The sequence below is a fragment of the Pedobacter sp. Bi126 genome, from assembly GCF_918698245.1.
Taxonomy (GTDB): domain Bacteria; phylum Bacteroidota; class Bacteroidia; order Sphingobacteriales; family Sphingobacteriaceae; genus Pedobacter.
Genome location: NZ_CAKKMS010000006.1, coordinates 173,015 through 288,357 on the forward strand (window position 1 = coordinate 173,015; position 115,343 = coordinate 288,357).

The window sequence follows — 115,343 nt, forward strand, 5'->3', positions numbered from 1 at the left end:
CGCAAATCCATAAAGGTAATCGGCATATTTTTCTACCCAGCTAATTGGATCTGAGTGAAGACTTTTGGCCGTAAGGCCTTTGTCCGTTTCGTTTTGCATTTTTTACGTATCTTATATAAATATAGTGCTTAAATGCTTAGTCGCGAGAAAAGAAACTTCCTTACATATTTTTTTATTTTTTTCTGTAAGGGTTGTGCATCGAAAACGACTAAGCCTAAAATTGATGACCATGATCACAAAAATAGCATTACCTCTTTTGGTGATAAGCCTCCTCAGTGTTGCTTTTATTGCAGATAATAAAACCACACCAAAACCTCAAGCCAAAACAGGTTTTGCAGTTGTAGAACTTTTTACTTCAGAAGGCTGTTCGAGCTGTCCTCCTGCCGATGCATTATTGGCTGAGATCGAAAAAGAAACTCAAAACAAGCCTGTATACTTATTGGCCTTTCACGTAGATTATTGGAACAGGCTGGGCTGGAAAGATAGCTTTAGCAATTCAAAATTTTCTTCCCGACAAAACCAATATGCCGATTGGCTTAACCTTAAAACCGTTTACACACCGCAGGTTGTGGTAAATGGAAGTAAAGAATTTATAGGTTCGGAAGAAAACATTCTTCGTAATAGCATTAAAACGGCACTTGCCAAACCATCCACCGGAAATTTAGCTATTTCAACCAGCAAAACAGACAATGGTAACCTCATGCTAAATTATAACTCAGATCTGCCAACCGACGGTTATTCACTAGCTGTGGCTTTCGTAATTGCAAAAGCAAGTAATCAGGTTTTAAAAGGCGAAAATAAAGGCAAGACTTTAAGCCATGTGCAGATCATAACTCAGTTCGAAACTTTTGCACTGGGAGGAAAAACCAATGGAACTGTAAATGTACAAATGGAGACAGTGAACGGAAAGCGGCCGACAGCGCTGATTGCCTTTTTACAAAACAATAAAACGGGTAAGATAACCGCGGCAACAAGTTTAAGAAACCTGTTAGCTTTGAATTAAGTCGTAAATCCGAGCGATAATCGTCTGCGTTTATATCATAAACAGCCTCAGCATGAAAGTAATTAAAGAAAAACATTCGCTCTTAATGCGATGGACACATTGGGTTAATTTCCCGGTTTTGGCCGTGATGATTTGGAGTGGGCTTTTTATTTATTGGGCCAATGATGCATATGGCATTTCAATATTTGGCTTCAGCTTCATTAAATTTTTCCCTGAATGGTTTTACGATTATTTCCACATTTCAGGCCGACTAGCCGAAGGAATGGCATTTCACTTTCTTTTTATGTGGTTCTTTTTCATTAACGGCTTGCTCTACATTCTTTACACTGTTTTCTCTGGAGCCTGGCGCGAGCTATTACCCAACAAACACTCTTTTAAAGAAGCCTGGCTGGTGCTACTGCACGACTTTCATATCCGTAAAACTATCCCACCGCAAAAGAAATACAATGCTGCACAGCGCATAGTCTATACCGCGATTATATTTATGGGTATTGGTTCTGTAGCAACAGGCCTGGCCATTTATAAACCTGTACAATTTTACTGGCTCTGTTGGCTATGTGGCGGTTATCATTTCGCCAGGATTCTCCACTTTGCTTTAACCATTGGATATGTCTTATTCTTTTTGATCCACATTATTCAGGTAGTGATTGCCGGATGGAATAATTTCAGGGCTGTAGTGGCCGGATTTGAAGTGGTAGAAGAACAAGTCAAGTTTAACCCCGAGCCCCTAATACCTCAAAAACCCGAAGATAAAGATGAAAACAAACCATAAAAAGAAGATTAAGGCTCCATTAACGGTTGAGCAGAAAATCAAGAGACGAACCTTTATTTCGTTTGGGGCATTCGTGGCACTTGGAGGTAGTGCTGCCGCGGGCTGGAATTGGCTTTTAAATGCTCCCGAAGAAACACCGGGCATTACTGGGGGTACCCGTGCTCCTTTACGCAGAGCGCTGAATAAAACAGAACTCTTTTTCCGCAACCTCTTCAGCAATAAACATTTGGTTAAAACTTATCCGATAATGGAAGCTGCAAAAACGCCGAGGGTAAACAGCCTGATTGGTATTGAAGATGATGAAGATTTTGATGTTAGCCGCTGGAAACTCGTCGTAAAACTTAAAAACCTAAAAGATCAACATATCAGCATAGAAGCACTAAAAGCATTACCTAAAACAGAAATTGTTTACGATTTTAAATGTGTAGAGGGTTGGGACGAAATCCAACACTGGGCAGGCGTAAAACTAAGCGACTTTTTATCATATTTTAAGCTCGAGGAAGAAGCTAAAAAACAATATTTGGGCTTAGAAACGCCCAATGGAGCGTATTATGTAGGCCTGGAAAGAGAAAGTATCCTGCATCCACAAACACTACTGGCTTATGAAATGAATGGTAAACCGATCAGCATTGAGCATGGGGCGCCCTTAAGGCTGATTGTGCCCGTTAAGTATGGCATTAAAAACCTGAAAAGAATCGGAACCATGTCTTTTAGCGATAAGAGACCCAGAGATTACTGGGCAGAACAGGGTTACGATTACTATTCAGGTTTATAAACTGATCTTCACTTTAAATTTTGACGGTTTTTAGTTGTTCATCAGGATGACTAGATATACTCCTATTGCAGCTTATTTCGTAGGAATAAACTTCAACGCATAAGAATTCATGCAATATCTTTTACCTGTTGGTTCAGGTCCATCATCAAATACATGCCCCAAATGTAAACCTGTGCTGGCTTCAACAACTTCATCCCTCACCATACCATCTGATTTATCGGTTACAATTTTAATCGTTTTCGGATCTATCGGATTAAAAAAACTCGGCCATCCTGTTCCCGAATCAAATTTTGTATCCGACGAAAATAAAGGTTTGCCTGTAGCGGCACTTACATAAATCCCTTTTTGATGGTTGTTCCAATAAGGGTTTTTATATGGCGTTTCCGTTCCACCGTTTACCATAATTTCGTAGGCATCTACAGAAAGTACTTTTTTCCAGTCTGCTGCCGGCTTTGCTTCCGGATATAAACTGGTCTTATTTTCCATTTTTGCGCCCATTGGCTTGCCCTGGCTACAGGCATTCAATGCAAGCGCCATGAGCGGTATCATCAATAATTTTAACTTTTTCATATTACATTAGTCGTATGGCAAGAACAATCCTTACAAATGGGTTAAACTAAAGCCAAATACCGGCAAAATCAGAAATATGATCTGCTTAGCTATGCTTCTTTTGATACTTTAGGTTTTTCCTCTTCTTGCCCGGCCTTAAATTCTTTTATGCCTTTTCCTAATCCTTTCATTAACTCAGGGATTTTTTTTCCGCCGAACAGTAATAATAGCGCAACTCCAACAATGATCATTTCAGGGCCTCCCAGCAAGGCAGCGATGGTTGTATTCAACATTTCGTTTTTTGTTTTAGTGATATTTACACATACGCATAAAGCGTAGGACTGGTTCTCAATTTCAAATTTAAAACCCCGTCAAAAAAAAACACTCCGATTTAAAGTAATTTCTAAAGTTGTACGTCTACAGTTCCAACAAACCTAAAAACTTTTCTATATGATAGCCGTTTTCAAAACAAATGTATCCACGGATAACGAGTTAAACGTAATCAGCCCATTGCTGAACAGCCAGTTCAAAGAAATTAAATGGAATATCGATTTATGGGATTCTGATAAAATCCTCAGGGTAGATTCGCCAAGAGATTGGACAAAAGAAATCACCGAACTCTTTAACAGTATTGGTTTGCGCTGTATTAACCTCGAAATTTTTCATTCCGAGCCTTTTTAAGCCTGGATATCACATTCTAGTGGTGTCAGATATTACTATCTGACACTGAATCTCTTTCTCAAAGATAATAAGCATTGGAGTTGCTATTGCAATTCCACATTGGAATTTACTTTATCAGTCAGATGGTAACATCTGACTGCACAAATGACTGCCCAAATTAGAATCAAAAAATCCAGGCTTTTTATTCGTAATACTTCTTTAAAAGGTATATCTTCCCTTTGCTTTGGCTATTTGTAATAGATTATCATTAAATTGCATCATCTATTTATTGCATCAATCCCTAATGAAAGAAATTACCGATATCATAAAGGCATATCAAAAAGCAACGAAGGAAAAGAAAAAAACAGCCCTTGCTACGGTAGTTAAGGTAGAGGGTTCTTCTTACCGCAGACCTGGTGCAAGAATGTTGATTACTGAAGATGGCCAGTTAACAGGCGCCATTAGTGGCGGTTGTTTAGAAGGCGATGCGTTGCGAAAAGCACTTTCAGCAATTGTACAGCAAGAAAACAAATTAATTACTTACGACACCACAGATGAAGATGATGCCAAATTTGGCGTTCAACTGGGCTGCAATGGCATCGTACATATTTTGTTCGAACCCATTATAGAAGCAGATGAGCTAAATCCCATTGCCATTTTAACCGCATTGCAAAGCAAAAGGGAAAATGCAGTTTTAGCAATACTTTTTTCCCTAACAGATAAGCTGCAGTTGGGTACAAGTATGCTTTTTAGAAATGAACCTATTCTATCTAAAATCCCCGAAGCGATCTTCAATGAGACAATTAAAGATATCCTTGAAGTTTCTGAATATAAGACCACGGCAATTAAAGCTTATAATTTTAACAACCAACAGATTGATGCCTTTCTCGAGTTTATCCAACCCCCAATTTCATTGATTATAGCAGGCGCAGGCAATGATGCACAGCCTTTAGCCGAAATGGCTTACCTTTTAGGCTGGGAAGTAACTGTGATAGATGGAAGACCTACACATGCTACGCCACAACGTTTTGCAAATGCAACCAAGGTTTTGGTAAGCAAACCCGAAAATGTGTTAGCTCAAATTCAGATAGATGAACAAACGGCTTTTGTATTGATGACCCATAATTACAATTACGACCTCGAACTACTTAAGTATCTATTGGGCACAAATGCTCCCTATATCGGCACACTTGGACCAAAGAAAAAACTAGTTAGGATGTTAGATGAACTGGATTTGGCAACGCCAGCAAACCAAACACGTGTGCATGGTCCGGTTGGATTGGATATTGGCGCAGAAACTGCAGAAGAAATCGCCATTTCCATCCTAGCCGAGATTAAATCTGTTTTTACAGGTGCTTCGGCCATGTTTTTAAAAGAGAAGAAAAAACCGATCCATGTTTACGAATTAAAAAACAATTAAGCATTGAAAACGGGCATTATCATATTGGCAGCAGGTAGTTCTTCACGTTTGGGAAGACCAAAACAGCTTTTGGATTACAAAGGGAAAACGCTCTTGCAAACCATAATAAATGAAGCTTTAGAAACAAGTTGCAGACCCGTTATCACTGTTTTAGGTGCAAACGCTAAAGAAATAGCCAGCCAGCATCAGCATGATCAGGTTAATTTCGTTATCAATGAAAGTTGGGAAAATGGAATGGCATCGAGCATTGTAGCCGGGCTTTCAGCTATAATCAGAAATAATAGCGAAATTGAAAGTATCATTATTGCTGTAGCCGACCAGGCTTTTATAAAAATGAGTAACTTTAATAACTTAATCGAAAAGCAGAAAGAAACAGGTAAAAATATAATTGCCAGCACCTATTCCGAAACGATAGGAACTCCTGTCCTCTTCAAAAAAGATTATTTTGAAGCACTTTTATCGCTCACAGGAGCAGAAGGAGCAAAAAAGATACTCAAACAATATCCTCAGGATGTAGAAACAGTTGTTTTTGAACATGGAGAAATTGATATTGATACAGAAACAGATTATAACAATTTAATTAGCCAGCAATGATAGCAGATTCTTTTGGAAGAATACACGATTACCTGCGGATATCGCTTACCGATAACTGCAATTTTCGCTGCTTTTATTGCATGCCAGAGGAAGAATACGACTTCACCCCTGCCTCCCGGCTTATGCAAACCGACGAAATTATTAAGCTGGCAGAAATTTTTGTGGCCAATGGCGTAAAAAAAATCAGGCTTACAGGTGGTGAACCCTTGGTGCGAAAAGATGCAGCCCAAATTATTGCTGCATTAGGCAAACTTCCGGTTGAGCTCGTGATTACGACAAACGGAACCCGCATTGCCGAAATGTTGCCTGTATTAAAAGAAGCAGGCATTAAAACCATTAATATTAGTCTGGATACATTACAGCCTGAGAAGTTCTTTATGATTACCCGAAGGGATGTTTTCCATCAGGTACGCAGTAATATCGAACTGCTTTTGCAGCATAAAATCAAGGTAAAAGTAAATATGGTGGTGATGAAAGGGCTTAATGATAACGAAATCAATGATTTCATCAGCTGGACTAAACACAATCCCATCCAGATCCGATTTATTGAGTTCATGCCCTTTAGCGGTAACAAATGGACGAGCAATAAGATGTTTTCTTTAGATGAAATCCTATCCGTGGTTGAAAAAGATTTCACCGTATTACCTGTTAAAGGAGAACCGCATGATACGGCTAAAAGTTTCATGATCCCCGGTCACGAAGGCTCGTTTGCCATTATCAGCACCATGACCAATCCTTTTTGCGATACCTGTAACCGCATGCGCTTAACTGCAGATGGCAAACTCAAAAACTGCCTTTTTTCGGATAGTGAAACCGATCTGCTTACGGCATTGCGGAAAAACGAAGATGTGCTTCCACTAATCCAATCGGCCATTTGGAGCAAAAAGAAAGCATTAGGTGGACAGTTGGTAAGCGATTTCGAAAAAATTGACGCTACTACCATTCAAAACAGAAGTATGATTACCATTGGAGGATAAAATTTTCATGATTAGCGTTAAAGAAGCAAAAGACCTCATTTCTAAACACATCATAACACTCAATCCCATTTCAATCGATTTGGCAAAGGCATCAGGACACATTCTTGCAGCGGATGTTTATGCTAAATACGATATTCCTGCATTTAGCCAGTCATCGATGGATGGTTATGCCATCAAATTCGAAGATCACGAACAAGAACTCTCCTTAATTGGCGAAATGGCCGCAGGAACGGCAACCACCATGAGCATCCAAAACGGCGAAACCAGCAGGATATTTACAGGTGCCCCTTTACCAGGAGGAGCTGATACTGTGGTAATGCAAGAAAAAATCACACGCAGAGAAGGAAAAATCACCTTACAGGATCCAAATTTAAAGCTTGGCTTAAACGTACGGGATAAAGGTTCAGAAATTATGGCCGGAGCATTGGCAATGGAAAAAGAGAGCCTGCTCAGTCCTGCCGCTATTGGCTTTCTGGCCGGGATTGGTATTAACAAAGTTAGCGTTTATCCCATGCCAAAGATTTCGATTATTGTAACAGGGAAAGAATTACAACAACCAGGAAAAACACTCGAATTTGGACAGGTGTACGAATCGAATTCCTATTCGCTTTCTGCAGCTTTAAAACATGAAGGCATTGAGCAAATTGCCGTTTACGAAGCTGATGATGATCTGGAAATCCTTAAAAACGTATTGCAAAATGCAATAGAAAACAGCGATGTTGTGCTGCTAACCGGAGGTGTAAGTGTGGGTGATTATGATTTTGTTATCGAAGCCGCTGCACATTGTGGCATCAAACAGATTTTTCATAAGGTAAAGCAGAAACCTGGCAAACCTTTGTTTTTTGGCACAAAAGATCAAAAATTAATATTCGGACTTCCGGGTAACCCATCATCTGTACTCAGCTGCTACTATAATTACGTATTGCCATCCATCAAATCCTTATCGCATAAAAGCAATAGTGTACTTGAAGTTCAGGCAAAACTTACCCATTCCTATTCCAAAGCTGCAGGGCTTACACATTTCCTGAAGGGCAAATATGAAAATGGGCTGGTTACCCCGCTCAGTGCGCAGGAATCGTATCGATTAAGCTCATTTGCGCAGGCCAACTGCCTGATCTGCCTTAATGAAACACAAGAACAATTAAAAAAAGGCGACATCCTAACCGTAATGATTTTACCAAACTAAACCATGCAAGAAAGTTTTATCCTCTTTTACTGTTTGCTTTTTATTGTAGCCTTTTTATACGCCTCTGTTGGGCATGGTGGCGCAAGCGGTTACCTCGCATTAATGGCCATTTTTGCCGTTTCACCGGCCATTATGAAACCTACAGCACTATTGCTCAATCTTTTTGTTTCCTCCACTTCATTTATCCAATTTTACCGTGGCGGTCATTTTAAGTGGAAAACCTTTTGGCCTTTTGCGCTTGCCTCTATTCCGCTCTCTTTTGTGGGGGGGATGATAGTAATCGAAAGTTCTATTTATAAAAAGATTTTGGGTGTGCTGTTACTCCTCCCGGTCATCCGTTTTTTCTTCTTTAAAAATACCGATCCAAAAGATTTCAAACCATCGAACATTCCGCTATCGCTTGCCATTGGCGGTATTATCGGCTTACTTTCGGGCATGATCGGTATTGGTGGAGGCATTATCCTTTCTCCTATCCTATTGCTTTTAAAGTGGACAGATCAAAAACAGACTGCGGCCATCAGCGCAGCATTCATCTTTGTTAATTCGGTTGCTGGTTTAGGCGGCCAACTCATTAAAGGCTTCGAATTTAACAGCCATATGCTCGCTTATGTTTGCGTAGCTTTCGTGGGTGGCATTTGTGGCGCTTATTTTGGCGCTTTAAAATTCCCGCAAACCGTTTTAAAGAATGTTCTGGCCTGTGTATTGGCGCTGGCCGCTTATAAATTACTATTTACACATGCATAATATGAAATACCTTATCATCGGCTTGTTATTTTTAAGTTTTGCTGTAAATGCACAGGAGAGCAAGCAATTTGTAGTCGAAGGAAAGGTTAAGGCTCCATTAACAGTTACTTTAGACAATTTAAGTGCTTATAAATCCGTTAGTTTGGATAGTATGACAATTTTTAACCACTTGATGCAGCGTAAAAGCAGCATTAAAAACATTAAAGGTGTGCTTTTGAAAGATATTTTGGCCAAGGTAGAAATAGATGCCAGCGTTCCAAAAAAATTAAGTGAATATTACCTGGTTTTTACTGCAACCGATAATTATAAGGTGGTGTACTCGTGGAATGAAATCTTTAATTCGCCTACGGGAAATCAAGTGCTGGTTTTAACCGGTTACGATATCAATCCTGCCAAGGCTGAAAAGGGAAATATCGCCATTATTACACCAAGCGATTTCGCAACAGGAAGAAGATTTATAAAAGGATTGAGTAAAATCAGCATCTTACAGGTAAATTAGCAGCATGAAACCATCATGAGCAAACACTCACAACGATAATAAACCGAGCCTGCGAGCGCTTGAACACAAAAATCAAATAGAAAACTTGTGAAAAATATGCTCATGATCGCTTCATCACCGATAAAAACAAAAATATACAGATGAAAATCGAATTGATCAGTTTTGGCAAGATTTCCGAGTTTATTAACAATCAAAATATTGAGGTTGATGGCATTGCTGATACCGATACGTTTAAACAGTATCTAGAAAATCAGTTTCCTGCTTTAAAAAGCATGAAATATAAACTTGCCCTGAACAAAAATATCGTTCAGGAAAATACCGAAATCACCAACAATGCTATAATAGCCATAATGCCACCTTTTTCTGGCGGATAAACGATATGAGTGCAGAACGATACAACAGGCAGATTATCCTTAAAGGATTTGGAGAGGAGGCACAACAGCAGCTTTTAAGGGCAAAAGTACTTGTAATTGGTGCTGGTGGCTTGGGTTGTCCTGCGCTGCAATACCTCGCTGCTGCCGGCATTGGCCATATTGGTCTAGTTGATGACGATACCATTTCATTATCCAATTTACATAGACAGATTCTTTTTACAACGGCTGATATCGGGAAACTGAAAGTAGAGGTTGCAGCAAAGCGCTTGCAGGAGATGAATACACAGATCGGGATTATCCGCCACCCCATCCGCTTGCAGAAAAATAATATTCTCGATATTCTATCCAGATACGATTACATATTGGATGGTACAGACAATTTTGAATCCAGGTACCTGATTAACGATGCCTGTGCACTTTTGAACAAACCGCTTATATTTGCTGCAGTTTCAGGTTTTGAGGGCCAGTTAGCCGTATTTAACACCCCCGATCATTTAACACCCAGCACCAATTACCGAGATCTTTTCCCCATTCCACCCGATAAAGGAGAAGTGGCCAATTGTGCCGAAAATGGCGTTCTAGGTGTATTGCCAGGCATATTGGGTACTATGGCAGCCGCAGAAACCATTAAATTGATTGCCAAAATCGGGCAGCCGCTCACCAATAAAATTTTAAGTTACAACTTACTTACACAAGAACAATATACCATCAAAATCAGTCACGGAGGCGGTTATACCCTTCCCAAAACTGTTGATGAATTTTTAAATATGGATTATCAGGATACGAGCGAAGGGCCACAGGGATATGCAGAAATTGATGCCAGCGAACTGGTTAAACTTCAGCAGTTAGAATCGACAATTTTAATCGACGTACGCGAAAGGCACGAAGTACCCATACTGGATAAACAGATCTTTACGCAGGTACCAATGTCAGAATTTGGCGCCTTTATGAGTAAAGAATTTTATCAAAAACATGTGGTTCTGATTTGCCAGCACGGCATCAGAAGTGTAGCCGCAGCAGAGGCCATGCAGGAAAAATATGGCGATGCAAAAAAAATATACAGTTTAAAAGGTGGTATCGTAAAATGGAGAGATCATTTTCTCAAACCCTAACATGAGCGAAAAAAAAATAAAAAACATATTTGTAAATGGCCCAATCGAACCTGCTTTTATAGCCGACAGTATTGCCAAACACAATAGCAAAACAGCTATTGGAGGCCATAGTATTTTTATGGGCCAGGTGAGAAAAGATGAAATTGAAGGCAAATTTGTTGCAGCGATAGCATATACCGCATACGAAGACCTCGCCCTCGAAAAAATGCACCAGATCAGGGAAGAAATCTTCGAAAAATACCCACTCAATTGCATGCATATTTATCATAGTTTGGGAACAGTTAAAACAGGCGAAATCTGCCTTTTTGTTTTCACCTCATCGGCACACCGTAAACCGGCAATGGCGGCCTGTACTGAAGTTGTAGACCGGTTAAAAGCAGAATTACCGATCTGGGGAAAAGAAATATTCGAAGACGAAACCCACCAGTGGAAAGAAAATATCTAATATGGTAAACATCACAAAAAAATCCAACACCTTAAGGATTGCCATTGCAACCGCTACTGTAAGGGTATCGAAGCAAGAAACCATTGATGCTGTTAAGCAACGCAAAATCCCCAAAGGCGATGTATTTGAATTTGCCCGTGCAGCAGGTTTATTCGGCGTAAAAAAAACCAGTGACGTAATTCCCGATTGTCACCCGCTTCCAATTGAATACACGGCCATTACCTACGAAATTGTGGGTTTAACCATCATGATTACAGTAGAAGTACATACCATTTATAAAACAGGTGTAGAAGTCGAAGCCATGCATGGTGCTTCGGTTACGGCTTTAACCATGTACGATATGTTAAAACCGATTGATAAAGGTGTTGAAATAGAAAACATCAGGCTATTAAAAAAATCGGGAGGAAAATCGGATCTAAAAAATGCCAAATTCCCTGAACTAAAAGCGGCAGTTGTAGTTTGTTCAGACTCTGTTTTCGAAAACAAAGCACAGGATAGCGCTGGTAAAGCGATTATTTCGAGATTAGCCCAATGGGACATCAGTGCCGGGAAGTATGAAATCGTACCTGATGAAATCAATATCATTCGGGATAAAGCCAGCGAGTTAAGCAAAGATGGCTACGATTTAATCATTTTTACCGGAGGAACCGGCCTATCCCCCCGCGATGTAACTCCAGAGGCCATTGCTCCTTTAATTGACCGTAATATCGATGGGATTATGGAAACTGCGAGACGTTACGGACAGGAACGCATGCCTTATGCCATGCTTTCGCGTGGCGTAGCTGGTTTTATTGGAGAAACATTGGTGCTTACCTTCCCTGGCTCAAAACGTGCTGTAGAAGAAAGTATGGATGCCTTATTTCCTCAGGTTTTGCATTTATTTAAGGTAATTAAAGGCGAGAAACATTAGTTAGGATAAATCGTCAAAGTAGGTTATAAACCACCGGCTTTAGGATTAGTCAAATCTTTCGCTGTGTCAGTCTGAGCCTGTCAAAGACCTTCAATTTTTGTCAAATCAAAAAATGATTATCCTTCGACAGGCTACCATTGGCGTTATTGCAATTGCTTACCAATAAGATATTAGCGACACTATACATTCCCACCCAGCTAGGCCACAGCACCGTATCCCCGTTCTACTTTAATCCGGCCTAACAAATTTTTCGGATTCCGCAGACCCAGCCACACCACTGACCTCTAAAGAAAAATTTTAAGCCGGCATTTTTTGTTTTTTCATGGGCTTTTATGTTTTTAACGGCATTCAAGCTAGCTACGCTGGTCTTTTTGATGCCAAAAAGAAAGAGCCTTTCGGCGGCGGTGAGCCGAGGCAAGAATGAGCCGCTGGGCAAAAAAGGATATGCTTCATTCATATTGATTTTTATACAATAAATTATCCCTCAGGATGACATCTCTTTTTTAACATATAGGCTGTATACGACTTTCAAAACAAAACCTTTGCCTACATCAACAAATATTAAATCTAAACAGCAAAATGTTTTTTGTGATAAAAAATTAAGTCCTATTTTTGCGGCATGTCGTCTAAATATAAGATTTTATACTTTTTCCAAAATTCTGATACTGCTATTCTAGAAATTCAACGTCTTGGTCTGCCCGACAATGCAGATGCAGAAGCGACCTACCACTGGCTTTACTTTGATAAAATTACAGGCTCATTGATTAAATTATGGTTCAGGTCGATGGATTCTTCTACCGAAATTGAAGAACGTTATTTTGAGCAGGGTTATCTTAAATTCAATAAAACAGAGGCTACATATATTGAAAAACACAATTCTTCGCAACAAAAACTCAATAACATGGGCAATAGACCTATTGGAGATGAAATAAGTGCTTTATTAGAAAATTACCTGAAATAATTAGGATTTAGGCCACTTCTGGCAGTTCTGATTCTAAACCTACTTTACTTAAAGGATAACGAGAGGCGTGGAAATCTTGTAGCGACTTACAAAAACCAGGATACCATTCTTGTTTTTGCATACTTTCTAAAAGTTGTGCACAGGAGAGCACATCCGCATCAGCCTGATGCAGCGCATGGGCAACAAAATTAACCACATCCCAAATGCCTTCCATCATAAAAAACCTAAATGTAGATAGGATTGCAGACCACTGTACTTTTTTGGCTTGTAGCAAAAAGAACCGTGAAACAGGACTACATAAACGTTTAAAGGCCATATAATCCTCTTCAGCACCTGATAAGTTTAAAAGGCCATCCTTATAAGGGAGATTTACAATTTCTGCAGCAATTTTATCACGGCCATGGAAATAAACACTTCCTGCACAGATGGAAGATATCGATATCAGGGATAAATGATCGTAAATTTCGGGATGCATTTTCAACTTTCCATTCCGTACAAATACCAGTCCGCCCTTTTTAGTTGCTCCAACCTTTGTATTCATGGCCGATAAACTTAAGAGCTCAAATTCGCCCGCAAAGTTAAGTGCTGTTACAAACTGTGCTGCAGCCATAAAAGTACCCCGATCAAGAGGTTTGTTGTTTATAACAGGTTCCTGAATTGAAAAAATAGAAAGTTGCAAAAATATTTAATTTGTTTGGTTCCGGCCGACAAGATCGACATTAGCAAAAATAAAAATCCAATTCAGAAAACAGCTATAGCGATAACGTCTAAAGCAGCTCAGATCGGTAATCAGCTAGAAATGAGCAGGAAATTTTTTCAACCTTTTTGTTCAGTAAATGATGTACCCGGTTTCGATGGCGTAATAAAATATAAGGACAAAAAAAAGCAGGACTAAATCCTGCTCAAAATCTTTTGGGGAAAGAATTAAACAACTCTTACTTTCACTGCATTAAGGCCTTTTTTGCCTTCTTGAACTTCGTATTCAACTGTATCATTCTCTCTGATTTCGTCAATCAGGCCTGATGCATGCACAAAAATCTCAGATCCGCTCTCTTCTTTAATAAAGCCAAAGCCTTTTTCTGAGTTAAAAAATTTTACTGTTCCGTTTTTCATTATACTGGATGTTTTTAAATTAAAAACCAAAAATAGGATTAAAACCCAAAAACCAAAATTACTGGCAAACAAAATTGCTAATTGTGCACAAAAAGATTTACAACTGTAAAGATTACGGCTGCCATTTTACAGTCTGAGGTATTAACCACGAGTGTTTACGGGCATTAAAAAGATTTTCCTTGTGTAATGGAAGAATACCAATTAATAGGATGCGACCTTAAGTTCATGCCATCACTCTCAATATGATACAAGATAATGGGCATACTGAAATCGACAAAACGTTCTACCTGTCTGGAAAGTTTACCGAGAAAATCCATGCTCGATATGCCTTCCTTTAAATGAACATAAATTACACTGCCTGTTTTAAACTCAAAGCGTTCTACCACTCCTGGCCACTCTGCTTTTATCCTGGTGAGGAAAGCTTTGATTTTGGTTTCTTCTTTTAGATTTTCCATAAGCTTATCAGGTTTTTTAATATATGCTAATTTAAAAAATTATTCCAAATAAGATTAATTGTAACAGGACCTATACAATTATAGATGTAATTACTGTTGAGGCTAAATGCAATGAAGAATCTTTAATTAATTGCTAAATTCTCCTCCCCTTTATCGTCATTCCCCTGCAGACGGAAACCTAATACTACTTACCAACCAAACACCTTGTCAAAGCATTAAGATCCCCAATCAAGTTGGAATGACAATATATTCTCCTAATTCGTCATTCCCGCGCAGGCGGGAATCTTAATGCCACTCACCAACCTTGTCAAAGCATTAAGATTCCCAGTCCGGCTGGGAATGACGCCACCAATTAACTACTGATTACTTAGCCGAAACGATTTCTATATTTCCATTTTCTAGTCCTTTACCTTTAACATTTAATTGTATCGTCCCACCTTTCTTGTTTGATTGTACCACTACCACCAGTTTTCCGCTGAATAATTTCATAGTTGGTTTTACAAACGATTCCAAAGAAGTAGCATCGCCATTACAAACCGCTTTAAATGTCCCCGCTCCTTTTACTTCAAAGTTTAAAGCATTGGTGGCTGTTGGACAAGGTATACCGTTTTGGTCAACTACCGATACGGTTACAAAAGACAGATCTTTTCCGTCGGCCGTAATCTCTTTTCTATCCGGTGTTAACACAATTTTATAAGGTTTACCCGCTGTAGTTACCTTTTCTTCAGCTACAGGTTTTCCATTGCTGTCAAAAGCTACAACCTTTAAGGTTCCTGGTTCGTATTTTACATCCATCCACATCAACCTGTAGCGGTTCTGTGGTGTTGATTTATCTTTTTTACGTACCCCCAAACTTTTACCATTCAAGAAAAGTTCGGCACTATCATAACTGGTGTAAACAAAAACCGGCGTAGTTTGACCTTCTCTTCCTTCCCAGTTCCAATGTGGCAGTAAATGTAAGGTTGGCGCAGCTTTATTCCAACGGCTTCTGTAGAGGTAATAACGGTCTTTGGGTAAACCTGCCAGATCAGAAATCCCAAAATAAGAACTTCTTGATGGCCAGCTGCTATCATAAGGGGTTGGTTCGCCGAGGTAATCGAAACCTGTCCAAACAAATTCTCCAATTACCCATGGTTTATCGTCCTGCATTACAAAGTCATCGTCAGGTACATTAGACCAGCTACAATATTCAAGATCATAAGAAGAAGACTGAAAATCAGGATATTGTTTATCAAATCCTTTTGCAACCGGAAATTTATATATCCCCCGGGAGCTTACCGTTGATGCTGTTTCAGACCCAAGGATAAAACCCTGCGGAAAAACCTTATTGGCTTCTTCGTAAAGATGTACCCGATAATTTAAGCCTGGAATATCCATTAATGCACCAAAACCCGATTGCATGGTTGCCTTCACCTGATCCATCCCTACGGTAACAGGACGTGTAGGATCTTCGCGGTGGAAAATTTCCTGAAGCCATTTAGCCCTTTTAACACCTTCGGCACCAAACTGATCGGGTACTTCGTTTCCTGAGCTCCACATCACAATACAGGGGTGATTTTTATTGGCCTGTACCAGATTTACAATATCCTTTTCGGCATCGGTATTAAAATATAAATGGTAACCATTTTCTACCTTGGCCTTCGCCCATTCATCGAAACTTTCGGCAAGAAACATGAATCCCATTTCATCGCATAACTCCAACTGTTCGGGTGATGGCATGTTGTGCGAGCTCCTGATGGCATCGCAGCCCATTTCTTTCAAAATCGTTAATTGTCTTCTTAAAGCCGCTGTATTGATAGCAGCCCCAAGCGGGCCAAGATCGTGGTGCAGGCAAACGCCTTTAAATTTTCTTACCTGGCCGTTCAGGCTAAATCCTATACCTGCACTAAAATTGATCGTTCTTATCCCAAATCTTGTTTTCACTACATCTTTCAATACCCCACCCTCATATACGCTCGATACCGAAGTATATAAATAAGGCCTTTCGGGGCTCCAAAGTTTGGGATTGCTGATTTCTATATTTTGATCGGTTTCATTTCCAAAGATCGATTTCGCTGTATCAATTGCCACCTGCTTACCTAAGCTATCTAAAATCTGCGTAACCAAACGAACACCTTTATCTGTTAATTTGGTTTTGATATTCACTTTGGCAAATTCTTTCTTTACTATTGGGGTCGTTACTGTGATCCCCCATTGTTCGATGCTTTTTTCAGCTTTGATGATTAAATGCACATTCCGGTATAAACCTGCTCCAGGGTACCAACGAGAAGATTTCGGCATATTTTTAAGATGGATAGCCAATAAATTACCGGTCGTTTTTAAGTCGTTAGTAATGTCGATATAAAAGTAATTGTAGCCATAATTCCATTGTGCAACCTGTTTCCCGTTCAGGTACACACGAGGTTCGCTCATGGCGCCATCTATCTGAAGCAACACTTTCTGGTTTGGTTTAAGCGCTGGGAGATTCAGTTTTTTCCGGTACCAGCCTTCTCCAATATAAGGTAAGGCTCCTGTTCTGCCCGTTTTTTCAGTGGCCTTGCTTTCGCCGTTCTGAGTGATGGCGGTTACCTGTTTGTCTATTTCCTTATCAAAAGGTCCGCTAATGGCCCAATCGTGCGGAACAGAAACATTTTCCCAGCGGGTATCATTAAAAGTGACTTCGGCAGCATTCGGGAAATTTCCTTTTGAGAATTTCCAGCCTTCATCTAAGAGGATTTCGGTTCTTTGCGCAGCAGCATTTAAATAAAAAATACCCACTAAAAAAAGTGGTAATAATATTTTTTTCATCAGAGATTATTTAGGATAAATTCGACAGCAATATAACTTCTTTTTAAGTTAACACCATATCAAATTATTCCCAGCTTTCAGTTGTTTTAAATTGATTGCAGCTTTGCAGAACTAAGTAAGGATGCCGAAGTAGAATATCAGCAATATCTTTTGGATTGTCATTTTCAGAACAAGACTATTAAAGTAAAAAAGCCCTTCAATCCTGAGAGGGCTTTTTCATAGTCGTCTATCCCTATAAGTAGGAAGTTCAAAACTAATTAATGCCTTTAATATTTTTAGGGGTTGAATAAACTGAACAGAAAAATTTTTCATGTTAATTCATTCTTAGTTTTGTCGGCTTTGCATGCCCTTAAAAGACTATAATGAACTATTACTCTATCCCTTTTGCATTCGTTGGAATAACGTACAGCGATTTTGAAGCCGTAATAAAAAGCATGTTTTTGTCTTTTCCACCAAAACAAATATTACCGCACCACTCTTCGGGAATATCAATATGGCCGATTTTTTCGCCAGTAGGCTTGTAAATATTCACTCCTTTTCCGGTTACATAAATATTTCCATTACTGTCTAAAGTCATTCCATCAGAATGCTGGTTAAGGAAAATTTGCTTATCCGTTAACCTCGCATCAGCACCAATACGATAACGATAAGTTTTATTGGCATTCATATCGGCCACATACAAAAATTTACCATCCGGAGTACCTACAATACCGTTAGGCTTGATAATATCGTCCGTCGCGATAATGGCTTCCTTTTTCCCTTTCGGAAGATAATATACTTTTTGACCTTGAATCTCAGGCGATTTCCTGATCCAGTAATCGCGCTGATAATAAGGGTCAGTAAAATAAATGCCTCCTTTAGCATCCAACCAGATATCGTTTGGCCCGTTTACCTTTTTGCCTTCATAATCGCTGAAGAGCACTTTTATCTTTTTGTTTTTATCGATAGACCAGATCTGATTATTCTCGTCGGCACAAACAATCAGGTTACCTTTTTTATCGAAATAAGTACCGTTTGCCCTTCCCGATTTGTCCATATACAGGCTCAGTTTGCCATCAATACCATATTTCCAGATTTTATCATTAGGCTGATCAGTAAAAAACACGTTTCCCTGTTTATCAACTGATGCACCTTCTGTAAACTTAAATTGTGAAGAAATCAACTTTAAACTATCCTGAACAAAAAGGTTTTGCCCTTTGCTTTGCGCAAAGGAGATGGTGCTTAAGGCCGAAAGCGCCAAAAAGAAGAAATATTTTCTCATTTGTATTTTTTTTTACCTGATAGGTTTATAAAGATATCAACTTACCCTTTTCCCTTTCAGTAACATATTTAATGCATCGTTCAGCGTTCCGGCTTTTTGCACTTCGCCTTCATTTACAAAATAAATTTCGTCAGCGTTTTCGATGGTGTTTAAACGGTGCGCAATAATAACAAGCGTGGTTTCTTTCGACAGTTTATTTAAAATGCTACCTAAAAGTTGTTCAGTAATGGTATCGATGTTGGCTGTAGCTTCATCAAGGATTAACAGTTCAGGATTTCTTAACACCGCACGCATAAAGGCAATCAACTGTTTCTGACCCAAACTTATACTGTCAGATCCTGAAGTAATCTGTGTATTCAGCCCTTCGTCAAATATGGCTAAAAGTGCATTTAAGTTGGCTTCTTCAATTATTTTCTCTAGCTGCGCATCACTTACGTCCTTATATTGACTATTGCCATACAAAATATTCTCTTTTACCGTTCCGGTAAATAAAAATGGTTCCTGTAAAATGAATCCGATTTTTTGTGTTCTTTCCTCAGCAGAAAATGAACGGATATCTTTACCGTTTAATAAAACCGTTCCTTTAGTGGCATCATACAAACGCGAAATTAAAGAAGCAGTAGTGGTCTTTCCTCCTCCGGTTGGACCAATCAAAGCATAAGTTTTTCCTTTTTCGAACCTGAGGTTAATGTTATGGAGGATTTCTTTACTGTCGTCATAAGAGAAATGCACATTTTTAAACTCAAGCAAAGCATCAGAAGTGATATTTCCGTCAACTTTAACCTGTTTTAGGTCACTCTCTAATGATAAGATCTGCGATATCCTGTCCCAACTGGCCATAGCCACCTGAAAACTTGTCCAAAGGGCAGCCAATTGCCTTAGCGGATTATAAAAATTGGTGGTATAAGCAATATAACTCACCAATAAACCCAATGTAAAGTTGCCAGTGGAAATCAGGTAAATACCGAATAATAAGGTGATCAGCTGTGCAATGCTCGATAACAAACCGTAAACCGGCACAAAAATATTATTGGCTAAACCCGCACCTATGGCTGTTTTATAGTTTTCGGTATTGGCTTCATTAAAACGTTTCCTAAAATAATCCCTGCGGTTAAATGCAATAATCACTTTAAAGTTGTTGAGGCTTTCCTGTATTTCGGCACTCATTCCGCCAACACTTTTTAAGTTTTTGGCATTTTTTCCTTTTACCCAGGGTGATAAAGCCATCGTAAAAAGAACGATCACCACCGCAGGCGAAAGTGTTGCGGCGCCTAGTTCTAAATTAATCGAAAGCAAGAAAATACCGGCACCGATCATGGTTACAATACTGCCTATAAACTGCATTAACGACTGTGAGAAAAACTGGTTCAGCTTATCGGTATCATTATTCACCCTCGAAATCAGATCACCAGCTTTGTTCTGATTAAAAAATGAAACCGGTAACTCCTGCAGTTTATTAAAAATGGCATTACGCAAAGTGTATAACATCCGCTGGCCTACTCCACCCATCAACCTGGTTTGGGTGTAACCGGTAACCATAGCAATCATATACATCACTAACAGTATACCACCAAAAATAAGCACACCATGAAACTGTTTGGTGCGGATATAGGTATCAACCGTGTGGCCTACCAATAATGGTCCCAAAAGCAACAGACCTGAGTTAACCAAAATGGCAATCAGCGCCAGCCAAAGGTTCTTACGTTCAGCCGAGATCAGTTTTAGCAGGCTTTTCAGCGCCTTCAAAGTAGATTGCTTTTCCTGCCTGGTGTTAAGCTGGTTAAGATTGTAGTTCATAATTACTGGTGCTCTGTTGTGAATTGTAAATCTGAACATATTCAGGACTGCTTTTTAGCAATTCCTGATGGGTTCCTTCTGCAATGATTTCGCCCTGCATCAGCAAGATCACTTTATCGTAATGTTCAACAGAAGCTATTTTTTGTGTAATGGAAAGTAAAGTTAAACCAGGATAATTTTGTTGGATGTTCTCCAAAATCCTTTTCTCGGTATTGGTATCAACACGGGCTGTAAAATCATCAAGCAATAAGATCTTCGGATTCACCGCTAAAGCCCTGGCCAGCATAATCCGTTGTTTTTGTCCACCCGAAAGGCTGTTTCCACGTTCTGAAACGATAGTATTCAATTGATCAGGTAAGGCATCTACAAAATCTTTAAGTTCGGCAGTAGCTATTGCTTTAGCAAGCGATTCATCTGTAACGGTGTCGCTAAAGGCAATATTTTCCCTGATGCTCATGTTGAACATAATGCTGTCCTGAAATACGAAGCCAACCTGTTGGTGAAAATTCTCCTGGTTGTACTTTTTAATTTCTTGGTTATCGAACAGCACCGCACCAGAATCTGCTTCAATAAGACCTGTTAAAATATAAAGTAATTGTGTTTTACCTGCAGCTGTAGGGCCGATAATGGCCGTTTTAGAACCTGCTTTAGCCGAAAATGAAACCGATTTTAAAACTGGTTTTTGCCCGAAACTCAAATTAAGATCTTTCGCTTCTACTTCCCCTCGTAATTGTGTGCTTAGCGTACCTGGATGTTTGATCTCAGCAGCATTCAGCACGCTTTCTATCCTTTGGTAAGATGCCGTAGCCTGCGCAATTACATTGCTCATAAAACCGATTACCAAAATGGGAAATATAATGAGGGTGAGGTAACTGCTAAAAGCGGTAAATTCGCCCAGGGTCATCGAATTGGTAATTACAAAGTGACCACCCAGTACCAGAATGCACAAACCGGATAAATTGGCTGTAAAAACAATAACCGGTATCAGTGCGGCAAACATACGGAGAATAGAAATTCCTAAATCTCTCGCTTTGGCATTCGCATCTATAAATTTATTGTATTCTAAAGCTTGCGAATTAATTACCCGGATTAAAGCCGAGCCTAAAATACTTTCGCTGATTACTTTGTTCAGCCAATCGATCACTTCCCTGCTCTTTTTGAAAAGTACTTTTACCTTGCTTAACACATAGAAAAATGCGCCACCGATTATCGGCACAATAGCAATCACACAAAGTGCCAGTTTCCAGTTAATCATCAGAAGGAGAATACTTGCCCCAACGATTAAAAAAATAGACGAGCAGATAGAAACGATAGCCTGCGAAACAAACATTTTAATCGAATCGGCATCAGCCGTAAGATTGGTCAGCAGTTTTGAGGGATTAGCCTGAATAATATAGGCATGGCTCTGTCGCGAAATCTGATCAGACAACCTTGTTCTTAAGTCTCTTGCCACACGTTCAGAAGCATAGGTTTGTACGATACTCTGCAAATAAGTAAAGATAAAAACCAGTACAATAGCCAGTGAAAACTGAAGAAGAATGGATTGAAGGTTGAAAGTTTTGTTGGTATAAGAATCGATACCATTGGCAATAATCTTCGGTAAGAGTAAGTTGATACCATTACTGAGCAACGCAAACAGGATCAGCATAAAAATTAAGCCCCTGTAGTTTCCAAGTAAACTGAAAATACTCGGCTTTTTGGCTTCTTTGGTTTTTTCCATATCAATGAAGATACCTTAAATTGTAGGCTCCAAATTTAACCCAAAGAAATGATTAAATAGCTAAATAATTAATTAGAGAATGATTGAATTTTGAGTGAGAGAATGTTTGGGATTTTTATTAAATCTTTCCTTCCTTACATCCACTCATTTTATCATTCAATCACTCTCTCATTCAATCATTAACTTTCTTATTTACTTTCTTTCAAAACCATATCAATGGTAATGGCCGTGGCCACAATTGCAACTTTCTGATTGCTTTCTGCATAACTGGGATCGATAGACACATTGTATTTATCGGCAGTGGTGAAAACCTCTTTCAAAGCACCAGCCCACTTTTTATTTATTTTACCCATTTCAGCACCTGCATTATTGGTGATGCTAAAGTTCCAGGCTTTCCAATCGCCGGAGATTTTTGCGATCTCTTCTCCAGATGTTGGACTCGAAATGGTAAAAGTAGGCTTGAAGAATTTAAATTTTTGTTTAATAATGCCCACTTCAACACCAAGTGGATCGGTCACAATAATTTTCGACATCCAGAAGGTCCATCCTCTTGTAATGGTGGCCTGCAACTGGTCGTTAATATCGGTAATTTCTAATTTAAAAGGCATCATTCGCTTATCAACCAATAAGGTTAAAGCCTTTTGCCAGCCAGAAATACGCTGCTTAATAATCCCGATCTGGGCACCCTGATCGTTATAAACTTTGTACTCGTTCGCAAACTTTAAGAAGTTTACTTTCTCATCAATAAAATACTCATCGCTTAAAAAAAATGGAGGAATCTGCTTGTTCATATTGTAGTTTTAATATTAGATAAGCCGCTAAAATATATATTTTTTTTCATTGCGGGTTCAAGTAGCTGTGAGAGATCGTCATTGCGAGAAGGCTTTTTCAGCCGACGAAGCAATCTTTATGGCAAGGATCACTGGCATGAAAGATTGCTTCGTCGTTCCTCCTCGCAATGACGACCTTTCTTTAGGAATCTGTCAATTGTAACCATGTGAAGGGCAAATAAGGTTATTTTTTTCATCGCAAATGCACACGGATATTAAGATCTGTGCGCATCCTTTTTAGCTGCGGTTAAAATTACTCCAACAGATTTAAAACCAATTTGCAACGAAACATTGCTACCTTTGCAGCAAAAGCCATTGAAGAAAATGGTTAAACCCAAAACACATGATTGAAATAGGAAAATACAACGAGTTAAGGATTTTAAGCAAAACAGAAGCTGGATTAAACTTAACCGATGGCGATAAACTGGTCATCCTGCCTTACCAATACGTTCCGAATGGCGTAGAAATTGGCGATAACATTACCGTTTTTGTTTTTGTACAAAAAGATGGCCGCTTAACCGGAACTACCCAGAAAGCATATGCCGAAGTGGGTGATTTTGCTTTTTTGAAGGTGGTTTCTGATGGTGATGATGGCGTTTTTATGGATCTTGGTATCGATAAAGATGTGTATGTACCAGACCGTGAGCAAAAAAGGCCGATGCAAAAAGGCTATAAATATGTGGTTTACCTATATTTAGATGAAAGCAACGACCGCCTGTTGGCCTCTTCTAAACTGTATGATTTTGTTGAAGAAGATGGTTTCGATTTTGAAGAGGGCGACGAAGTAAGCTTATTGATTACCGAAGAAACCGATCTTGGTTTTAACGCCATTATCAACAATACTTATATCGGTTTGCTTTATAATAATGAGGTTTTCGATAATATCCAACCGGGCGAAATGCGCAAAGGCTGGATCAAGAAAATCCGGGTGGAGGGTAAGATCGATTTAACCTTACAGCCAAGTGGTTACGGCCATATTCTCGATTCGAAAGAGATGATGTTGAAAGAGCTAAAAAAGAGTGGTGGTGTTATTGAACTGGGCGATAAAAGTTCTCCCGAAGATATTTATCACCGCTTCCAGATCAGTAAAAGTGCCTTCAAAAAAACCATTGGCTCACTATATAAGGAGCGTTTAATCGTACTTTCTGATGATTCGATCAGATTAATTACAGACGACGAAGCAGAATAAAAGCATCAGCCACGGAAACACAGATTAACACGGAATAGTTTTTCGCCATTTCCGTGCTTCCGTGGCAAAAAATAACCAAAACTTCCCACCATAGGCTGCGACTAATCATGTTTCTTTAAGCGTTTTGTCATCCTGTCCAAAGGACTCCTTTGAAGAGCGTAGTCGAAGGACCTCCACAATGGTGAGGCGAATTGATTTCCGTGTCTCCGTGGCAAAACTTAATTCAAATTAAACTTCTCGCTCTGAATTTTCACTGCATTCGAAGCCGAAACAATAGCTACGATCATAATTCCGATCACAATAGCCAAAATAACCTGCAGGGTAGAATATACCTTTGTTCCGGAAACGAAGATCTTTGAACCTTTAATCAGATCATTGCCCACTTTAGATTGTATTTTAATCAAGGCCGAAAGCTTAACCAGTGTTTCATCAATAGCATTTTTTCCCATCGACTCATAAATTATTCTTCCTTCAGTACCTGCCATGTTTATTATTTTCGCCTCCAATCCCTGTTGAACAGTTAATGCTTTTTTAAGATCGTGTAAAAAATTTCTCTCCTGTTTTACCAATAAAGTAAGTTCATATTTATTGATTATCGAATCTATTTTACGATTGTGTTTATTCATTTTTACTATACCGATTGAAGGCTGAACAGTACCATCCCTGAATAATATTTCCTGAAGAATCTTGTTTTTATGGTACAGGTTTTCGGCAATAAAATATAAATCTGTGGCCGGAACAAGTCTGTCGTTGTACATTGAAATGAAAGATTCGTTAATCTTCTCTACACTTTTATCTTCCAAAAAACGGATCAACAAGGTGCAGCACATGATGCAGAAAAGCAAAAAAGCTATTTTTAGCTTGTTTTTAAGACTAAAGGCAAATTTCATATATAATCTGGTTAATATGTTCAACACAAAGGCGCAAAGTACACCAAGATAATTCAATCAGAGAGATCTTTCTAATCTGTGTAATCCTTAAATCTGTGTAATCACCTTCCTCTAAAAGTAGTCTTCCTGCGCGGTCTTCGCGAAAAGCTGAGGCGCAAAATTGACTAAATATAACTCTTTTTTTGCTCGCGTTACAGCAGTATATAACCAGCGGAGAAAATCGAGATCAATCATTTCTTCAGTAAGATAACCCTGATCAGCAAAAACGGCATCCCACTGTCCGCCCTGTGCTTTATGGCAGGTTACCGCATAAGCAAATTTAATTTGCAGGGCGTTGTAAAAAGGATCTGCTTTAATGGCCAACATCCGTTGCCGTTTATTGGCAATGTGCTCATAATCTTCATTGAGCCCGTCAAAAAGCTTTTTATTCTGCTCATATGGCAGATTAGCGCTTTCTAAATTGAGCGTATCCAACATTACTTTGCAACTAATCTGCCCTGCAGCGGGGAAATCCATAAACTCTAAAGTGGCATCGGCAAAACGGAATCCATAACGTTCTTCTTCCCCCCTCACGCGAATCACCTTTGCCATATCGCCATTGGCAATAAAAGCAGTATCCTCGTTTTCTGGTAGCCAGAAATAATTGTTCCGCACCACCATAATCTGATCGCCGCCCGTTAACTCTTCCTCGCGGTACAACAACCTGGCTCTAATCTGCTGATTATACACATTCGCCGATTTATTGGAACGGCAAACCACCAGGGTATTTTCCATGCCGAATTTACGGTAAGCATATTCCAGCCCTTCAACCAAACGCGCCCCGGGCATATTGTAAATATCGGTATAACTTTTAGTCAGGAATTTAGGCATCGGATTTTCAGGATTTTTAGCAATCTGATTTCTCAACATCGTGGCATTGGCCAAAATACCCGATTTCTTCCCTTGCCTAACTACTTCCTTTAACTCAACAGACGACACGGTTAATGCAAATTTATCTTTGAGGTATTGCTCGTTCAATGCCGGACTATCTAAACTCCCCACAGGAGGTAGCTGGGCCGTATCGCCCACAAAAAGCAAAAAGCAGTTTTTGGTATTGTACACAAACTCCAACAGATCTCTTAATATTGAAGAGCCTGTTTCATTAAATTCATCGGCAATCATCGAGGCCTCGTCGATAATAAACAACGTATTTTCCGAGAGATTAGGTGCCAATTGAAACTGCATTTCGGGCGATGCCGCCGAGCGCTTGCGGTAGATGCGTTTATGTATGGTTAATGCTTTTCGGTATGAATACTGGCTCATTACTTTCGCTGCCCTTCCCGTTGGCGCAAGCAGTTCACTACGCAGATTAAATTGTTTCAAAACCTTCACCAAAGCGGCTACAGAGGTGGTTTTACCCGTACCAGCGTAACCTTTAAGCACAAAACAGCGGTACTCGTCGTCCTGTTGCAAAAACACCGACATCCGCTCGCAAAAAAGCAATTGCTCCTTGGTTGGTGTATGTTCGTATGCTGAAGCTATAAGCTGACTTTTATCGAGTATCATTTCTAATGGTTAATTGTTTTAAACGGTTAATCGGTTAACTGTTTAGTGTGCGTGAAATGTACCTGAGCTTTTAGCACAGGCCTATTTAACTAAACCGTATTGAAGCGGTATCTCCCGATCTAATGAACATTTGTTTTTCTCCAAAGGTTTGATCGGGAATTTAGCGGAAAGACGGACTACAGTACCCGATTAGCAGTACAGCGCCTTTCCAAACAAATACAATCGCTATGTCTATGCTTTCTGCTCCTTGCTTATTACAAAAGTAAGGTTTCGATGCGATGTGCCATTACCATATTTTGTTTTTTACTATAGCTGAAAATGGTAAAATGGCCATCCTGAGAGGCTACCAAACCAATAGATTGCGGCTGATCGTTAACAAACTGGGCCACGGAAAAGTGCCTGGTCCCTCCGAGCTGTCCGGGATAAAGAATTTTATCTTCGCCACCAACAATGGGCTCCGAAAATGCAATCTGCTCTACGGTTGGTTTGCCTTTAGCACGACCGATTTTTGCACCAAACGCAATCAGGTCAAATTCTTCGTTGATGATCGTTGCACCATCAACAGCTGTTAAACCTGCTAAATGCTCTACTTCGCGACGAACAGCCCCCTGCGAAAAAATTTCACTCTGGTTGCCGCTCTGTTTCGCCAGATTGGATAAACCACAGAATGGTGGTTTTACCAAATACTGTATCGGGTGGATAATAGATTCTTCCCATTTTGTATCGTCTTTCGGCACAATTAGCAAGGCTCCTCCACGACCATGGGCACGCATAGAAACCGAAAACTGGATCAAAATGTTAATGGGATCGTTCCAGCTGGCCAAAACGGTCAGATCTAACAAGGCCTGCAAAATAGGCGGACAATCTTTATTTGCACAACTGGTATCATCCACAATGCGGATCTGCTCTCCTTTAAGTACAGCAACATTGGTAAATTTACCGATGCCGTAAATCCTTCGGTGTTTAATTACGATTAATCCAGGTTCGGAAACATCAACAACAAAACAAAAGTTCGGAATATTGAGGGTTGTACCCCAGATATAAAGTTCACCATCTTCTTCCCAAACCCCTAAGTGAATTCCTGAACGTTCAATCCCAGGCGCTATTTTGGTTAAGGTATTGGCATTTAACGCTAGTTTTTTCGCAAAGCGCAATGGTTTCGACGTTTGATCCGGCGGTAAAAAAGCAATCGAAATCCTCGGCGAATGCCCTTCTTCCTTACGCAAGCTGCTCCAAAAAGCAACATCAATTATCGCTTCAATTATTTTTCGGTCTGGTTGAGTAGCCAAATCTATCTCACCCTGTGCAATTGCATTTTTATGCAGTTTAACAAAATGTTGCTCAATAGTTGCTGCAATCGTGTTTGCCGCTTTGTAGGTAGGCTTGTAACTCATGTTCCGAATTTAAGTCGAATATTTCGATTTTTGAATATCCGAAAGGTTTGATTTTGGTAAAAAAACACAGACATTTTTACCACAGATCTTCGCAGATAAACACAGCTATTTTTGATGCTCTTTTAACCGCAATGTACGCAGAGACAAGATTAACAACGAAGGCGCAAAGAACACAAAGTTAACTGTATATTATTGGGCGAATATCAATTCAATCTGGTGTCTCGGTCGGTAAAAAATTCACCGGTCCACAAGTCGTTTAGTAAGCAAAAATGGCGAAGAATTGTTTCCGTGAACTCCGTGTTTCCGTGGCAAAGAAACAAAGCACCCAAAAAATTAACCTCATCTTACCGTTAATCCTTAAAAAAGTCTATTTTTGTTTCAATGAGTAACAATAGTCTCTTATTAGTCGACCCGAATTTTAAAACTGATGCATCTGCAAACTGCCATTTATTGTTAAAAATAACGAATGACAGCTTTTCTTATGCTGTGGTAGGTAAGGACACAGAAGAGATTAATATCATTTTTGATAAACAAGGTTGTGAAGATGTGCAGAAAGAACTGAAATCTGCCTTTGAAACCGACGTTTACCTATCGTTAAGCTATGCAACGGTAAAAGCGGCAATCCATACCTCAAATTTTATTTTCATTCCTGATGAATGGTTTGATGGTGAAAATCTGTCCGTTTATTCCAAGTATTTAGGTTCCGATGCTAAAGTTTACACTAAACACAACGATAAGCTGGGTTTTAATACCGTTTTCTGTTTAGATGAGCATTTAAAAGCAAATCTGCCTGAAAAAACAGATTTATTTCCACAGTCTGAACCATTAATGGTTTTATTTAATCATTTGGCAGACGAATCTTTATTAATCGATTTTACAGCAGTATCTTTTAATGTACTCTACATAAAAGATAAAAAGATAGTTTTCCAAAACCATTATCAATCAGAAAACGCTGAGGAGTTTAATTATTTCCTGTTGCTGATGATCGAACAACTGGGCTTAACTGATGCCATTCCCGTTTATTTACAAGGCATTATAAACGAAGATGATGAGCATTATAACTGCTTATTAAAATACTTTAACCAACTTTATTTCTTCCTTCCCACTGGAAAACAAAATAGCGAATTATTGGCCGATATGCCCAAACACTATTTCAGCGGTCTCCTTGCTTTAGATTTATGCGAATAATTGGTGGCAAATTAAAGGGCATCCGTTTGCAGCCCCCTGCAAATTTACCGGTGCGCCCAACTACGGATATGGCCAAAGAGGCACTTTTCAATATCCTCAACAACAAATATGATTTCGAAACCTGTTCTGTTTTAGATTTATTCTGCGGTACCGGAAATTTAACTTTTGAGTTTGCCTCGCGCGGTGCAGAAAGTATTTTAGCTGTTGATATGGATTATGGTTGCGTAAACTGGGTTAAAAACACAGCAAAACAACACCAGTTTGATCAGGTTGATGTGCGTAAAGGCGATGTTTTCAAGTTATTAAAACAAATGACCGGTGCTTACGACCTGATCTTTGCCGATCCGCCCTACAATATGCCCAACATCCCACAGATTCCGGTAATGGTAAAAGAGCAACAATTGCTTAAGCCTGATGGCCTGTTAATTGTAGAACACCAAAGTAACATGAAACTGAACAGCCAGCCCGGCTACACCGAAACCAGAAAATACGGCAATTCATCGTTCAGTTTTTTTGAGTTATAGTAGTTCAGTCGTTCATTGGTCATTAGTTCATGGTTAATGGCGCATAGTTATTTTATTTTTAGAAAGCGGGCATTTTTGCGTTGTGGCAGCCTTTGGTCCTGCTTTTCATTACAAGTCCTCACCCGATAAAGGATCGGGTTCCGGGCTTTCCATTGCAATCAGGCTTAAAATGGGCAGTCTGCTCCAGTTATAATGCCGCTGAATTTCTTAATGTTCTTAATTCCTTAATGATAAAAGATTAAGCCAGGTGCATTCCGTGTAAATCCGTGTTTCCATGGCAAAAAATAACCCTCATTGCATTCTTCGTGTCTTAGTGGTAAATAATTCCGCCATAAAAATCTATATTTGAATCATGAAGATAGCGCTATTTCCAGGCTCATTTGATCCGATCACTATTGCGCACGTAAATATTTTACAACGTGCTACCCCACTTTTCGATAAAATTGTAGTGGGTATCGGACTAAACAGTTCTAAACAGAATTTCTTAAGTGCAGAGCAGCGTCTTCAGATTTTGCAGACTGTTTTTAAAGGCTATCAGAATATCGAAATCCAAACTTACGAAGGTTTAACGGTAGATTTCTGTAGAAAAATAGATGCCACCTATATGGTTCGTGGTATCCGTTCGGCTGCTGATTTCGAATACGAAAGAGCCATCGCTCAGATCAATCAGACCATGATGCCCGAAGTAGAAACCATTTTACTGTTAAGCAAACCCGAATATTCAGCCATCAGCTCTACCATTGTGCGCGATATTTTAAGAAACCATGGTGACGTAAGCCCATTTGTACCAAAAGAAGCACTTAGGTTTTTATAATACTCCGTTAATCTAAAGATCATCATTGCGAGGAGGCTTTTTCAGCCGAGGAAGCAATCTTACAATGATCGCATAGTGTGTGTTGTAAGATTCCCGCCTGCGCGGAAAAGACGACCAATCTACTGGAATCTCATCTGTGTTCATCCTTTTTATCTGTGGTTAAATTATTTAATTAATGTGTAACGTTTTTAAAAATAGGTTACCAATGGGTTATAATATTAAATGAAAGAAACAGAGAATACATTCCTCGCCCTGATCAACCAGCACAAAGCGATTATACATAAGATTTCTAAAATGTATATGAACGGTGCTGAAGAACAGCGCGATCTGTTTCAGGAAATCGTACTACAGCTCTGGAAAGCCTACCCAACTTTTAAGGGCAACTCCAAATTTACTACATGGATGTATCGTGTTTCCTTAAATACTGCGCTAATTTACTTTAAAAGGGACAATAGAAAAGTAGATAAAACACCATTGGATGAAAATATTGATGTAATAGATGTTAATGAGAATGAAGGAAAGGAAGAGAAACTGGCCTATTTGTATACCGCCGTTCAAGAATTGAATGTTATAGAAAAAGCATTGATATTTCTCTTTCTCGAAAACCAATCCCATCGCGAAATTGCCGAAAACCTGGGCATTAGCGAGGTAAATGCACGGGTTAAACTGAACAGAACCAAAGAAAAATTACAATTCATTATAAAGAAAAACGGTTATGAATTTTGACGATATAAAAAATGAATGGAATGCTGAAAGTCCGGAAGGAAGCAACATTTCTACCGATATGCTTAAAATAAAACAGGCACATACCCCAATTGATAAAATAAGGGCGAAAATGAAACACGAGTTTTTTTATCAGATCTTCTTTTTGGTACTCATGGCCTTTGTCCCTTACTTTTTTGGATTTTCATCGGCAATGAATCAGGTGTTTTTAATATTTTATGCCATCACCTGCGGATTTACCGCTTATTATTTTTTTAAGTTTTATCTGTTCTATAAAAACTCTTACGACATGAGTTTGGATACGCGCAAAAACATCCTTTGGTTTTTCTACGAAATGAAACTTAATATCGAACTATATAAAGCCCTCACCTACATCGTTGCCTTTATCGGCGTCGCATTCATTGCAATTTATTTATTTATAGAAAAGGCTTCAATTTTCAACAAAATTTTAGCTAATCTTTCATCGGTTTATACCTTATTAAACTGTTTTATTACCATTCTGATTATAGGTGTGATTACCGAATTATGGGCTTGGTATTACTATGGCAAGTATTTAAAGCAGGTGAAAAAAGTAGTTGATGAGTTGGATTATGAATAATGTGCAAGTCCGTAATATAAATATTAAATTGTCATCCTTAGGGTAATTTATTTTATAAAAATCAATATAAATGACATTTAATTATCGGTCTTCTGCGATATGTAATTCCCCTCTCTTAGAGGGGTGTCCGCAGGAAGGGGTGTTTTATTAGTCCTGGCCGGACAGGCTTCTTTCTTTTTGGTGTCAAAAAAGAAACAAAAACACCGGCTGAAAATTTTTCTTTCGAAGCTAGTAGGTTGGCTTAGGCAGTGCAGCCCGAAAAATTTGTTAGGCCGGATTTAAATGGAACGGGGATACTGTGCTACGGCCTAGTTAGGCGGAAATACATAACCAGCTAAACCGCTCATATTAAACAATCATAAGACACTATCAATAGTAGCCTATCGAAAGATTTACTTAAATGTCTTAAGGGCGTTTCGACAAGCTCTCCGTAGGAGTCCTTTGGACAACGTGACAAACTCAATGGGATTTTGTGTAGTCTAATGTTACCATCTGACCATTCAAATAAATTAAAGTACAAATTTATAATTGCTCCAATCCGTGTCAGATAGAAATATCTGACACCACAAGATGTGTAGTCGGATGTTACCATCTGACGCTTCGGGAGTTCTTACAGTATCCCTCCGGCCCTCAGCACATCCATAATTGATGGAAAAGTATTTTTAACTACTGGCGAAATGTGGTTTTTATCCAGCCAAACCGCTTCATCAATGCCTTCTTCCTTTTGAGGTACCAATTTTGGTTCGCCTTTAACCTTCATTTTGTACCAATTGGTTTTCTTGATCACCATTTTTGTACCAATTGGATAAACGTGATAGGTTTTACAAAGTTTTTCTTCGCGTTTAAAAACCCTGATTCCGCATTCTTCTTCTACCTCACGAACAGCAGTTTCCTTCATTTTTTCGCCTTCCTCTAACTTTCCTTTGGGCAGATCCCATTTTTTATTTCTAAAAATAAACAGAAAATTGCCATTTGCGCTCTCTACCAAACCACCAGCGGCTTTAATAATGGTGCAATCTTTCTTTAACTTTCTAAAGGTCTCCTGAGGATTTTTTGTCAAGAAAATATAGCTCTTTTTAGAACCATTTTTTAGTTTTTTGTAGAATGTTTGCAGATTAAAATCCTGAAATTCCAGTTGTTGAATTTTTTCTTTTTGCTCTGGCAAAAAATCTGAGATATACAAAGTGTTATCGTTGATATAAATTCTATAATTTCTTGGCATATATTTTAACACACATTAAATAGAGAATGATGCTTTTTTATAGCACCCCGCTCCTTTCCCGATTACATTTAAAGAGTTCTTTCTGCGAAACCTATATATTTTGCAATGCCCTAAAAGTAGAAAAATTGTTGAGTTATTTATAGGATATAAAAAAAGGTTACAACAATTAATGTTGTAACCTTATCTAAATTAACGCTCTCAATCAAAGATTGATGCAAGGCTCTCACCCCTTGCTTGCTACAAATATAGAATAATTTATTAAAGAGTGAAAAAAAATTAATATTTAATAAATGACGAACCTGAATAACCAAAGGCCATACACACTAGAATGTAAAAAAAATGGTTAGTTATCTGTATTGGAGCATTCAGCTAGAAAACAATGGCGAATAATTCCTGCAACGATGAATATTTTTTATAATTTTAACCTTTTAATCTGCCATGCCCATACCTTCATTATCCGAAACAGATCTGGAAGCATACCGAAACGATCTTTCTAACCCAGAAAAATCAACAGGAGCACTCTTTATCACATTAACCGGGCTTTATCAGCGTTTTGCCGGCAATGAACAGTTATTGGCCAATTTCGAGTACGCATCTGAGCTGCAAAGTCTGGAAAATAGTTACGCTTCAAAAAAAGAGCATTACAATAAAGAAATTGCAGAGCTTAAAAGGCAGTTTAAACAATTAGATAACCGTATTATTGCCGCAGAACAAAAGCTTCGGCATGGTATCCCCGACGATTTGATGGTAATGGATAAAATTATAGCTGAACAAGAATCTATCGTAGAAGATCAGGAAAAGCTTAACAATGCCGAATCATACATCGTAGAGCAGGTTAGAATAATAGATATAGCGCATGGAAAAGACCTTCAGAAGCTAGAACAACAACAAAGCAATAGAAATACACCACTGAACAATAAATTTTCTGCTTTTAATGAACAGATAAAACAAGCAGAAAAAAGCATTACGCTAAAAGCAAGTGCAATCTCGGTTATTGCCATTATCGGCATTCCTTTAATAATAGATATAGGCCTGGTATCATTAGGGTTGCCCGCCTTAAGCAAAAATACCAATAACCTGATCTTTACGCATTATATCTTTTTAATCACATTGATCCTGGTTGAATTGTTCCTGGCCGAAAAGATCAGAAGCAGGATTTCGCGGATGTTATCTATCTCTTACCTTAAAGATTTGCTAAGTACGCTCCAAAACCTGCTTTTGGATAACAAAAAACAGATTTCCAAAATAGAATCTGATCATAACATTTCCATATCAGAATTTGTAAAGCAGAATTATACGACTTAGGAAATTAATTTGTCTGATAAACAATGAAGGGTCTAGAAACCTTTTTCAGCCCCAAACCCCTCATTGTTAATTATCTGATATTTAGATCTACAGCGTAGCCATATCAATCACAAAGCGGTAACGTACATCGCCTTTTTCCATACGTTCGTAAGCATGGTGGATATCTTTCATATCAATCATTTCGATATCCGATACGATATTGTTCTCGGCACAGAAATCTAACATTTCCTGAGTTTCGGCAATACCTCCGATACCCGATCCGGCAAGACTTTTTCTACCACCAAGCAAACTAAAAGCAGCAATTTCTGCCGGTTTAGGTGGAACACCTACGCAAATGTGTATACCATTTGTTCTCAATAAAGAAAGATACATGTTAAAATCGTGCTCAGCAGATACTGTATCTAAAATAAAATCGAATGTACCCCTGGCAGCTTTAACCTGCGCAGGATCGGTAGTTACCACAAAGTGATGGGCACCAAGTTTTTTGGCATCTTCTTCTTTTTTAGGCGAAGTACTCAATACCGTTACTTCGGCACCAAAGGCTACACCAAATTTCACAGCCATATGGCCTAAACCACCTAAGCCAAGTACAGCCAGTTTATGGCCTTTTCCTACTTTCCAGTGTTTCAGGGGAGAATAAGTGGTAATACCTGCACATAAAAGCGGTGCTACAGCAGCAAGATTTAATTTATCCGATACATGAAGTACAAATTCTTCTCTTACTACAATCGTATCCGAATATCCACCATAAGTTGGTGTTTTACCATCTCTTTCTAAACCATTGTATGTTTGCGTATTTCCTTCTAAACAATATTGTTCTAAATCTTGCTTACAGTTTTCACAAACCTGGCAAGAATCTACCATACAACCTGTACCGGCAAGATCACCTACCTTAAATCTCTTAACATGATCTCCAACCTTTGTTACCCTGCCCACAATTTCATGGCCGGGAACCATCGGAAATATCCCAGGAAACCAATCATTTTTTATTTGGTGCAGGTCTGAGTGGCAAACCCCACAGAAAAGTATCTCAAACTGAACATCATGAGGTCCTACTTCCCGGCGCTCAAAATTCCAGGGTGCAAGATCAGTTTCGGCATTTTGCGCCGCATATCCTTTTGTTGCTATCATAAAAATTCAAATTAATTTTACCTTAACAAAGGTATACAGCGGTTTGCTAAGAACAATTACACAAATCAAATAAATCATTGCAAAATTCAAACAATGCTGTTACAACATCAGGCCATTTAGCAAGGCGTATTGAAGGAGCATGATCGTTTTCCCATCTTTTATTTCACCACTTTTTATCATCTCCAGGGCATTTTCAAACGGTAATTCTAATACCTCTATATATTCGTTTTCTTCTTTCAGTCCGCCTCCGTTATGCAATTTCATTTCACTTGAATATGCAGCAACGAAAAAGTATAACAGCTCGGTAACCGAACCCGGCGACATATAGGCTTCGAAAACTTTTTCTACATGATCAATCCTAAACCCGGTTTCTTCTTCGGTCTCCCTTCTGATACAATCTTCGGCATTATCTTTATCCAATAATCCGGCACAACATTCAATCAGGTAACCCGTCTCATTTCCATTGATAAATGTCGGGATCCTGAACTGGCGTGTAAGCACAACTGTTTTATATTCTTTATTGTACAATAAAATTGTAGCGCCATTTCCCCTGTCGTAAGCCTCTCGCTCCAAAATAGATTTAGCCCCATCCAGTCTTATCATTTCGAAACTCACTTTCTTCAAAGTGTACCAATTATCTGAAAGTATTTGCGTGTTGAGGATATTAATATTTCCCATAAATGACTATTTTTGATTGATTATGATTATTTTTGATCGAATTAACTGATTATATATGACATTTCAAAAAAGAGCACATAAAATCTTGGAACTTCTAGAGGAGCTTGGCGAAGTTGATATTCGGCAGTTGGCACTGGAAATAGGCGTTTCTGAAGTTACTGTAAGAAGAGACCTTGCAAATATGGCAACTAACGGACTGCTTTATCGGACGCATGGAGGGGCCATGAAAGTCAGTCAATTGATAAAGCCGGTATCATTTGCAAATAAAGCTGCTGTTAATTTTAAAGCAAAAGATGCAATCTGTAAAAGAGCTGCAGAAGATATTAATGATGGCGATATCATATTCATTGATTGTGGAAGTACGGCCTTTAGGTTATGCCAGTTCATTAAAAACAAAAAAATAAAGGTAATTACAAACTCCCTGCCTGTAGTTAATGAGTTACAGAATAGTGCCGTAACCATTAACATGATTGGTGGTGAAGTTGATCCGATCAGGCAGGCTATTCATGGAACAATTGCTACTGAACACATTGCCCGATACCACGCCTCGAAAGCCTTTCTAGGTACAGACGGGATTACCTGCGATGGATTATATGCTGGTAGTGAACATGAAGCTTCAAATACTTTAGCTATGGCATCGCAAAGTGATCAGACTTACCTACTTTGCGACGTTAGCAAAATAGGAAAAACATCGTATTTAAAGTTTGATGATTTATCGATCGTGGATATTTTGGTTACAGACTATAATGGACCCGAAATAATAGAATTCCAGTCAAAAGAGATCTTAGTATATTCAGTAACGCATTAATATTACAGAGGTTCTCAATTATCAGGAGAACAATCCATGTGTGATTTCTACAACGGCATCATCAGCGTAAAAAAAGATGGTAAACATTCCAGGTGCCTGGCTGATAACTAAAATATCTTCTCGTTTGATGTGGTTCTCGTTGATAAAACGGGTAAGGCGCTCGTGCGAACTAAAATAATCGGATTTTAAAATAATCATAAACTAGGAATATTAATTGAGACAGCCAATTTTATCGATTGTTACAAAATACATAGCGGGAAAGATCCTGAAACAAGTTCAGGATGACGAATGGAGAGGAATAAACGCTGAGTATCGTCATCTCGGCTGTGGCGCAGCCCCGCTCGAAATGACGATTCTTTGCATTATTTGTAGCCTAAGCGATCAGATCTCCTTCCGCCCCAAAAGCATGGTCGATAACAATTTTCCAGGTGCCATCTTCGCTTTGCTTCATTAGCTCGATGCCTTTTGCGCTAACCTTCACTTCTCCGCCATCGGTGATATTCCATTCCGACCTTCCTATAGCGAGATTTCCCGTTTGCATGCAGTACACCGTTTTAATTTCCATAGTACCCTTAATGGCAAGAATGGCTTTAATAGCTTCTTCAAATTGTGCTTTGCCCGATACAGGTTTCCCAGGTTCGGGAACAATAATGCCAGATGAATCGTACATATTAAGTATGGTTGCTATGTCTCCTGTGTTAAATGCGGCAGCTAGTGCTGAATGAGCATCTTCTGCTCTTTTTGGTAAATCCATGTCTTTAATTTTAAATGTTTAACTATGTTCTAATAAAAAATGGCCGAAAATTCTTGTTCAGCCAATATTTTTCTGGCGAGCTGACCTGCATGATCATATATTTTATTAAAGAAAAAACCGCCCATACTAATACGCTTAACCCCAAGCGATTCCAATGCTTTAAATCCTGGAAGATCGGGCATGCACATTACATTGATGGGAAGTGCAGTAGATTGAACTACAGCAGCAATATCACTACTATCGGTAATGCAAGGCACAAAAATCCCATCTGCTCCAGCTTCCTGATAAAATTTAATGCGTTTTTTGGTTTCCGCTAAAGCGTTTGGCAATCCCAGGAGAAAAGCATCCGTTCTGATATTCAGAAAGATATTCAGTTTCTTTCTCTTGATATACCCTGCCACTGCAGCGACTGTTTCAGCAAACGAAGCTGCTGGCACCAAACTTCTCTTTTCGCCCGGTAAAGTATCTTCGAGGTTAATCCCCACGGCGCCACAATCGTGTAGTTTCTCTACATTTTCTAAAATGCCTTGTAGGTCGCGGCTATACCCAGCCTCCATATCAACGGTAAGTGGAATATCTACCACATCAGTAATGCGCTTTGTTATACGCAGCAACTCATCAAAGGGCAGGTTTTCTCCATCTGGGTAACCCAAAGCATTCGAAATGGCCTGACTGGAAATGCCGATGGCCTTAAAACCATTGGTTTGAAAGATTTCTGCACTTTTCACATCCCATACATTTCCAATCAAAAGCGGAGTGGTATTTTTGTGCAGCTGTTTAAATGTTTCAAAAGAATTCATAAGCTATATCTTGTTTTAATTGACTATACATCAAAGATATAGCCCTTAAAAACCAACGGATTGTACAAATCCGAACAAAATAAAATTTATGGAAAAAGCAATTGGTTTACCGGAGTAAGGTTATCCAGGTAACTCGAAGGAGTAAGTCCGGTAAAGGATTTGAAGTCTCTTATAAAATGTGATTGATCAAAATATCCGCAGGCATAAGCAATATTGGTAAATGGCTCTTCATTTTTTGAAATCATCTTTAAACTCTGCTGAAAACGGTTGATTTTATCGTAAGATTTTGGCGAAAGCCCGGTATGCTGATGCAGTAACCGTTGCAAATAACGCGTAGTGATATTATGCCTTGATGCGATATAGGTAATATTGCTTCCCGAAGCATCTTTTAGGATACTATTTAAGATATCGGCTACCTTATTGATATGAAAGGATTTCTTTTCATGACTGATCAGTCTTTTTAACAAAAATGCCTCTAAAAGATCGATCCTTTTCTGTTCGCCCTCGGTTTCCAATAGTTTTTGATGGAGCACATCTGCACTTCCTCCGATCACATCCCGAAGATCGGTAATTGAGTCGTTAAAAACCCCCATCTGATCATTAAAAAAGTACGATGCCGAGTGTGTATAAAATTTGATCCCGAGCATAGTATGTTTACCTACCGATCGGATAGCAAGCGGTTTTGTAATCTGCCCCCAAAGTTCAATTTTCGGTGTTTTCTTAAAAGCATTGTTTACAAGCGATTCCCAACTGCCATTCCCCAGATTAAAGATTACCTCCATATCCCCACTGGGAAATACTACATCCTCAAAAGCCGAATCAGCATCCGACTTGAAAATATAATAATGCCTGATATAGGGTTTTAAGGGATCTGAAGGTAAAAACTGTTTAAATTCCATATATGCCAATTGATTACAAGATCGTAAAATTAGTGCAATTCTAAGCCTCGAAATTGTAAAAATCGGAACAGTTTATACCTTTAATGAGACAATTAAGCGCGGTAATCAAAGCGTCGCAGCATAAAAATAATCCTTTACCGCAACAAGATCTCTCTGAGATGTTTTAAGCCATAATATTCTTTATCGTACTGATTTACAAGGAGTGGCAAGAAATAGCTTTTACCATCCATCAAAATTTCCGATATTTGTAGCATTTGGAAGTCGTGATTAAATTCAAATCCCGATATTTTCTTTCCTTGCTAAAACAAGTGAGGCTTAATAAACGTTATGACAAACACAAATAAATCTGTAATTTTGAGCCATGTATAATAAAAGTGATATTGAATTAAAGGTAGCGGAATTTTTATTACAGATAAAAGCAATCAAATTACAACCAAATAATCCTTTTACCTGGGCATCTGGTTGGAAATCGCCGATTTATTGCGACAACAGAATCACCCTTTCCCACCCTCAGGTTAGAACTTACATCCGTCAGAAACTTGCACAGGCCATTCAGGAAGAGTTTGGCTCGGTAGATGTTATCGCAGGTGTTGCAACTGCTGGAATCCCCCAAGGTGTTTTAGTAGCCCAAGAACTTGGTTTACCTTTTATCTACGTAAGAGCGAAGGCTAAGGAACATGGCACTGGCAGTTTAATTGAAGGCGAAGTGGTAGAAGGTCAACGTGTAGTGGTTATCGAAGATTTAATTTCAACCGGAAAAAGCAGTCTACAAGCTGTTGATGCATTAAGAGCTGCGGGTTTATCGGTAGCTGGTTTAGCAGCAATTTTCACTTATGGTTTCGAAAAAGCAGACGAAAATTTCGCAGCTGCAAAATGTCGTTACTTAACCTTATCAAACTATGGTGCTTTAATCGATTATGCTGCCGAGCACAGCATTATTGCCAAAAGTGATATGGAATTATTGGGTAAATGGCGTTTAAATCCTTCAGAATGGGGACAAGGACAAGTTTTGAGTCCGGAGTCTTAAGTTTTGAGTAAAAACAAAAATCTATAAAAAATATATAATGACTGTTATTGAAAGCGCAGTAGAGGTAAATAAACCGGTTGCAGAGGTTTATGCATTTCTATCCAATATGAACAATCATCAGCAACTGATGCCAGAAAATATTTACAACTGGGAATCTACCGAAGATGATGCACGGTTTACCATCCAAAATATGGCAAAATTGGCCATTAAGATTTCGAGCCGTATCGAAAATCAGGAAATAACAGCAATTCCGAGTGAAAAAGCACCTTTCGATGTAGAATTGAAGTGGACTGTGGCAGATAATGGAAACGGAACAACTACAGCTAAACACATTATCTCAGCTGATCTGAACATGATGATGAAAATGCTGGCATCTGGTCCCCTACAAAAACTGGCCGATCACCAAACGGGAAAACTAAAAGAGATATTAGGTTAATAAGGCTGATTACACAGATTTAAATGATTGCACAGATACAAAAGACGAGTTAAACCTCGTCTTTTTTTATGCGTAAAAATTCCATTGCGTTCTCTTATCAGCACATTATTTTAATACCTTAGTTTTCGAATAACCTTTAAACTATGAACCTCAGATTTCTCCAGGTAACTGCTTTATTTTTTGCCCTTGCTCCTATTTCCAAAACACTTGCTCAATCGCTTGCCGCTTTAAAAACCGAATATCTGGTAAACCCAATCGGCTTAGACAATCCAAATCCGCGTTTTACATGGCAAATGAACGACGCCAATCAGGGTGCAAAACAAACAGCCTACCGCATTCTGGCAGATACCGATTCGGCTCTTCTTGTTAAAGCCAGTGCAAAACTTTGGAATACAGGCTGGGTTAAATCAGATGATAATTTGGTTATTTATTCGGGCCAGTCACTAAAACCTTTTACTAAATATTATTGGAGGGTTGATATTGCTGATGGAGGCCAAAAGAAATCAAACAAGGTGTATATCGCCAGCTTCGAAACCGGGATGATGAAAATGGAAAACTGGCAAGGCGCATGGATTTCGGATAATGAAAATACCAAGCTTAAACCTGCACCCTATTTCCGAAACACTTTTACTACGGTTAAAAAAATCAAGTCGGCCAGGGCTTACATCGCTGCAGCTGGCTTGTATGAACTTTCTATTAACGGCAAAAAAATTGGCAACCATCGCATGGACCCGATGTATACCCGTTTTGATAGACGAACGTTATACGTTACCTACGATGTAACCAAGGCCATCAGCAAAGGCAAAAATGCTATTGGTGTACTGCTAGGCAATGGTTGGTACAACCACCAATCGACCGCAGTTTGGTATTTCGACCGTGCCCCTTGGCGCAACAGGCCAACTTTTTGTCTTGATGTACGCATCACTTATGAAGATGGCACAACCGAAACCATTAAATCGGGTAAGGAATGGAAAACAGCTTTAAGTCCGATTATTTTTAATAGTATTTATACCGCAGAGCATTATGATGCCCGCCTTGAAAAAGCAGGCTGGAACACGCCAGATTTTGACGATACAGATTGGAAAAATGTGATGTACCGTTCAGCACCATCTAAAAATATTGTTGCACAGGCCATGCACCCTATCCTCAATGTTGAAGAAATAGCAAGCAAAAGTTTAAGAAAGTTTAACGACACCACTTATCTTTTCGATCTGGGCAGAAATATTTCAGGTGTAAGCAAAATCACGGTAAGCGGGCCGGCCGGAACTGTTATAAAACTAAAGCACGGCGAGCGTTTATATACCAACGGACACGTAGATATCTCCAATATTGACGCCCATTACCGGCCAACTGATAATACTGACCCATTTCAGACGGATATCCTGATTTTGAACGGAAAAGGTGCACAAAGTTTCATGCCCCATTTTAATTATAAGGGTTTTCAATATGTAGAAGTGAGTAGCTCCGCTCCCATCCAATTAAAAAAAGAAGATCTGGTAGGCTATTTTATGCATAGTGATGTGCCAGTTGTTGGTGAGGTTAAATCTTCAGAACCCATCATCAATAAAATCTATTACGCCACCAACAATTCTTACCTATCAAATCTTTTTGGTTACCCTACAGACTGCCCGCAGAGAGAGAAAAATGGCTGGACAGGCGACGCACAGATTGCGATAGAAACTGGTCTTTATGGCTTTGACGGCATTACCATTTACGAAAAATGGCTCGCCGATCACCGTGATGAACAACAGCCAAATGGCGTTTTACCTTCCATTATCCCTACCGATGGCTGGGGTTACGAATGGGGCAACGGACCCGATTGGACCAGTACAATTGCCATTATCCCATGGAATGTTTACCTGTTTTACGGAGATAAAAAACTGCTTGCCGATTGTTATGGGAATATTAGAAAATACGTGAACCACATAGACGAAACCTACCCAACGGGTTTAACCACCTGGGGTTTGGGCGATTGGATCCCAGTGAAATCTAAATCTCCTGTTGAGCTTACCTCTACCTGTTATTATTATGCTGATGTGCTTATTTTGGCAAAGGCGGCAAAAATTTTAGGTAAAAACGATGATTATGAAAAGTACACAGCTTTGGCTAAAAAAATTAAAGATGCTTTTAATGCCAGGTATTTGAATAAGGAAAAAGGGATTTATGCTTCTGGCGTACAGACCGAAATGAGCGTTCCGCTTTATTGGAAAATTGTTCCGGAAGAATCGATTGCTTTAGTTGCCAAGAATTTAGCCAAACGTGTAGAAGCCGATGGTTTCCACTTAGATGTTGGATTATTGGGTACAAAAGCCATTTTAAATGCACTAAGCGAAAATGGTTACAGTGATATTGCCTACAAAGTTGCCGCTCAAAAAACCTTTCCAAGCTGGGGCTGGTGGATGGAAAACGGAGCCACCACTTTATACGAGAACTGGCCCATTGATGCAAAATCGGATATTTCAATGAACCACATTATGTTTGGAGAAATTGGCGCGTGGTTATACAAATCCCCCGGTGGTATCAAACCAGATGAAAAACAGCCTGGCTTTAAACATGTAATATTGGATCCACACATTATGACAGGCCTAGATTCTTTTGAGGCCAGCCATATTGGTCCATATGGTAAAATTATAAGTATATGGAAAAGAGTTAATAATGGAATCAGGTACGATATTACCATTCCTGCCAACTCCACCGCTACCTTTAATGTACCGACTACAAGTGGTATGAGTGTTTATGTCAATGGTAAAATGACTAATAGCACCAAAATAGATTTAGCTGCCGGTAAGTATATAATTGAACATAAAGCCCGAAAATAATCCGGTTCCCGAGATACCGTCATCCAATAGCTTTCGGATGACGACCCTTCTATGGAATCTGTCATCCTGAGGCACGAAGGATCTTTAAGCGATAGATTATTGATTTCATCAATTAATATTGCTTCAAAGTGTATGCATTGTAAATAGAGATTCTTCACTACGTTCAGAATGACACCAATGATTCCGCGTTAGGGATTGTAAGGGTTCAGTACCGATCCTTCATCGGTACCGGAGCGCAGCGCAGCCCTGAAAAGCCCGGACCCTTTCCCGATTCATCGGGATTAGGGTAACGCCCAAATCAGTTGGCAGTTAACGGTTGGCAATTTATAACACAAACCTGGTATACTGAAAACAATACACGACAATTTTTCAGTATAAAGTATTACAAATCAGCAATTTAGTCATTAAAAATTAAATCTTACCGACAAAATTTCCGATTGCAAAATCAAAACTGCTATGGCATTTGTTTTGACTTAAACGGAATATGAACTTCAACAATTTTACTATAAAAGCCCAGGAAGCAGTTCAACAGGCTTCTGAAATAGCCCAAGGCAATCAGCAACAGGCTATTGAAACGGCACACTTGCTTAAAGGTTTGCTTACTGTTGATGAAAACGTGGTTTCTTATGTTTTAAAGAAACTGAACGTGAACCTAAATTCACTAAATCAAAACTTAGATGCAGAGATTGCCAGGTTCCCGAAAGTGAGCGGAAGCAATGTCTATCTGTCATCTAATGCCAATAGCACCCTGCAGAAAGCGCAAACATTTTTAAAAGAATTTAAAGATGAATTTGTGTCTGTAGAGCATTTATTATTAGGCATATTAGCCGTTAACGATAGCACTTCGAAATTATTGAAAGAGCAGGGCGTTAACGAGAAGGACCTTAAAAAAGCCATTGTAGAATTGCGTGGCGATAACCGTGTAACGGATCAAAATGCAGAAGCTACTTACCAGGCCCTAAGCAAATATGCAAGAAATTTAAACGAGTATGCCGAGAGCGGAAAGCTTGATCCGGTGATCGGCCGCGATGAAGAAATCCGTCGGGTGATCCAGATTTTATCACGCAGAACCAAGAACAACCCTATTTTAATTGGTGAACCCGGTGTAGGTAAAACAGCCATTGCAGAGGGTATTGCCTTCAGGATTATTAAAGGTGATGTACCTGAAAATTTAAAAAGCAAAGTGGTTTATTCGCTCGATATGGGTTCGCTTATTGCAGGTGCAAAATATAAAGGCGAGTTCGAAGAACGTTTAAAAGCTGTGGTTAAAGAAGTTACCCAGAGCGATGGCGAAATCGTATTGTTTATTGATGAGATCCACACTTTGGTAGGTGCTGGTGGTGGCGAAGGCGCAATGGATGCAGCGAACATTTTAAAACCTGCTCTTGCCCGTGGAGAGTTGCGTGCCATTGGAGCAACAACTTTAGACGAATATCAAAAATATTTAGAAAAGGATAAAGCACTAGAGCGTCGTTTCCAAAAAGTAATGGTTGAAGAACCTGATACACAGGATGCGATTTCTATCCTCCGTGGATTAAAAGAACGTTACGAAACACACCATAAGGTAAGGATTAAAGATGAAGCAATAATCGCAGCTGTAGAAATGAGTCAGCGGTACATTTCAGACCGTTTCTTGCCAGATAAGGCCATCGATTTAATGGATGAGGCCGCATCTAAATTGCGCATGGAAATGGACAGCGTGCCAGAAAATGTGGATGCTTTAGACCGTGAAATTATGCGTTTAGAAATTGAACGCGAAGCCATTAAACGCGAAAAAGACGACAGAAAGGTCAAAGAACTTTCAGAAGAAATTGCCAACTTATCAGCCGAACGTGATGAATTTAAAGCCAAATGGCAAGGCGAGAAAGACCTGGTAGATGCGGTAAACAACGAGTTAGAGCAGATTGAGCACTACAAGTTAGAAGCCGAACAGGCAGAACGTGCAGGCGATTATGGTAAAGTAGCCGAAATCCGTTATGGAAAAATTAAAGAGGCACAGGATAAAGTTGAAAAACTGAAAGTCGATTTAGAAAGCCAGCAAAGCGATAGCCGTATGCTTAAAGAAGAAGTTACAGCTGATGATATTGCAGGTGTGGTTGGTCGCTGGACAGGTATTCCGGTAACCAAACTGATTGCCAGTGAACGTGAAAAATTACTTCATTTAGAAGAAGAATTACACCAGCGCGTGGCTGGTCAGGATGAAGCAATCGAAGCCATTTCTGATGCGATCCGTCGCTCGCGTGCAGGCTTGCAGGATAAACGTAAACCAATCGGCTCTTTCATCTTTTTAGGTACAACCGGAGTAGGTAAAACTGAGCTGGCAAAGGCCTTGGCAGAATTCTTATTCAACGATGAAAATGCGCTAACACGGATCGATATGAGTGAATATCAGGAACGTCATGCAGTATCGCGTCTAATTGGAGCGCCGCCGGGATATGTTGGTTATGATGAAGGCGGACAGTTAACCGAAGCCGTTAGGCGTAAACCTTATTCTGTGGTATTGCTTGATGAGATTGAAAAAGCACACCCGGATGTATTTAATATCCTGTTACAGGTGTTGGATGATGGCCGTTTAACCGATAATAAAGGCAGGACAGTGAATTTCAAAAACACCATCATCATCATGACCTCGAACATCGGTGCGCATTTAATTCAGGATAACTTTAAAAACTTGATTGATGAAAACCGCGAGGAGATAATTGCCAAAACCAAAAACGAATTGTTCGAGGTATTAAAACAGACCATTCGCCCGGAATTTTTGAACAGGATTGACGAGCTGATTATGTTTACACCATTAAACCGCAGCGAAATTAGAAACATTGTAAGCTTACAGTTTAAACATGTACAGCAAACATTGGCCGAAATGGGTATAGAAATGGATGCCAGTGATGAAGCTTTAGATTGGCTGGCACAATTGGGTTACGACCCTCAGTTTGGTGCCAGACCGTTAAAAAGGGTTATCCAAAAAAGAATACTAAATGAATTATCGAAAGAGATATTGGCGGGTAAGATAGATAAAGACAGCAAAATTAAGCTGGATATGTTCGATCATAATTTTGTGTTCCTGAACCAAAATGCTGGTTAATATATTCAGCGATTAAACGCCGTCCCGATTATATCGGGGCGGTTTTTTTTTGCTCTTTAAATCTGTATATCTAAGTTTAGGAGGAAGCTTTTTTTAGCTTTTTTTAACACTTACATTGTTGTGATAGCAATTTAAGATGACTAGAATTGTAAAACACAACCTCTTGAAAATGAACACAAAAATCTATCCGCTCTTGATTTTGGCTTTTTTTACATGCAAGGCCTTCGCGCAAAAATTTCAAAAACCGGCACTCTTAAAAAATATTACAACCTTACCCATGCCTGATACTGGCACATTTGTTTCAGTGTTTTACACCACAAATGAAAATCCAGAGATCATTGCAACCCATCGCCTTGTCCCTCAAACCGAAGTTTTAACTACAGTTATAATGACTGGTAGCCTTGGTAAAGGGCAGATTTTTGCCATTGGCTCATCAGATTATTTTAAAAGTAAATTATTGGCCGATCAAAACATCCAGAAACTACTAAAAAATATTCTCGAAAATGCAACTGATCATCCAAAAAAACTAAAAGTAGCGGTAACCAAAACTGCCGACCCTGCTTTGCTTAGTCTATTAAAAGCCAATAAAGCAAAAGTTTACGTAGCGGAAAACACTAAAATAGAGGATAAAACCGATCTTTACTTTTTAACAGAAGATGTAACAGATACCACAGAACAGCATGCACTCGAAAAATTTGTTCGTGATGGTGGCAGTCTGATTTATGGTTCGCCATATCCCTATATTTTTAAGCACCGCGATCAATCCAAATCATATTTAAACGATCTGGTGAAAATCAATAGCGTATTAAGCAAAGCAGGCATATTTAACGCATATACTTTGTTTCTGGTAGAAAATACAAAAGATAGCCTAACATTCAAAAATGAACCTTTTTATCTTAACCTGAAAAATATTACAAGAGAACTGGTCAAACCCGTTCCCAAAGCAATCGACCCAAGCGAGTATGCCTATGTTATAGAACCAACCCTCGAACTCGCTTTTTTGTATAATGCAGATACCAGCCAGATCATAAAAAAAGTAAAGTCGATATTATCAATTAGTGATACACTCGCCGTACCAAGCATAAAAAACCCTCTTGATATTTCTACTCCTGCAAAAAAGGCAGGCTATAAATTTTCCAAATATCTTTTTGATAAAACCCACAATACCAGCGAAGCAGCAAATTTTGTATATCCTGATAGCAAATTTTTTCCCGGAGAGGTGCCTAAAAATGCAAAACGGACTGTTGAGCAGATTAACATAGAAGTAAAAGTAGGATCACAGGGATTAGCTGATCCTTATCCAAATTATTTCAGGCTGCACAGTACCGGGGTTTACGTACCAGCGGGTGAGAAAGTCAATATTGTGGTCGATTCTAAATACAAAAACCAACATTTAAAGGCTCAGATCGGCATCCATAACGACGATTTAAAACACATGGATAATCTAGTAAGGGGCGGTTTTGATTTAACAAGATCGTTCGAACTGGATAAAGATACCACAACAGTTTTTTCCCCTTATGGTGGTCTGTTATACGTAAAGATTTCGGATAGTTCTACCCTAAAATCAATCAATATTACAGCAAGTGGTGTGGTTAAGGCACCTTATTATAAATTAGAAAAGAATACCCTTGCCGAATGGGAAGCAATCAAAAATAACCCAGCTCCATGGGCAGAACTTGCTACCAACAACATTATTCTTACCGTTCCTTCCTACAGGATCAAAAACTTAAAAAATCCAGAATCGTTAATGAAATTCTGGAACCAGGTAATGGATGCTGATGCCGATCTGGCCATCATCAACCGGAACAGGACACATCCCGAAAGAATTATTATTGATAACCAGGTAGCTTACGGTTATATGTTTACCGTTTGGGATAAAATTGTGGCACCTGACGACCAAAGCTGTGCCTGGATGCTTGATGAAAAAATTGTAGGAACAACAGGAAGTTGGGGGCATTTTCATGAGCTGGGGCATCGCCATCAATTTTGGGCACTTGATATGGACCAGGTAAGCGAAGTAACTACAAATCTTTATTCAATGTATGTGTATGATAAGGTACTGAAAAAAGGAATTTATAATCATGATGCAATTAGCAGCAAAGAAGAAGTAAGAAAAAGAATCAAGGGTTATCTCGAAAATCAACCTAGCTTCGAAAAATGGGGGAATGATCCATTTGCCGCCCTAAGTATGTATATCCAGATTATTGAAAGTTTTAGATGGGAACCCATTATCAAAGCCAATAAAATATACCGTGAAATGGACCCCAGAAAATACTACGACCATCCGCTGAGTAATCAGCAAAGGATCGATCTCTGGTATACAACCATCTGTAAAACTACCAATGCCAATTTATCTTCCTTTTTCGAAGTCTGGAAAATACCCGTGAGTGAAAAAGCAAAAAATGATACACGCGGCTATAAAACCTGGCTCCCCACCGAGCTCGTTGCTTATCTTTCGCATTAACGTATATTATCCCGTAGCTAAATCTGCGGGATTTTATCTAAAAAGTAACTAACATGATAGTTCATTTTCTTGTTTTTTGTTTCAATAATGATTATTATTGATTACACACAAAAACACAAATAAAATGAAACCTAAATTAATCATCATGGCGCTGCTATGCGCCGTCAGTTGGCGCTGTTATGCCCAAACTGAAAAGGGCTCGGGCTTTGTTGGCATGAGCGCCAGTTTTGGAACATCCAAACAAAACAGTTCTTCACCAAGCCTTAACACTTTTACCCTAACGCCGCGCGGAGGTTATTTTTTGGCCAATAATTTTGCCATAGGTTTAGAAATCCCTTTAAATCTTTCTAAACTTAGAAGAGAAGATTATATTGTATGGGATGAAGAAGATGGCAGATACGAAGACCGCCATGGCGTAAAGGAATTTAGTATTGGCTTCTCCCCCTTCGTGCGTAAATACATTGACGTTAAAGACCGTTTTAAATTCTTTATGCAGGCCAATCTCCTGCTTCAATTAAACACCTTTAACCGTATTGATGAGGATGGTTACCTCATCCGTACCGATGCCAGAGTAAAGGGATATGGGGCCAGTATAAGTCCTGGTTTCACCTATTTCGTGTCAGACCATTCTGCAATTGAGTTTTCTTTTCCAATCGTAAACTTCTTTCACCAAAATTATTATTCGGAAGGATCGCTCTACAATTACGACAAAACCAATAACCTGAAATTGGCGCTGCAGAATTTCACCCCAACATTTACATTCAATTATCATTTTTAATCTCTGATCAAATGAGAAACATATTCAACTCACTAAGCTTAAAGGTTTTAAGCTTAGTACTGCTTTTAATCTACGCATGTAATGTGAAAGCCCAGACAACAGAAAGCACTGAAATAAAATATTATAAAAGTATTTTCCCCGAAGAAAACGGGAAGCCAGAGTCTATTGGAAATAAAAAAATAGAATATTATCGAAGCATCTTCCCGGAAGAGAACGGAAAGATTAAATCCATCGGAGATAAAAAATTTGAATACAATAGAAGTATTTTCCCTGAGGAAAATGGTAAAGTTAAATCTATCGGCGATAAAAAAATCGAATATTCCAGAAGCATCTTTCCTGAAGAAAATGGAAAGGTAAAATCAGTCGGGGATATGCCAATCGAATATTATCGAAGTATATTCCCTGAGGAGGATGGAAAAATCAAATCAATCGGTAATGTTACCATCGAATATTACAGAAGCAATTTCCCTGAAGAAAATGGAAAGATCAAATCAATAGGCGGTGCCCAGATCGAATACTACAGAAGCATTTTTCCCGAAGAAAATGGAAAGCTCAAATCAATTACAGGTGAAACAGGTAGTGATTTCAATTTCTCTTCTACTGAACTGTACTATTTTATCCTGAATGCAAATTCGAAGTAAAATACAATCCATTCATTCTTATTACCGAACACCGACCTAATAAATCAGATCGGTGTTTTTTTTATTTACTGACATTCAAAAAATTAACATAAAATTAACTAAATATATAGTTTTATATTGTTTTTTATGCTATCATTGAATACACAAAAACACAAATGAAAATGAAAAAACAATTATTAACGTTGGTAGCACTATGCGCTATCGCCATGGCAACTCATGCCCAAACAGAAAAAGGAGACAACTTAATTGGAGGAAGTTTAAGTATTTCTTCGTCAAAAACTGAATCGCCAAATTACGAAAAAAGATATTTTTATGGCATCAATCCGAGTTATGCACATTTTTTTTCTAAAAACTTAGCAATTGGATTAATTGCTGGTGCTGGTTATACTAAAAATTTTAACAGTAGTTTTGATGCTAACACTAACATCACCCATACAAGAACAAGTAAGCAAAAAACTTTCTCAATCGGCCCCGTGGTAAGATATTATGTAGATATTGTTGATAAATTTAAAGCTTTTGGCCAGTTTAGTGGAACAATCGGTTTTGCAAAAATCAATGAATCAGGTAGTATCCGCAATAGCTATAGTATTATGCCTAATACGAAATTTACACAATACAATGCGTCGATTAGACCAGGGCTAGCATTTTTTCCCACTAAAAAATTTGGCATAGAACTTGGCTTCTCTTTGTTGTCATATCATAAAATTGATTACGGTGATCAATCAGCTGCAAATATTTGGTATGAAGCAGAAGCATTTGAGTTTGGCTTAAACACCTTCGATCCATTTCTTGGATTTAATTTTCACTTTTAAGCTAATGGAGGCTGTTCTGCAAAGTTAATTTCGCATCGAATATGCCACGCTGTCCAAAGGACTCCTACGGAGAGCCTGTTGAAACGCTAAAAACATATATTTTGGCTAGTCTTCTATAGGTAACCATTTAAAGATCTAAAAAGAAAAATCGTCATTGCGAGGAACGAAGATAACCGAACGATTGAGCTCATGAATGCCTGTAAAAACAACTGCACAAATGAATAATCTTAAAGCACACGCTAGTAGCGATCGTAGTAAGATTGCTTCGTCGGCTGAAAAAGCCTTCTCGCAATGACGACTCCTCATTGCCTACAGTTCTTCTCTTTTATTTCTTCTTCGTTTCAATGTTCGGTAAGAATCCGGTTAGTAAACCGATTAAAGGCAGAAATGCACAAATATTAAATACGTATCCGATACTCGTAGAATCGGCAAGTTTCCCCAATAGCGCCGATCCTATACCACCCATGCCAAAGGCAAAGCCAAAAAACAAACCTGCAACCAAACCAACTTTGCCGGGAATCAGTTCCTGTGCATAAACTAAAATTGCCGAGAAAGCTGATGCTAAAATCATTCCAATAGGGACAATTAGCACACCTACCCAAAACAGGTTTGCATGTGGCAGTAGCAATGCAAACGGAGCAGTACCTAATATAGATGCCCATATTACATATTTACGCCCTATTTTATCGCCTATTGGCCCACCCAATAAGGTTCCGGCAGCTACTGAAAATAAAAACACAAATAAATAGATTTGTGAGGTTTGCACCGAAACATGAAATTTATCAATCAGGTAAAAGGTAAAATAATTGGTCAAACTCGCCATGTAGAAATATTTGGAGAAAATCAGCAAGAGTAAAATACACACCGAGAAAACCACCTTAGTTCTTGAAAATTGGTTCACAACAGTTTGAATATTGATTTTTTTACTTTTCGAAAGCATAAATCCCCTGTACCAATTGCCTACATAGGTGAGGATAATAATGGCTAAAAGCGCAATTACCGAAAACCAGATCACGCTGAACTGTCCATAAGGGACTATAATCCAGGCAGCCAACAACGGACCTAAAGAACTCCCTGCATTGCCCCCCAATTGAAAAACAGATTGAGCCAATCCCCTCTTCCCGCCTGATGCAGCGTGTGCCATACGTGACGCCTCGGGGTGAAATATAGAAGAACCTATCCCAATAAAACATACAGAAAGTAATATGGTGTAAAAATGGGTTGATTGTGAAAGCGAAATTAACCCGATCAGGGTAAAACCCATGCCAACAGCCAACGAGTATGGTTGAGGCTTTTTATCAGTGTATAAACCCACAAAAGGCTGTAACAGTGACGCGGCTAACTGAAAGGTCAATGTAATTAGTCCGATCTGCGAAAAACTTAAATGATAGCTGGTTTTAATGATGGGATAAATTGCAGGAATTAACGATTGTATGGTATCATTAAGTAAATGCGAAAAACTTAAAGCGAAAAGTATTGGGAAAACGGTTTTTTCAATAATGGAAGTGGTTGTGCTATTCTCAGTCATATCGGTAAATTATACCGCCAAAAATAGTGATTATAAATTTTTAAACTAAACGATGTGTCCTTGCAAAAACCAAACATTTTTATAAAGTTTTGGTTTTATAGCTATGGAAAAGAATAGAAAAATTGTTGGCTTATGCGGAAGTTTAAGAAAGGGATCATACAATGCCATGCTGCTACAGGTAGCAGGCGGGTTAATCCCTGAAGGTATCCAGTTCGAGACGGTTACTTTCGATGATATTCCTGTTTACAATGCAGATCATGATTTACCCGAAGTTGAAGAAAGGCCCGCGAGCGTAACGAAATTCAGAGATGCCCTTGCCACTGCAGATGCTTTTATTATTGTTTCTCCTGAGTATAATTATTCTATTCCCGGTGGATTAAAAAATGCCATCGACTGGGCCAGCCGTGGAAAAGATTCGCCTTTGATGCATAAACCAGTTGCTGTGATGGGCGCAACACAAGGTATGTGGGGAACGGTTAGAATGCAAACAGCGTTTTTGCCTGTTTTTACATTCCTGAATATGAACCCGGTTTTACAACCAGAAGTTTTAGTTGCCCAAGCTCAAAATAAATTCGATGCTGAAGGAAATCTAACCGACGAGAAAACCATCAGTATTATTAAAAAGAAAATAGAAAATTTAATTTCTGCTTGTAAGGTTTAATCCAAAACTGCAACAGGTCCCTTGCCAAAAACCTGACATTTTCGGCATTTTACAATCTGACATTTATACAAAAATAGTCAGATTGTCAATCTGTCATGTCTAAAAAATTAATCAGTCGATTAATTTATAGTCACGCGAAAATAATATTGACTTAACACTAATTTTATATCTGTTTAACAATTAAGCAGTTGACCAAAAACTGATTTTTTGATGACGCAGGTAAAGGTTTTTGGCACAAGTGTTGACTTTTATCCAAATATAGTCAGAAATTAAAAAAGTAAAATTGACTATATTTTTATAACAAATAAATAATAAAAAAGATGAAAAAACTATTATTATCTTTAGTAGCAGTAGCAGGTTTAGTTTATGGTGCACAAGCACAAACTGAAAAAGGAAATTTTATGTTGGGCGGTAACGTAGGTGTAAACTCTACAAAAGTAGACGGTGCTCCAAAAGCAGATTTCAGCTTTAGCGTATTACCAAGTGTTGGTTATTTTATCAGCAACAATTTTGCAATCGGTACCGGTGTTGGTTACGAATACAATAAAGAAGTAAGCAACAAAACTCAGGATGGCGCTTTTAAAGTTGCTCCATTCGGACGTTACTATGTTGGTTTATCTGATCAATTTAAATTCTTCGGACAATTATCAGTGCCATTGGCATTTGGTGAGTTAAAAGCAACTGATGCTAACGGCGACAACGCAGTTAAATTGGGTACTACCACTAAAATCGGTGTAGAACTTGCTCCAGGATTTGCGTTTTTCCCAACAAAAAGAATCGGTATCGAACTTTCGGTTAAAGGTTTAAGTTATGAAAACTATACTTTGAAAGCAGAAGGTACAGGTGCTAAATTAAAAACAAACACTTTCGGTTTAAACGCTGATACTTTCGCACCAAGATTAGGTGTTCAGTTCTACTTTTAATTAATTCTCCCTTAAGGGAAATTTAATAAATGACTTTTTTTTCGAAGAGCGTCCCGGTTTACCATCGGGACGCTTTTTGTTTACTTCTTTTCTCTGATGGCTTTAAATTCAGAGCCGTCTTTCCATTTCGGATACGAATCTTCATTACTGATTCGGTAACCCATATCAAAAAGCATTCTTACATCTTCTACAATACCTGATAAATCCCATGTTTTGGCATCGAAATTATCCTGTGGCGAATGATAACGGAATTTAGTAAAATCGGCTACCTGCTTCAATCCCCATGCCCTGCCGTTTTTGATATTATCTACGCCAGAACCTGTAAACAAGGAGGGTACACCAACCTTGGCTAAATTAAAATGATCGGAACGGTAGTATAATCCCGATGACGGAACAGGATCTGGCACGATTACCCGCCCCTGCTTTTTAGCCGCCGCTGCAGCATAATCTTCGAGTTCTGACTGGCCAAAACCATATACCACAATATCTTTGGTTTTACCTGCTATACCCATCATATCCATATTGATATTGGCAACCGTTTTAGCCAAAGGAAAAGCTGGGTGTTTGGCATAATACTCAGAACCTAAAAGCCCCTGTTCTTCAGCCGTATAAGAAATAAACAAAATCGTACGCCCGGGAGCTTTAGGTAACTTTTTAAAGGCTGAAGCAATTTCGAATAAAGAAGCTACGCCTGTTGCATTATCAACCGCTCCATTATAAATAGAATCACCCTGTATTTTTTCTCCCACACCTAGATGATCCCAATGTGCTGAATAAATAATAGCTTCATCTTTACGCTTATCGCCTGGTATTTTAGCCAGAACATTATAAGTAACCGATTTTTTGATGGTATTTTTAACCTTTAATGAGGTGGTAACATTTAAATCAACAGCTTTAAAACCTTTTTTCCGCGCACTTAAAGCCAATTGATCGAATGATTTACCATCCAGTGCAAATAGCTGTTTCGCATTATCTAAAGTAATCCAGCCTTCTACTACAGTCCTGCTCATTCCATTGTCTTCGCTTTGCAGGGTAAGTTTAGATTTCGACCAGCCACTGCGCACAACTGTCCAGGGATAAGCTGCAGGCTCGGTATCATGAACAATAATAACCCCTGTAGCCCCCTGTCTTGCCGCTTCTTCAAACTTATAGGTCCATCGGCCATAGTAAGTCATATTTTTACCTTTAAACAAGGTAGAATCAGCAAAGCCCGGATCATTTATCAACACCACCACCGTTTTCCCCTTTACGTTTAGGTTTGCATAATCGTTCCAGCCATACTCGGGTGCAACAATGCCATAGCCCGCAAAAACCAGCGGTGAGTTACTTAGGCTTACCTCATTTTGCACACGGCGCGTGCCAGCCACAAAATCGGTTAAATAATTGAGTGTTAAGGATGCAGTTTTTCCTTTGAGAACCATTTTATCTTCTGGCACAGATTTAATTTCTACCATGGGTACCTCCTGAAAGAAACTATCTCCATTGCCCGGCTCCAGGCCTAGTTTTTCGAACTGATTTTTTAGATAATTAATGGTTTTGGTTTCTCCATTGGTAAAAGGTTTTCGTCCTTCTAAACTATCAGCCGCAATTACCGATAAATATTGGGTTAAACTCGAATCGTTAATGGCTTTAATGGCTAAAGAATCAGCACCAGCGCCAGTACTTTTTGCACCTTGTTTACAGGAGACAAAGAACAGGAGCGCACAACTGGAAAGTAGAAGGAGTTTTTTCATTTGTAAAGAATTGAATTTCAATAAAAAATTTCATTTGCTGAAAAATACGAAGAAAATGGCAAATTCTCACAGGTAACTATGAAACGTCCTCTCATCTCAATCGCAGTGTTCCCAAGGAACTCCTTCGGAGGAGAGATCTGAATGAATAAATCTATTGCTTAATCAGCTTAAATTTCCTCAACTGTTGCCCATTTTTATTGATCACACCAACATAAACACCTGTTGATAAAGCGTTGAGCAAAAAACGGCTCGAACTTGTGGCCTTTTCCTCAAAAACCTTCTGTCCTAATATGTTAAAAATAGATAGACTATAATCTTCAAATGATCCACTCAGAATAGTTAAATAATCGGCAACTGGATTGGGAAAGAAAGAAAATTCATTGTCCTTAAGAAACACTGCCGAAACCAGATCGCTCTGCACCTGGCCGTTGGCAGTTTCGAAAGTAACGCGGTAAAACTGGATTCCAGCTTTTGGCTTTTCATCAAAAATTGTATAATCGAGTTGATTTGAAACTGGCTTCGTCTGCTGTAAAACACTAAAAGTATTTGGCCCGGTCTGTTTTTCCCAAATGATATTCTTTAAATCCAAGGTACTTCCAATACTGAGATCTAGTTTTACTTTACCCTCACTTACAGATGCCGATAAATTCCTTACATAACAGGCAATTCCCTGCTGCGTATAATCTATGGTATAACTTTTTAAACCTGTAAAACCTATCCCGTTAGCTGCTATCGCAAAATATTTACTATTAATTTTGCCTGCACCAAGCTTAACTATAGTATCAGTAAGGGTTAGCACCGGAGAAAGAATATTATCCACAATATTGTACAAAGTATAATCTTTTGCACCAGGCTGTGGGTCCCAACTGAGCACAGCACCGTCTTTACATACATAGCCAACTTTCAATGTCCTCGGACTAGAAATCGTAAATGATTGGCTCAATATTACATTTCCATCCACTTCCATTTTTATCATTGCTTTTGCAAACAAATCTGGAGTATTCCAATTGTAAAAACCTTTGCTTAAATCGATCCCCGAAGCAATTGATTTCCATGTAGCCCCTTCATCATAGCTGACCGATAAGTTGCCAGTTTTACTGGTGTAATTATTTTCCCACCTGATATAATTTTGTTCATTGGCAAAAAAATATTCGTTTTTTTCAGGATTGATGAAAGAAAAAGTGTTTTTGAATATAAAACGATAAGCTATTGCAAAGCGCTGGTTATTACCCTGTGTAATCCTGTTACCCTTAACATGAATATTATAAGTACCTGCTGAGGGGTTATCGAGACTAACCTGCTGAATGGTATTGATAACATCGGCTTTACGCACCGCTGGCTTTGAGAGGGAATCTAAATGAGGAAAGCTGCTTAACACCCAGGGTAGCGTTAAATTTCCAGCAGGATTTTCGAGACTTAAATCCAATCCATTAACCAAACTTTGTGCTGCATTTACAACAGCAGGAGGATCGTTCCAGGTAATGGTTAGTTTCACTTCAGCTACATTAGCCGGAATTGCCAAGGGAATAAGCAAATCCTGATTTTTGGCCACTTCATACAAAGACGCCCTGTTTTCATCTAAAGTTTTTAACGATTGGGCCACATTCAATTTGCCATAGCCATATAAAAAATCTAGCTGTGGTGCTCCCAAATCATCAGCCGAATTAATTACTGTTGCTCTAATTAATGAAGCAGAAGCCGCTTTTTTATATTTCTGCTGATAAAATTGTTCTAACAATGCGATTGATCCACTGGTAATTGCAGCAGAGCCCGATGTTCCGTCTTCGCCCAAGGCAACAAGTTCCGGTTTTACGCGCCCATCATAGGCAGGACCTTTGCTGCTCAGATTTTCAGAAACATTTTCTCTGTTAATCCCTCCGATCACCAATAAATTTTTAGCCTGCTTAAAATTGCCTGTTAAGTTGGCCCTGGCGGTTATCCCTTGATAAAAACCAACTGATGGCGTTGTTGTTCCTTTATTTCCGGCAGAAAAAACATGGATCAAAGTATCGGTTTCGTAAATCTGCTTATCGTATGCTGCGGCTTCCATTCCGTAGTCATTATCTATATCGGTACCATACGAATGGTTTTGAACTTTAATCTGAAGCCGATTTAAATCTGTAACCAAATCTGGCATGAGGTTAGAAAAATCAGAATATGCCAATTTGGATTTAGGTGCGGCACCTAAACCACGGATAAATGAATTGCCGTTTCCTAATGCTAAGGTGGCCATAATGGTAGCATGGGTAGTTGGTGTTTTGCCGATAATCGCGCCAGGTAATGTTTTCCCCAGCAGATCAAGATCAGTCGCATCATACATCCCTTCTTTAAAGGAAACATTTATCCCCGCACCTTCGATACCCGGAAAAAGACTGTGGGCATTAGAAATTTGGTTTAAGCCGAGGTCGATGCCATTAATTACAACTTCCTCTTTAGCTACAGGCAAAACATCGGCGTATAAAACATCGTCCAGTTCCAATATCAACATTAAATCAGCCTGCAAAATATTAACCATAATCAGGTTGTTGACATGGTCTATTGATTTTACGCTTAAGTTTTTAGCTGAACCAGGTAAAGCATTTACATTTTTAAAGGATAACCTAACCAGGATGGAATCGTTCTTTTTTGTAGACTTGGCAAGCACTTTAATTAACCGATCGCTGGCCTTCCATAGTCCGTTAGCTTTCTCTTGATAAATTACATGATTAGAGAGGCTGGAGACAGCCGGTTTTTCGACAATAAAATAATCGCCGGCAAGTTTCTTTTTAGGGTTTAATAATTGAATTTCGGTAGCCGTCAACGTACGATTGAACCGGACCAAAATGAGCCCTTCGGTGCCTAATTTTTGCGAATTGCCATTTTTGGAAATATATTTCTCAAAATATTTTTCTATTCCAGCAGGTTGTACTTGTGCGTTTAAACCAAGCACAGACAGACAAAAACATATAACTAAAAATACAGTATTGACTTTCAAAAATTATTTTATTATAAAATTTTGTTTACATCGTTTATCTTCTCTAAATTAGGATTAATAAGGTAATCCACAAATTTTATTAACTAACTTATTCAACCTAAACTAATTTAATTCCAACTAAGATGAAAACAACAAAATTTTTATCGATTGCAGCAGTATGCCTTTTACTCGCTAACCTATACTCATGTAAGAGTAATAATACAGAAAACGCGGTAGAAAACAAAACTGAAATTTCAGCAGACAAATTATCACAAATCAAATCTCTAGGCTTTAGCACCGACAATATCCGCAAAACAGATGAAGGTTATTTGGTAGAGGGAGATATTCTTTTAACTGATGACAATTTAGCTGAACCTTCTACTGGTGCAAATTTAAACATTGCCGAAACCGAGCAGTACCGAACCACAAACATTGTCAAATCATTACCACGTGTAATTACAGTGTCGGTAACCAATTTACCTCAGGTATATAGCGATGCTGTAAACACCATGATTTCGAGATACAACTCGTTGGGTTTACGTATTACTTTCCAAAGGGCTAGCGCAGGTACAACCGGAAACATTAACGTTGTTGGCTTTAACGAAGGTCCAAGTGGCGGCTTTATTACCTTAGGCTCTGCGGGTTTCCCTACTTCTTCAGGCCAGCCTTTTAACCAGATCAGAATGAACACCAACACAGCGGCTTATGGAACCAATCCTAATTTATTGTACCTCGCTTCTGTGATCCAGCACGAAGTTGGCCATTGTATCGGTTTCCGCCATACGGATTATATGAACCGTGCCTTTAGCTGTGGCGCAAGTGGTGCAGGCAACGAAGGCGCATCGAATGTGGGCGCTGTTAGAATCCCAGGAACACCTTCAACTCCTGATGCAGGCTCATTTATGTTGGCCTGTTCTAATGGTGGTAACCGTACTTTCAATGCAAATGATGTGATTGCGGTAAACTACCTTTACAAATAAAAAAAACACAACGGATTACCTTAACAGATCAGAAGCCCCGAAAATTTCGGGGCTTTTTTGTTTATTAACCACAGATGCACACAGATCAACACGGATTGAATCTGTGTCCATCCTTTTTATCTGTGGTTAAATAAATAACAAAATGTGCAAAAACAAACACTGATGGATAGATTGCCACGGCTAATGAAGGATTAGCCCCGCAATGACGACTTTTCTTATAAAAATGGTTTGTGAGGACACAAACCATGGCGAAAAGGGGAAAAAATTTGCAATAGAAAGGTTTAAATCTGGAACACAACCCTAAGTTAATCAAACCTGATAGCGCCGAATAGCTCCCGATTAAAGCAAATATTTGTATTCAAGAAAATTCAAATCGGGACTATAGGCAATAGCAGGACTGAAATAACCGAAGAACTACCGAAGCTTGCTTTCCAAAAAAAACAGATAAAACTAAAATGCTTTTGTGGGGACATAAGCCATGACAAATCATGTTTTAAAATTTTAGTCGGCTACCGCTTTGATAAATTTCCCACCGGCATCGTACCAAACATTAACATCCGGTGTACCTTCGATATCGATTTTGTAGGTTATTTTTCCAGCAGTATTAATCCAATCTACATCATCGATTCTACCTTTTGGGTATTTTGCTTTAATGTTTTTAGCAATTACTGCCGGCAATTGGGCATTAGGAATATCTTTTTCGAAAGAAACTGTTTTTCCCGAAGCCGCATAGGTGGCTTTATGATCTACCTTTCCCAAATTAAAATCGACCTCATAATTTGCGCCTTTCTTTTCCCAATCTACATCTGTTGCTTTTGGGTAAGCTTTATTAAATGCTGATTTAATAACTGATGGAACATCTTTTTGATCTATATCTTGAGCGCTACTACTGGCAATTCCTCCAACTAAAAGTAATGCTGCCAAAATTGTGCTTTTGTAATTCATAATAAAACAACAGCCATATCCATTAAATTGTTTCTAAACCACTAGAATGGTTTTTGAGCACACAAACCATGGGCGGAAATTTGTTTCCCAACAACAACAGATGACTCGTAGAAAAATGGTTTAACCACAGATGGACACTGATGAACACGGATTGAATCTGTGTTCATCCTTTTATCTGTGGTTAAATAAATAACAAGATGTGCAAAAACAAACACTGATTGATAGATTGCCATGGCAAACGAAGGTAGTCTCAACAGTTACGATTTTTTGGAGCGCAATACCTGTGCAAAACATTTAGCCTCTCCCGTTTTACGCTTATACGCTTCGCCGCCTCGTACCTCGTTGCTGCAGGGTACCGCTTCAACCGGGGCTAGATGGCCAAGACAGTATTCCATTTTTGAGGTTGCAGGTGCACCTACTCTGTTCCTAACACTAAATCGGATAGATTGCCACGGCTAATGAAAAATTAGCCTCGCAATGACGACTTATCGTTATAAAAAATGGTTTGTGAGGACACAAACCATGGCAAGGAAAAATTGTTTCTAAAAAAACAGATGGCTTGCAGTAAAAATATTTAACCACAGATAGACACCAATAAACACGGATTGAATCTGTGTGCATCCTTTTTATCTGTGGTTAATGAAATTTATTTTCCGTTCTGTTCAATATCTCTGTCCATTTCTACCAGATCAACATCACTCGGTTCAGAAAAATCGCCGATTAAATATTTGTTAAAATGATCAGCCAGTTTCCAGAAAGCATACTCCGTCATATCTCCAAAACCATGGCGCTGACCAGGAATAATCAGGAAATCGAAACGTTTACCGGCTTTCATTAGTGCATTGGCCACTCGGATAGAGTTTGCCGGATGGACATTATTATCTACATCGCCGTGCATCAATAACAAATGCCCTTTTAAGTTTTTGGCAAGATCAGGGTTTTTATCAATGCTGTATTTAAATGAAGTATCGCCTTTTAACGAAATGGTTTCTTTTACACCATGGTGTTTTTCGCTCCACCAGCGGTTGTAAATGCTGTTATCGTGGTTTCCTGCGTTCGAAACCGCAGCTTTAAAGAAATCGGGATAAACCAACATAGCAGCTGTTGACATAAAGCCACCGCCAGAGTGCCCCGTAATGCCCACTTTCGATTCGTCGATGTAAGAATATTTGGCTGCCAGTTGCTCAATAGCTGTTTTCTTATCTGCCAAACCGTAATCGCGCAGATTGCCATAACCATACGTATGGTACCATTTAGAACGCGAAGGGTTGCCTCCGCGGTTACCTACCGTAATTACGATATAACCAAATTGAGCTAAACGTTCGGTACGGTCCATGCTTTTGCTAAAAGCTTTGTTTACCGCTTCTGTTTGCGGGCCTGGGTACACATATTCGATAATCGGATACTTTTTATTCGGATCGAAATCGAAAGGTTTGTACATTACACCGTACAGATCGGTAATTCCATCATCTGCTTTTACTTTAAAAGGTTCAGGAAATTTGTAACCTGCTGTTATCAATAATGAAAGATCTGTAGTTTCAAGATCCATCACTTTTTTGCCAGATCCATCGTAAAGCGTGGCTTTTGGCGCTGTGTTTACCCTCGAATAATTATCAACAAAGAAAGTATTGTTATCATTCATATTCGCCACATGGTCAAAATCACCTGCATTTAACAGTTTCATGTTCGAACCATCAAAATTGATGCTGTATAAATGTAAGTAGTAAGGATCTTCTTTACCTTCCCTGCCATTTGCCGTAAAATAAAGGATACGTTTTTTCTCGTCGATATTTACGATACTCTCACAGTGGAAAGCACCTTTGGTAATCTGGTTTTTCAGCTTCCCATTTCCGTCAAAAAGATAAAAATGTGCCCAACCATCGCGCTCACTCCAATGAATCAGTTCGTTGCCATCATTTATCAAACCTGGGCGGTTGACTTCAACATAGGTATTAAAACGCTCGTCGATTAAAGGCGTAACTTTTCCGGTAGCAATATCAACCGTACCGATGTCGATACGTTTTAAATCGCGACTGGTGCGTGAAAAATAGAATCTGCTATCATTACCCAACCAAATAGACGGACGGAATTCGTTATCACGGTCTTTATTTAATGATGGTTTGCTCCAAACTGAAACACTTTGATCTTTAAATGCGGCAACACTTAGTTTTTTATAAGATTTTGCAGCAAAGTCGAACAGCAAAACTTCATCCTGAGGGGCTTCAGCCTCTCCCGGCATTTGATATTTATAGGTTTCTAAGGTCGGACGGCCAGGTGTAACACTATTAATTACCCAAAGATCTTTAACCTTACGCGAATCGGTTCTATCCAATACAAAATATTTCGAGTTCGGCGACCAAAGCACATAAGCACCACGGCGTTTTTTATTATTTTTTTCGTTCTCTACGTTGTTCTCACCATCGCCATCACTTCCGTACGAATAAAACTTAACCCCATCTTTAGTGAGCTGATGTTCTACAATCGTGCTATCATCTTCATTTTTAACTGCTTTTTTGTAGTTGTCTTTATCCATCCAATACAGGTTGTAGTTACGGGAGAAGATAATGGCCGACGAATCGGGTGCTACTGATCCCCATGATGGTTTTGGCTTTGGCTTACTGAAGTTTGGCACCTCAGTTAATTTCGCGCTGGCCAGTTCGTATTTGAAAGAAAATATTTTCTTCTGCATTGAATCTGCAGCTTTTTTATCTTTTCTGTCTTTTTTCAGCTCATCGACAGTACTTTTGATTTCAAAAGAAATACTTTTTTCGTCAGCAGCAAATTTCAGATTTTCAAGCGGCAAATGTTCGGCATCGAATGGATCGCGAACAATCAGGGTAATATCTGCTGCCAGTTTAGCATTATCAAACATCAGCTTTTTGCTTTTCGATGCAGGATCTACAAGGTACCAGAATTTTCCTTTCGGACTTTCGAAAGTATACCAGAAACGGTTGCTCAACTTTAGCCAATGTGGATCTACAGTGGTAGAATAAACCATTTTTTTCAACTTATTTGGCGAAAAACGCGATGCAAGCTGATAATTTGCTTTAGGCTGTGACTGAATATTTTCGGTTAAGGTAAATGTTTTGTTTTGTGCAGCTACAGTTAAGGATAAAAACTGCGCACACAGCAGGAGTTTATAAAGTTTATTCATCAAAATTTGTTTGAGCCGCTAAATTATTTAATTAAAGCATATTAAGCAGGCTTAAATGTGTAATAAAAGCGATAGTTAGGTCAATTTTATGCACCAGAAATTAATTATTAACACAATTTATTTTGATGGTTAAATAATTGACGGATTTTATAGTTTTGTAGTTATATATCCTCATAATGAAATACAGCTTTTTAACCCTAATAACAGCCGGAGTAATCTTATTTGCCAGCTGCCAATCTAAATCTCAAACAGAAAATTCTGCCGCTAAAGATTCTACTGCACAAAACAGCGAAGCTGCAGCAAGCACCGGAACGCCAGTTGACGTTTCGAAAATAAAGGTTGCCGATGCCAAAACCATTTTAGCCCGGAAACAGGTACCTATTTTATGTTATCACCAGGTAAGAAACTGGAAACCAACCGATGGAAAAGTAGGTAAAGATTATATTGTAGAAATCCAGAATTTTAAAGACCAGATGAAAATGCTGGCCGATAGTGGCTACCATACCATTTTACCCGATCAGCTTTATGCCTACCTGAACACTGGTGCTGCCCTACCGAGCAAACCCATTATGCTAACTTTTGATGATACTGACCTGGATCAGTTTACCATTGTGCGCCCTACTTTAGATAAACTGGGTTATAAAGCTGTTTATTTCATCATGACCGTTTCGATCGGCAAAAAAGGCAAATTTGTAGATTACATGAGCAAAGAGCAGATTAAACAACTTGCTGACGAAGGAAATGTGATCGGTAGCCACACTTACGATCATAAAAACTTTAAAAAATATGCAGGTAAAGATTGGGAAGAGCAATTAGATAAACCAACCAAAAAACTGGAAGAAATTACAGGTAAAAAGATGACAGAATTTGCCTATCCTTTTGGTTTATGGAATGCAGAAGGCATTCCTGAGCTTAAAAAACGTGGCTTTAGAATGGCTTATCAATTATCAACCAAACGCGATGAAAAAGACCCATTGTTTACCATCCGCAGGATTATAGCCAGTGGTTACTGGTCGCCTAAAACATTAAGCAATAGCATTAAAAATAGCTTTTAAGTAAAATAACCCCGGCAAAAGCCGGGGACTTTCTTTTTAACGAGTTACTCCACAACATGAAAAAAATTGCAATATTTGTTTTATTGTTCTTTCAGATCATTAAGCTCCATGCACAAACACCACACTTGAGCGGAAAAGTAGAAGTTGTAATGGCTACAGGCCAAATTACCTGCGATTTTGTACTTAACAACATCCCCAACCTGGCAAAAGACTATCAGATTGTGTTAAATAAGGGCTTTAACATTAAGGCGATAAAAGATTCTGCAAATCAAACCCTAAAATATTCTGGCTTTTATGGTGGTGCCATGCGTGGTGAGGGTTTAACTTACGTTCCGTTATATAAAGACAGTACACTGGTAAATCCTGGTAAACTACATATTACCTATACAGGAGCATTCCCAATTTATACGGATACACTGAACTTTATAGATTTTAAGGGATTGATTGCTTTTAATGGCAAAACCGTACGGGCTGCTGATCAATCTAAGTGGTATCCTATTATTTACGACATCAAAAACGACAAGCTGATTGAACAGATGACCTTCGATATCCAGGTAACAGTTAAGGATGCTAAGATGATTTTTGTAAACGGCGACCTGCCTAAACCGGGCCCAATTGCCAGATTTAAATCGAATATCCCCATTGCGCCGATGCTTTTTGCCGGAGATTATAATGTACAAAAAACCAATGGTGCGCTATTTTTAAACACGCAAATGAATGATAAGCAGTTGAATGTTTTTGAACAGAATATTGCTGAAATGAAAGCCTATTATTATAAGGTTTTAAAAATCCCATACGAAACAAAAAATGTATTTATTGAGCATGCGCCGGTAGAAAAATTTAACAAAGGCAGAAGCTGGGGTTTTGTGGCTTTTCCAACCATTGCTTTTGCAGGCATTAAACTGGGCGATATGATTGATGAGGAACAACATAAACTTAAAAACCAGAACGATTACCCATTTATCGCACATGAAATTGGCCATTATTATTTCGGCAACGTATTACAACCCAACTCTACTTTGTTCTGGTTCTTTTTAGAATCTACTGCAGAGTATTTATCGGTAAAAGCAAGCGAAGAAAAATTCGGAAAAGCTTTCGGCACTAAATATTTTCAGGACAGGGCTAAACAACTGAAAGATTTTAAAGCCAAACCTTTAAATGCCATTAAAGAAATTAATGAGATCTCAGGTACCTACCGCTACACTTACGGTCCGTTTCTGCTCCGTGGCCTGGAGCAAATGATTGGTGAGCAACGTATATTTAAATTCTTAAACACCTGCTTAACTGCTAAAAATGAATTAACTGATTATAACTTCTTCAGAAAAAATGCTTTAAAATCGGGCATTACTCAAAAAGAATGGGATGCTTATGAAAAAGAGTTTATCCTTTCCGAAAACGCCGTTTCTTTGATTAAATAAATTAAAAACTTTGAATAAACATTTAAAATCCGCTACTCACATCCTTTTATCAATTTTATTTTTAGGATCATTTTCGTTGGCTTGTTCGAGCAATAAACCAAAAGAAAAAATTGTTGCAACCAGCACGATCAAAGAGATTAATATCGATTCGGCCAATACCAAACCTGCAGATAACAAAACCATTCTGGCCCGCAGAGAGGTGCCCATTCTGTGTTACCACCAGATTAGAAACAACATTGCCAGTGACAGTAAAAGAGCGCACGACGATATTATTGCCCCTGACAAATTTAAAGGCCACATGAAAATGCTGGCCGATAGTGGTTATCATTCTATTCTACCCGATCAGCTATACAATTATCTGGTTTATGGTGCCAAGTTGCCCGAAAAACCAATCATGATTACTTTCGATGATACGGATGAAGATCAATTTACCATTGGGAATACAACATTGAAAAAATACGGCTTTAAAGGCGTTTATTTTATTATGACGGTATCGATCGGCAGAAAAGGACGGATCAACTACATGACTAAAGAACAGATTAAACAGTTATCTGACGAAGGGAATACGATTGCCAGCCATACCTATGATCATAAAAACTTTGCGCAGTTTACCGACGAGGACTGGACAACCCAAATTGATGCACCAACTAAAAAACTGGAAGAGATTACGGGTAAAAAAGTAGCGTATTTCGCCTATCCTTACGGTGTTTTCAAAGCTTCAACCTTACACAAGCTAAAAGAACATGGCTTTAAAGCGGCATTTATACTTTCAACAGCACGGGATGAAAACTATCCACTTTACACCATCAGGCGAATAATTGATCCTGGAAGATATACCGCGAAAAATTTATATTACAGCATCAACAAGAGTTTTAATAAAACAAAATCATAGCAAAAAGGTTTAAAATATAGTGTGTTTAAATGTTGAAAGGTTAAGCACAACGTTTCAACATCCGAACTTTACAGCATTAAAACTTTATACCCTCCCTATGAAATATTATTTGCATTGTTTCCTTTTCGGATTACTCATTATATCTGCCTGTAACAACCCTAAAAATGGAGCCAATACCGCTGAAACTACAAGTGATAGTACGGCGAATGCAAAAACCGAACTTGCAGAAAGTTTTTACAAGCGGTTGGAAGGTACTATTGCAGGCAAAAAAGTAGTGATGCACTTGCAAAAGGTTGATGATGATGTAAGTGGTACTTATTACTATGATGGCTCGTGGCTTAACCTATCAACGGACACTTTAATCGGGAAAGATAGCATTATCCTCGCTGAATATAGTTTTTATGAATCATACTTCACACAGGATTTTAAATCGCCCCATTTAGCTTTAAAATGGAATGGAAGTGGCTTTAATGGCAATTGGGAAAGTGGCGATAAGACCAAAAAATACCCGATAGCTTTAACAGAAAAATATCCTGAGGGCAGTTATCCGTTCAGCGCCGGGATTTACAAAGACTCGGTTAAAGCATTTGCCAATCAGCCAAAATCGCCTGCGGCTGAAATCAGTTTTGAATACCTGGAAAGCAAAAATGATGATGAGTACGGCAATTGGTTAAACTCGGAACTTAAAAAAATTTCAGGGCTAAAGCCAAATATCGACCGCTCCATTGGCTTTAAAAACATAGCCACCGCTTATTTTAAAGATTATAAGATGCAGGTTGCCGAGCAACAAAAAAATGGCCACGACAATGATTTTCAGGCATGGATGAACTACACCAATAACAGCCAGCAATCTATCAATTACAATGATAATGGTTATGTAGTAATCGATTTCCTTGCTGACGCTTATACTGGTGGTGCACATGGCAATTACAGCAGCGTAATGTTTTGTTTAGATGTGAAAAACAAAAAACAAATGGTGCTTAGCGATATCATCAAAATAGATTCGAATACCTTACAAAGTATTTTAGAACGCAATCTTCGTAAAGAATATAACATTAAAGCCAAAGATGCACTTAGCACCGTACTATTTGATGACTTTATTAAACCGAACAAAAATTTTTATTTCAATGCGAATGGGATTGCTTTTATGTACAACCCCTATGAAGTAGCAAGTTATGCACAAGGGCAAATTGTAGTGTTTATTCCTTATTCGGATTTAAAGACTTATTTGGTACCGGCTTTTGCCCAAAGAATGAGTATTAAGTAGTTCTCCAGTTTACAATTGACAGTTCCTCAGATTTCAGTTGATTATTGGTTAATTGATTAACTGAAAACCGCCAACCGAAAACTTACGATCTGTGTTTATCATCTTAAATCAGCGGGAATAACTATAAATTGTCCCCGCAGATTACACAGATTACGCAGACTTTTAACTCAACTACCTGCTGCAAATTGTAAACTGCCAAACTGAAAACTTTATAATATCTCTTTTACGATATATTCTTTACCATTAAAATTAAAGCTTTCATTTATTGCTTTTCCGATCAAAAACCTTCCGATTGGCGAAGCCTGCGATACGGCAAAGAATTTTTGTCCATCGGTATTAAGTTCACCAGCGCTGATGCTGATATAAAAATTACCTTCTGAGGTTAAAACCAAACTTCCGTTTTTAACCAGGCGATCTGATTCTACATTTTCGATCTGTTGTAATGCAATTTTCTGTTGTCCGGCTTCGTACAGTAATTTACTGTTGCGGTCCATCTCCTGCTGCATCATTTCGCGCGTAGTTTCGTATTTATCGCCTGCACTACTTTTTGTATCATCGTTCGAAGCTTGCCTGGCTTGTTGCAGAGAATATTCAATATTTTCTATCCTATTTTGAATGAAAGTTAAGCAAAGCTGATAAAGTTTAGATTTTAATGCAGACATATAATAATGGGTAATAGAAAATGTAAACGGATGATATTAAATGGAAGACAGCCTATTTCCTTAAGGCAAAGGCTTGTTTTAAAATAGATTCGATTTTCTTTTTGGGGATATCTTCGAGGTGGTTGATCAATAAAATTTTCATTCTGGCTCTTTTCTCTTGCAGCAAATCTTCGTGTTCAATTTTATTTCCGTCAACCAAACCGATGTAAGGCTGATGGAGCTTTTTGTGTGTCCAAAGATAGCAGAACATTTTTCCTTTATGGTAATAAAAAGGCATTCCATACTTCCAATGCTCTGTAATATCAGCATAGCCCATTAAAAGCGACCTTAAATATTGAAGGCAACTTTTAATCGGTTCATCTTTTTGCTCGAAATAGTTATCAAGAGGATTTAACATACATTAAATAATGTGAATTTTTAGAAAGATCGTCATTTCGATCCCGAAAATTCGGGAAGAAATCTTTTAAAGTTAACCTATTGGTACTTTTGTTTAAAGATCTCTCCTCCTAAGGAGTTCCTTTGGAACATTCCGCTAAGCTCCAGTCGAGATGACGAAGACGCTTGACTAACCAATAGCCCGAAGTCTTTTGTCCTTAGTTTGAAGTCAATTAACCGATTAACAGTACCTACTAATGAACCATTGACTAATGAACCAATGAACTACCCCTCTATCCACCTCACTTTTTCTTCTATCGAAGTCCGGTTTGGCGCCCAGGGTTTTTCGTTGTGATAGCCCATGTAAAATAAGCCAATGCACTTTTCATTTTCACCCAGACTTAAGAAATCACCTAAATCATCAATTAAAGGTGGAGAGCTCCAATAGGCGCCTACCTGCAGGCTTTCGGCAGTTAAAGCCATATTTTGAACAGCACACGAAACGGCCGCCAGCTCTTCCCACTCCGGTATTTTACCACTCACCTGCATATTGATGGCAATGATGCAATCGGCCTGACTTGTTTTTTCGGCAAAGCTGTCGTATTTTTTCTGTAAAAACTGTTGCGGACTAACCAATTCCTTATATAATTTACCCAGTTCTTCTCCAAGTTTCGTTAATCCCGCTTTTCTGATCACGACAAAACGCCAGGGTTGGGTTAATTTGTGTGTTGGTGCATAATTGGCTGTTTCTAAAATCTGGTTGATTACTTCAACCGGAATTTCTTTTTTTATATAGCTTGCAGGGAAAATACTGCGACGTTCTTTTATAACTTTTGAAACAATATCATATGTTGTACTCATTTGGTAAAAATAGCTAAAAGCTGAAAGACTAAAGCTGAAAGAGAGAGAGAAATTCGACCTCTAATAAAAGATTTGACGCTATGCTAACTGAAAACCTCAAACTGTTAACTGCGAGCTGCCAACTGCTTCCTGATCTGTTTAACTTTCGCAAAAAAGCCAATACTTTCTTTGTCTACCAGGAAATCCATCGTCTGCAAAAGTTCTTCTCTTATCCAATTGTGTTTGGTATTTAAATTGGCCAAAATATTTAAACAATGTGACTTTACGGCTACAGGAATCTTCTCATCAATTAACCAGGCAAAAACAACTTCTACCAAATGATCGGTATCATAACCGGCAAGAATCTTCTTAATTTCTGGAGCGGCATTTTTCTTCGTCATAAAGGCCAGGATTTTAACATAATGCCTCAGTGCAGATAAATTGTTTTGTTGCGGAAATTTCTCCAAAAAATAAAGCGCATAGGGCAGAAATCTTTGCTGATGATTAGTAAATACATTTTCTAAGATCCATGCGGCCCTGAAACCGATCTGATCGTCATGGTAAAAACTTAAATCAATCAGATCTTTCACTGAAAAGGTATCTTCTGAGGCAATTGCGGCTAACTTTTTTACTTTACTTTTCTGAAGGGTTGTTTTTATGGTTTCGAGCAAGAGATCTTTTTGCATAAAACGAAAATATATTTTTTATTAGACAAAATCTCACATTTTTTTGAAACCAGAGAGGTTAGCAAACTAATTTGGGCGTTACCCAAGCTGCGCAAGGGTCGGGCTTTTTCAGGGCTCCGCTTCGCTACGGTACCGATGAAGGATCGCCACTGAACCCTTACAGTCCCTAACGCAAAACTCACTGCCTAAAAATAAATCGAGTTAATAAACCTCGTAGGTTAGGTTAAGAGACAATTGTTTTTAAGCTATAGTGTTAAGCCATTGACCAAAAAGCTTCTCCCCTTCGTAAAATAAACCCGGTAGTAGCGAACACGGAGTGCAACGTAGTAAAGCGGATAACGGGACTGTATGGGTCACAAAGTATCAGGCCCTTCATTTTCAAATTTTCGACCCCAGCCTTTCTACCCTCCCCTCCCGCCTTCAACTTTTTTTTCAGATATTAATCCCAAACCTTTCCTTCTTCTGCCTTTTTACCCTCAACCTTTTTGCGTATCTTTGCGGCTTATTTCAATTATAGCATGATTTCAGTTTCTAATTTATCGTTACGATACGGCAAACGCACATTATTTGAAGATGTTAACCTAAAATTTACCCAGGGCAACTGCTATGGCGTAATTGGGGCTAACGGCGCAGGTAAATCTACTTTTCTAAAAATTTTATCGGGAGAAGTTAACCAAACTTCTGGTAGTGTGGCTTTTACTCCAGGCGAAAGAATGGCGGTTTTAAAACAAAACCACTACGAATTTGATGAGTTTTCGGTATTAGAAACCGTAATGATTGGCCATAAGGAACTTTATGCCATCATGAAAGAGAAAGATGCCATTTATATGAAAGAAGATTTTTCGGAGAAAGATGGCGAACGTGCCGGAGAGCTTGAAAATCTTTTTGCCGAAATGGATGGCTGGAATATGGAAAGCAATGCTGCAACCATGTTGAGCAATTTGGGCATTACCGAAGATAACCACTATAAATTACTAAAAGAGCTAGACAATACGCAGAAAGTACGTGTGTTATTGGCACAGGCCTTATTTGGGAATCCCGATATTTTATTACTGGATGAGCCTACCAACGATTTGGATATCGAAACCATTGCCTGGTTAGAAAACTTTTTGGCCGATTACCAGAATATTGTATTGGTTGTATCGCACGACAGGCACTTTTTAGATGCAGTATGTACGCATATTGTAGATATCGATTTCGCTAAAATGAGCATTTACACCGGTAACTATACCTTCTGGTACGAATCTAGTCAGCTGGCATTAAAACAGCGTAGCGATCAGAACAAAAAAATGGAAGATAAGGTGAAAGAGCTACAGGAATTTATCCGCAGGTTTAGCGCAAATGCATCTAAATCAAAGCAGGCAACTTCTCGTAAGAAGGCTTTAGATAAGATTGATATCACCGAAATTAAAGCATCGAGCAGAAAATACCCAGCCATTATCTTCAATAATACTGGCCGTGAGGCTGGTGACCAGATTTTACAGGTAGAAAACCTGGGCAAAAATGGAAACGATGGTGTTTTGTTCGACAAAATTACTTTCATGGTAAATAAAGGTGATAAAATTGCTGTATTATCTCAGAATAGTTTAGCTACAGCAGCATTTTATGATGTGTTAACGGGCAGAGATACAGACCATAGAGGAGAATTTAAATGGGGTGTAACCATTAGCACTGCAGATATTCCTAACGACAACTCCGAGTATTTTGCCGGTAAAGATGAAAACCTGGTAGATTGGTTACGTGAGTACTCTGGTACCGATGCGGATGAGCAATTTGTACGCAGCTTTTTAGGCCGTATGTTATTCTCGGGCGAAGAGGTACTTAAAAACGTAAAAGTGCTTTCAGGGGGCGAAAAAATGCGTTGTATGTTCTCGAGGATGATGTTACAACAAGCCAACCTGTTAATGTTTGATGAGCCAACCAATCACCTGGATCTGGAATCTATTGAGGCACTGAACAATGGTATGAAAGATTTTAAAGGTGCAATATTATTTACCTCACGAGATCACCAGTTAACCGAAACAGTGGCTAACCGCATTATTGAAATTACGCCAAAAGGCACTATTGATAAGTTAATGACTTACGATGAATATATCAACAGCAGCGATGTTGCGAAACTAAGAGAAGAAATGTATTCTTAATTCTTCAATTAAAATATTGATTTAAAAGCCACATGCACTACATGTGGCTTTTTCTTTATAATAAATTGTATCTGTTGTAGCGTTTTCATCTCATTAATCGTTTTACAAGAAAAAAGCGTTAATGGCCATTAACCAATTTTGTTCAAAAAATTGATTTAAAACATTAAAATGAAAACGAATTTGAAAAATTTTAGCACTACAAAAATTATACTCTCTCTCTTAGCGATAGCTTTAACCATTACGGCTTGTAAAAAAGATTTTAATAACGACCCTATCGAAGCGGCCGGTATTGGCTTTGTTCATGCATCACCTGGAACAGGCGCGCTGGATTTTATCTTGGATAACCAAAAAATAAATAGCTTTACCTACACTAAAGATTTAGGATACTATGCCGCATATCCAGGAACAAGATTGGTGGGTGTTGCTAAAAAAGACTCTTTAAAATATTTAACCACAGCTCAAGCCATATTAAAAGAAGGATCATTCTATTCGGTTTTCGTAGTAGATACTTTAAAATCAACAAAACTTTTAATTCTTGAGGATGATTTAAAAGCACCTGAAACGGACAAGGCTAAAGTTCGTTTTGTAAACTTAAGTCCGGGTTCTGCCCCATTTGATTTAGCTATTGCAGGTACAGATGCACCTTTATTTACTGCAAAAGCATTTAAAGAGTTCACCACTTTCAGCAATATTGCACCGAACGACAGCTATACTTTCCAATTAAAGCAAAGCGGAACAGTTAAAGTGAGCTTACCGGCCGTTAAAATCGAAAAAGGTAAAATTTATACCATCTGGGCTAAAGGCTTATCGAGCAAAACCGATAGTACTGGAGTTGGCTTATCAGTGATGACAAATAAATAAAAATATTTCACTCTACCTGTGAAAACGAAAATTGACCCCACTCAAAAAGTTGGGTGGGGTTATTTTTCTTAAATTTGCAATAATTAATCATGATAAACCTTTAATAAATAGTCCTTTACAGGGGTGATAAAAAAAATACTCAGTTTTGAGGAAATTTTAAAAGGCTGTGTAAAAAACGACAATAGCTGTAAAGAAATGATGTATAAATCATTTTATGGCTATTTAATGGGCATTATTTTAAGGTATACAAAGAACCCTTCCGACAGTGAAGAGCTTGTAAATGATAGTTTTATCAAGATTTTTAAGCATGTTGGCGGTTTCAAAGCACCAAAAAATCCGGAAGAATTACAGCGATCGTTTAAAGGCTGGATTGCCCAGATTGCTTCGCGGACGGCAATAGACAAGATACGAAGTTCGAAAGTTCAGTTTTATGTTGATGATTTAGCTGAAAGTGAACATCCGGTTACCCAGGTTTCGGTCGCTTCGGAACTACACGTTAATGATATTTTGAATTTACTAAATCACTTACCAGATACGCAGAGACTGGTATTTAACTTATATGAAATTGAGGGCTTTGCCCACGATGAAATTTCGAAGATGTTAAACATTCCTGAAAGTTCCAGTCGTGTTTACCTTACACGTTCTAAGAGTAAGTTACGTACCCTTTACCTAAATACCATGGTTAATTCATACGAAAAAAATGGATAAGGAATTAATTGAGCATATTACCGCGCAACTCCAAAACCATGAGGAAACATACCCTGATGGTGCTTGGGAGCGCTTTTCGGAGAAAAAAAATAAGAGACGAGGCATCGCTTTTTGGCCTTTGTGGGCTGCTGCTGCCTTAATTTTGGTCTTAGGAGGTGTATTTTTTGCGCAAAACAATATAGATCAGAAAAAAGATATTGCAATAACTAAACCTAAAGCTCAGCAAAATGCTACAGCCGATCGGAAATCAAATAACAATATTAAAACTAAAATCGATTCTACTTCATTAAATAACGATACAAGCCCTATAAATAAGCTGGCGGCCAATCGTCCAGCCAAAATTACAGGAAGCACAAAACCATTATTAACAGAGCAGACCGGTTATTCGCTTATTAATACATCAGCGCAATTGGCTCCTGTAAACAATAACCTTTTAGATAACAAGCTTGCGGGTGCTAATCTTTCAAACCTGAAAACAAAACAGTTTGATATTTTAACGGAAAAGAAAAAACCTCAACCCATTGCGCAAACAAGTTTTGAAAAACTGCTTGCCCAGGATAGCTATGCGAATCAACAAAAATCGCCATCAAAAACAAGCGAAAATTCTAAATGGCAGCCTGATGTGTATATTGCGCCAGCAATGGGTAACGATAATAAAGTAACCATGAACTATGGCTTTTCTTTATCTTATGCTATTGCCAATAAATTATCAATAAGTTCTGGCGTTTCGTATGCTTCTATTAGCACTACCGAATCGTTAAATGCTTCTGCACCACAAACCTTATCAGGCAAAAACCTCGAGTCGGTTGATGCTAAAGTGCGTGGAATTAACGTTCCTTTAGAATTAAAATACAACATAAGTGATAAACTGTACACCAATATAGGGGTTTCTGCACTGGCTGTTTTAAAAAACTCACAACAGAACAACTATATTGTAAACCAGGTACAGAATTTTTCTTTGACAACAGCAAATGGTTATGCCGATTCGAAGACATTGATTGTGAAAGAAAAAACTACTGAGCCACAGCCCGAAGCCAATATAGATCCTGATAAATACATCGGATTCTACAATTTTTCTTTAGGTTATAAACAAAAGATATCCAAAAAGAACAATATTGCCATCGAGCCTTTTTTAAGGTTGCCGATGAAAACTTTCTCTAAAGAAAACCTTAACCTCACCAATGGCGGACTGCGTTTGAAGATTGATTTTTAGAAAAAAAACTAAGATATTTAGTATATTTGGTTAAATACCTAATATGAAGAATATCAAGCCATATCCTACTGAAGAGGAGCAACCTCCGATTAAAACCCTTAACGAGGTCGATTTTTCTGCAACTTACAGTTATGCAGATTATATGCGCTTCGAATTTGAAGAGCGCTTAGAACTTATCAAAGGGTACATTTTCAAGATGAGCCCTGCTCCTTCGCGAATTCACCAAGGTATTTTAGCCAACATTTTTGTCCCCATATACAATATACTCAAAGGGAAACCGTGTCATGTTTACTGCGCCCCTTTTGATGTACGTTTAGCTAAGAAAACTCAAGATGACAAAGAAGTTTTCACCGTAGTGCAACCCGATATTGCTGTAATCTGCGACCAATCTAAACTGGATAAACGTGGATGTATTGGCGCACCAGATATTGTTGTCGAAATTTTATCACCAGGTAATAATAAAAAGGAATTGATCAACAAATATGAGGTTTATGAGGAAGCAGGTGTTAAAGAATACTGGATTGTAAGTCCTTCTGAAAAAACATTTTTCAGATATATCCTTGATGGCAAAGGCAAGTTTCAGCCAACAAAACTACTCACCGAAGGCGAAGAGGTAACTACAACGATCATACCAGGCTTTAAGCTTGTTCTTGAAGAGGTATTTAAAGACTAGGATAAATTCTATGAAAAATATTAAACCATATCCTACTGAAGAGGAGCAACCTCCAATTAAAACCCTTAATGAGGTCGATTTTTCTGCAACTTACAGTTATGCAGATTATATGCGCTTCGAATTTGAAGAGCGCTTAGAAATTATCAAAGGTTACATTTTCAAGATGAGCCCTGCTCCTTCCAGGATTCATCAAAAAATATCGGGAAGAATTTCCAACCCCCTCTATAATGCATTAAATGGTAAAAAATGTGAAGTATATACCGCTCCTTTTGATGTTCGTTTAGCTAAGAAAACTCAAGATGATAAAGAGGTTTTCACCGTAGTGCAACCGGATATCGTGGTAGTTTGCGATCAGACTAAGCTTGATAGACGCGGATGTATTGGCGCACCAGATATTGTTGTCGAGATTTTATCGCCTGGCAATAATAAAAAAGAGCTGATCAATAAATATGAAGTTTATGAAGAAGCAGGTGTTAAAGAATACTGGATTGTAAGTCCTTCTGAAAAAACATTTTTCAGATATATCCTTGATGATAATGGCAAGTTTCAACCAACAAAACTGCTCACTGAGGGTGAAGAGGTAACTACAACGATCATACCAGGTTTTAAACTCATTTTAGATGAGGTTTTTCAAGATTAAACATGGATATTAACGAAAGAAGTCAAGTTTTATAGCAACTTTGCCATTTAAAACTTGACTTCTTTGAAATCTTTTATATATAACTAGTGACCTGAATGACCGTCAGCTCCGTGAGCATGACCATGAGCCAATTCATCTTGAGTAGCTTCACGTACATTTAAAATCACACCGCTAAACACTAAATTTTTACCAGCCATTGGGTGGTTTAAATCTACTGAAATGGTTTCGTCGTGAACAGCAGTAACACCTGCTCTAAACTGATTACCATTGTTATCTTGTAAAGGAATCACATCGCCTACATTTGGTAATTCGCCACCAGCTTCAGTAAACATGGTTTTTGGAAGATCGGCGAAAGCACCTGGATCGATATCACCGTAACCATCTGCTGCAGATAGCTCGAAGCCATATTCATCACCAGTTTTTAAACCAGTTAAATGTTCTTCAAATTTAGGCAACATCATGCCAACGCCATATAAAAATACTAAAGGATTTTGTTCGTCAGCTTTTTCTACAAAAACTTGTTGTCCTTCTTCGTTAGTAGTATGCAATTCGTAAGTTAACGCTACTACAGAGTTTGGTGAAATATTCATTTAAATTAATTTATTGTAAATACTCTAATGCGTCCTCAACAGTGTTAACCGGCAACTGGCATACTTTATTTCGGCAAATATAAACTTTTGTTTCATTGCTTTGCTTACCTTTTAACAGCGGCAGGTTACTTTTTGTTCCGCCCAATGTAATTTTGTTCGGAATATAATGTCCGCTTAATGCCAACTTAATACTATCGGTTTCTAAACCGGTAATGGCAATTTCGTTTATACCGTAAATTTCATTTAATAGTTGAATAGCCCAGTTTGAGTAGGCAGAGCCGTAACTTTTGATCTTCGGCTGAACCGCAGCAAGCATTTCTGCCGCTTTTTCGGAGTATTGTTCAATATCGAAAAGCAAACCCAACTTTTTTAAATTCTGCGCCATTGTAGAATTTGAAGCGGGAATCACATTATCCATTACTTCGTGTTTACGGGCAATTAAATCTTCACTTTCAGCTGAGGTATAAAAGAACATCGGCGAATCTGTATCCGTAAAATTAGCAATTACATAATCGGTCAATGATTTTGCCTCTTCTAACCATTTTTCATCAAAATCAGCTTCGTATAAGGCAATCAGTGCTTCAATAAAAAAGGCATAATCATCTAAGAAGCCCGTAATAGAAGCCTTTCCGTTTTTATAATTACGGTATAAGCCACCATTTTCTGATTTTAAGTGGCTTAGGATAAAACTGGCCGCAGCTGATGCTTTTTCGTAATATAGCTCATGACTCAGTACCTCTGCGGCATCAGCCAAAGCTTTAATCATCATACCATTCCAGGCGGTTAAACACTTATCATCCAAGCCTGGTCGGATTCTTTTGCTACGCACAGCCATTAATTTTGTTTTGGCTGAATTTACTTTGTCATAAAGCTGTTCTGCATCAACATCAAATTTTGCAAGCAGATCGTCATCGCTGATGGTTTTGCGCAAAATATTGGTTTGCTCTTCTTCCCAGTTACCTTCTTCGGTAATGTTGTAGTAAGCGCCGATTAATTTGGCATCTTTTCCTAAAACCTGATCGAATTCTGCTTTATCCCAGATGTAAAACTTGCCTTCTACCCCTTCGCTATCTGCATCTAAGGCCGAATAAAACAATCCATCTGCTGAAGTCATCTCTTCAAAAACCCAATTTATGGTTTCAACTACTGTTTGTTTAAACGAATAGAACTTGGTGCACTGATAAGCTTCAGCGTATAAACTGATGAGTTGAGCATTATCGTAAAGCATTTTTTCGAAATGCGGAACATGCCATTTATCATCAACGGAATAACGGGCGAAACCTCCGCCAATCTGGTCATAAATACCGCCTCTGCTCATTTCTTCGAGCGTATGGCAAACCGCTGTAAAAACAGATTCATCATCTTTTAAAAAGGCATACCGCAATAAAAACACCCAATTATTGGGTAAAGGAAATTTTGGAGCGCGGTTATATCCCCCGTAACCGATATCGAAATGGCGTTTCCAGGGTTCAATGATTTCGGTTAGGTGTTCGTTTGTATATTCTTCTTTTTCGGGCGCTGGGATTATCTTTTCGCTGTCTTTAATGCCCGAGGTTAACCGCTCTGCATATTGGATAGCCTTATCGGGTTCATTTGTCCAAAGTGTGGCAACATTTTCCAGAATATTGATCCAATCGTTTTTCCTGAAATAGGTTCCGCCATAAATTGGACGCTGATCTGGCAAACAGATACAGTTTAAAGGCCAGCCACCGCTTCCTGTCATGAGCTGGATGGCATACATATAAATCTGATCAATATCTGGGCGCTCCTCACGATCTACCTTAATGCAGATAAAATGACGGTTCATCACCTCGGCCACTTCATGATTCTCGAAACTTTCGCGTTCCATTACATGGCACCAATGACAGGCCGAATAGCCAATGCTCACCAAAATGAGTTTATTTTCCGTTTTTGCCTTTTCTAACGCTTCTGCGCCCCACTCATACCAATTGACAGGATTATGGGCATGCTGCAACAGATATGGAGATGAGGCGTGGATTAGGTTATTGGTATCAGACATGGCAGCTAATGTAAAATGTAAGTGGGAAAAAGGAATTTTAATTTGAGGCGTAAATCTATTAATAATCTACAAACCTGTTTCGATTTAGTTTTTGTTTTTATACTTTAGTTGGAAATCTAGGCATACAACAAATGAAAATCACCCATACCGAAATATACCGCTTTAGCATCCCAATGGAACCTTTTGTTATTGCAACCGGAACCATGCATTTTGCCCAGAATGTATTAGTGAGGATTTTTACCGATACAGGCATTCATGGAATTGGAGAATGTTCTGCTTTCCCAATGATTGTGGGTGAAACGCAGGAAACCTGCATTGCGATGGCCAAAGACTTCGCCGCCATTTTAAAAGGGAAAGACCCCTTAGAAATTCCGGAGCGGATGAATGATTTATTGGGTTATGCCGATCATAACAATACCATTAAAAGTGCTTTCGATATGGCATTATTTGATATTGCGGCCAAAAATGCAAAATTACCATTGTATAAATTTCTTGGTGGAACCAAACGCACCATAGAAACTGATATGACCATTGGTATCGACACACCGGCGGGAATGGCAGTAACAGCGTTGAAATATAAAAGCCAAGGCTGCCGCATCCTAAAGATTAAACTGGGCAAAAAAGTACATGATGATATAGAAAGGGTAAAACATATCCGCGAAGCAGTAGGCGAAGATTTAATTTTACGACTGGATGCCAATCAAGGCTGGAGTTTTGATGACGCTTTATTTGCTTTAGGTGAGCTAGAAAAATACAATATTGAGTTTTGCGAACAACCTATGCGCACCTGGTATGATGATAAACTGCCTGAATTAAATGTAAATTCTCCGATTAAGCTCATGGCCGACGAAAGCTGTTACAACCATCACGATGCCCGTAAATTGATCAATAGCCAGTCTACAACTTATTTAAACATTAAATTTTCGAAATCCGGAGGCATTTTAGAAGCGCAAAAAATCCATGAGGAAGCCTTACAACGCGGCGTAAAATGTATGATTGGAAGTATGCTCGAAACCAGGATTGCTTTAAGCGCCAATTTACATTTTGCATTGGCCAGCCCAAATGTGGAGTTTTTTGATTTAGATACTGCCTTGCTGGGCCATTTGGTCGATCCTGTGGTTGGTGGCCTCACTTATAATGGATACTTCCTTGATGTGCCCGAAGAAATTGGCATTGGTGCTGAAGCTGATGAATTTTTCTTAGCGGAATGTGAAAGTTGGACTATTTAGTTCAGTTGTTCATTAGTCAATAGTTCATTGGTTTCTAGCGAGCCTACTAGTGTAGCCCATTGGCTTTCCAGTATGATGTAAATGACCTGGAACAACTATTTAAACTATTAAAGGATTGTAAAATCACATATAATAGATCCTGAAACAAGTTCAGGATGACGACGCACAAGTATATGACTAATGTACTGATGACCAGTGAACCAATGACTAATGAACTACCAACCTATCTAACGCTAAACTATCTCCATTAAAAGCATTGAAATCAACCACATGGCCGATGCCGTTAATTTTGGCTTTATCAGAGTGCTGCCAAAATTTCCAACGGCTTTTATCCATCCTTAGTTTTGGTTGATAATAATGGGCAATCCACAAGGGGTAATCATCAAAATGATCAACTAAATAATCTTCATAAAATTTAAGCCCGGTATAAACAATCGGCCTGACTTTGGTTTTCATTTCTACATAATTGAGAAAATCAGATAGTTCTGCCCTCATTTTCAAAGGAGAAACGCCATCCAGCGATTCAATATCCACAACTGGTGGTAAATCCCCTTTCTCGATTTTCACCACCTGTAAGAAAAATTTAGCCTGTGTTTTACCATCCTTTTTCGGTCTGAAAAAATGATATGCACCGCAAATAATTCCTGCTTTTGGGGCTTCGCGCCAATTGCGTTGAAAATAGGGATCGACCAACATTAATCCCTCTGTGGCTTTGATAAAGGCAAAACGGATACTAACCTCATCCTCTTTCATTTCCTTTACTTTTTGCCAGTTTATTTTGCCCTGATAGTAGGAAACATCGATACCATGAACGGTATATTTTTTAGGGATTTTAATATTAAAACTTTCGTAAGTCCTGTAATTTGGATCTTGCCCCCAATCTTTAACCCAGCGCCAGGTAGCCACAAAACTTCTTAAAACATAACCATAGTAAAATGGAGAGAGTAAAATCAACAATAAACCTGCAATAACCAGTTTAAGTTGAACGGAAATACCACCTTTCTTTTTTTTGGCTGTTGTGGATTTTCTTGCTACAGGTTTCTTAACGGCAGGTTTTCTGGCAACAGGGGTCTTGTTTAGTGGGGTTCTTTTCTCTGGCGGCATTTGATCGGTTTCCGGATGCAAATTTGTGAAAAATTATGGGATATTTTTTGCTCATCTTTTTTAATCTAACAAGCGGATATTGAATTCAGATGATTAATTAATATCTGGCTTTTGCTATTTTTACCCCATCTAAATACCACATGTTCAAACTTATTTTCAACACCTATAAAACATCATTCAGCGGATTAAGCAGAGAAACCTGGTTATTGAGCATTGTAATGATGTTTAACAGATGTGGAAGCATGGCTGTCCCATTTATGGGCTTGTATGTTACCCAAAGTTTACACCGCTCGGAAATGGACGCGGGTTTAATCATCACTTTATTTGGTGTGGGTTCGATTCTGGGTTCGGCAACAGGAGGAAAATTGACCGATATGATTGGTTTCCGCCCGGTGCAAATCCTTTCTTCGATAGTAGGTGGTTTACTTTTCATCCTCTTTTCTACCATTACTCACTTTTATAGTTTATGCATTTTAACTGTTGTCATCAGCTTTTTTTCTGAGGCATTCCGCCCTGCAAATTTCACGGCTGTTGCACACTATGCTGCAGAAGGCACTATAACAAGATCGTACTCTTTAAACAGACTCGCGGTAAACATCGGTTGGTCGGTAGGCATTAGTTTGGCAGGAATTATTGCTTCAATTAATTATAAGCTTTTGTTTATTGTTGAAGGTGGGGTAAGCATTATTGTTGGTTTATTAATCCTGTCGTTTTTACCGCAAGTGAAAGATTTTATTAAAAAGGCTAAAGAAAACGCCAGCAACATGGTCATTCTGAAACCATGGGAAGATACTTTTTTTGTAAAGTTCATTCTGCTTACCACTGTTTTTATTACCTGCGCTTTTTTAATGTTTAGGGTTGTTCCGGTATTTTTTAAGGAACAATGGCATATTGATGAGTTTCAAATCGGTATTATTATTGGCATAAACGGAGCAGTAATTGCGCTATTCGAAATGATCATGATCAACAAGATTGAAGCAAAAAGATCACCCATGTTTTTTATTATCGTTGGTGCGGTTCTATTTGCAGTTTCGTATATTATATTAAGTGCCCCGGTTAGTTTTCATATTGCTGCAGCAATACTTACCATTGTCGTTTTTACCTGCGGAGAGATGCTCACCTTACCTTTTATCAATACAATCGTAATTAGCAGAAGTAACGAACATAACAGGGGTTTATATGCAGCAGGTTATACCTTGAGCTGGTCGTGTGCTCAGGTTTTCGGCCCATATTTTGGCTTCTTGATCGCCAAAAATTTCGGTTATAACTGGCTTTGGATAGGGCTTGCGGCTATGCTTTTACTATGCACCTGGGGTTTTAATACACTTAATAAAAAGCAGGCAAAAAGTGTTTTGCTAAAAAGCGAAGCGCAGCTGGAAATTGAATAAAACCTCCAGCTGAACGGTAATTATTTTACTTTTTGGGCTTTTACACCTTCATTTGTAATTTTTACTGGAAGGATATTACCATCTGCATCAAACTTCATTTCGTCAATACAGGTAACTCGATGATTGCCATCAGTTTCGGTTAAGGGGCGACGGTGGTAAACAATATAATATTGTCCTTTTTTCTCATTAATAATTACAGAATGATGGCCTGCACCGGTAGCAATAGCAGCATCTTGCTTTAATATTTTGCCAATCCGCTTAAACGGACCGAATGGAGAATCGCCAACGGCATAAGCTACTGAGTAATCGGGACCAGTCCAGCCGCCTTCGCTCCACATGAAATAATATTTACCATTTCTGATGAACATATATGGCCCTTCTACATAATTATCAGGCGTAATTTCTTTAAAAGTTGTACCATCTTCAAATGGCAAAAAGCCGGTAAAATCTTTATTCAACTTTGCAATATTGCAGTGTTTCCAGCCACCATAAATTAAATAATACTGGCCGTCTTTATCTTTAAACACAAACTGATCAATAGGTTGCGCTCCATTATGGAATTTATCCACCAAAGGTTTCCCTAAATGGTCTTTATATGGTCCTTCAGGTTTATCGGCAACGGCTACGCCAATTCCACCCATTTCTTTATCGCTTTGAATATCGTTGGCACCAAAAAACAGGTAATACTTTTTGTCTTTTTGAACAATTGCTGGGGCCCACATGGCTTTATTGGCCCATTTTACAGCGGCAGTGTCCAGAATGTGCGGATGTTTTTTCCATTTCACCAAATCATCTGATGAAAAGGCATCTAAAAAAACCTGTTCTTTATACCTGGCCGAGTAAGTGGGATAAACCCAATACTTATTGTTAAAAATAGCAGCATCAGGGTCTGCATACCAACCTTGAAATATTGGATTTCCAGACTGGTTAATCGTTTTAGTATCTTGAGCTAAAGAAGTAAGTCCAGATAAAAGTAAAAGAGATGAGAATAGATATTTCATGGCAGCAATTTAGAAAAAAATAGCTATTAAAAAAATTTAGGTTATTCTATTGTCTTCGACTCCGCTCAGACTGACAATAGAAGTTAAATTCACTTAGTTGTTTTGGAAAGCAAAATCCCAAGCTAGTTGGTTAAACCTGCCCTGCCCTCCGTTTCAAATCCTCGGCCTCATGCTTTGGCCTGTGGGTTTTACACTACGGTCAGGTTTAGCTTGCAGGGCTACCATTACTATTCAGGGCTGCAGGACGCATAATAGCACATTGCATGAACAGGTTTGCTTCGAAGAACCGACAGCTGTTAAATAAACCCGACAGTAGCGGGCATCCCGATTTTTTCATCGGGATAAAGCGAATGGCGGGACTACAGCACCTATGAAAAACCAACCGTTCATTTACAAAGAATCAATATTCGCTCTCAAAAAAAATCCCTGCTTATATTAAATAGGCAGGGATGGTCTTCGACTCCGCTCAGACTGACAAATATAATATTGTTCAGCCTGAATGCGCGGTTAAGCTTATTTGCTCAGCTCTGCGAAATATTTATGGAATAACGGCAAAGTTTCTATTCCTTTATAATAATTGTAGATATCATATTTCTCATTTGGCGAGTGTAAAGCATCACTATCTAAACCGAAGCCAAAAAGCACCGATTTAATACCCAATGCATCTTCAAACAAGGCCACAATAGGGATACTGCCTCCGCCGCGTGTTGGAATAGCTTTTTTACCAAAACTATCTTCAATTGCTTTTTCGGCTGCCTGGTAAGCAATACTATCAGTTGGGGTTACTACTGGTTCGCCGCCATGATGAGGCGTAACTTTTACCTTTACATTTTTAGGCGCAATGCTTTCAAAGTGTTTGGTAAAAATCTCTGCAATTTCTTCTGAGCTCTGGTGTGGAACCAAACGCATAGAAATTTTCGCATTGGCTTTACTCGGCAATACCGTTTTTGCTCCCTCACCAATGTAACCGCTCCAAATTCCGTTCACTTCTAAAGTTGGGCGGGTACCCGTACGTTCAAGGGTTGTATAACCTTTCTCACCCCAAACTTCTTCGATATCTAAGTCCTTTTTGTATTCGGCTTCGTCATAAGGTGCAGAATTTAATGCTTTTTTCTCCTCATCTGTTAACTCAAGCACTTTATCATAAAAGGCAGGGATAGTGATGTGGTTATTTTCATCGTGTAATGAAGCGATCATTTTACAAAGGATAGTTGCAGGATTGGCTACTGCCCCACCGTAAACTCCAGAGTGTAAATCGCGGTTCGGACCAACTACTTCAACTTCCATGTAAGCTAAACCACGCAAACCCGTTTCGATTGATGGATGTTCCATGCTGATCATCGAAGTATCAGAAATTAAGACTACATCGGCTTTTAAACGCTCGGCATTCGCGTTTACAAAAATGCCCAGATTTGCAGAACCCACCTCCTCTTCACCTTCGATCATAAATTTAACATTGCAGGCCAAAGTATTGGTTTGCATCATCAGTTCGAATGCTTTTACGTGCATGTAAAACTGTCCTTTATCATCGCAAGCGCCGCGGGCATAAATTTTACCATCGCGTATTGTAGGCTCAAAAGGTGGTGTATGCCAAAGTTCCAATGGATCGGCCGGTTGAACATCGTAATGACCATATATTAAAACAGTGGGTAAAGAAGCATCTATAATTTTTTCGCCATAAACAATAGGATATCCTGCGGTTGGGCAAATTTCTACCTGATCTGCACCTGCATCTTTTAATTTCTGCGCAACATAATCAGCTGTTTTTAAAACATCGCCTTTGTATTTCGGATCAGCACTTACCGATGGAAAACGCAATAACTCAAACAACTCATCTAAAAAACGTTGTTTGTGCGTTTCTACATAATTTTTAATCTCTTGCATAACAAAATGAATTTGGACAAATATAGGCTTTACCAAATAAAAGGTACTTAAGCGGTTAATAAATTATCCCCATATCAGGGTAAAATTTTGCTTATAGCCAGAAGGTTAATGGGTTTAATTATTTTTTTTAAGATCCAAAATCACGTCTTTATTTTTTAAACTTAAAACGCGTCTTTTAACAAATACAAAAAAATGATTTAATGTTTGTAAAAAAATATAGCACAGCATTAATTATATTTACTTTTTTGTAAATTGCGCCAATAACAGATATCCTTAAATCCTGTACGAAAGAATTTTAACAATGAAGTTTAGCGCAAAAGTATTTCTATCTCTGCTGCTGCTTCTTGTTGTCCGCATTTCTTCCTTAGCTCAGGGGCCGCCCCCTACTAGAGTAAGTTGCCCGGAAGCAGCCCAATATTATTCGAAAGACAGTATAAATATTGTAACCTTTGGAGCCAGTACCGTAGAAGGTGTTAACGGTGTTGGTTTTCAAACCATGCTTCAGAATAATTTTATAAATTGTTATACGAATAAAATCGTGGATATTACCAATCATGGTATTGGTGGTCAGACTACCTTTCAGGGATTACTCAGAATTGATAATGCAATTGCCGATAGAACCGGCTTTATTGTAATTGATATGGGCATTAATGATGCTGTTGCAATGACTACTGGTAAAGGAAGTATAGCAGAAACCGTTGCTAATATGCGGGTATTGATTACGGCAAGCCTTAAACAGAAATTAGTTCCAATTTTGTGTACACTCCAGTTTGTTGATGATAGAACCATTAAAAGTTATGTGGCGGTAAATACCAACATCAGAAACCTTAATACAGCCTACAGAAAATTAGCTGCAGAATATAAAATATATTTAGCCGATATAAACGCGGCCATGAGGCGTGATTTTTCGCTTTATCAGGATCCCTTTCATCCAAATGCACGCGGCTACAGATTGGTAAGTTATGTAATTTTCGACGCCATCAATAAGGCAATTTTTGATAAATTCTTAAAATTTACTGTTTCTCAGAATTACCCTAATCCTGCAGCCATGCAAACCTTTATCGATGTGGTTTTACCCGAATCGGATAAACTTAACATTCAGATTTTTGATTTAATGGGCCGCTTGGTTAAAACAGTCGTAAATGAATACCTCAATACTGGAAAACACACCTTAGAAATCAACACCTCTACCTTTGTTCCCGGCATTTATTTCTTTAAAATCTCTTCCGATTCAGGTCAATATAATTCTGCAAAAAAGTTTATTGTAGCGAGGTAACAAAAGATTTAAATATTAGTCTATTTATAGATTAATAATGTTTTATACCTTTAACCATGACTACTGAGACATTTTTCACCAATGAAGTTATTGATCTCGATCTTCTTCCAAAATACGAAGAAATTCAGTTAAGCCGGCCACACCCCGATTATTGGAAAATCATCTGTATTAATCTACTGATCTTTTTTGGCTTGCTGGGAATAGCTATTGGTATACTCCTATTCTTTGTTGATGAAGTAAAATCAAATGCCAAATGGATTATCCCCCTTTATTTAGCTTTATTTACTATCTTTTTGCTACTCTTTCGCGCCAGTTTTAAAAAACGGGGGTATGCCATCCGCACACATGATGTAATATACAAAAGTGGCATTATTGCCGAATCGACAACAATTGTTCCTTTAAACAGGATTCAGCATATCGAATTAAATGAAGGGATTTTTTCCAGAATATATAAACTGGGATCCTTACAGCTTTTTACTGCAGGTGGCCAAACAGGGCATATCCATATTTCAGGGATTGCAATTAATGATGCCATGCGTATCAGGGACCTGCTTTTGAAAAAACTAGACCTGCTTGAAAATCCAACAACAGAATTGAATGCCAATGCATAACGATTTTAGTAAACCGCAGCGGGAATCGGCCTTTGGTATCATTATAATGGGTGCTCATACCATGCTAAAAATTGGTAAGGCGAGTTTTTTCTTATTCATTATTGCCTTTGTAAAGATGCCGAGCACTTCTTTCACCTACCTGATATTGGGCATTTCTGCGATAATTGTATTCAGTTTTATATTTGCTTATTTATGGTATTTGAAATTTACGTTCTTTTTAGATAAAGAAAAGCAGGAATTTGTGGTAAATAAGGGCATATTCAACCGCGATCAGGTAATTATTCAGCTCGATAAAATACAGCAGGTTAACATTAACCAAAATATTCTGCAGAAAATTATCGGCGTTTATGGGCTAAAAATCGATACAGCCGGTGCTCATGGAGAAGAAGTAAGCATAAAAGCAATTGACGAAACTTCTGCCTATAACCTTAAAGAACATTTATTAAATACAAGAACCGTAACTGAAACACAATCGGAAATTGAACATGAAAACCACAAGACAGCAGAAACACCATTTTTAAGAATAAGTGCCTGGACTTTGTTTAAAGTAGGACTAACCTCTAACTATGGGCAAAGTTTGGCCTTACTTGCTGCTTTTTTTTATACCGTTATTTACGAGGGCAGGCAACTGCTTGATGCTTTTAAAATTAATAAAGATGAAATTCAGAGCGCAGTAACGGGTATGCTGACTATAGTTACAATTTTTATCTTAATTGCCTGCCTTTTAATTGTACTGTTAATTATTAACCTGGTTAGAACCTTTTATAAGTATTTTGAGCTGGAAATTAGCGAACATAAAAACACACTCTTACTCTCTTCAGGGCTGATTGCCAAGAAAAACACCTTGATTAGTCCGAATAAAGTCCAGATTACCAAATACAGCCAGAATTACTTTCAGAAAAAGATGAATATGCTCAATATGAGCTTAAAGCAGGCTCATTTTGGTCAAAGTAAAAAAGGGCATGAAATGCAGGGGAACACTTTGGAAATTCCGGGATGTAACCCTGGCGAAAGGGACGAATTGCTAAAAATGATATTGGGCCAAACACCTTTAAGGTCGAAAATATTTATCCCCGACTGGCGTTTTTTGAATTTACCTATTTTCTTTAAACTGATTTTGCCTGTGGTGGCATTTTTAATTATTGCGTTTAACGTTCCTGAGGTTAAGCCGTATATCGGCGTATCAATTGCTTACTTAATCATCGGTATTTTGATGATTTATATCAGTTATCGCCGACATCAGATTTCAGTAAGTCAAGATTTCATCATCAAAACCAGCGGGATTTGGGATATTTCAAATGAAATTGTAGTGCCAAATAAAATTCAGGCCATTACCACTTTTCAATATCCATGGCATAAAGGGGTTGATGTTGGTCACCTCACTTTACACACGGCTGCTGGTCAGATTCATTTTAAATATGGCAATTATACCGAAATTAAACAGCTGGTAAATTACTGGCTGTATCAGGTAGAGCGTAAAAACGAGAATTGGATGTAATTTAAAGAACTAAAAACAAATAATATGAATACCAGGGAACAGATCATTTTAAATGAAGATAGATTATTAACAGCCATACAGCATGGTGATATTGAGGATCTGGATCTGCTTTTGCATGAAGATTTACTTTTTAACCTGCCCAACGGTGTAACCATAACAAAGGCGATGGATATGGAAACTTATACATCCGGAAATTTGGTTGTAAAATCTATTTTACCCTCCGAACAGCGAATTAATCTGATTAACGATATTGCGGTTGTTAGTGTGAAAATTGAGCTAAAGGCAATATATGCTTCACAATCCATCGAAGGTATTTTCAGATATTTAAGAGTATGGAAATTGTTTGATCAGGAATGGAAAGTAATTGCCGGAAGTTGTGTGGCCATATAAAAAATAACAGCTGCCAGGTTTAAATCCAGGCAGCTGTTATAACGCAATTAATTCTGGTATGTCGCAGCAAACTCAGTAGCAAAATCTTTAAGCTTAATGTTACCTAAAACAGGTCTGTTTTTATAATAATCTACAAAAAGTTTATTGCTTCTGATCGCATCGCCCATTTCAACATAGTTTTTAGCTATTTCTTCAGGTAAACCTGCTCCTACCATCCCATTCAATGCATCTTCATCGCTAAATTCTATCCATGGCAATGCTGGTTTACCGACTGCAGTACCCAATGCTTTTGCAACATCAGCTGGGGTACTTTCATCATTACTTGCTACATACTGTATGGTTTTGCCTGTAAAATTACTTTCCAATACTTCAGCAGCTACTTCAGCAATGTTACGGGGATGCACCAAAACAAGTTTTGAACCGGCGCCAAAATTAGACCCTAATATGTTTGCATGTTTAACCATATCGATATTAGCTAAAAAATTAATGTAAAAATAACCAGCACGTAAATGTTTCACATCTACCCCATTTAATTCGGCAAAAATATTTTCTACATCATGTAATCCCGCAATTGGGCCCGTCCCATCTGGCAGATCTGCACCTACGCTACTTAAATTCACTACTTTTTTAACGCCCGACTCTTTTATGGCAGCCGCATAATTTTCGCCGATACCTTTAATATATGCCCTAAATTTTGGTGCTGCAAAATTTGGTGGCACCATGGTGTAAATGGCATCAGCCCCGGTAAAAGCATCCTTTAAAAATCCGGTATCGCTCACACTACCAATCAAGGGCATTGCACCCAGCGATTTAATTTCTTCGGCCCTATCGGGGTTACTGCTAATAATTTTTACTTCATGGCCTTTGGCTACCAGTATTTCGGCAAGGGGTTTAGTAATATTACCTGTTGATCCTGTTAATGTTATTTTCATGATTTTTTGTTTTTAAATATTGAATACAAAGCTATATTTGTACTTACTTTTATACAAGTACTTACCCCAAAGTATGCAACCATGACAGCTGTTAAAGAAAGTTCGACCCGTAATTTTAACAAAGGCGTAGCGCTAACCAGCTGCCCAGTTACTTTTGTAATGGAAAAAATTGGTGGTTATTGGAAGCCGATTATTATTTTTCATTTAATGAGTGGCCCAAAACGTTATAGTGAGTTAAAACGTGCGATACCACAGATAACTGAAAAAATGCTTATACAGCACTTAAAGCAAATGCAAAATGATGACCTCGTTCATCGGGATGCGCAAGCCGTTATTCCGCCAGTAGTCACGTACAGCCTCACCAAATCGGGGCAGGATCTTTTTCAGGTATTAGATTCGATGGTAGATTGGGCCGTTAAAAATGGCTCTGTTTAACTATTACACTAAACATTCCCATGCAGTAAGGAAGCACGACGAATCAAATTGTAAAGCGAAACTGGAACCAACTTGATTACCTGCCCAGGCGTCGCGCTCCGAAAAGAAAATTAATCGATAAATAGGCAATATTTTTTTATTGATTGGAAATGAAAGGATGGTTTTTCATCGGATATTGCAGTCCTGCTGTTCGCTATAGCCCTCATGCTTCGGGGCTGCCGCTGCCATCAGGTTTATGAACAGCGTAGGTGCACAAGCAGTCTTAAAAAGAAATGTGAGGAATTTAAATGAGGCATGGCGCATAGCGCTAAAAGATTAAATCCCCTCAGATTATCGTCATTGCGAGAAGGCTTTTTCAGCCGACGAAGCAATCTTTATGGCAAGGATCACTAGCGTGAAAGATTGCTTCGTCGTTCCTCCTCGCAATGACGACCTTTCTTTTGAATCTGTTATTGATAGCGTAGTCGAAGGGCTTTGGTTTGCGATTTATGAATCTCAAAAAATCTTCGATCGAATTATGTATTTGATATACAGAAGCCTATAAGGTCATAATTCCTTTGATGTTTCCTGCTTGCTTATAAACAGCAATCACCTCATCCGCATTTTGCATCATCTTTTTTACGGTAATCGAAACATATTTCCCTGTTTTGGAAGCTTGCTCAATAAACTCATCATCAGGCAAAATGGCTCGTAAGTCTTGTATTTTATCTAGCCCGCCAGTGATAATAAATTTAAAATTATAAATACCCGGAAACTGCTCAACACTTTCTAGTTTCTCTTTTAAATTAGCGTAAACATCTCTATTAGCTCCATCGGGGATATCAGTGAACTCAATATCCTTATTATTTTTATTCTCATCCATAACGAGAGCATATCAAATTCTATACCTAAATAAACAGGGTGCAATTCTGACAGCATGAACGTATATTTTAGTTGAAATACCGCCATTTAAGCGCATTGAAGAGAAGCTTTATTACGGAACCCAGCGAAATACAGCTGTGGCTTTACCCCTAAATTCCCTAAAGGGGACTTCATACCCAAATTTAATGGCATGATGGATTCTGAACCAAGTTCAGAATGACGACCAATGAAATAAGGCTATTGGTTTTAAACCTTTAATAGTAGCACAAACTCAATTTACATAAACCTTGGCGAAGCGGATACCGGCCTTGTGGGCAATGCCTGCAGGCGTATGAGCAAAGCAAAGGGCTACACAACCCAATGAAATACAAGTTGGGCTTTACCCTAAATTAAACTTCATAGCCATAACTAATGGCATGGTGGATTCTGACCGAAGCAGCTATTAGACCTAAAAACAATAGGAACGACTAATAAAACAAGTTCAGAATGAAGAACGGTTAGGGCGACCGATTAGGTTTTAAACTAATTACTAACAACTTTGGCAAAAAGCGATAGGAATTGTTATTTTTGAACCTCAAAAAAACAGGAGCCGATTTGGATTATTTAGCAGGATTAAACCCACAACAAAGAGCAGCAGTAGAGAACACAAAAGGACCGGTAATGATTGTTGCAGGTGCAGGTTCGGGCAAAACCAGGGTAATTACCTTTCGTGTAGCCCACCTTATTCAAACCGGTACCGATCCATTTAACATCCTGGTTTTAACCTTTACCAACAAAGCAAGTAAGGATATGCGCGAGCGTATCAGTAAAGTGGTTGGTGCAGAGGCAAAGAACATTTGGATGGGTACATTTCACTCTGTTTTTGCGAAAATTTTACGGGTAGAGGCCGAGAAAATAGGTTATCCAAGCAATTTTACCATTTACGACACCGATGATAGTAAAAGTGTAATCCGGGCGATTTTGAAAGAAATGCAGCTGGATGATAAATTATATGCGGCAAACTTTGTTTTCAATAGAATTTCATCAGCTAAAAATAATTTAATTTCCTGGGGTGAATATCAAGCTAACGACCAGATACAGGCTGAAGATATTCAGAATAAACGCCCATTGATTGGCCAGATTTACGAGACCTATGCTAAACGCTGTTTCAGAGCTGGGGCAATGGATTTTGACGATTTGTTGTTCAAAACCAATATTTTATTGAAAGAACATCCAGATGTTTTAAATAAATATCAACAGAAATTCAGGTACCTGATGGTGGATGAGTACCAGGATACCAACTTTTCGCAGTATACCATTGTAAAAAAACTGGCTGCTGCTTATCAGAACATTTGTGTGGTAGGTGATGATGCACAAAGTATCTATGCCTTCCGTGGTGCAAACATCCAGAATATTTTAAATTTCGAACGCGATTATCCTGATTTAAAGGTTTATAAATTAGAACAGAATTACCGTTCTACCCAAAATATTGTTGATGCAGCGAGCAGTATTATTGCCAACAACAAAAACCAGCTCGAAAAAAACGTTTTCTCAGAAAATGCAGAAGGGGAAAGAATTAAAGTTTCGCGGGCTTTTACCGATAACGAAGAGGGTAAACTGGTTGCTGAAGCCATTATTCAGGAACGCAGTACAAAAGGCTACCACCACAACGATTTTGCCATTTTGTATCGTACGAATGCACAAAGCAGGGCAATGGAGGAGGGTTTACGCAAACTCAATATTCCTTACCGGATATATGGCGGTCAGTCTTTTTACCAACGCAAAGAAATAAAAGATTTAATTGCGTATTTCCGTTTAACTTTTAATCCGAAGGACGAAGAGGCTATAAAACGTGTAATCAATTACCCTAAACGTGGTATTGGCGATACTTCGATCGATAAAATTATTGTTGCGGCAGACCAGCATGGAAAAACCATGTGGGACGTAATTTCGAATGCACACGAATATGTAGATGGGCGCTTAGCTAATCAATTGAACGATTTTGCCATGATGGTGCAAAGTTTTCAGGCAGAGGCAAAAAAGCTCGATGCTTATGATACAGCTTTGTTTATTGCCCAACATGCAGGTATTTTAAAAGAATTATACACTGATGATAGCGTTGAAGGACGTGCGCGGTATGAAAATATCCAGGAGTTATTAAATGGTATTAAGGAATTTTCAGAACGCGAGGATATTGAAGAAAAAGGCCTCGATATCTTTATGCAGGATGTTGCCCTTTTAACCAACGATGATAAAGATGGTGATAAGAATAAGGATACGGTTTCTTTAATGACGATCCACTCGGCCAAAGGTTTGGAGTTTAAAAACGTGTTTATCGTAGGATTGGAAGAAAATCTGTTTCCATCACAAATGTCGTTAACCAACCGTACTGATTTAGAGGAAGAGCGCCGTTTGTTTTATGTGGCCATTACCCGTGCCGAAGTAAAACTGACACTTACTTATGCCACTTCCCGCTACCGCTGGGGAACTTTAACCAATTGCGAACCAAGCCGTTTCATTAACGAAATTAGTCCGAAATTTTTAGAATTGGATGTTAAACCAGCCAAGTCGAACAGTTTTGAAGGTAATTTTGACGATGACCGCAAAACATGGACCTCGCAGCCGCGTGATTTCTTTAGCAAACCGAAATCAGCGGCCGGCGCAACTACTTCTGCCCCACCTGTCCGCCCGAAAACAACATCGTTATTGGCAAAAGCACATGTGCCAACACCTGGATTTACCCCATCGCAACCGCACGAATTTCAAGGCGGTATGGAAGTTGAGCACGAAAAATTTGGTTTTGGAAAAATTATCAGCCTGGAGGGCACCCTGCCTGATGTTAAGGCTACTGTATTCTTCCAGGGTTTAGGCAATAAACAGCTACTGCTTAAGTTTGCGAAACTGATGATTGTGAAGTAAACGCAGATTTCCTTTTTGCCACGGAAACGGAGAGGCACGAAAAAAACAAAGATTCACCATCCTGATTCCGATTTTCCATCGGGATCAGGCTTTAATAGATAAAACGTAAAGATGCTGAATCAAGTTCAGCATGCCGAGTGCCATTAAAATACGCCTAACCTTGCGTTCTCAATTTTTAATAAATAGATCGATCTTCGAGAAATTCTCCAATCTTGAGTGTAATTAATTGCTCACTGTCCAATGATTTAGCTTGCACATTCCATTCATCTGTTATTTCAATAATTTCTACCATAATACCAAATGGAAAAGATTCGCCTTTATTATCAACTGTAATTTTAACCCTTTCCCCTACTTTTGGCGCTTTAAAGAATAATTGATTTCCGACTATACTCAGCGCTTCAATTTTTTCCAAATCTGATAAAAGATATTTTCGATAAGGTGATTGCGGATTTTGTGAAACCAATACAAAAGACTGGGTCTCCATTTCATATTGAACCTGCATTTTATAGAAAAATTTACCCCTTATTTTATCTCCCAGATAAATTTTCTCGCCTTGCGCTGTAAGACAGCCTGTATAAAAAGATTCTATATCCATAAATTGATTGATAAGATCTGATTTTCCGTTTTAAACACCAAATATGGCTTAAACTTTTAGGATTCTTATTGAAAAAGCACAAAATTATCCTTATCATTGAACTCGGTTCTCCCGATTACAAACCATGCAACTTACTAGGTTAGAAATTAAAGGTTTTAAGAGCTTTGGCGATAAAGTGACCATCAATTTTAATGAGGGTGTTACCGCTATTGTTGGGCCCAATGGTTGCGGAAAATCCAATGTAATAGATGCCATGCGCTGGGTTTTGGGCGAACAGAGCACCAAAGCACTTCGTTCAGAAAAAATGGAGAACATCATTTTCAACGGAACAAAAAACCGTAAACAGGCGCAGCTTGCCGAGGTTTCATTGAGTTTTGATAATACCAAGAACATCCTGCCAACAGCCTATTCACAGGTTACCGTAACCCGTAAACTCTATAGAAATGGCGATAGTGAGTACCGTTTAAACGATGTTCAATGTAGGTTAAAAGACATTACCGACCTTTTTCTGGATACCGGAATCGGCTCTGATAGTTATTCCATTATTGAGCTGAAAATGGTTGATGAAATTATTACCAATAAAGAACATAGCCGCCGTTCTTTGTTTGAAGAAGCATCGGGGATCTCGAAATACAAATTACGTAAAAAACAGACTTTCAACAAATTAAAAGATACAGAAGCCGATTTAGAGCGGGTTGAAGATTTACTTTTCGAGATCGAAAAAAACCTTAAAACCTTAGAAAATCAGGCACGCAAGGCTGAACGTTATTATAAGTTAAAAGAGCAATACCGCGAGTTGAGTGTTCAGTTGGCTACACACCGCATTGCCTTCTTCCGTACCGATTTAAATGCATTAGAAACTCAGGAACAAAATCAGCTGGTAAACCGTGCGGCACTCAGTACCAAAATAGATACCGGTGAAGCCGAACTGCAAAAACTTAAACTAGGCAGTATCAGTCAGGAAAAGAACCTTTCTGTACAACAAAAGGCCACAAATGAGTTTGTTTCCAAAATCCGTGCTTACGAAAGTGAGAAGAAAGTAAAGAACGAACAGATGCGTTTTTTACAGGAAAAAGAAACACGTTTATCGGGTGAGCTCGAAAAAGATAAAAACCAGGTTAACCACATCAAATACAATATTAAACGTTTAAATGAAGAAGTTTTAACAGAAACTGAGGTTTTTAACCGTTTGGAGGCTGATTTAAAAACCTTAAAATCTACACTTGATACTTTACGCGAGCAACAACAAACTGAGAAAAACAGGATTGATAACCTCATCAAATCGGTTAACGAGTTGCAAAATCAGGTCTACCAATCGCAGAAGGAAATTGATATCCTGAATATCCAAAAAGATGCGCTGGTGCAGGAAACCAACAGGAATGTTGATGATACCGAAACCAAAACGTTAGAATTAAAGGCTTTCGATCATGCCTTGGCCGAACTTGATATTCAGGTTAGGGAGAAGCAAGCCAATATTAAAAACCTAACGGAAGCTGAAGGACTTTTAAAAGAAAAACTGGCTGCTTCAGAAATCAATTTAAGTTCGAACAAGGAAAAACTTACGGCCGAAAACCGTAAAAAAGATGCCAAGCAGAACGAATATAACCTGACCAAATCGCTGGTTGATAGTTTAGAGGGTTTTCCTGAGTCGATCCGTTTCTTAAAGAAAAACAACGCTTTTGCTAAAAGCGCCCTGCTCCTTTCCGATATTTTATTCTGTAACGAAGATTACCGTATAGCCATTGAAAATTACCTTGAACCGGTAATGAACCATTATGTGGTTGATCAATATGCAGATGCAGTACAGGCCATTAACCTTTTAACCGATGCGAGCCGCGGACGGGCAAACTTTTTCATTTTAGAAAATGTACCTGATAAAAACCCAATTATTGGTACGCATGAAGGCCTGGTTTCAGCGTTATCAGTTATTGAAGTTGATAAAAAATACCAGCACCTCTGCAATCTGCTTTTGCAAAATGTGTACATCGCAGTAGCTGAGCAAGAAAATCTTTTCAAAGCCACACCAACAGATAGTTTAACCATTTTGGCTAAAAATGGAAAATATGCTCAAACCAAATTTACTTTGGCGGGTGGCTCTGTGGGTTTATTTGAGGGTAAAAGGATTGGTCGTGCCAAGAATTTGGAAAACCTGGCCAAAGAAATTAAAGCTTCAGAATCATTGATTAATCAGTATGATGCTGCAATTAAAGCCGAAACTGATAACATATTTAACCTAAAAGAAGCTTCAAAAATCAATCAGATCAATGCTTTGCAACAAGAAATGAACCGTTTAAACAACGAACATATTTCTGTGCAGACCCGTCGCGATCAGTACCAGGAGTTTATTACGACCAGCGAAAACCGTAAAACAGATATTGCCCAAAAGATCGTATCAATAGAAAAAGCCTTATCTGAAAAATTGCCGGCATTGATTCAATTACAAAAAGACCAGCAAGAAGCACATGTAAATTTACAGGAACAACAACTTAATTATCAGGAAATTGCCGATCAGGTAAACGAAAGTGCTGGCAAATATAACCAGGATAATATCCGTTTTCACCAACAACAAAATAAGTTATCAGGCTTAGAAAAAGATTTAGATTACCGTTTTGTACAGGAAGAAGCTTTAAATAAGCGCATCGCCCAAAACGATAAAGAATTACAGGAGGCATTGACCCAAATTACAGCAACGTTACAGCATACTGACCTGAATGACGATACGCTTTTAGAGATGTATCAACAACGTGAAGAAATGGAAAAAGGGCTAGCAGAAGCTGAACAAGCCTATTTCACGAGCAAAGGAAGTATTAACGAGGTTGAAAACGACCTGACCAATATCCGCAAAACCCGCGAAGAAACCGATTTCTTATTAACCGAGATTAAGGATAAAAAGAACGCATTAAAAATCGATCTGAATGCCTTAAAGGAACGTTTAGCTGTCGAATTCAACATCGACATCAATGATCTTTTAGAAACAGATACCGAAATTGAAGCTTTAGAAAGTGAGTTCGATCTCCGCCAAAAGGTAGAGCGAATGAAACGTCAACTTGATGAGTTTGGCGCCATTAACTCCATGGCAATGGAGGCCTTTAAAGAAATGGAGGAACGTTATACTTTTATCCAGAACCAAAAAAAGGACCTTAATGCAGCAAAAACCGATCTTTTACAAACAATTAAAGAGATAGACGATACAGCTAAAGATAAATTTATGCAAGCCTTTACCCAGGCCCGTGAGCATTTTATCGTAGTTTTCCGTTCTTTATTTAACGAAGAAGATAGCTGCGACCTGATTTTATCCGATATCAATAATCCTTTAGAGGCCGATATTGATATTATTGCCCGTCCGAAAGGGAAAAGACCTTTATCCATCAATCAGTTATCCGGTGGAGAAAAAACATTAACGGCTACGGCACTATTGTTTTCGCTTTACCTGTTAAAACCTGCGCCTTTCTGTATTTTCGATGAGGTTGATGCACCTTTGGATGATACCAACATCGATAAATTCAATAATATTATCCGTAAATTCTCCGATCAATCGCAGTTTATCATCGTATCGCACAACAAACGGACTATTGCAAGCACTGATATTATTTACGGGGTAACCATGGTAGAACAGGGCGTTTCCAGAGTTGTAGCGGTCGATTTAAGGGAAGTAGCGGCTTAGCTCTATGTTTTCGTCATTGCGAGGAGCTACGACGAAGCAATCTTTTATTTGTATTTTCCAATTTGAAAATGAAAGCAATAGCCTTTGGCAGTCCTCAGTCCTGCTGTGCACTATTAGCCTCGCGAAAAGCTCGGGCTGCCGTTTCCATCAGGTTTATAAACGCAATACAGTACTAAAAACAGCGTTTTCTCTTCTATAATCTAATAATTAATATCTTTAAGAAAATTTAACGCGATGGTCGTCCTTTCGAGCGGAGTGCAACGAAGTCGAGAAATCTATTCCGATAGATCTCTCTCCCGACTTAACGTCGGGACGATGCTCCAGTCGAGGTGACAACCCTAACTTATTACAAAGAAATATGAAAATCCTATATATCCTTCCCTTAGCCATAATGCTAAGCTGCTGTTCATCAGTAAAAAACCAAAACAATACGGTTTCCGGCAAGTTAGATACCCAATTGTTAAAAGATGTTGAGGTATTATCATCAGATGCTTATCAAGGTAGGAAAACTGGAACAAAAGGGGCTGAAATGGCCAGGGCATACATTATAGAAAGATTTCAAAAATTAGGGCTAAAATCTTATCCTCAGCATGTAAACTATGCCCAGGAGTTCACTTTTAACGGAAGAGGCAACACAAAAATAAATGGCACCAACATTATCGGCTACATTCCGGGCAAAGGAAGTAATGTTATTGTGGTATCTGCCCATTACGACCATTTAGGGGTAGTAAAAGACGAAGTTTTTAATGGTGCTGATGATAATGCATCGGGAACTGCAGGATTATTAAAAATTGCCGCCTATTTTGCTAAAAACAAACCAAATAACACGATCATTTTCGCTTCTTTCGATGCGGAAGAAATGGGCTTACAAGGTGCAAAGGCATTTGTAGGCAATCCACCAGTGCCTATTAATACTATAGCCATTGATTTAAACATGGATATGATCAGCCATAGTGATAAAGGTGAACTCTATGTCTGCGGGACTTTCAAATATCCTGATTTAAAGAAGTATGTAGATACGACTAAAACCAATATCAAATTACTTTTCGGCCACGACGATCCAAAACAAGGTCACGATGATTGGACAAACCAAAGCGACCAGGGCGCATTTAATGCCAAAAATATCCCCTTTTTATATTTTGGTGTAGAAGACCACAAAGATTATCATAAACCTACAGACGAATATTCTACCATTACCAAACCATTCTTCAGCAATGCAGCAAGTGCTGTATTAGATGTTGTAAAAAGTATCGACAAACAAACCGGCTTACAACAGTTGTTAAAGGATAAAATGATCATGATGGACAATCCAAGAAAGTCAGAAAAATTCTAACAAACGAATTGATATAAATCTAAACCTGCCCTATCTGGCAGGAAGTTACAATTGAAGGCTATCCTCTAAAAAACTATAACTACTGCGGTACGTAAACCACATATTTAGTCTCAAAAAAATCTTCCTCAAAATAAGCTGAAAGCGGGTATAATTCTGCTTTCAGTTTTGATTCTTTGATCTCCTCTTCCAAATCGCCTCCTTTTAAATACAAAATCCCGTTCGGAATGGCATTTAGCGAGTCTTTTTTAAATTTGCCCTGTATCCATGGATAAAATTCGCCCAAACGCGTAACCGCTCTCGATACTACAAAGTTAAATTTCTCTTTAATCTGCTCAGCTCTTAAATGGTCGGCCCTTAAATTCTCCAAACCTAAAGCCGAAGCCACCTCTTTTACCACTTTAATCTTTTTTCCTATAGAGTCGACCAGATAAAATTCTGTTTCAGGAAACAAGATGGCCAATGGAATGCCCGGAAAACCACCACCTGTACCTACATCTAAAACCGATTCGCCAGCTTTAAAATTGCATACTTTAGCGATCCCCAACGAGTGCAGTACGTGGCGCTCATATAGCTCTTCGATATCCTTTCTCGAAATTACATTAATCTGTGCATTCCAAAAGCTATATAAATCGAACAATTGTGAGAATTGAGCAATCTGTTTTTCACTTAGGTTAGGAAAATATTTTAAAACGATATCGGGCTTTACATCAAGCATATTGTAATTGCTAAAGGATTATTGAATTATTTCCAGTTTACTTTTTTCTTGCCAAACAAGGCTAAAAATCCGTTCAGGGTTAAAAACAGAAACAAAAGTATGTCTAAAATTGGGAACCACCAACGCAAATCGCTATAGTTTAAGCGTTTCAGCAATTTTGGGTAGATAAAACACCTGATGATGATGCTTAATCCGAGGATTCCTAGGGCTACATATTGCGCCTCACGACTGAAAAACATACATGCGGCAAAGAACGCATAAAACAAAAACTGAAAAACAATCTGAAGGCTCAAAATAAACTTGTGCTTAGATTTATAGAACTTTCCAGCGCCAAAATGACGTTTTTTCTGCCTCAGGTAACCTCCCCAGGTATTATTGGGTTCGCTCCAAACATGGCTATCGCGGTGTAAGCGGATCTCTGTATTGTATTTATTGGCATGTGCGTTTACGAATAAATCATCATCTCCAGATGGGATATGCATATGCGCTGCAAAGCCTTTACTTTTAAAAAAAAGCGATTTTTTATAGGCCATATTACGTCCAACTCCCATATACGGCATGCCTTTTAAGGCGAAAGCCAGGTAATTTACAGCAGTAAAAAAGGTTTCGAACCGGATTAACGCATTTAGCAAACTTCTTTTCTTCATATAGGGCGAGTAGCCCAAAACGATTTCTGTATTTTCATCGGCAGGCTGCTGCATATCCATTAACCAATGCGCAGAAGCTGGTGTACAATCTGCATCAGTAAAAACCAACCAATCGTACTTAGCGGCCTTTATTCCCATGGTTACCGCGAATTTCTTACCTGCTATAAATTTATCGTTATCTAAAATCTTAACTACTTTCAGGTTAAGGTGTTTCTTCTCTAATTGTTCTAAAAACTCCTCTGTACCATCCCAAGAGCGATCGTTAACCACCACAACTTCGAACTCCGGATAATCCTGGCTTAATAATGCAGGCAGATACTGCTCTAAATTGATAATTTCATTTCGGGCACAAACAATTACACTTACTGGTTTTTGTGCCGATAACGGGATCTCCTCTATGCCTACATTAGCCAATTTCAAATGAACAAAAAGGACATAGTAGAGCTGAACCAAAAGGCAAAAAGCCAATATAGAGAGCAGAATAATTTCAAGCAGGGTTAATATCACGATGGTAAAATAAATAGGCGCAAATTTCTCATTTTTAATCTGTAAATCACTTTTATGTGGATAAAAAATTAAACAAAAATATGCCCTCAATTTTTGCTATTTTTGGCAGATTTTCGACGAGAAAAAACACATATAAACCGCCAACCGTCAAAATAACAATTAGTTTTAATAAAAAGTAATTTGATGGTGGTAAGCTCCACCTAACAATTGGAGAAAAATAAATAGAAACAGATGAAATTTAGTTTACAGGCTAACGATCCACTATCTAAAGCCAGAGCCGGAACGGTAACAACTGCTCATGGCGAAATACAAACCCCTATTTTTATGCCTGTGGGCACCGCAGGAACGGTAAAAGCCGTACATCAGCGCGAACTGAAAGACGATATTGACGCAAAAATCATTTTAGGCAATACTTACCACCTATATTTAAGACCAGGGTTAGATATCCTCGAAAAAGCTGGTGGATTACATCAATTTATCGGCTGGGACCGCCCAATTTTAACAGACAGTGGCGGCTATCAAGTGTATTCTTTAAGTAAAGTTCGTAAAATTAAGGAAGAAGGCGTTACTTTCCATTCTCATATTGATGGATCGAAACACCTTTTCACGCCAGAATATGCAATGGATATTCAGCGTACCATAGGTGCCGATATTATTATGGCCTTTGATGAGTGTACACCATACCCTTGCGATTATACTTATGCAGCGCAATCAATTAAAATGACGCACCGTTGGTTAAAACGCTGTTGTACCCGTTTTGATAGTACAGAACCTAAATATGGTTTTGACCAGACCCTTTTCCCTATTGTTCAGGGTTCGGTATATAAAGATTTGCGCATAAAATCGGCAGAATTTATTGCCAGCATGAACCGTGAGGGCAATGCTATTGGTGGTTTATCTGTTGGTGAGCCGGCTGAAGAAATGTATGCCATGACAGAAGTGGTATGTAATATATTACCAGAAGAAAAACCACGTTATTTAATGGGCGTGGGTACACCGATCAATATTTTGGAGAATATTGCACTGGGTATCGACATGTTCGATTGTGTAATGCCAACCAGAAATGCCAGAAACGGCATGCTTTTTACGAGAAATGGTATTATCAACATCAGGAATAAAAAATGGGAGAACGATTTCTCGCCGTTGGATGCAGAGAGCGATCTTCATGCTGATTTAGTAACCAGTAAAGCATATTTAAGACATTTGGTACATAGTAAGGAGATGCTTGGCGCTCAAATTGCTACCTTGCATAATCTGCATTTTTATCTTTGGCTGGTAAAACAGGCCAGAGAAAAGATCATTGCTGGTGAATTTTACGAATGGAAAAACAAAATGGTTAAAATATTAGGCAATAAGCTATAAAATGAATCTGTTAAAAGGAAGGATAAAAATCATCGATCAGTATATTATCGGAAAATACCTGGGTACATTTATTTATACGCTGGCCATTTTTGTGATCATTATTGTAGTGTTCGACCTATCTGAAAAGATGGATGATTTTATGAAAAGTGGCCTGAGTTTTTGGGGAATCCTCTCTAAATATTACGCAGGCTCTATTCCTTTTTATGTGAATATGCTTTCACCGCTGATCAATTTTATTGCGGTAATTTTCTTTACCGCAAAAATGGCCGATCAGACTGAAATTGTACCAATTTTAAGCGGTGGTGTGAGTTTTAACCGCTTTTTATTTCCTTATTTGGTATCGGCTACGATTATTTTCTCAGCCAATTTACTTTCAAATCTATACATCCTTCCTTATACCAATACCTTAAAAAATAGCTTCGAGAATACGTATGTAAAACGTAACGACCCTTCCACAAAATCAAACATCCATATGAAACTGGATGACAAAACCTATATCTATATTGATAATTTCGACAACAAAACGAATTCAGGATACCGGTTTTCTTTAGATAATTTTAGTGGAGATGTACTCACCAAAAAGATCGTTGCCGAAAATATAAAATGGGATTCGCTTAAACGCAAATGGCAGTTGAACAACTATTCCATACGCAAGATTGAGGGATTGAAAGAAACCATGATTTACGGTAACGGAAAACAAAAAGATACCATTCTGGATATGCGTCCGGATGATTTTTCGGCATATGACAATGTGGTGCAAAATTTAACCACAAAGGAACTTTCTGATAAGATCAGGAAAGAAAAAATCCGCGGAACGGGCGTAATGAACGATCTTCAGTTTGAAAAATACAAACGTTACCTCCACCCGCTTTCTGCTTTCGTATTAACGCTCATTGGCGTAGCCCTATCGTCGCGTAAAGTACGTGGAGGTGTCGGTGTATCCTTAGGCATCGGAATCTTCATCAGCTTTGCTTATATCGTATTTAATCAGTTCACACAGATGTTTTCTACCAAAGGTGGATTACCGCCTTTTGCGGCTGTTATTATGCCTACATTATTCTTTGGCTTATTAGGTTTTTACCTATTAAGAAAAGCACCAAAATAGCGATGGACGTTACCAAAAAGAATTTACTCATCCTTCATCTTACTGTATTTGTTTGGGGCTTTACGGGTGTGCTCGGCAAACTGATTTCTATCGATGCAGTGCCTATGGTCTGGTACCGGGTATTGATTGCCGCAGCTACACTTTTTGCATGGTTTTTAATCACCAAAAAGAACATTAAGATTACTAAAAAACAGTTTATCCAATTCTTTTTAACTGGAGGAATTGTAGCCATTCACTGGATATTTTTCTTTCATGCCATTAAGGTTTCTACTGTTTCAGTAACCTTGGTTTGCCTCTCTTCCTTCACGTTATTTACCGCAATTTTAGAACCGCTGATCAAAAAACAGCCAATACAAATGGGCGACATTCTGATCGGTTTATTGATCATTCTAGGAATATATATGATCTTTAAATTCGAAGGCCAGTATACTTTAGGAATTATTTTTGGTTTGCTGGCAGCAGTTGCATCAAGTCTTTTTTCAACTATAAATTCTACTTTGGTACAAAAAAGCGAGCCTTCCATCATCAGTTTTTACGAGCTTGTTGGTGCACTTTTCTGGATCACGTTATACCGCTTATATGATGGAACACTGTTACACACAGCATTCAACTTAAATACCAAAGACTGGTTCTATCTTATTCTTCTCGGTACACTTTGTACATCCGTTGCTTACGTTGCAGGTGTTGCGGTAATGAGAACCTTATCGGCTTTTAGAGTTGCATTAATCACCAATCTGGAACCTGTATACGGAATAGTATTAGCCTTCGTTTTCTTTCAAAGCAAAGAGCAAATGACAGGCGGATTTTATATCGGTGCAACCATTATCCTGGCCTCTATTTTTCTCTATCCGATCTACAAAAAGAGAAAGAATCAACTGTAAACACAAACGATAGAAATTTAAATTTTCTTTAGAAATCATATCACCCGAACATACTGTTTCAGTCGTACCTATTCACGACACTTAATTTTTCAAGACAGCTCGCTACTCAAATTCTCTCCATTGAATTTCCTGATAAAGATTAAGTAAAAGCGTAATGAGGAAGCTTATCAAAGCTAGTCAACACTACGTTTATCAGTATCATAAAAGCCTCCAGCCCGCCTTAAATAGAGATACAAAATCATAAGATTAAAAGCAGCGCACAACCATCTAAAACATCAGGAATATAATGCTTCAGAGACGTGCAACATAGCCAAGCTTAATCAAACCATCAGAACAAAAACGACGGCTTTAAATAAGGAGAACTACAGCTTAAAAAATGCAATCTATCGGAAAGAGAAAGATCAAAAACAGACCTTGATCACAAGCATGCACCTCTCTTTGAAGATAGAAAGTGCTCAGACAAAGTATGCCAAAAGCGAGATGAATTTTCATTTAAATTATCGAAAAATTATCGAGCTGAATTAATATTTTCGACTCCAAATTCACGAAACACCAGTCTTAATTCCACCATCATCTATCGCGTATTTCAGCAAACGAAGAAGATACATAATCCAGCAATAAGAACCAGGCAAACGTGAACCAGACTTATATAAACAGCTTTAAATCGGATGCTGCAATACAAGTTCAAGACGCAATACTTAAACTTGAAAAACAAAGAATTTCATATAGAAAATATTTAGCGGTCATCAACTAAAAACCCTCAATTAAAGACCAGATTTGAAACTATCCAACAAAGGATTCTGAATATAAAAATTGCTCAAAACTTTAACTTTCCTAAACCAGAAATAGTAGCTTAATTGTAAACCTTGACTAGGTTTACAATCAATTTATTTTAGCAAAAAATACATCAATAAAAAGTGCAGAAATCGAAGGCACCAATTAGCAAAAATTTACAATTAAAATCCTGCAAAACCGGATAGGTAAAGCGGCTAAAACCCCAACCAAAAAAGCCGATCTAAAGCGGCATAAAACAGAGATAAAATAACAAATAAAAAGACCAAAATTCCCGCTTTAAACCTGCACCAAACATGAGGTATTTTCTATATAAATTCTATACAATTCTGAGTTGTCAAGTCACATAGAAACAAGATGGCTTGTCTAAAATCTATCAACATTCAGTTCAGGATGGTTTTTAACCACAATAAAAATCTGGCAAAGCAGCATAAAAACATAAAGCATTTTATAGCTAATCAGCATAAAAATAACGGTAAAAATTACAATCAAAACCTAATTTTCAACGTGCTTTTCCCATACAACTACGGAAAAGTGATCAATTTCGAGTTTCCAGAGGACAAAGCCTAAAAGCGTAAAAAACCGTATTTAAACACCAATAGACAAGCTTTTTTGAGCAAAAACAAAAACCAACCTAAAGCATTCCGAAAACACCATTATTCACGAATATCGTCAGGAAATTGCATTATAAGGCTAAATTATTACAGATTTCGAAGTTCAAAACAGCAAAAAAATATACAATTTCAACATTTGAGATCAAATTTAAAGCAAGAAATTGAAGTTAAAAACCAGACTTGAAGCTTGACTAACCGCACAATTCACGGGACATTACCTGCATTTCAACCGCATAATATTCATCAAAACTTAGTAACAAACAAGAAGAGCGAAAAGAAATATTACCAAATTACTCCTCAAGCAATCGCTAAAAAACAAAGACATTTTGTCGCATCAATCTAATCTCAAATATTAATAGCGATTTTGAATAGCTAATTTACATCATACATTTTGTTTAAAAGTATTACAAACAGAATGCATTTTACAAGCGGATTTTCGCATGCTTAAAGTCAATTTTAAAGCAGGTAATCCTGACCAAAATGTTAACCATTCGTCCAGCATTAAAAGCCAAAAAATATCCATGAGAATTACAAAATCCAGTTGCATTTTAAGCCATTCCCTGAGCCTGATCTAATTCTAAAAAACTATACAAGAATTTAAAAAGGCAATAAAATTTTTGAAGAAAATCGATTAATAAGTGTAAATTAAATCAATAAAGATAATGCGATTAAAAATATTGAACAAAGCAATAATTAGCCGTAAAATTCAATAAAAAACAAAAGTAAAATAGACAAATAAAGGATTTATATAAAATTCATTAACATTTAAAAATCAACAATTTAAATAAATTTATATAAACTAAATATTTACAAAAATCAACATTTGCAAATTTTAAAAAACTAAATATTTTAGCAAAGAATTTAGATGAATTTAAACATATCAAACAAAAAACTAATTATCAAGTACTTAAGTATAGCTACCTTAAGTTTCACATCACTATCGGTTTTTGGGCAGATTTTCAGCACCGCACAAAACCCACTTAGTGTAAAATGGAACTATATTTATTCAGGTGGCTTTAAAATCATCTATCCGCAAGAACTGGAGAAAGAGGCACAAAGAATGGCCAATACCCTACCCTTTATCTATCCCAAAATAGGACTGGGTTTAAGGCAGCAAAAAACCACTATTCCACTCCTGCTCCAGAACCGCGGAACCGTAGCAAACGGCTTTGTTCAACTCGCACCCAAGAAGTCTGAATTCTATGCAACTCCACCTCAGTTTTTCGATAGTCAAGATTGGCTAAACAACCTGGCAGTACATGAACTTAGACACATTGCTCAGTTTGACAAATTGACAGGAACGCAAGCACACCCCTTTCCTGAACTCGCTTACTTTGCTTACTTTGGCGCGGGCATCCCCATCTGGTTTTTTGAAGGTGATGCCGTAGTTAACGAAACCGCGTTGACCTATTCGGGCCGGGGCAGACAGCCTAATTGGATCATGCCTTACCGGGCTTCAATTTTAGAAGGCAAAAAAATCTCATACAGTAAAGCCTATTTCGGTTCGAACAAAGACGTAACTCCTGGCTACTATCAAACCGGATATTTGATGGTATCGGATATGAAAGAAAAATATGGGCAGTTCATTTCCGATAGCATATTTAGCGACATTAGAAAAAGACCAGTAAGACTGTACCCCTTTTCGCAGAGCTTAAAAAAATTCACGAAGCAGAATTCCAGAACCTACTTTATTTCTACCCAAAACAAGCTTGCTGAAAAATGGAAAATACAGCAAGAAAAATCTATTACAGAAAGCTATGAAAGCTTAAATAAAAAAGCTGATTTGGCAACCGATTATTTTCTTCCTATCCGGTTAAATAAAAACCAGGTTTTAGCCCTAAAAGAAAGTAAGACAGATACCCGATATTTCGTGATTATTAACGAGGATAAATCGGAACAAAAATTATTCGGAATTGGTTATCAGGAACAGCCTTGGTTTAGCTTAAAAAATGATCTTTTGGTTTGGGATGAAATACGCTATGATCCGCGCTACAAACAACGGAGCTACAGCGTAATCTGTTCATATAATTTGAAGACCAAAAAATTCAACAAATTAAGCAGCAAAAGCAGACTCTTCTCCCCCAGCCTTTCTAACGATGGAAAGAAAATCATCGCTTCAAAAGTGGCGCTGAACAATCAGTTCAATCTGGTTGAGTTGGATGCGGTCTCGGGAAAAATTTTAAGGACCTACCCTAACCTCGAAAACGAAATCCTGCAAATGCCTTCATTTGATCAATCAGGAAATAAGGTTACTTATGTCAGCGTAAATGAAAAAGGAAAAAGTTTATGGTTGATTGACGGAGAAAAAAAAACGCAATTGATTTCTAACAGCCGACAACAGTTAAGCCGACCGATCTTTATCAACGACAAAATTGTTTTCAATGCGCACTTTAATGGGATCGATAATATCTACAGTATAGATCCCGATTCGAAAAAAATAAATGCACTCAGCGCGTCCAAGTATGGGGCCTTTAACCCTAGCGAAACCACCGATGGAAAAATCATTTTTAACAATTATAAAATCAATGGTTATGAAATTGCAGAAACCGCATTAACCGAAAAACCAATTGGCGAAAATAACTTTGTGGATTTCTCGGCCGCTGCAGAAAAGCAGGAAAACGTAGGGAATGTTTTCGATAAGATTCCCGATAGCACCTACCAAGCCAAGCGCTATCATCAGTCCTTAAATCTTTTCAGTTTCCACAGCATTATTCCGGTTATCGACAACGAATATGTTTTCGGTCTGGAGTTGCAATCAAACAATCTGCTCAACACAATGGACTTTTATACCGGTGCAAAATACCACCGTGATTTAAAACGTTTTGAGTACACAGCAGACATTAGCTATAAGGCACTTTACCCAGTATTTAGTGTATTGTATCGCAACCGCCCGAAAAGAACATTCTACAGAGCTAAAAACGCGGTACAACAAGGTGATTGGAGAGAGAACTACATCAAGCTTAATGCATCGGTTCCGCTATCGTTCAACATGCGCAATGAGAACTATGCTTTTACCTTAAATGCGGCAACTAGTTTTACGCAAAGATACATGCCAGAAAATATGCCTACCGGTTTTATACACGAGCTTAAATTTCCGATGGAATACAATTTTACTTTCAACCACAGTGTGCGCACTACGGAAAGAGATATTGCCCCCAAGTGGGCACAAGTGTTCAGGGCAACTTATAATCACCAACCCTTCGATAAAAACTTAAACGGAGAAATCTTAGCACTCGAAAGTTTCCTTTACTTTCCTGGATTTGCAAAAAACCATTCCTTTTTAGCGAGTTTCAATTACCAGAAAGCAAGTGGTGTAAACCAATACGCTACTGAGATTGCAACCGTTTACGGCTACAACAATATTTTAGCGAAAAGTAAACTGCAAAACAGTCTGCTTTTTAACTACCGTTTCCCCTTTGCTTTTCCCGATTGGGAGTTGGGTCCTTTCGCTTATGTCAGAAATTTTAGGGCGGGTTTGTTTTGCCATTACGAGAACATTGGCAAGGGCACAACCTTTAACGATCCAAAAACTTATGGATTAGAATTAAATACCAGCGTAAACCTTTTGCGCTATCAACCTGTTGTAGATTTAGGAGCGAGATTGGTTTTTGTTAATCAGATTTACAATCAAAATCCGATATTAGAGTTTTCATTTAATTATAGCTTTTAAAACCATGAGTGCAAAAACAATCTCCATCATTATTCTGACTGCATTACTTACCATATTTTTAATGGTGAATACCGAACCTGTTGATTTCGATTTCCTGGTTACCACACTTCCAGTATCTAAACTTCTGGTTATCGGTATTTGCATCATCATCGGTTTTATCATTGGATTTGTTGTGGGCCGACCACGGAAAACAGTGAGCAGTTATGACGATGAGATCGAAAGGCATCAACCGGGTTCGAATAAAAAGGAATTGAGCGACGAGGATAGGGATTATATCAGCTAAGCGTTAGGATTAGTAGGGTTCTACGATCTGATACTCAATAGCAAAATCGTCATCTCGACTGGAACGCAGTGAAATGGAGAGATCTGCTTCGATAGATCTCTCGGCTTCGTTGCACTTCGCTCGAGATGACGGCGACTTGGGACAAACTCTTCTTAAACTTTCCGCCCACATTGGTTTTTATGCAATAGATTATTTATCGAAATGACGGCTATTTTTGTTCGTAGTTAAAGTGCCGACATTACCTCGCCATATAACAACCCACTACCACCTCCGTAATGCTGGATAATTTTTAGGCCTGGCCTTAACGCGAGAAGTTTATTTTTCAGTTCAGCTTCTGATTCCTGATCAATTCCATTTCCAAGTAAAACCAAGTCAATGTGCTGTTCTTTGCAAATGGAAATGGCTTCTTCATTTTTGCAAACACACAAACCTTTCCACTCAGGCCTGGCATTTAAAAGGCGGTTCATTACTGCAGTAATTTCTGTATCCCGGCCAATATAAAGTATAATAGTTTGCATAGTATTAAGTTTAAAATATATCAAAAAACAAATCGCCATTCCGACTGATACACCGATTTTCGTCGGTAAGAAAAATTTGGTCTCTACTCCAAGATTTCTCCTCCAAAGGAATTCCATTGGAACATTTCTGTCGAAATGACGATTCTTTTATATTAATTCAGTTCCATCGGAACATCCATCAATAAAACCTCTGCATCTGCAGTATTGGCTTTAAAACTAATGCTATCAGTGTCCCAAACACCTAATCCATCTCTTTTGCTCAACACTTGTCCGTTTATGGTTACTTCGCCATTGATTACGAAAGCATAAACACCGTTTCCAGCTTTTTTGATTTTATATTCCGTTTCAAAACCTTCATCAAACTTACCTAACGAGAACCAGGCATCCTGATGAATCCAAACACCGGCATCTTCAGCATTTGGCGATAAAATCTGCTGAAAATTGTTGTGCCTCGCTGCAACATCCAATGTTTGCTGATCGTAACGCGGCGTAACATTTTTCTTGTTAGGGAACAGCCAGATCTGCAATAAGTTTAATTGCTCGTCTGCATTTGCGTTAAACTCGCTGTGGCTAACACCTGTTCCGGCGCTCATCACCTGGATTTCTCCATTTTTAATTACCGCCGAATTGCCCATACTATCTTTGTGGGCAATTGCACCAGCCAATGGAATGGTAATAATTTCCATGTTATCGTGCGGGTGCGAGCCAAAGCCCATTCCACCATCAATACTGTCGTCATTTAAAACCCTTAAAACTCCGAAGTGCATCCTTTCTGGATTGTAGTAATTAGCAAAACTGAATGAATGGTGTGCATCTAACCAACCATGATTAGCATGACCTCGGGTGTTTTCTTTGTGCAAAATAAACTGTGACATAAATTTCCTTTCTTGTTTATGATACAAATTTACAGCAGCGATGTTTACCAAACATTGATGTAGGGTAAGAAAGTAGTCGGGAGTCCAGAGTCCTAAGTCTTGGGTCAATCACCGATTGTGCCTTGCCATTACAGCATTGCTGTTAAGCTCCCTTAACGCGTCTAGCGCTACCCAATTTGCTTTTTTATTGTTTTGGGCAAGGATATTGTTTGCGGTTTGGATGGCATGCTCATGCAGGAAAACATTTCGCTTGCCAATTTGCCTCAATGCCCAGTTGATTGCCTTTTTAACAAAATTCCGGTTATCGTAGGCTTCTCTTTCGATGATCGGAAGAAAACCCAGAAAAGTTTCGTTGGGTTCTTTTTTAAGGTGTACAGCTGCCTCGGCCATCAACACAAAACCGGTTCGTTTTACAAATTCGGCTTCAGCCTGAACAAACTCAAAGGCCTTCGACTTAAAATAAGGCGTTTTAACGAAAAGATTTCCGCAAGCCTGATCACATATATCCCAGGAACTAAAATCATTTGCCCACGCATTTATTTGCGTTTCTGATACCTGTTTAAAATCGCCAATAATGGTTGCTAATAGACGGGCTTCATGAAATCCAGTCTCCCAGAGCAATAAAGACAGTTCCTGATTCTTGCCAATTTGCTTTGCCAGTTTTCTGATATTCGGCAAACGGATACCAAAAGCTTTAGAAATATCGATCCCAAAATGAGCCATCTTTTTTAGATAATCAGGCTCGCTCATGGATTTTAATTCGGAAAGGACAAAATCTAGATCATTCATTATACGAATTTAATTTTTTTGAAAGACTTCCGAAGTTTCAAAGACCTGCGCCTTAGGCAAAATCAGGAGTATAGACAAAACAATTGGGGTTATTGCAACATAACCAATCCTTAATACTGTTTCAGCTTTAAGTTTACATCGATCATTTAAACTTGTTTAAATTTAACCATAACAATCAACCTTTTAAAACCCATGCAAAAAAACATCATTTGGATGCTATTAGCGTCTTGCCTATTCACATTTTCCTGCAAAAAGAACAAATTAGCTGAAGAGGAGGCTAGCACAACAAACCAAAAGAAAAATATGCTAATGGCTAACACTACCTTAGCCAGCGCTGCCGCAAGCGTAAATGCCTATTCAAACACATCAGCCTACATCAATACTGGTTTTTCATTTTTAAATCCAACACAAATTGATAAAAACCGCCAGGCTATTGGCGGCAGTGCTTACACCGAGGTATATGGCTTTAATGTCCCAGAAGAAAACCGGGTAAGGGGTATAAGATGGAATGAAGATGATGAAACTACATCCATATGGCGGCCACAGGGAATTGCCGGTTTCTCCAGAAATGGTGTACGTTACTTATTGGTAAGCTGGTACGCCAAAGATGCTGCCGAGAGCAAAGGATCGAGAATAACCCTCATCGACATCAGCCCAAGTTCGAGCACTTATTTAACTTACCGACATATATTATTGGTACAACCTACCCTTCCAACCGGCACACTTGATTATACACAATATGGCACTTATGCGCCCTTAAACGTACATGCCGGTGGTGTAGCTTACTTTAATGGTAAAGTTTATTTAAGCAGTACAAGTTTAGGATTAAGGGTATTTGATTTAGACAAAATTATTGAAGTAACTACAGGAACTGGTACTGATGATAAGTGTGGCAAAGATGCCAGTGGAAATCTTTACGCTTTTAATTACAGATACATCCTTCCACAAATAGGTTATTATAAAATTAACGATGCAAGTCCTTTTTCAACCGTACAGGTAAATTACGAAAACAATCAATTATGGACAGGACAATATTATGCCGGAAGTGCAGATGCATCGATTGTTCCCAAAATATTTGGATTCCCGATAAACACATCAGG

At 38.4% G+C, this 115,343-nt stretch carries 105 protein-coding genes (2 of these 105 running past the window's edge); 61 read left to right on the plus strand and 44 right to left on the minus strand.

Annotated elements, in window-relative coordinates; translation table 11 throughout:
• Positions 1-99 carry the start of a sigma-70 family RNA polymerase sigma factor gene (locus tag LQ201_RS20935; RefSeq protein WP_230145235.1) on the minus strand. It extends 492 nt beyond the left edge of the window, so only the first 99 of its 591 coding nucleotides appear in the window; it begins with the start codon at positions 97-99; its stop codon lies beyond the left edge, outside the window.
• A 130-nt stretch (positions 100-229) separates the two neighbouring features.
• Here LQ201_RS20935 and LQ201_RS20940 point away from each other — a divergent pair, with 130 nt between their 5' ends.
• The 3 genes from LQ201_RS20940 to LQ201_RS20950 are packed head-to-tail and all read left to right on the plus strand — an operon-like array spanning position 230 to position 2,550.
• The gene (locus LQ201_RS20940) at positions 230-1,003 is read left to right on the plus strand and encodes a thioredoxin family protein (protein ID WP_230145234.1); all 774 of its coding nucleotides are present in this window, start codon (positions 230-232) and stop codon (positions 1,001-1,003) included.
• 52 nt (positions 1,004-1,055) lie between these two features.
• The gene (locus LQ201_RS20945; RefSeq protein WP_230145233.1) at positions 1,056-1,775 is read left to right on the plus strand and encodes a cytochrome b/b6 domain-containing protein; all 720 of its coding nucleotides are present in this window, start codon (positions 1,056-1,058) and stop codon (positions 1,773-1,775) included.
• On the plus strand, positions 1,759-2,550 hold the full coding sequence (locus LQ201_RS20950) for a molybdopterin-dependent oxidoreductase (protein ID WP_230145232.1): 792 nt from the start codon (positions 1,759-1,761) through the stop codon (positions 2,548-2,550). The genes LQ201_RS20945 and LQ201_RS20950 overlap by 17 nt, the downstream gene beginning before the upstream one ends.
• Before the next feature lie 72 nt (positions 2,551-2,622).
• On the opposite strand, the gene msrB is transcribed toward LQ201_RS20950, so the two are convergent.
• Positions 2,623-3,120, minus strand: coding sequence for a peptide-methionine (R)-S-oxide reductase MsrB (msrB, locus tag LQ201_RS20955; protein WP_230145231.1), 498 nt, complete (start codon positions 3,118-3,120; stop codon positions 2,623-2,625).
• Positions 3,121-3,209: 89 nt separating this feature from the next.
• The gene (locus LQ201_RS20960; RefSeq protein ID WP_230145230.1) at positions 3,210-3,392 is read right to left on the minus strand and encodes a twin-arginine translocase TatA/TatE family subunit; all 183 of its coding nucleotides are present in this window, start codon (positions 3,390-3,392) and stop codon (positions 3,210-3,212) included.
• Positions 3,393-3,549: 157 nt separating this feature from the next.
• On the opposite strand from LQ201_RS20960, the gene LQ201_RS20965 reads away from it, so the two are divergent.
• The 11 genes from LQ201_RS20965 to moaCB all read left to right on the plus strand — a co-directional run bounded on the left by LQ201_RS20965 (position 3,550) and on the right by moaCB (position 12,020).
• The gene (locus LQ201_RS20965) at positions 3,550-3,780 is read left to right on the plus strand and encodes a hypothetical protein (protein WP_036669980.1); all 231 of its coding nucleotides are present in this window, start codon (positions 3,550-3,552) and stop codon (positions 3,778-3,780) included.
• Between the two features lie 283 nt (positions 3,781-4,063).
• Entirely contained in the window at positions 4,064-5,179 is a 1,116-nt protein-coding gene (locus LQ201_RS20970) for an XdhC family protein (protein WP_230145229.1), read from the plus strand.
• A 3-nt stretch (positions 5,180-5,182) separates the two neighbouring features.
• The gene (locus tag LQ201_RS20975; RefSeq protein WP_230145228.1) at positions 5,183-5,773 is read left to right on the plus strand and encodes an NTP transferase domain-containing protein; all 591 of its coding nucleotides are present in this window, start codon (positions 5,183-5,185) and stop codon (positions 5,771-5,773) included.
• Positions 5,770-6,750 (plus strand): GTP 3',8-cyclase MoaA, encoded by a 981-nt coding sequence (gene moaA / locus LQ201_RS20980; RefSeq protein WP_230145227.1) that lies wholly within the window; start codon positions 5,770-5,772, stop codon positions 6,748-6,750. The genes LQ201_RS20975 and moaA overlap by 4 nt, the downstream gene beginning before the upstream one ends.
• Positions 6,751-6,757: 7 nt before the next feature.
• Positions 6,758-7,936 (plus strand): gephyrin-like molybdotransferase Glp, encoded by a 1,179-nt coding sequence (glp, locus tag LQ201_RS20985; protein ID WP_230145226.1) that lies wholly within the window; start codon positions 6,758-6,760, stop codon positions 7,934-7,936.
• A 3-nt stretch (positions 7,937-7,939) separates the two neighbouring features.
• Positions 7,940-8,680 (plus strand): sulfite exporter TauE/SafE family protein, encoded by a 741-nt coding sequence (locus tag LQ201_RS20990; protein ID WP_230145225.1) that lies wholly within the window; start codon positions 7,940-7,942, stop codon positions 8,678-8,680.
• A 1-nt stretch (position 8,681) separates the two neighbouring features.
• Positions 8,682-9,179 carry a molybdopterin-binding protein gene (locus tag LQ201_RS20995; RefSeq protein ID WP_230145224.1) on the plus strand — a complete coding sequence of 166 codons (498 nt, stop codon included), beginning with the start codon at positions 8,682-8,684 and terminating at the stop codon, positions 9,177-9,179.
• Positions 9,180-9,319: 140 nt separating this feature from the next.
• A complete protein-coding gene (locus LQ201_RS21000) occupies positions 9,320-9,553 on the plus strand; it encodes a MoaD/ThiS family protein (RefSeq protein WP_230145223.1) in 234 nt (77 codons plus the stop codon).
• A 5-nt stretch (positions 9,554-9,558) separates the two neighbouring features.
• Positions 9,559-10,665 (plus strand): HesA/MoeB/ThiF family protein, encoded by a 1,107-nt coding sequence (locus LQ201_RS21005; RefSeq protein ID WP_230145222.1) that lies wholly within the window; start codon positions 9,559-9,561, stop codon positions 10,663-10,665.
• A 1-nt stretch (position 10,666) separates the two neighbouring features.
• Positions 10,667-11,110, plus strand: a complete 444-nt coding sequence (locus LQ201_RS21010) for a molybdenum cofactor biosynthesis protein MoaE (RefSeq protein WP_230145221.1) — start codon at positions 10,667-10,669, stop codon at positions 11,108-11,110.
• A gap of 1 nt (position 11,111) precedes the next feature.
• Complete coding sequence (gene moaCB, locus LQ201_RS21015; RefSeq protein ID WP_230145220.1) at positions 11,112-12,020, plus strand: bifunctional molybdenum cofactor biosynthesis protein MoaC/MoaB; 909 nt, start codon at positions 11,112-11,114, stop codon at positions 12,018-12,020.
• 238 nt (positions 12,021-12,258) lie between these two features.
• Here the strand turns inward: moaCB and LQ201_RS21020 are convergent, their stop codons facing one another.
• Positions 12,259-12,477: a hypothetical protein gene (locus LQ201_RS21020; RefSeq protein ID WP_230145219.1), complete on the minus strand. Its 219-nt coding sequence runs from the start codon at positions 12,475-12,477 to the stop codon at positions 12,259-12,261.
• Between the two features lie 162 nt (positions 12,478-12,639).
• Between LQ201_RS21020 and LQ201_RS21025 the strand changes: the two genes are divergently transcribed.
• A complete protein-coding gene (locus LQ201_RS21025; protein WP_230145218.1) occupies positions 12,640-12,981 on the plus strand; it encodes a hypothetical protein in 342 nt (113 codons plus the stop codon).
• A 7-nt stretch (positions 12,982-12,988) separates the two neighbouring features.
• Here the strand turns inward: LQ201_RS21025 and LQ201_RS21030 are convergent, their stop codons facing one another.
• From LQ201_RS21030 to LQ201_RS21065, 8 genes are all read right to left on the minus strand, one after another.
• Positions 12,989-13,660, minus strand: coding sequence for a hypothetical protein (locus tag LQ201_RS21030; protein WP_230145217.1), 672 nt, complete (start codon positions 13,658-13,660; stop codon positions 12,989-12,991).
• Between the two features lie 245 nt (positions 13,661-13,905).
• Positions 13,906-14,094 carry a cold-shock protein gene (locus LQ201_RS21035; protein WP_025142821.1) on the minus strand — a complete coding sequence of 63 codons (189 nt, stop codon included), beginning with the start codon at positions 14,092-14,094 and terminating at the stop codon, positions 13,906-13,908.
• A gap of 164 nt (positions 14,095-14,258) precedes the next feature.
• Entirely contained in the window at positions 14,259-14,549 is a 291-nt protein-coding gene (locus LQ201_RS21040; RefSeq protein ID WP_057933358.1) for a hypothetical protein, read from the minus strand.
• A 363-nt stretch (positions 14,550-14,912) separates the two neighbouring features.
• Positions 14,913-17,336: a DUF4982 domain-containing protein gene (locus LQ201_RS21045; RefSeq protein ID WP_230145216.1), complete on the minus strand. Its 2,424-nt coding sequence runs from the start codon at positions 17,334-17,336 to the stop codon at positions 14,913-14,915.
• Positions 17,337-17,706: 370 nt separating this feature from the next.
• A complete protein-coding gene (locus LQ201_RS21050) occupies positions 17,707-18,597 on the minus strand; it encodes an SMP-30/gluconolactonase/LRE family protein (protein ID WP_230145215.1) in 891 nt (296 codons plus the stop codon).
• Between the two features lie 36 nt (positions 18,598-18,633).
• Positions 18,634-20,433 carry an ABC transporter ATP-binding protein gene (locus tag LQ201_RS21055; protein WP_230146688.1) on the minus strand — a complete coding sequence of 600 codons (1,800 nt, stop codon included), beginning with the start codon at positions 20,431-20,433 and terminating at the stop codon, positions 18,634-18,636.
• Entirely contained in the window at positions 20,378-22,114 is a 1,737-nt protein-coding gene (locus tag LQ201_RS21060; protein WP_230145213.1) for an ABC transporter ATP-binding protein, read from the minus strand. The genes LQ201_RS21055 and LQ201_RS21060 overlap by 56 nt, the downstream gene beginning before the upstream one ends.
• Positions 22,115-22,302: 188 nt before the next feature.
• The gene (locus LQ201_RS21065) at positions 22,303-22,905 is read right to left on the minus strand and encodes an LURP-one-related/scramblase family protein (RefSeq protein WP_230145212.1); all 603 of its coding nucleotides are present in this window, start codon (positions 22,903-22,905) and stop codon (positions 22,303-22,305) included.
• Positions 22,906-23,287: 382 nt separating this feature from the next.
• Between LQ201_RS21065 and LQ201_RS21070 the strand changes: the two genes are divergently transcribed.
• The gene (locus LQ201_RS21070; RefSeq protein WP_116250690.1) at positions 23,288-24,133 is read left to right on the plus strand and encodes a S1 RNA-binding domain-containing protein; all 846 of its coding nucleotides are present in this window, start codon (positions 23,288-23,290) and stop codon (positions 24,131-24,133) included.
• A 218-nt stretch (positions 24,134-24,351) separates the two neighbouring features.
• On the opposite strand, the gene LQ201_RS21075 is transcribed toward LQ201_RS21070, so the two are convergent.
• The 3 genes from LQ201_RS21075 to LQ201_RS21085 all read right to left on the minus strand — a co-directional run bounded on the left by LQ201_RS21075 (position 24,352) and on the right by LQ201_RS21085 (position 27,962).
• The gene (locus tag LQ201_RS21075; RefSeq protein ID WP_230145211.1) at positions 24,352-25,023 is read right to left on the minus strand and encodes an MCP four helix bundle domain-containing protein; all 672 of its coding nucleotides are present in this window, start codon (positions 25,021-25,023) and stop codon (positions 24,352-24,354) included.
• Positions 25,024-25,134: 111 nt separating this feature from the next.
• Entirely contained in the window at positions 25,135-26,568 is a 1,434-nt protein-coding gene (locus LQ201_RS21080) for an ATP-dependent RecD-like DNA helicase (protein ID WP_230145210.1), read from the minus strand.
• A 254-nt stretch (positions 26,569-26,822) separates the two neighbouring features.
• On the minus strand, positions 26,823-27,962 hold the full coding sequence (locus LQ201_RS21085) for a putative sensor domain DACNV-containing protein (RefSeq protein ID WP_230145209.1): 1,140 nt from the start codon (positions 27,960-27,962) through the stop codon (positions 26,823-26,825).
• A gap of 381 nt (positions 27,963-28,343) precedes the next feature.
• Here LQ201_RS21085 and LQ201_RS21090 point away from each other — a divergent pair, with 381 nt between their 5' ends.
• From LQ201_RS21090 to LQ201_RS21110, 5 genes are all read left to right on the plus strand, one after another.
• Positions 28,344-29,150 carry a DUF3822 family protein gene (locus LQ201_RS21090; RefSeq protein ID WP_230145208.1) on the plus strand — a complete coding sequence of 269 codons (807 nt, stop codon included), beginning with the start codon at positions 28,344-28,346 and terminating at the stop codon, positions 29,148-29,150.
• Positions 29,141-29,674, plus strand: coding sequence for a 16S rRNA (guanine(966)-N(2))-methyltransferase RsmD (rsmD, locus tag LQ201_RS21095; protein ID WP_116250695.1), 534 nt, complete (start codon positions 29,141-29,143; stop codon positions 29,672-29,674). Before LQ201_RS21090 ends, rsmD begins: the two co-directional genes overlap by 10 nt.
• A 352-nt stretch (positions 29,675-30,026) precedes the next feature.
• Entirely contained in the window at positions 30,027-30,488 is a 462-nt protein-coding gene (coaD, locus tag LQ201_RS21100; RefSeq protein WP_230145207.1) for a pantetheine-phosphate adenylyltransferase, read from the plus strand.
• 222 nt (positions 30,489-30,710) lie between these two features.
• Positions 30,711-31,214 (plus strand): RNA polymerase sigma factor, encoded by a 504-nt coding sequence (locus LQ201_RS21105; RefSeq protein WP_215126678.1) that lies wholly within the window; start codon positions 30,711-30,713, stop codon positions 31,212-31,214.
• Positions 31,204-31,809, plus strand: a complete 606-nt coding sequence (locus LQ201_RS21110) for a hypothetical protein (protein WP_230145206.1) — start codon at positions 31,204-31,206, stop codon at positions 31,807-31,809. The genes LQ201_RS21105 and LQ201_RS21110 overlap by 11 nt, the downstream gene beginning before the upstream one ends.
• A 610-nt stretch (positions 31,810-32,419) precedes the next feature.
• On the opposite strand, the gene LQ201_RS21115 is transcribed toward LQ201_RS21110, so the two are convergent.
• Positions 32,420-33,031 (minus strand): NUDIX hydrolase, encoded by a 612-nt coding sequence (locus LQ201_RS21115; protein ID WP_230145205.1) that lies wholly within the window; start codon positions 33,029-33,031, stop codon positions 32,420-32,422.
• A 438-nt stretch (positions 33,032-33,469) separates the two neighbouring features.
• Here LQ201_RS21115 and LQ201_RS21120 point away from each other — a divergent pair, with 438 nt between their 5' ends.
• Positions 33,470-34,336 carry a hypothetical protein gene (locus tag LQ201_RS21120; RefSeq protein ID WP_230145204.1) on the plus strand — a complete coding sequence of 289 codons (867 nt, stop codon included), beginning with the start codon at positions 33,470-33,472 and terminating at the stop codon, positions 34,334-34,336.
• Between the two features lie 87 nt (positions 34,337-34,423).
• On the opposite strand, the gene LQ201_RS21125 is transcribed toward LQ201_RS21120, so the two are convergent.
• Together LQ201_RS21125 and nudK are read right to left on the minus strand one after the other, a co-directional pair.
• Positions 34,424-35,467 carry an NAD(P)-dependent alcohol dehydrogenase gene (locus LQ201_RS21125; protein WP_230145203.1) on the minus strand — a complete coding sequence of 348 codons (1,044 nt, stop codon included), beginning with the start codon at positions 35,465-35,467 and terminating at the stop codon, positions 34,424-34,426.
• Between the two features lie 99 nt (positions 35,468-35,566).
• Positions 35,567-36,145 carry a GDP-mannose pyrophosphatase NudK gene (nudK, locus tag LQ201_RS21130; protein ID WP_230145202.1) on the minus strand — a complete coding sequence of 193 codons (579 nt, stop codon included), beginning with the start codon at positions 36,143-36,145 and terminating at the stop codon, positions 35,567-35,569.
• A 55-nt stretch (positions 36,146-36,200) separates the two neighbouring features.
• Between nudK and LQ201_RS21135 the strand changes: the two genes are divergently transcribed.
• Positions 36,201-36,953, plus strand: coding sequence for a DeoR/GlpR family DNA-binding transcription regulator (locus LQ201_RS21135; protein ID WP_230145201.1), 753 nt, complete (start codon positions 36,201-36,203; stop codon positions 36,951-36,953).
• A 21-nt stretch (positions 36,954-36,974) separates the two neighbouring features.
• Here LQ201_RS21135 and LQ201_RS21140 read toward each other — a convergent pair whose 3' ends face one another.
• The 4 genes from LQ201_RS21140 to LQ201_RS21155 all read right to left on the minus strand — a co-directional run bounded on the left by LQ201_RS21140 (position 36,975) and on the right by LQ201_RS21155 (position 39,406).
• Entirely contained in the window at positions 36,975-37,151 is a 177-nt protein-coding gene (locus LQ201_RS21140; protein WP_230145200.1) for a hypothetical protein, read from the minus strand.
• A gap of 175 nt (positions 37,152-37,326) precedes the next feature.
• Complete coding sequence (locus LQ201_RS21145) at positions 37,327-37,707, minus strand: DUF4440 domain-containing protein (protein ID WP_230145199.1); 381 nt, start codon at positions 37,705-37,707, stop codon at positions 37,327-37,329.
• 29 nt (positions 37,708-37,736) lie between these two features.
• Positions 37,737-38,507: an isocitrate lyase/phosphoenolpyruvate mutase family protein gene (locus LQ201_RS21150; RefSeq protein ID WP_230145198.1), complete on the minus strand. Its 771-nt coding sequence runs from the start codon at positions 38,505-38,507 to the stop codon at positions 37,737-37,739.
• Between the two features lie 86 nt (positions 38,508-38,593).
• Positions 38,594-39,406 carry a helix-turn-helix transcriptional regulator gene (locus LQ201_RS21155; RefSeq protein WP_230145197.1) on the minus strand — a complete coding sequence of 271 codons (813 nt, stop codon included), beginning with the start codon at positions 39,404-39,406 and terminating at the stop codon, positions 38,594-38,596.
• Positions 39,407-39,767: 361 nt separating this feature from the next.
• On the opposite strand from LQ201_RS21155, the gene pyrE reads away from it, so the two are divergent.
• From pyrE to LQ201_RS21195, 8 genes are all read left to right on the plus strand, one after another.
• Positions 39,768-40,433, plus strand: a complete 666-nt coding sequence (gene pyrE / locus LQ201_RS21160) for an orotate phosphoribosyltransferase (RefSeq protein WP_230145196.1) — start codon at positions 39,768-39,770, stop codon at positions 40,431-40,433.
• 37 nt (positions 40,434-40,470) lie between these two features.
• The gene (locus LQ201_RS21165; protein WP_230145195.1) at positions 40,471-40,869 is read left to right on the plus strand and encodes an SRPBCC family protein; all 399 of its coding nucleotides are present in this window, start codon (positions 40,471-40,473) and stop codon (positions 40,867-40,869) included.
• A gap of 143 nt (positions 40,870-41,012) precedes the next feature.
• Positions 41,013-43,688 (plus strand): alpha-L-rhamnosidase, encoded by a 2,676-nt coding sequence (locus LQ201_RS21170; RefSeq protein ID WP_230145194.1) that lies wholly within the window; start codon positions 41,013-41,015, stop codon positions 43,686-43,688.
• Between the two features lie 484 nt (positions 43,689-44,172).
• Positions 44,173-46,773 carry an ATP-dependent chaperone ClpB gene (clpB, locus tag LQ201_RS21175; protein WP_230145193.1) on the plus strand — a complete coding sequence of 867 codons (2,601 nt, stop codon included), beginning with the start codon at positions 44,173-44,175 and terminating at the stop codon, positions 46,771-46,773.
• Between the two features lie 169 nt (positions 46,774-46,942).
• Positions 46,943-49,237: a M60 family metallopeptidase gene (locus tag LQ201_RS21180; protein WP_230145192.1), complete on the plus strand. Its 2,295-nt coding sequence runs from the start codon at positions 46,943-46,945 to the stop codon at positions 49,235-49,237.
• Positions 49,238-49,361: 124 nt separating this feature from the next.
• Entirely contained in the window at positions 49,362-50,015 is a 654-nt protein-coding gene (locus LQ201_RS21185) for a hypothetical protein (RefSeq protein WP_029278565.1), read from the plus strand.
• 11 nt (positions 50,016-50,026) lie between these two features.
• Positions 50,027-50,656: a hypothetical protein gene (locus LQ201_RS21190; RefSeq protein ID WP_230145191.1), complete on the plus strand. Its 630-nt coding sequence runs from the start codon at positions 50,027-50,029 to the stop codon at positions 50,654-50,656.
• A gap of 161 nt (positions 50,657-50,817) precedes the next feature.
• Entirely contained in the window at positions 50,818-51,468 is a 651-nt protein-coding gene (locus LQ201_RS21195) for an outer membrane beta-barrel protein (RefSeq protein WP_230145190.1), read from the plus strand.
• A gap of 325 nt (positions 51,469-51,793) precedes the next feature.
• Here LQ201_RS21195 and LQ201_RS21200 read toward each other — a convergent pair whose 3' ends face one another.
• On the minus strand, positions 51,794-52,996 hold the full coding sequence (locus LQ201_RS21200) for an MFS transporter (RefSeq protein ID WP_230145189.1): 1,203 nt from the start codon (positions 52,994-52,996) through the stop codon (positions 51,794-51,796).
• Between the two features lie 103 nt (positions 52,997-53,099).
• Here LQ201_RS21200 and LQ201_RS21205 point away from each other — a divergent pair, with 103 nt between their 5' ends.
• Together LQ201_RS21205 and LQ201_RS21210 are read left to right on the plus strand one after the other, a co-directional pair.
• Positions 53,100-53,657, plus strand: coding sequence for an NADPH-dependent FMN reductase (locus LQ201_RS21205; RefSeq protein ID WP_230145188.1), 558 nt, complete (start codon positions 53,100-53,102; stop codon positions 53,655-53,657).
• A gap of 320 nt (positions 53,658-53,977) precedes the next feature.
• Complete coding sequence (locus LQ201_RS21210; protein ID WP_029278561.1) at positions 53,978-54,580, plus strand: outer membrane beta-barrel protein; 603 nt, start codon at positions 53,978-53,980, stop codon at positions 54,578-54,580.
• 80 nt (positions 54,581-54,660) lie between these two features.
• Here LQ201_RS21210 and LQ201_RS21215 read toward each other — a convergent pair whose 3' ends face one another.
• Both LQ201_RS21215 and LQ201_RS21220 read right to left on the minus strand, forming a co-directional pair.
• Positions 54,661-56,313 carry a M28 family metallopeptidase gene (locus tag LQ201_RS21215; RefSeq protein ID WP_230145187.1) on the minus strand — a complete coding sequence of 551 codons (1,653 nt, stop codon included), beginning with the start codon at positions 56,311-56,313 and terminating at the stop codon, positions 54,661-54,663.
• 151 nt (positions 56,314-56,464) lie between these two features.
• Positions 56,465-59,242 (minus strand): S8 family peptidase, encoded by a 2,778-nt coding sequence (locus LQ201_RS21220; RefSeq protein WP_230146689.1) that lies wholly within the window; start codon positions 59,240-59,242, stop codon positions 56,465-56,467.
• 167 nt (positions 59,243-59,409) lie between these two features.
• On the opposite strand from LQ201_RS21220, the gene LQ201_RS21225 reads away from it, so the two are divergent.
• Entirely contained in the window at positions 59,410-60,246 is an 837-nt protein-coding gene (locus LQ201_RS21225; RefSeq protein ID WP_230032697.1) for a M57 family metalloprotease, read from the plus strand.
• Positions 60,247-60,747: 501 nt separating this feature from the next.
• Here LQ201_RS21225 and LQ201_RS21230 read toward each other — a convergent pair.
• A complete protein-coding gene (locus tag LQ201_RS21230) occupies positions 60,748-61,191 on the minus strand; it encodes a PepSY-like domain-containing protein (protein ID WP_230146690.1) in 444 nt (147 codons plus the stop codon).
• A 231-nt stretch (positions 61,192-61,422) separates the two neighbouring features.
• On the opposite strand from LQ201_RS21230, the gene LQ201_RS21235 reads away from it, so the two are divergent.
• On the plus strand, positions 61,423-61,650 hold the full coding sequence (locus tag LQ201_RS21235) for a hypothetical protein (RefSeq protein ID WP_230145184.1): 228 nt from the start codon (positions 61,423-61,425) through the stop codon (positions 61,648-61,650).
• Positions 61,651-61,837: 187 nt separating this feature from the next.
• Here LQ201_RS21235 and LQ201_RS21240 read toward each other — a convergent pair whose 3' ends face one another.
• On the minus strand, positions 61,838-64,345 hold the full coding sequence (locus LQ201_RS21240; protein WP_230145183.1) for a DPP IV N-terminal domain-containing protein: 2,508 nt from the start codon (positions 64,343-64,345) through the stop codon (positions 61,838-61,840).
• A gap of 176 nt (positions 64,346-64,521) precedes the next feature.
• Here LQ201_RS21240 and LQ201_RS21245 point away from each other — a divergent pair, with 176 nt between their 5' ends.
• The 4 genes from LQ201_RS21245 (at position 64,522) to LQ201_RS21260 (ending at position 68,977) form a co-directional block, all read left to right on the plus strand.
• Positions 64,522-65,400 (plus strand): polysaccharide deacetylase family protein, encoded by an 879-nt coding sequence (locus tag LQ201_RS21245; protein WP_230145182.1) that lies wholly within the window; start codon positions 64,522-64,524, stop codon positions 65,398-65,400.
• A 56-nt stretch (positions 65,401-65,456) separates the two neighbouring features.
• Positions 65,457-66,818 carry a M1 family aminopeptidase gene (locus LQ201_RS21250; RefSeq protein WP_230145181.1) on the plus strand — a complete coding sequence of 454 codons (1,362 nt, stop codon included), beginning with the start codon at positions 65,457-65,459 and terminating at the stop codon, positions 66,816-66,818.
• A 10-nt stretch (positions 66,819-66,828) separates the two neighbouring features.
• Positions 66,829-67,710 carry a polysaccharide deacetylase family protein gene (locus LQ201_RS21255; RefSeq protein ID WP_230145180.1) on the plus strand — a complete coding sequence of 294 codons (882 nt, stop codon included), beginning with the start codon at positions 66,829-66,831 and terminating at the stop codon, positions 67,708-67,710.
• Positions 67,711-67,807: 97 nt separating this feature from the next.
• Positions 67,808-68,977 carry a DUF3298 and DUF4163 domain-containing protein gene (locus LQ201_RS21260; RefSeq protein ID WP_230145179.1) on the plus strand — a complete coding sequence of 390 codons (1,170 nt, stop codon included), beginning with the start codon at positions 67,808-67,810 and terminating at the stop codon, positions 68,975-68,977.
• Between the two features lie 209 nt (positions 68,978-69,186).
• Here the strand turns inward: LQ201_RS21260 and LQ201_RS21265 are convergent, their stop codons facing one another.
• From LQ201_RS21265 to LQ201_RS21280, 4 genes are all read right to left on the minus strand, one after another.
• Complete coding sequence (locus LQ201_RS21265) at positions 69,187-69,639, minus strand: 3-oxoacyl-ACP synthase (RefSeq protein ID WP_230145178.1); 453 nt, start codon at positions 69,637-69,639, stop codon at positions 69,187-69,189.
• A 52-nt stretch (positions 69,640-69,691) separates the two neighbouring features.
• Positions 69,692-70,036: a DUF1801 domain-containing protein gene (locus LQ201_RS21270; protein WP_230145177.1), complete on the minus strand. Its 345-nt coding sequence runs from the start codon at positions 70,034-70,036 to the stop codon at positions 69,692-69,694.
• A gap of 263 nt (positions 70,037-70,299) precedes the next feature.
• The gene (locus LQ201_RS21275) at positions 70,300-70,875 is read right to left on the minus strand and encodes a nitroreductase (RefSeq protein ID WP_230145176.1); all 576 of its coding nucleotides are present in this window, start codon (positions 70,873-70,875) and stop codon (positions 70,300-70,302) included.
• 104 nt (positions 70,876-70,979) lie between these two features.
• The gene (locus LQ201_RS21280) at positions 70,980-71,540 is read right to left on the minus strand and encodes a hypothetical protein (RefSeq protein WP_230145175.1); all 561 of its coding nucleotides are present in this window, start codon (positions 71,538-71,540) and stop codon (positions 70,980-70,982) included.
• 518 nt (positions 71,541-72,058) lie between these two features.
• Here LQ201_RS21280 and LQ201_RS21285 point away from each other — a divergent pair.
• From LQ201_RS21285 to LQ201_RS21310, 6 genes are all read left to right on the plus strand, one after another.
• Positions 72,059-73,681: an ABC-F family ATP-binding cassette domain-containing protein gene (locus tag LQ201_RS21285; RefSeq protein ID WP_057933412.1), complete on the plus strand. Its 1,623-nt coding sequence runs from the start codon at positions 72,059-72,061 to the stop codon at positions 73,679-73,681.
• 168 nt (positions 73,682-73,849) lie between these two features.
• Positions 73,850-74,542, plus strand: coding sequence for a DUF4397 domain-containing protein (locus LQ201_RS21290; RefSeq protein WP_230145174.1), 693 nt, complete (start codon positions 73,850-73,852; stop codon positions 74,540-74,542).
• Positions 74,543-74,665: 123 nt separating this feature from the next.
• Positions 74,666-75,250, plus strand: coding sequence for an RNA polymerase sigma factor (locus LQ201_RS21295; RefSeq protein WP_230145173.1), 585 nt, complete (start codon positions 74,666-74,668; stop codon positions 75,248-75,250).
• Positions 75,243-76,463: a hypothetical protein gene (locus tag LQ201_RS21300; RefSeq protein ID WP_230145172.1), complete on the plus strand. Its 1,221-nt coding sequence runs from the start codon at positions 75,243-75,245 to the stop codon at positions 76,461-76,463. The genes LQ201_RS21295 and LQ201_RS21300 overlap by 8 nt, the downstream gene beginning before the upstream one ends.
• Before the next feature lie 43 nt (positions 76,464-76,506).
• Positions 76,507-77,136 (plus strand): Uma2 family endonuclease, encoded by a 630-nt coding sequence (locus LQ201_RS21305; RefSeq protein WP_230145171.1) that lies wholly within the window; start codon positions 76,507-76,509, stop codon positions 77,134-77,136.
• A 10-nt stretch (positions 77,137-77,146) separates the two neighbouring features.
• Positions 77,147-77,776, plus strand: coding sequence for a Uma2 family endonuclease (locus LQ201_RS21310; protein WP_230145170.1), 630 nt, complete (start codon positions 77,147-77,149; stop codon positions 77,774-77,776).
• Positions 77,777-77,859: 83 nt separating this feature from the next.
• Here the strand turns inward: LQ201_RS21310 and LQ201_RS21315 are convergent, their stop codons facing one another.
• Complete coding sequence (locus tag LQ201_RS21315) at positions 77,860-78,366, minus strand: peptidylprolyl isomerase (RefSeq protein WP_057933416.1); 507 nt, start codon at positions 78,364-78,366, stop codon at positions 77,860-77,862.
• 10 nt (positions 78,367-78,376) lie between these two features.
• Positions 78,377-80,386 (minus strand): thioredoxin domain-containing protein, encoded by a 2,010-nt coding sequence (locus LQ201_RS21320; RefSeq protein WP_230145169.1) that lies wholly within the window; start codon positions 80,384-80,386, stop codon positions 78,377-78,379.
• A gap of 131 nt (positions 80,387-80,517) precedes the next feature.
• On the opposite strand from LQ201_RS21320, the gene LQ201_RS21325 reads away from it, so the two are divergent.
• Positions 80,518-81,615, plus strand: a complete 1,098-nt coding sequence (locus LQ201_RS21325; protein ID WP_230145168.1) for a mandelate racemase/muconate lactonizing enzyme family protein — start codon at positions 80,518-80,520, stop codon at positions 81,613-81,615.
• Positions 81,616-81,822: 207 nt separating this feature from the next.
• Here the strand turns inward: LQ201_RS21325 and LQ201_RS21330 are convergent, their stop codons facing one another.
• Entirely contained in the window at positions 81,823-82,719 is an 897-nt protein-coding gene (locus LQ201_RS21330; RefSeq protein ID WP_230145167.1) for a glycoside hydrolase family 25 protein, read from the minus strand.
• A gap of 140 nt (positions 82,720-82,859) precedes the next feature.
• Here LQ201_RS21330 and LQ201_RS21335 point away from each other — a divergent pair, with 140 nt between their 5' ends.
• Positions 82,860-84,107 (plus strand): MFS transporter, encoded by a 1,248-nt coding sequence (locus LQ201_RS21335; RefSeq protein WP_230145166.1) that lies wholly within the window; start codon positions 82,860-82,862, stop codon positions 84,105-84,107.
• A 20-nt stretch (positions 84,108-84,127) separates the two neighbouring features.
• Here LQ201_RS21335 and LQ201_RS21340 read toward each other — a convergent pair whose 3' ends face one another.
• Positions 84,128-85,108: a glycoside hydrolase family 43 protein gene (locus tag LQ201_RS21340; protein ID WP_230145165.1), complete on the minus strand. Its 981-nt coding sequence runs from the start codon at positions 85,106-85,108 to the stop codon at positions 84,128-84,130.
• A gap of 513 nt (positions 85,109-85,621) precedes the next feature.
• A complete protein-coding gene (locus tag LQ201_RS21345) occupies positions 85,622-86,992 on the minus strand; it encodes a dipeptidase (RefSeq protein WP_230145164.1) in 1,371 nt (456 codons plus the stop codon).
• Between the two features lie 301 nt (positions 86,993-87,293).
• Here LQ201_RS21345 and LQ201_RS21350 point away from each other — a divergent pair, with 301 nt between their 5' ends.
• The 4 genes from LQ201_RS21350 to LQ201_RS21365 are packed head-to-tail and all read left to right on the plus strand — an operon-like array spanning position 87,294 to position 90,767.
• Positions 87,294-88,268, plus strand: coding sequence for an SGNH/GDSL hydrolase family protein (locus tag LQ201_RS21350; protein ID WP_230145163.1), 975 nt, complete (start codon positions 87,294-87,296; stop codon positions 88,266-88,268).
• Between the two features lie 56 nt (positions 88,269-88,324).
• Positions 88,325-88,879 carry a PH domain-containing protein gene (locus LQ201_RS21355; RefSeq protein WP_230145162.1) on the plus strand — a complete coding sequence of 185 codons (555 nt, stop codon included), beginning with the start codon at positions 88,325-88,327 and terminating at the stop codon, positions 88,877-88,879.
• Complete coding sequence (locus tag LQ201_RS21360; protein WP_230145161.1) at positions 88,872-90,377, plus strand: PH domain-containing protein; 1,506 nt, start codon at positions 88,872-88,874, stop codon at positions 90,375-90,377. Before LQ201_RS21355 ends, LQ201_RS21360 begins: the two co-directional genes overlap by 8 nt.
• A 24-nt stretch (positions 90,378-90,401) precedes the next feature.
• Positions 90,402-90,767, plus strand: a complete 366-nt coding sequence (locus LQ201_RS21365; protein ID WP_230145160.1) for a nuclear transport factor 2 family protein — start codon at positions 90,402-90,404, stop codon at positions 90,765-90,767.
• A gap of 47 nt (positions 90,768-90,814) precedes the next feature.
• On the opposite strand, the gene LQ201_RS21370 is transcribed toward LQ201_RS21365, so the two are convergent.
• Positions 90,815-91,699: an NmrA family NAD(P)-binding protein gene (locus tag LQ201_RS21370; RefSeq protein WP_230145159.1), complete on the minus strand. Its 885-nt coding sequence runs from the start codon at positions 91,697-91,699 to the stop codon at positions 90,815-90,817.
• 81 nt (positions 91,700-91,780) lie between these two features.
• On the opposite strand from LQ201_RS21370, the gene LQ201_RS21375 reads away from it, so the two are divergent.
• Positions 91,781-92,134: a helix-turn-helix domain-containing protein gene (locus tag LQ201_RS21375; RefSeq protein ID WP_230145158.1), complete on the plus strand. Its 354-nt coding sequence runs from the start codon at positions 91,781-91,783 to the stop codon at positions 92,132-92,134.
• A 538-nt stretch (positions 92,135-92,672) separates the two neighbouring features.
• On the opposite strand, the gene LQ201_RS21380 is transcribed toward LQ201_RS21375, so the two are convergent.
• Positions 92,673-92,996, minus strand: coding sequence for a DUF493 family protein (locus tag LQ201_RS21380; RefSeq protein ID WP_230145157.1), 324 nt, complete (start codon positions 92,994-92,996; stop codon positions 92,673-92,675).
• A 593-nt stretch (positions 92,997-93,589) separates the two neighbouring features.
• Here LQ201_RS21380 and LQ201_RS21385 point away from each other — a divergent pair.
• Positions 93,590-95,893, plus strand: a complete 2,304-nt coding sequence (locus LQ201_RS21385) for an ATP-dependent helicase (RefSeq protein ID WP_230145372.1) — start codon at positions 93,590-93,592, stop codon at positions 95,891-95,893.
• Positions 95,894-96,068: 175 nt separating this feature from the next.
• Here LQ201_RS21385 and LQ201_RS21390 read toward each other — a convergent pair whose 3' ends face one another.
• Positions 96,069-96,488, minus strand: coding sequence for a hypothetical protein (locus LQ201_RS21390; RefSeq protein WP_230145156.1), 420 nt, complete (start codon positions 96,486-96,488; stop codon positions 96,069-96,071).
• A gap of 124 nt (positions 96,489-96,612) precedes the next feature.
• Here LQ201_RS21390 and smc point away from each other — a divergent pair, with 124 nt between their 5' ends.
• Together smc and LQ201_RS21400 are read left to right on the plus strand one after the other, a co-directional pair.
• Positions 96,613-100,152, plus strand: coding sequence for a chromosome segregation protein SMC (gene smc / locus LQ201_RS21395; protein ID WP_230145155.1), 3,540 nt, complete (start codon positions 96,613-96,615; stop codon positions 100,150-100,152).
• Positions 100,153-100,510: 358 nt separating this feature from the next.
• The gene (locus LQ201_RS21400; protein WP_230145154.1) at positions 100,511-101,485 is read left to right on the plus strand and encodes a M28 family peptidase; all 975 of its coding nucleotides are present in this window, start codon (positions 100,511-100,513) and stop codon (positions 101,483-101,485) included.
• 79 nt (positions 101,486-101,564) lie between these two features.
• Here the strand turns inward: LQ201_RS21400 and rsmG are convergent, their stop codons facing one another.
• Both rsmG and LQ201_RS21410 read right to left on the minus strand, forming a co-directional pair.
• A complete protein-coding gene (gene rsmG / locus LQ201_RS21405; protein ID WP_230145153.1) occupies positions 101,565-102,200 on the minus strand; it encodes a 16S rRNA (guanine(527)-N(7))-methyltransferase RsmG in 636 nt (211 codons plus the stop codon).
• Positions 102,201-102,226: 26 nt separating this feature from the next.
• Positions 102,227-103,444, minus strand: a complete 1,218-nt coding sequence (locus LQ201_RS21410) for a glycosyltransferase (RefSeq protein WP_371823063.1) — start codon at positions 103,442-103,444, stop codon at positions 102,227-102,229.
• 141 nt (positions 103,445-103,585) lie between these two features.
• On the opposite strand from LQ201_RS21410, the gene tgt reads away from it, so the two are divergent.
• The 5 genes from tgt (at position 103,586) to LQ201_RS21435 (ending at position 112,061) form a co-directional block, all read left to right on the plus strand.
• On the plus strand, positions 103,586-104,716 hold the full coding sequence (gene tgt, locus LQ201_RS21415; protein ID WP_215126823.1) for a tRNA guanosine(34) transglycosylase Tgt: 1,131 nt from the start codon (positions 103,586-103,588) through the stop codon (positions 104,714-104,716).
• A 1-nt stretch (position 104,717) separates the two neighbouring features.
• Positions 104,718-105,821: an LptF/LptG family permease gene (locus tag LQ201_RS21420; RefSeq protein WP_230145152.1), complete on the plus strand. Its 1,104-nt coding sequence runs from the start codon at positions 104,718-104,720 to the stop codon at positions 105,819-105,821.
• Positions 105,822-105,823: 2 nt separating this feature from the next.
• Positions 105,824-106,702, plus strand: a complete 879-nt coding sequence (locus LQ201_RS21425) for a DMT family transporter (protein ID WP_230145151.1) — start codon at positions 105,824-105,826, stop codon at positions 106,700-106,702.
• A 2,271-nt stretch (positions 106,703-108,973) separates the two neighbouring features.
• A complete protein-coding gene (locus LQ201_RS21430) occupies positions 108,974-111,778 on the plus strand; it encodes a hypothetical protein (RefSeq protein ID WP_230145149.1) in 2,805 nt (934 codons plus the stop codon).
• Positions 111,779-111,782: 4 nt separating this feature from the next.
• Positions 111,783-112,061 carry a lipopolysaccharide assembly protein LapA domain-containing protein gene (locus LQ201_RS21435; RefSeq protein ID WP_230032635.1) on the plus strand — a complete coding sequence of 93 codons (279 nt, stop codon included), beginning with the start codon at positions 111,783-111,785 and terminating at the stop codon, positions 112,059-112,061.
• A gap of 224 nt (positions 112,062-112,285) precedes the next feature.
• Here the strand turns inward: LQ201_RS21435 and LQ201_RS21440 are convergent, their stop codons facing one another.
• The 3 genes from LQ201_RS21440 to LQ201_RS21450 form a co-directional block, all read right to left on the minus strand.
• On the minus strand, positions 112,286-112,579 hold the full coding sequence (locus tag LQ201_RS21440) for a hypothetical protein (protein ID WP_230145148.1): 294 nt from the start codon (positions 112,577-112,579) through the stop codon (positions 112,286-112,288).
• Positions 112,580-112,731: 152 nt separating this feature from the next.
• The gene (locus LQ201_RS21445) at positions 112,732-113,454 is read right to left on the minus strand and encodes a pirin family protein (protein ID WP_230145147.1); all 723 of its coding nucleotides are present in this window, start codon (positions 113,452-113,454) and stop codon (positions 112,732-112,734) included.
• A gap of 108 nt (positions 113,455-113,562) precedes the next feature.
• Positions 113,563-114,243 carry a DNA alkylation repair protein gene (locus LQ201_RS21450; RefSeq protein WP_230145146.1) on the minus strand — a complete coding sequence of 227 codons (681 nt, stop codon included), beginning with the start codon at positions 114,241-114,243 and terminating at the stop codon, positions 113,563-113,565.
• A 309-nt stretch (positions 114,244-114,552) separates the two neighbouring features.
• On the opposite strand from LQ201_RS21450, the gene LQ201_RS21455 reads away from it, so the two are divergent.
• Positions 114,553-115,343, plus strand: the 5' portion of a protein-coding gene (locus LQ201_RS21455; protein ID WP_230145145.1) for a hypothetical protein. Its footprint extends 349 nt past the window's final position; the window shows 791 of its 1,140 coding nt (coding positions 1-791); the start codon lies at positions 114,553-114,555; its stop codon lies off the right edge, out of view.

Bases quoted from the DNA above. Each gene is read 5' to 3' on its own strand.
- LQ201_RS21135 (WP_230145201.1), top strand. From the start codon at position 36,201: ATGACATTTCAAAAAAGAGCACATAAAATCTTGGAACTTCTAGAGGAG.
- LQ201_RS21210 (WP_029278561.1), top strand. From the start codon at position 53,978: ATGAAAAAACTATTATTATCTTTAGTAGCAGTAGCAGGTTTAGTTTAT.
- LQ201_RS21080 (WP_230145210.1), bottom strand. From the start codon at position 26,568: ATGATACTCGATAAAAGTCAGCTTATAGCTTCAGCATACGAACATACA.
- LQ201_RS21145 (WP_230145199.1), bottom strand. From the start codon at position 37,707: ATGGATTTACCAAAAAGAGCAGAAGATGCTCATTCAGCACTAGCTGCC.
- LQ201_RS21335 (WP_230145166.1), top strand. From the start codon at position 82,860: ATGTTCAAACTTATTTTCAACACCTATAAAACATCATTCAGCGGATTA.
- LQ201_RS21390 (WP_230145156.1), bottom strand. From the start codon at position 96,488: ATGGATATAGAATCTTTTTATACAGGCTGTCTTACAGCGCAAGGCGAG.
- LQ201_RS21200 (WP_230145189.1), bottom strand. From the start codon at position 52,996: ATGACTGAGAATAGCACAACCACTTCCATTATTGAAAAAACCGTTTTC.
- LQ201_RS21275 (WP_230145176.1), bottom strand. From the start codon at position 70,875: ATGAGTACAACATATGATATTGTTTCAAAAGTTATAAAAGAACGTCGC.
- LQ201_RS20945 (WP_230145233.1), top strand. From the start codon at position 1,056: ATGAAAGTAATTAAAGAAAAACATTCGCTCTTAATGCGATGGACACAT.
- LQ201_RS21235 (WP_230145184.1), top strand. From the start codon at position 61,423: ATGGCAAACGAAGGTAGTCTCAACAGTTACGATTTTTTGGAGCGCAAT.
- LQ201_RS21445 (WP_230145147.1), bottom strand. From the start codon at position 113,454: ATGTCACAGTTTATTTTGCACAAAGAAAACACCCGAGGTCATGCTAAT.
- rsmD (WP_116250695.1), top strand. From the start codon at position 29,141: ATGCGAATAATTGGTGGCAAATTAAAGGGCATCCGTTTGCAGCCCCCT.
- LQ201_RS21000 (WP_230145223.1), top strand. From the start codon at position 9,320: ATGAAAATCGAATTGATCAGTTTTGGCAAGATTTCCGAGTTTATTAAC.
- LQ201_RS20940 (WP_230145234.1), top strand. From the start codon at position 230: ATGATCACAAAAATAGCATTACCTCTTTTGGTGATAAGCCTCCTCAGT.
- LQ201_RS21230 (WP_230146690.1), bottom strand. From the start codon at position 61,191: ATGAATTACAAAAGCACAATTTTGGCAGCATTACTTTTAGTTGGAGGA.
- LQ201_RS21430 (WP_230145149.1), top strand. From the start codon at position 108,974: ATGAATTTAAACATATCAAACAAAAAACTAATTATCAAGTACTTAAGT.
- LQ201_RS21010 (WP_230145221.1), top strand. From the start codon at position 10,667: ATGAGCGAAAAAAAAATAAAAAACATATTTGTAAATGGCCCAATCGAA.
- LQ201_RS21155 (WP_230145197.1), bottom strand. From the start codon at position 39,406: ATGGAATTTAAACAGTTTTTACCTTCAGATCCCTTAAAACCCTATATC.
- LQ201_RS21035 (WP_025142821.1), bottom strand. From the start codon at position 14,094: ATGAAAAACGGAACAGTAAAATTTTTTAACTCAGAAAAAGGCTTTGGC.
- LQ201_RS21325 (WP_230145168.1), top strand. From the start codon at position 80,518: ATGAAAATCACCCATACCGAAATATACCGCTTTAGCATCCCAATGGAA.
- LQ201_RS21070 (WP_116250690.1), top strand. From the start codon at position 23,288: ATGATTGAAATAGGAAAATACAACGAGTTAAGGATTTTAAGCAAAACA.
- clpB (WP_230145193.1), top strand. From the start codon at position 44,173: ATGAACTTCAACAATTTTACTATAAAAGCCCAGGAAGCAGTTCAACAG.
- LQ201_RS21280 (WP_230145175.1), bottom strand. From the start codon at position 71,540: ATGCAAAAAGATCTCTTGCTCGAAACCATAAAAACAACCCTTCAGAAA.
- LQ201_RS21370 (WP_230145159.1), bottom strand. From the start codon at position 91,699: ATGAAAATAACATTAACAGGATCAACAGGTAATATTACTAAACCCCTT.
- LQ201_RS21205 (WP_230145188.1), top strand. From the start codon at position 53,100: ATGGAAAAGAATAGAAAAATTGTTGGCTTATGCGGAAGTTTAAGAAAG.
- LQ201_RS21140 (WP_230145200.1), bottom strand. From the start codon at position 37,151: ATGATTATTTTAAAATCCGATTATTTTAGTTCGCACGAGCGCCTTACC.
- LQ201_RS21355 (WP_230145162.1), top strand. From the start codon at position 88,325: ATGACTACTGAGACATTTTTCACCAATGAAGTTATTGATCTCGATCTT.
- LQ201_RS21350 (WP_230145163.1), top strand. From the start codon at position 87,294: ATGAAGTTTAGCGCAAAAGTATTTCTATCTCTGCTGCTGCTTCTTGTT.
- LQ201_RS21185 (WP_029278565.1), top strand. From the start codon at position 49,362: ATGAAACCTAAATTAATCATCATGGCGCTGCTATGCGCCGTCAGTTGG.
- moaA (WP_230145227.1), top strand. From the start codon at position 5,770: ATGATAGCAGATTCTTTTGGAAGAATACACGATTACCTGCGGATATCG.
- LQ201_RS21420 (WP_230145152.1), top strand. From the start codon at position 104,718: ATGAATCTGTTAAAAGGAAGGATAAAAATCATCGATCAGTATATTATC.
- LQ201_RS21260 (WP_230145179.1), top strand. From the start codon at position 67,808: ATGAAATATTATTTGCATTGTTTCCTTTTCGGATTACTCATTATATCT.
- LQ201_RS21055 (WP_230146688.1), bottom strand. From the start codon at position 20,433: ATGTTCAGATTTACAATTCACAACAGAGCACCAGTAATTATGAACTAC.
- moaCB (WP_230145220.1), top strand. From the start codon at position 11,112: ATGGTAAACATCACAAAAAAATCCAACACCTTAAGGATTGCCATTGCA.
- LQ201_RS21250 (WP_230145181.1), top strand. From the start codon at position 65,457: ATGAAAAAAATTGCAATATTTGTTTTATTGTTCTTTCAGATCATTAAG.
- glp (WP_230145226.1), top strand. From the start codon at position 6,758: ATGATTAGCGTTAAAGAAGCAAAAGACCTCATTTCTAAACACATCATA.
- LQ201_RS21195 (WP_230145190.1), top strand. From the start codon at position 50,818: ATGAAAAAACAATTATTAACGTTGGTAGCACTATGCGCTATCGCCATG.
- LQ201_RS21320 (WP_230145169.1), bottom strand. From the start codon at position 80,386: ATGTCTGATACCAATAACCTAATCCACGCCTCATCTCCATATCTGTTG.
- LQ201_RS21245 (WP_230145182.1), top strand. From the start codon at position 64,522: ATGAAATACAGCTTTTTAACCCTAATAACAGCCGGAGTAATCTTATTT.
- LQ201_RS20950 (WP_230145232.1), top strand. From the start codon at position 1,759: ATGAAAACAAACCATAAAAAGAAGATTAAGGCTCCATTAACGGTTGAG.
- LQ201_RS21215 (WP_230145187.1), bottom strand. From the start codon at position 56,313: ATGAAAAAACTCCTTCTACTTTCCAGTTGTGCGCTCCTGTTCTTTGTC.
- LQ201_RS21125 (WP_230145203.1), bottom strand. From the start codon at position 35,467: ATGATAGCAACAAAAGGATATGCGGCGCAAAATGCCGAAACTGATCTT.
- LQ201_RS21105 (WP_215126678.1), top strand. From the start codon at position 30,711: ATGAAAGAAACAGAGAATACATTCCTCGCCCTGATCAACCAGCACAAA.
- LQ201_RS21110 (WP_230145206.1), top strand. From the start codon at position 31,204: ATGAATTTTGACGATATAAAAAATGAATGGAATGCTGAAAGTCCGGAA.
- LQ201_RS21375 (WP_230145158.1), top strand. From the start codon at position 91,781: ATGACAGCTGTTAAAGAAAGTTCGACCCGTAATTTTAACAAAGGCGTA.
- LQ201_RS21090 (WP_230145208.1), top strand. From the start codon at position 28,344: ATGAGTAACAATAGTCTCTTATTAGTCGACCCGAATTTTAAAACTGAT.
- LQ201_RS21060 (WP_230145213.1), bottom strand. From the start codon at position 22,114: ATGGAAAAAACCAAAGAAGCCAAAAAGCCGAGTATTTTCAGTTTACTT.
- LQ201_RS21265 (WP_230145178.1), bottom strand. From the start codon at position 69,639: ATGTCTGCATTAAAATCTAAACTTTATCAGCTTTGCTTAACTTTCATT.
- LQ201_RS21290 (WP_230145174.1), top strand. From the start codon at position 73,850: ATGAAAACGAATTTGAAAAATTTTAGCACTACAAAAATTATACTCTCT.
- LQ201_RS21065 (WP_230145212.1), bottom strand. From the start codon at position 22,905: ATGAACAAGCAGATTCCTCCATTTTTTTTAAGCGATGAGTATTTTATT.
- LQ201_RS21300 (WP_230145172.1), top strand. From the start codon at position 75,243: ATGGATAAGGAATTAATTGAGCATATTACCGCGCAACTCCAAAACCAT.
- LQ201_RS21340 (WP_230145165.1), bottom strand. From the start codon at position 85,108: ATGAAATATCTATTCTCATCTCTTTTACTTTTATCTGGACTTACTTCT.
- LQ201_RS21040 (WP_057933358.1), bottom strand. From the start codon at position 14,549: ATGGAAAATCTAAAAGAAGAAACCAAAATCAAAGCTTTCCTCACCAGG.
- LQ201_RS21150 (WP_230145198.1), bottom strand. From the start codon at position 38,507: ATGAATTCTTTTGAAACATTTAAACAGCTGCACAAAAATACCACTCCG.
- coaD (WP_230145207.1), top strand. From the start codon at position 30,027: ATGAAGATAGCGCTATTTCCAGGCTCATTTGATCCGATCACTATTGCG.
- nudK (WP_230145202.1), bottom strand. From the start codon at position 36,145: ATGGGAAATATTAATATCCTCAACACGCAAATACTTTCAGATAATTGG.
- LQ201_RS21425 (WP_230145151.1), top strand. From the start codon at position 105,824: ATGGACGTTACCAAAAAGAATTTACTCATCCTTCATCTTACTGTATTT.
- LQ201_RS20970 (WP_230145229.1), top strand. From the start codon at position 4,064: ATGAAAGAAATTACCGATATCATAAAGGCATATCAAAAAGCAACGAAG.
- msrB (WP_230145231.1), bottom strand. From the start codon at position 3,120: ATGAAAAAGTTAAAATTATTGATGATACCGCTCATGGCGCTTGCATTG.
- LQ201_RS21380 (WP_230145157.1), bottom strand. From the start codon at position 92,996: ATGGATGAGAATAAAAATAATAAGGATATTGAGTTCACTGATATCCCC.
- LQ201_RS21285 (WP_057933412.1), top strand. From the start codon at position 72,059: ATGATTTCAGTTTCTAATTTATCGTTACGATACGGCAAACGCACATTA.
- LQ201_RS21045 (WP_230145216.1), bottom strand. From the start codon at position 17,336: ATGAAAAAAATATTATTACCACTTTTTTTAGTGGGTATTTTTTATTTA.
- LQ201_RS21225 (WP_230032697.1), top strand. From the start codon at position 59,410: ATGAAAACAACAAAATTTTTATCGATTGCAGCAGTATGCCTTTTACTC.
- LQ201_RS21315 (WP_057933416.1), bottom strand. From the start codon at position 78,366: ATGAATATTTCACCAAACTCTGTAGTAGCGTTAACTTACGAATTGCAT.
- LQ201_RS21050 (WP_230145215.1), bottom strand. From the start codon at position 18,597: ATGAGAAAATATTTCTTCTTTTTGGCGCTTTCGGCCTTAAGCACCATC.
- LQ201_RS21120 (WP_230145204.1), top strand. From the start codon at position 33,470: ATGCCCATACCTTCATTATCCGAAACAGATCTGGAAGCATACCGAAAC.
- LQ201_RS20995 (WP_230145224.1), top strand. From the start codon at position 8,682: ATGAAATACCTTATCATCGGCTTGTTATTTTTAAGTTTTGCTGTAAAT.
- LQ201_RS21400 (WP_230145154.1), top strand. From the start codon at position 100,511: ATGAAAATCCTATATATCCTTCCCTTAGCCATAATGCTAAGCTGCTGT.
- LQ201_RS21450 (WP_230145146.1), bottom strand. From the start codon at position 114,243: ATGAATGATCTAGATTTTGTCCTTTCCGAATTAAAATCCATGAGCGAG.
- LQ201_RS21270 (WP_230145177.1), bottom strand. From the start codon at position 70,036: ATGTTAAATCCTCTTGATAACTATTTCGAGCAAAAAGATGAACCGATT.
- LQ201_RS21305 (WP_230145171.1), top strand. From the start codon at position 76,507: ATGAAGAATATCAAGCCATATCCTACTGAAGAGGAGCAACCTCCGATT.
- LQ201_RS20965 (WP_036669980.1), top strand. From the start codon at position 3,550: ATGATAGCCGTTTTCAAAACAAATGTATCCACGGATAACGAGTTAAAC.
- rsmG (WP_230145153.1), bottom strand. From the start codon at position 102,200: ATGCTTGATGTAAAGCCCGATATCGTTTTAAAATATTTTCCTAACCTA.
- LQ201_RS20990 (WP_230145225.1), top strand. From the start codon at position 7,940: ATGCAAGAAAGTTTTATCCTCTTTTACTGTTTGCTTTTTATTGTAGCC.
- smc (WP_230145155.1), top strand. From the start codon at position 96,613: ATGCAACTTACTAGGTTAGAAATTAAAGGTTTTAAGAGCTTTGGCGAT.
- LQ201_RS21365 (WP_230145160.1), top strand. From the start codon at position 90,402: ATGAATACCAGGGAACAGATCATTTTAAATGAAGATAGATTATTAACA.
- LQ201_RS21440 (WP_230145148.1), bottom strand. From the start codon at position 112,579: ATGCAAACTATTATACTTTATATTGGCCGGGATACAGAAATTACTGCA.
- LQ201_RS21240 (WP_230145183.1), bottom strand. From the start codon at position 64,345: ATGAATAAACTTTATAAACTCCTGCTGTGTGCGCAGTTTTTATCCTTA.
- LQ201_RS21025 (WP_230145218.1), top strand. From the start codon at position 12,640: ATGTCGTCTAAATATAAGATTTTATACTTTTTCCAAAATTCTGATACT.
- LQ201_RS21005 (WP_230145222.1), top strand. From the start codon at position 9,559: ATGAGTGCAGAACGATACAACAGGCAGATTATCCTTAAAGGATTTGGA.
- LQ201_RS21085 (WP_230145209.1), bottom strand. From the start codon at position 27,962: ATGAGTTACAAGCCTACCTACAAAGCGGCAAACACGATTGCAGCAACT.
- LQ201_RS21345 (WP_230145164.1), bottom strand. From the start codon at position 86,992: ATGCAAGAGATTAAAAATTATGTAGAAACGCACAAACAACGTTTTTTA.
- LQ201_RS21165 (WP_230145195.1), top strand. From the start codon at position 40,471: ATGACTGTTATTGAAAGCGCAGTAGAGGTAAATAAACCGGTTGCAGAG.
- LQ201_RS21330 (WP_230145167.1), bottom strand. From the start codon at position 82,719: ATGCCGCCAGAGAAAAGAACCCCACTAAACAAGACCCCTGTTGCCAGA.
- LQ201_RS20960 (WP_230145230.1), bottom strand. From the start codon at position 3,392: ATGTTGAATACAACCATCGCTGCCTTGCTGGGAGGCCCTGAAATGATC.
- LQ201_RS21115 (WP_230145205.1), bottom strand. From the start codon at position 33,031: ATGCCAAGAAATTATAGAATTTATATCAACGATAACACTTTGTATATC.
- LQ201_RS21075 (WP_230145211.1), bottom strand. From the start codon at position 25,023: ATGAAATTTGCCTTTAGTCTTAAAAACAAGCTAAAAATAGCTTTTTTG.
- tgt (WP_215126823.1), top strand. From the start codon at position 103,586: ATGAAATTTAGTTTACAGGCTAACGATCCACTATCTAAAGCCAGAGCC.
- LQ201_RS21020 (WP_230145219.1), bottom strand. From the start codon at position 12,477: ATGAATGAAGCATATCCTTTTTTGCCCAGCGGCTCATTCTTGCCTCGG.
- LQ201_RS21180 (WP_230145192.1), top strand. From the start codon at position 46,943: ATGAACACAAAAATCTATCCGCTCTTGATTTTGGCTTTTTTTACATGC.
- pyrE (WP_230145196.1), top strand. From the start codon at position 39,768: ATGTATAATAAAAGTGATATTGAATTAAAGGTAGCGGAATTTTTATTA.
- LQ201_RS21190 (WP_230145191.1), top strand. From the start codon at position 50,027: ATGAGAAACATATTCAACTCACTAAGCTTAAAGGTTTTAAGCTTAGTA.
- LQ201_RS21170 (WP_230145194.1), top strand. From the start codon at position 41,013: ATGAACCTCAGATTTCTCCAGGTAACTGCTTTATTTTTTGCCCTTGCT.
- LQ201_RS21435 (WP_230032635.1), top strand. From the start codon at position 111,783: ATGAGTGCAAAAACAATCTCCATCATTATTCTGACTGCATTACTTACC.
- LQ201_RS21310 (WP_230145170.1), top strand. From the start codon at position 77,147: ATGAAAAATATTAAACCATATCCTACTGAAGAGGAGCAACCTCCAATT.
- LQ201_RS21360 (WP_230145161.1), top strand. From the start codon at position 88,872: ATGCATAACGATTTTAGTAAACCGCAGCGGGAATCGGCCTTTGGTATC.